This window comes from Myroides sp. N17-2, assembly GCF_002286775.1.
GTDB lineage: Bacteria > Bacteroidota > Bacteroidia > Flavobacteriales > Flavobacteriaceae > Flavobacterium.
Window position 1 is genome coordinate 1 of sequence record NZ_NSGJ01000019.1, and the last position, 88,131, is coordinate 88,131.

Below are 88,131 nucleotides of genomic sequence, written 5' to 3' on the forward strand. Positions count from 1 at the left end.
CTAAAAACTCAGGTAAAATCATTTTTATAAACTCAATATAGTTTTCCACGTTTATTATTTATCATTACAAAGATCTGTAGTTTTTAATTCACACACAACTTTTGAGATTGATCCCTAATAGTTCCCCTCTGTTTAAAAGTTATAAATCTTTAAAAAAATCAGATAAAGAAATATTGTGAATTCTTAAAACAGTAATTAACGTTTTCATTGTTATATTCTGACCTGATTCTATTCTCCAATATTGCACCCTATTTAGATTATTATCAAAAGCAAAAGTTTCATAACTTTTGTAACCTTTACTTTTTCTTAGCTCTTTTAATTTTGTAGCTATCTTTCCAATCTCTTTCTCTATTTCTTTATCATCATTGTTCATACAACGAATTTTGGAAAAATACCGCTTATAATTTACCGCATAAAATAAACCGCTTATAATAGACTTTTTATTTCTATATTAGCTCCAATTTTTATTTTAAATTACATGGATTACAAGAATATTACAATAGCAATAATGCTATTCATCGTACTAATGTTAATAATAGTACTTTTAACAATTCCAATAAAAATGGCTAATAAACGAGGGAGAGCTGCTTGGTTTTGGTTTTTATTTTCATTGATTTTTTCTCCTTTTCTAAGTATGCTGTTCCTCTTCTTCTTAGGAGAAACTGAGAATAAGAGAAGAGAAAGAATTATTGAAGAAGAAAAGATACTAAATACATATAGAAATTCAGAAAGATATAGTTCAACATACAATGAAAACGATAGAGAACAATGGTTAAAAGCTAATCCTGATAAAACATTCAGCGACTATTACAATAGATAATTATAATTACCAATGAAAATAAATTACTTATTACTAATACTTTCAGTTGTGTTTATTTCTTGTAAAAATGAACAAAACAATTCTCTAAGTACTTCTTCAGAAGTAACTATCATAAAAGAAGAAAATTTTAATAAAGAGAGCTTTAAAGACAGAGCGGAGGAGTTAATTTATATTAGAGACTATCTTGAATATAAATTACCTATACTTATTATGAAACACTCTCCTGATTTAGTTGAAAAGGTACAGCAGGAGTTAATATTCAGAGGAGAAAATTCTACTTTAGAAGAAGCAGCAAAAAGAACAAAAAACTATCAAATCGCTTTTGAGTCGATTATTAATCAAGTTCGTATTAACAAACATAGCTTTAGAGAAGTAAAAAATGTTTTAGTCAATGATTATTTCAAACAAGACAAAAAAAATATAAAAATTCAAGAAGTTACTATAGAACGTTCAAACAACGAAACTGTTGGTAACAAGATTTATGGAGATTTTAATGGAGATGGTAAATTCGAATATGCATATCGAAAGCTTACAAAAAAAGGATACGGAAATCCTGTAGAAAATGGAGTACCAGATGAATATGAAATACATTTTAGCGATAATTCTATAAATCCCATAAAAGTTGGATGTTGTTGGTTTAAACTAATAAACGAAGGAGACTTAAACAATGATAGAGCAGATGAAATAACAATTGTTCAAAGTCCTGAAAATGGATGTATAGGTAGAGTATCAACTTATACCATAAAGAATAATAAAAGTAATTATTTATTTGAACCTTTCTCAATTTTTGTCTGTGCAGAAATAAGTAACAATGAACTTGAAAAATTAATTGTGAAAGAAAATAATACAATATTTTACTTTGAAGCTGACCCTAATGATGAAAATCAATTAAATGATGATGGTACTAAAATTAGGTTTGAGCGATTAATAAAAAAACAAGCTGTTTTATTTTAAATAAATTCATTCTTACCCCATTTTTATCAAGCGACTTTACTGGTCGCTTTTTTCATACCTTTTTCCAATAAGTTAATATTATGTTAAAATACAATTTTTGGCTTACAAAAAAAAGCTTCACGGGTATAATATATATATGATGATAACTAAATAATTTTTAAAATAATTATCCACTATGAAAAATTCTTTTACTGTAAAAACTATCCTTAGAAAGGACTTGTTTAAAAAAGATGAACCGAATAAACATCCTTTACATTATCAAATTATATTTAGAGGAGGAAAAACTAAAACAACATCGGGAAAATACGTCCATATTAACGATTGGGATGATAAGAAAAAATGCGTTAAAGAAACCTTGCTCAAAATGATACTACAGAAAGAAGAATCACGTATTTATAATCTTCTTTTGGAAATGGAAAATAATGGAGAGACTTTTAATAAAGAGAACATCCTTAAAAAAATAAACGGAAAAGATAAAATACAACAAAATCAAGATTTTTATTTTCATTTTGATGAGTATCTTAAAAATAGATTTGCTGCTGAATATTTATCAGAGGGGACAAAATATCACTATACTTTACTAAGAAAAAGATTAAAACAGTTTAAACCGAATCTAACGCTAAGAGAGATAAATGCAAAATTAATTGTAAGCTTTGTCGGCTTTTTAAAAGAAGACAAACAAGTAGGAAAAAGTGGTATAAATTCCAGAGTAAAAAATTTAAGCTGTGTATTGAAAAATTTTGTTATTCAAAAAATAATCGAAGAGAACCCTTGTGTATATTATAAAAAATTTGAAGAACATTCATCAATTGTCTTCTTAAATAAAGAAGAGTTAGAAAGATTTAGGGATGTAAATTTAGATATTGACACTGTACCCAAAAGCTTAAAATATACACGAGACTTGTTTTTATTCAGTTGTTATACAGGTTTGAGAGACTGCGATATAAAAACATTACGAAAAAAAGATATAACCAAAGATAAAAGTATAATCAAGCGACAAATTAAAACTAAAGATGTTGTAGAGATTCCTTTTAACGAATTCTGGTATAGTATTTTAATGAAATATGATATTAATAGTAAAAAAGATGAAGATTTACTTCTAACATCAACTTCCAATGCTTTAATCAATAGACATCTTAAGGTTATTGCAAAACTAAGTAAAATCAAGAAAAAAGTAAGCTTTCATACTGCACGTCATACATTTGGTTCTTTACTTGCCTTAGAAGGTATCCCTATTAATTGTATTTCAAAACTAATGGGACATAGGAATATAAAAACTACTCATATTTATATGAATACAGATTCGAAAATCTTAAGTAACGTAATGAAAGACATAAAATTTTAATTAACAATGGTTGGTCAAAAAAAAATAAAAAAAATAATTCTTGAATTAGCTCACTCTAAAAGAGAGTTACAAAAAGAAAAGAGTAAAAATATGGCTTTACTAATAAACGCAATAAAGCCAAAACAAGAATCAGACATTCTTAATCTCGAAAAAATTAAAGAAGAATATCAATTGTCAAAAAGAACTATATATAGGTATAGAACAAAAGGATTAAAATACTCCAAAACTTCTTCTAAAGGATTTGTTACTATTACAAGAGGCGACTTAGAACAATTTTTAAAAAAGGATATCTATGATAGATAAGATTAAAATAATTATAAAAGATGTAAATGTAGATTACTTAAGAAACAATTACGATTGGCGGGAAAAGAAGGATATACATAGAGAAAATGTAATCCCAAGCTCTAAACAACTTTATAGATATAATTTAACTCACAAATCAAAAACTTTTAAATTAAGATTATTATTAACCGAAAATTCAAAGACAAAACAATCTACCTTATCAATTGATGGTAGTATCAGAAAATGGTATTTTGGCAAAAACACAAGAAAAGATTTAAACTACAACGAGTTTATAGAATGTATTGAAATAATTGAATCTAAAATAGGTTTTAAGAAAGGAGAAATATGGCTAAAATCTAATATTACTAAATTAGAAATAGGAGTTACATTATTACTAAAAGATTTTACAATTGATATATTAAATTGCTTTGTAAAATATAAAGAAGCCAAAAGAGATATTAGCCATATAACAACACTATATTTCAAGCAAACTAATTATGAATTAAAATTCTATGATAAATACTTAGAAATACATAAGAAGGATAAAAAAAAGCTAATGAAATACAACGAGGTTATTTCTAAAAAACTCCTTTTGTTAAGATTTGAAATTTCTATTGAAAAAGTTAGTGATCCAGCTTTCAAAACAAAATATAAAAACTTACTAACACTTAAATCCAATTGGAATCAAATACCTACAGATTTACATAATTATCTAAACAGTATTATTTTTTTGAATATCTATGCTAAAGAGAAGAAAATAGAGCTTAATAATATTACAGTTTTTAAAGACAGTGGCTACTATCAACTTATAATAAACAGTGGAATAATAAAAGCAATTGAAATTATTAATAATTTTAAAAACCCAAATAACAAATCTAAACACATAAATGAGTTACTGGATATCTTTAAATCGTTTACTTGTGATGAAGACAACTACAAAGAAAAAATTCTAATTGAGTTGAACAAGAAAACTAAAAGATTATCTATATAACAAGAGTAATACTAAATATAAAAATATTAGATATAATCTAACATAGAGAATAACAAATAGAATACCCTTTTAAACCAAAGAAGAGAAACTAATAAGCTAAAGAAAATAGAACTTAACAAAGAAAAAAGTTTATAGCATTACTTTGTTCTTCCTTATATAAATTTAGATGTTTTCAATTGATTTTAAAAGCGTTCTTGTTCGGAAGACATATATTTACCAAAGAAGAAAAACAATGCTTTAAAACGTACTTAAAATAATTGTTTCAGAATTGGCTTAAGATTTTATACTAACTCTTGGAATTCATGAATATTACCCTAAATATTACCCTTATACAGTTGTAAATATTAAAATGTATAGTAATTATAAGGGGTTAAAGCATTAGTTTACGACCCTGATTGGATCACAGAAGCCTCAACGAAAGTTGAGGCTTTTTTGTGTTTAAATGTTAGTGTATTCGCTTTAAATTGAAATAATATATTATGCTAGAAGAAACATACAAAATATTATTTGAGAAATACTTTAATTACTATTTCTACAATGTATATAAAAATAACGAAGAAGAGTCTAGAAATTCAGCTAATTCTATTATTAAGAATATATCATGTATGATATTACTTATTACATTTAACTTATTCGTGATTTCTTTAGTGAATTTAGTGTTGGGAATAAAGATTAGATTAAATACTATGACTGTAAGACTTTTTTTCATCGCCATTAATGTTATTCTATATGTGGTTTACACTAAGTGGTTTAGTTTTAAAACTATTGAATGGAGTAAAAGTATAAGTATTAGTTCTGAAATAAAGAGAAATCCTATAATCCTATTTTCTGTTCTTTTTATTCTAACTATATTCTTGTTGCTGATATTAATTGTTGTTTTTTTTCCTAATCTTATTGTTTAATCGAGATGTCTATTTTCTTAGTTTACAAATAGTATCTTGTTTAAAAATATCAATGTATTCTTTTGTCATAAATTCAATTTTCATAATAAGTTGTACTTAGGGGCGTTTTGATTTGCTCTAAGGTGTTTTAGTTTATGATAATTCGTAAGGCTTTGAGTAGATTTGTTGACTTTGTAAGGTTTAGTTATTCCGTTACTTGAATTCTCAATATTTTTTTAACTTGCCCACTCCCCATATCTTCTCTATTTTTGAGATTTAAAATACCACACTATGATTACAGCTATCCAAGATTGTGTATTAATCAATCAGAAGAATGTCTTTTATAAACACTTTACCCATACTGAGCAGAGTAGATATACATTGGTTTTATTACACGACTCGTTAGGATGTGTGACATTATGGAGAGATTGGCCTGCGCTATTAGCAGAGCATTTACACTGTGATGTTGTGGTTTATGATAGAGTAGGGTACGGGCTGTCTGATAAGATGACAACGACTGTACGTGGACGTGATTACTTAAAGGATGAAGCTGTATTCTTAAAGGTGTTCTTAGAAGAACTAGAGCTAGATAAGGTAGTCTTATTTGGGCATAGTGATGGAGCCTCTATAGCGTTATTATTTGCAGCGATGTATCCAGATAGTACATTAGCGTTAGTAGCAGAAGCAGGTCATATATTCGTAGAGCAAGTTACTTTAGATGGAGTACGTGCTGCTAAGACAGCTTATGAGACTACAGACTTAGGAGAGCGCCTAGTGAAGTATCACGGCACTAAGGTAGATGATGTAGTCAAGGCTTGGGTAGATACGTGGTTATCTCCAGCATTTGCTGATTGGACAGTAGAGCAGGAGATGGCAGGTATTACAGCTCCCTTATTATTTATTCAGGGAGATTTAGATGAATACGGTAGCTTAGCTCAAGTCGATAAAACGATCCAACGTGCTAAAGGTATTGCGGAGAAAGTAATCTTCCCTAATGTAGGTCATACTCCACATAAAGAGGTTAAAGAATTGACTCTAGAAACTATTGTGGCATTCTTAAATAAGAATCTGTAACCTATAGCGCTTTTAATTGTTCTATTTTATCATAGAATAGCTTCTCTATTCTAGGGTCAGTATTGTTTAAATAGGCAGCTTGAAGACTTCTTAGATATACATCTAAGTCCGGTACTATACATCCCTCATCTAGATTAAAAGGTACAGATAAATTCTTTGCTTTGATTGCTTCGATTGAAGAAGTAACGTATTGTTGTTTGTCCATAATAGAATTGAATAGGTAGAATGAAATATTCTAATGCAAATGTACATAGAAAAGCATAGATGATAAAATGACATTGGCATAAATAAAGAGAGGTGTTTCCATTACAGAAACACCTCTCTTTATTTGGTTAACGTATATTTCATATTAAATTCCCTTAGTAGGAATCTCTATTTCATATATTCTATTATTCACCTTTAGGCTAGTGTTGATTAACCAAGGGTTATATAGTTTTAATAACTTATAATTAATCCCTTGTTCCTTAGCGAATAAAGCCAAATCAGCGATGTCGTAATCCACAGTCACCTTTTTAGTAGGAACGATAGGGTACTTCTCAGAATCAGGCATATCAAATCCGTATTGTACCGGGTTACCCATAATTTCTTTTAATGCGATAATTCTAAACACATATCTAGAAGTCTCTTGGTTAAGATATAAGTCATAGTAATCTGTTACATACTGACTATCCATAGCACGTGACATACCAGCCATACCTCTGTTATAAGAGGCAGCAGCCATTGTCCAGTTGCCGAAGCGGTTCTTTGCACTTTGGAAATATTTACAGGCAGCCTCCGTTACTTTGATAAGATCATATCGTTCATCTACATATTCATCTATATATAGGTTGAAGTCTTTAGAAGTTCCTTTCATAAATTGCCAGAATCCACTTGCACCAGCAGGAGATACCGCATTAGCTAATCCACTTTCGATCACACATAAGTACTTAAAGTCATCAGGGATGCCATTCTTTTTTAAGATTGGTTCGATGATAGGGAAGTATCTGTGTGCACGTTTTATAGTCGTGATAGTTGTTCCGTGAAGATTAGTGTTGATGATAAGTTCACGATCATATCGTTCTTTCACATCTATTTTGTCTAACGGCACTGTCTCACCAGCGAAGTTAGCAGATTTAGGTGTTGCGTGTGAGTGAAGAGCAGCATCATCTGCTGACGAGTTAGTTAACGAAGTAGCGAATACAAAAGTAGAGGCTACAGCTAATACAGCAGTTAACGCTAGTACGGTTCTAAGAGTCTTTTTCATTGTTATTTTTTAATATGATCGTTTCTAAATTTGTATTAAACCACTTGTGTTTAATGATAATCATAGCGTGTGTTCCACCTTCTATCTTTATCGCTGATTTTATATTAGACATCGGGAATATCTCATCCTTCGTTCCGTGTATATGTATGACATCATCTAGAGGGGTATCTTGCTTCCATTTTAATACTTCTCTGATGCACCAGTCTAAGTATTTCTTATCTCTTAGTGGTAGGTACTTGTCATAGAGTTCTAATCTTTTCATTGTATGTTGGGAAGCATTGCTTTTAATCCAACCCAAAACAGTATTTACCATCGAAGTCGGAAGACATCTATAGATTCCCGTTTTACTAGCAAAACGAAATAGTTTAGGAAACTCCTTATTAGAACGTACACTTGAAATAATAATTGTCTTTTTTACAGGAATTAATTTACTAATTTCTTGTGCGACTATTCCTCCAAAAGATACACCTATTAAAACAGGGTTGTCGTGTTTTATTAACGGAATATATCTTTTAATATATTGGTCTAAACTTTCGGATTTATCAATGTCTAACCATTCTAAAAATATCAATTCAAACCTTGTAATATCGAGATAAAGGTGTTCAAATATTAGGCTTGTAGAGGACATACCTGGGAAGAAATAAATAGGTATTTTGCTCATTTTAAATATTTTAAAGTTAATTTACGAGGTTATGACCGAAAAAATGCCGAACTTTGCTAAATATAGAGATTATAGTAAATCTAAACAAAAGAAATACTGCATATTTATTTCTGACCTTAAATCTGCAACTACCATTTACTGCGAATAAATTCTACTTTACATAGCTTCAATTAGCTCTAAAACCACACTACAGTGTGCTTTAATCACTAATTTTGCTCTGTTTTGTATAATTCATTCTCGTTTAAATGTTATCTGTAGATTTAAGGTCTGACTCGTTTTCATCGATTGACACACCTACTAAATTTATTTTTATAAAGAGTCATTGCATAGTAAGGTAAGCACTAAAGATAGTGTTTGATTAGCTATGATGAGGTAGTGTAGTTAGAAGTGAGTAGTATTATTTGACAGTATTTATTCGTTAAGAATAGACTGTGTTTTTACTATAATTTGTTTTGTAATCATAAAACTTGGAGATATAATGGAAATTAAAGACAATGAGTTGCTACGTCAGTTCGAGTACGAAACTGAAAAAGGCTTGCTTAGTGTAGAGTATTCACTACAAGAAAGAAAGATTTTTCTAACAAAACTTACGGGATTAGAGGCAGTGTTACCTACACAAGCATCTGATTTTATTAAGGGAATTCTAGAGATGGTACGAGAAAAGAAATTAAGAGTAGTACCTACACACCCAAAGATTGTTTCTTTCTTTAGAAAGAATCCTGTTTATAAAGAGATGTTACCTCCTGGTATTCGAATCTAAATAAACATAAGACAAACAACAAAACAAGGTATACTTAGTAGAACACTTATATTAAGTAAGTAGAACATAACATAAAAAGCCTGCTTTGATACTCTCAAAGCAGGCTTTTTTTAGAAGCGCCACACGGATTGCAAATCTGCGCGAGCTGTACTTACTATGTTTATTTGTCTTGCGAAGCGCTTAGCTGTCGCAGGACAGAATGTTAAGAAAACATCTGGTAGATGTTTTTAGTGATGGGCCAGGAGAGGTGCGGACAATCCGTGACGTGTATTTATGTCGCAAACTATACTTTTATTAGATGAACTCTAATCTTACGATACCATCCTCATCTATCTTGGTTAACTTCACTGCGTGTAGTGTATTCACTAACGCTGGATCCCAAGGTGTTTTTACCTTTACATAGTTCTCTGTAAATCCGTGGATATATCCCTCTTTATTCTCACTTTCGAATAAGACTGTTTTCTCTTTACCGATTTGTGATTCGTAGAAGGCACGACGTTTCTTTACAGAAAGACCTCTTAGCATCTTACTGCGTTTATTGCGCACATTCATAGGTACTACTTCATCCATATCCACAGCCTCTGTATTATCACGCTCAGAGTAAGTAAATACGTGTAAGTAAGAGATATCAAGTTCGCTAAGGAAGTTGTATGTCTCTAAGAATTTCTCGTCAGATTCCCCAGGGAAACCTACGATAACATCTACACCTACACAGCAGTCAGGCATCACCTCTCTGATCTTCTCTACACGCTCTACATACAGCTCACGTAGGTAACGACGCTTCATCTTCTTTAAGATATCGTTACACCCTGACTGTAAAGGGATGTGGAAGTGAGGCACGAATGTTCTACTCTTAGACACGAAGTCTATCGTCTCATTCTTTAATAAGTTAGGTTCTATAGAAGAGATACGAAGTCTCTCTATTCCCTCTACTGTATCTAATGCTTGTACTAATTCTAAGAACGTGTGCTCGTGTTTTTTATTACCGAACTCTCCTTTACCATAGTCACCGATATTCACACCTGTTAATACAATCTCTTTGATATCCTGAGCAGATATTTCTTTTGCGTTAAGCAGTACGTTCTCCATCGTGTCACTACGAGAGATACCACGTGCTAACGGGATAGTACAGTATGTACATTTATAATCACACCCATCCTGCACTTTAAGAAAAGCACGAGTACGGTCACCGATAGAGTAACTTCCTACATAGAAGTCCGCCTCCGATATTTCGCAAGAATGTACTTGTCCCATATCATTCTTAGACAAGTCATTGATGTAATCTGTTATTTTAAACTTCTCAGTCGCTCCTAATACTAAATCTACCCCATCGACAGAAGCTAGTTCCTCCGGTTTTAATTGAGCATAACAACCCACTGCTGCTACGAAAGCTTTATCGTTTTTCTTCTGAGCCTTTTTGACTATTTGCTTAAACTGTTTGTCTGCATTTTCTGTTACAGAACACGTATTGATAACATAGATATCAGCTACTTCTTCAAAATCCACTCTATCAAATCCTTCTTCTGTAAAATTTCTAGCGATAGTGGAAGTTTCAGAGAAGTTAAGCTTACAACCTAATGTATAAAAAGCTACTTTTTTTCTATTTTCCATAATGATTACTTACTAAGTAGTAACTTTGAATTATATTTACTTTTTCAATATTGAAAAGGTTTGCAAATTTACGTACAAAAATCGGTTTGATGAAATCAATAATTCATTACGTTTCAATATTTTGTGTCTGTGTACTGACGTTTTCTTGTCAGAAAAAATCAGCCAATCAAGATATCAATTTAGTTTTTAGATATAACGAGAATGCTAATATTCAAACATTAGACCCTGCTTTCGCGAGAAGTATGGCTATTATTTGGCCATGTAATCAACTTTTTAACGGGTTGGTACAGCTAGATGACAGCTTACACGTACAGCCTGATATTGCTAGATCGTGGACTATAAGTGAAGATGGTAAGCGATATGACTTTACCCTTAGATCAAATGTGTACTTCCACAAGCATACTAATTTTGGGGCAGACAGTACACGCACAGTGAATGCTCGTGATTTCGCCTATAGTTTTAATAGAATAGTAGATAAGGATGTCGTCTCTCCAGGTGCGTGGATCTTTCAGAAGGTAGAGAAGTTCACCGCTGTTAATGACAGTGTGTTTCGCATAGAACTTAAGGAAGCTTTTCCTGCATTTTTAGGATTGTTATCGATGAGGTATGCCTCTGTCGTACCTAAGGAAGTGGTGGAAGATAAGACACAAGACTTTCGTTCTCATCCCATCGGAACAGGGCCTTTCTACTTTAAGTTTTGGGAAGAGAATATAAAATTAGTGCTTCGCAAAAATAATCGCTACTTCGAGAAAGATGAGAACGGGGTATCCTTACCTTATCTAGAGGCGGTATCTATCACTTTCTTACCAGATAAACAAAGTAGTTTCTTACAATTCTTACAAGGAAATTTAGACTTTATCTCAGGACTTGATCCATCTTATAAAGACGAAATCATTACAGAAGACGGACAACTCAACCCCAAGTACAACGATAAAATCCAAATGGTGACAGGACCTTATCTAAATACAGAATATCTAGGATTTAACCTTGATTCGCCTAGTGCAGTACAAGATAAGAGAATAAGACAAGCGCTTAATAAAGGATTTGACCGAAATAAGATGTTGCTTCATTTGCGCAGTGGGATGGGTGAAGATAATGTAGGGGGGATTATCCCTAAAGGCCTTGAGGGGCAAATCTCACTTGATCCATTGTATAATCCACAAGTCGCTTTAGAGCTAGTGAATGCTTATAAAAAAGAGAAGAAGCTAGACAGAGTAGAGGTAACGCTATCTACGAATGCCTCTTATCTAGATATAGGGGAATATCTACAACGCGAGTGGAAGAAAATCGGTATAGATGTAGTGGTAGATGTTACTCCTCCGGCATCCTTACGTCAGGGTATGGCGTCAGGGAAAGTGTCATTCTTCAGAGGAAGTTGGATAGCTGATTATCCAGATGCAGAGAACTATCTGTCTCTATTTTATTCAAAGAACAAGGCACCTAATGGACCTAACTATACTCGATTTGACAATAAGGAATATGACAAATTATACAATCAAGCGTTAAGTGAAGTCTCTCCAGATAAGCGAACTACGCTGTATCAGCAGATGGATCACATTATCGCTGATGAAGTACCTGCTATCATCTTGTTTTACGATAGAGCAGCACGGTTCTCTCATCAAAATGTAAAGGGATTGGGCATTAACCCAATGAACAACTTATTCTTAAAACGAGTGTATAAAGAGTAGAGATTATTTTCAAGTTATAAATACTCATCACAATAAAAGGAAAGCTAGTAAATACAACAATGTATTCACTAGCTTTTTTTGTATGTATCTATCTTAAATGCGGATTATGTATTAGCCAAATATTATAAGGTAATTCTATTTTATTCGTTGTAAGTGTGTTGTGTGTGTTTATACTGCTGACACTTTGTTAGAATAACCCTCACTAATTCATCTCTATCTCGCTTCTGAGTTACATCACAGTTCTCTACTATAGTATTTAAATAAAAGTGAACTGCTTTTTTTGTTTTACACTCATTAACCATCTATTTGCTTTCAAAATAACCATTCTAATCTTCCTTTTTTTTCAGAATATCCCCATTTTAGCCCCAAATGGCACAATTTTCAAAAAATGAGACATATTTTTTTTAAAGTGTAAAAATACCTAAATAACTATTTTTGAGATTGTTAATGTGTTTTTGGTTAATCAAGTGTTTTTCTAGAACACCTTTCAATCCCAATGAGAGTCAGTACTAATAGCGAGTTGCTCGACAGTTAGTCGAGTATTCGCCGTAAATAGTCGCTCTGAGAAATATTAGTCGAGTAATGATTCTCGTATTGATAGGTAATCTACGACTAGCTGAGTATTGGGATTAAGTAGGAGGAGAATGGAGGGAGGGATAATACGTTACGCCCTGTTGATACACAATGTTGGCGTAGGGGCGTAACACTTTACGCCCACATAAAACATCTTTTAGATGTTTTAATCAATACACGTCACGGATCAAATCTACGACAACGCAAGTATTGTGGCTTACGTAGCCACAGTCTATGTCCTGCTGAAGAATGAAGCATCTCACACGCTGTTTTCTTAGTGCGCTGTGCTGTGTCAGATAAGCTAGTGTTTCTGTTTTTTTTAAGTATATAGGGTTTATTGTAGTTTTTTATGTTAAAGTGTTTTTATATACGTTTATTTTGTGGTTTTGTTTTGAATTATTATATTTAAGGAGTGTTTGTTTTTAGATAGATACACTTTATGAATTATCAAAAAAAAAAAAATAATGAAACCTTCAGAAGATAATAAGGCTTATGCTCGTTTTTTTGCAAATGCAATTGGGTTTGATGCTAAAATTTACAAGTATTTTGATCATAATGAAAGTCATTCAGTAGCATTAGTGTCTGTAGTAGATCCTATTGATAAAAATGTATTGATTTTTAGCACTATAGGGGTGTCAGATTATCCTAATAATATAGAAGGGTCAGATGGCGGGGTCTTAAATATGCCTGTAGAGTTATTAATGGTAGGTTATAAGCACTATGATAAGGTACCTAATATTTTATCTACGGTTAGCTTTTATATTACTAAAGATGGGTTAGAATGTATGCCAGGAACTATTTTTGTAAATACCATATCGGATTTTTATGATAGTGATATGAAACATATTATGTTTATAGAACCTTATTTATGGGCTGATAAGTTAAGTAAACGAGAGTTTGGTAAGAAGAAGGTACATTGTTTATTATTAGTGCCTATCTCAGATAATGAGTTAGATTATAGAGGTGAATATGGAGCGAATGCCTTAGAACGTCTACTCTTCGCTGATGAAGAGATAGATCTTTACGATATTAAGCGCAAATCTGTTGTTTAAAATTAGATGAGATAGATGAGAAAATATAATATAGTTGAGCCTGAAGTAATTGTAGGGTTAGGAGAAAAAACTGTATTTAGTGATATAGATAATTCTTATAGCGAGATTTTAAAGTTACATATTCATTTAGAAGATTGGTTGGGTGATGATTTGGTTGTTATTTCTAATTTTTATGTAGTAACAGATGTTTTAAAAGAAGGATTAGAACAAAGTGAATTGAGTGGATTTGAATTTGTGAATATTGAAGTTACTAAAGACGAGTGTTTTAATATCAACTTTAACAAGAGTAGGGCTTTTCCTTCTTTTTGGGGTATGAAAATAACTGGAGTAAAGGGAAAGGATGACGTCTATGTCAATTCATTAGAGTTAAATGTGTCAGAAGAGTTTATGACCTTTCTGAAAGGGGAGTATCAAGTACACTATTTGGTCGTTAATCCAGAGTATGATAAGGAGCTTGATGATTTTATTATGAGTTTGATAAACAGAGATAGAAATAGTTAATTTATTTAAGGAAGTGATAAGTAAGTACTATGTGTAAAAGCTAATATTACTATATATAATGAGGATGACTTAGTAGAGGAGAGGTTTGCGGATGATTTTTAAAAAGTAAATAGAGATGTACAGATTAGAGTTTACCCAATATAATGGTGTTATGAAGAAAATGATGGATGAACAAATGACATTAGAAGTTCATCTTTCAGAAGAGTTTGATGATAATATTCCAAAAGAATTTTTATCCTTTACTCCTAGACAGTGGGCAGAATATGCTTTTAAGAATGATAAGGGATATACCGTTAATTGTTATAAAGATGATAAACCATATTGTCAAATCACTTCGTGTATGATGTATATAGCTTTCCATTATTATGACAGTAATTCTTTTAAACCAGGTTTGAAAATTGTGTATTTTAAAGTAGAAGACGATATGTGTCAACGTTATAGTAAAGGTAAAGTCTTTTTAACTCAAGTTACTTGGTATGGGAAATTAGCTAAAACATTAATGTTTTATTCTTCTAAAAAAAAGGATAATGTATTCCTCGATGAATGGGTTATTGAAGATGGTAAAACTGTAAATATAGAACAGTATGGTACGGGAGATTTAAGTCAACATTGGTTTAAAGAGCCTGAGCATTGTTTAGATTTTGAACATCTCTTAGATTATCAGATGATATTCGAGAAGTTTCCTAGTATAAAAAGGTAAATATGTATTTAGAAGATAAAATAATGGCACTTGGGGGACTAGAAATAGTATCAACATTTGAAACACTTAAAAATAATAATTTTAATGTAGATAAATACATTAATAAGAATGATCTACGGCTTGCGAAAGAGTATATAGATTTTTCTATTGAATATGGTTATAGTCTATTTGTAAATGATATAGTTGTAAACGGCATAGAGAAAGTCCCAGTAGGATATGATGATGGTACTGTAAGCGTTTCATTCATTTACGGGTGGCGTAAAGGAGAGGAATCAATCCAGAGTACTCGTGAATCATTATTAGATCAGATAAGCCCTCAATATTTCGTCTTTGCAGAGGGAAATCCTGGGATTATTTAGTGATTAATATGCTCAAAGGTGATGTGTATTACTATTCACACGATAGCCTATCTAATGATGGTTTAACTCTAGTAGCTCATAGTTTTGAAGATTTTATAGACAGACTACAGATAAATACTAATATTACGATATATGGTGAGGACGATTTAGAAGAAGATGATTTAGAAGATGAGTGGTTTGCGGATGATTTTTAAGGTGTAGTAATAGAATTGATTTCTAGTGAGATAACCTATAGGTAAGAAAATATGTACTATGGATAAAGAAGAACTAAAAGAGCGGTTTAATCAGTTTAGGAGTAAAGTTAAAAGTATAGAGCTTACTAAGTTTTGGACTTACTGCTTAGTGTTGCTTGTTTATTTTGAGCTGTTTTTTTTTGAGTACATTGTGTTATTAAAGTATGAAAAGAACACTATGATTTTTCTATTAGAGATTAATATTTTAGAATATCTTGTAATGGGTGTTTTTTGTATGGTCGTATTTTTTATAATAATACTACCTATTATTTTCTTTATATTGTTGTTAATAGAGTGGTTAAAGATTAAGTGGTTAGCCTCCATTATAATTACGTTTAGTCTTTATAATGTTATTTTCGTGTATGTGATAAAAGGTTTACAGACTTATGAAAGACCTGATGTAGACTTGATGATGATGTTTATTCCACTATTAGTAAATATTCCTATTATTTGGTATCTGTTTCGTAAGGTGTTTAAGCGATTAGATAAGCAGGATAATCTTGGTTATATGCCTTTTAGGAGTACGTATTTTAAGGATTGGTAGGATGAGTGATAGAGTAATAGTATAAAATATTTATTATGAAGTTGGGTAAAAATAGCATTGTGGTTATGTCTTGGTTATGTCATCTGTATGTATTCCATCTCTTAGTATTGATTTTTTTACTGATTAGCCCTAAAGGGTTGTCATTAGAATTCTTTGTAGCTCTTTTAATTGTTCCCTTAGTTTTAGCTTTTTTTAATCTCTTCTATTATGTGTTTTCAGTGTGATTAATGTTTCTTCTACTCTATAAAACAAAAGTAAAGGCTGTATTAGTATATGGTTTAACGAGTATATTACCGATGATTTATTATAGAATAGAAGCGGCTGGCATTGAAAGTGAGCAATTGACTGTGTTCTTGTGTTATGTTGGTACTGTAGCTGTGGTTTCTTTGTTGTTTAGAAAAGCGTTTAAACGAATTGATATAGGGAAAAAAAGTAAACTAGGAAGTATTCTTTAGAAATAATTAAAATGAATAGAACAGAAGTGTTCAGCTACTGAACAGTTATTTTAGCAATGAGATAAGATGTTGTTGTTTTGTACTGATTAAAGAGTAGAATATTTGATTATTTAAAATTGGCAGAAGTGGTCAGTATAAGAATGTATTGTTTATTTTTGCGTTAACAGCCCCACAGAACTAACAAATACACCTTATTAGTATGTTAAATGAATTAGTAGTCTTAGTAGTAGACGATGAGCCGAAAGTGGCAGAGGTTTTAAAGACGATAATTGAGAAGAGAGTAGTCTATGACGAGCGTATAATCGTACATACGGCTAACTCTGTGCAGGAGGCTGTAAAGATAGCTGAGGTGCAGTTACCTGATTTAGTGTTCTTAGATATACAGATGCCTGAAGAAGATGGTTTTGAGTTGTTTAAGTATTTAGAAAAGGGTTCTTTTGAAGTAGTTTTTACTACTGCTTATCAGCAGTATGCGATAGATGCTATTAATAAATATGACTGTCTAAAATATCTGCTTAAGCCTATCGGTGTGCAAGATGTACAAGATGTGTTCGATAAGTATAAGGAATTAGAGGGATACCAATATTTCTATAAGGTGATTAAGAATAATCAGAAGAGGTATATGGTGCGTGTAGAAGATATTATCTACTGTAAGGCGGCTGATAACTACTGTGAGATTTACCTTAAGGATCAGAAGTATCTAATCTCTAAGACACTTAAGAATGTAGAGGATAAGATTAAACATAAAAACTTTAAACGGGTTAATCGCTCGTATTTAGTCAATGTGGACTATATCGATTACATCGATAAGGATACAAATGTGATTTATTTTAAAGAGACGATTAAAGTTAATAATGAAGAGACAGATAATGTGATAACCATCGCATCTAATACGATGAAGGAGCTCAATAGTCTTAATATATGAGATATATTCTAACTGTATTATTACTCTTTGTTTATCATATTACATTGGGCCAAGGGGTAGTGACTAAGCAGTATACTATCGATAATGGGTTGATGGCTAATGATGTGCGTGCCTTATGTGTAGACTCTAATGGGGTGTTATGGATAGGGTCTCGCTCTGGACTAACACAGAAGATACAGGGAGTAGTAAAGTCTAATGAGGATGCCGCTAGATATCGCTATACAAATGTGACTGATATTATCGAGGATGATGATCGAGGAATATGGGTAGGTAGTTATGGGCAGGGTATCTTATATAGGGCTAAAGGAGAGGTGCGGATTATCAGTACACAGCAGGGGTTAATTTCTAATCGTATCCGTCGTTTATTAGCTGTTGGTGATAAAATTTATGTGGCTACCTCTGATGGGGTATCTATTATCTCTAAGAAAGATTATTCGATCACTAATCCTGTGTTTACTTCTAATAAAAATAATCCTTTTGAGGTAAGTGATTTCTTTGAATATAATAATGAGATTTATGTCTCTACTATTAATGACGGGATCTATAAGATAGTCGGCGATAAATTAGTCTTCGTAGAGAAAGTAGGACGTGTATTCGCCGCTATTAGTTTAAATGGATTGATTTTTTATGGTTGTCAAGAGGGATTAATCGTTAAAGATTATACTACTAATAAACTAGTAAAGAAATATGATATTCCACCAATTAAAGATATTAAGAGAGCTAATAATCAATTGTATATCGTCAGTGGTGGAATAGATGAGAATAATGGTCGTGTCTATCGATGGGATGGTGTCTCACTAGAGAATATCACAGAATACCTAGGCGCTTTTGAGACAGATTATTACTCGATAAGTTATGATGATAAGAACGACTTCTTATATTTAGGGACGAAAACTCAAGGGGTGTTTCAGGTAGACTTATTCTCTCCATTAAGTTATGATCCTACGTATGGCAGTGTATCTGTGGTAAAGGCAATAAACGATAGAGTGTTTCTCTTTAGTAATAAGGGGATGTATATGCAAGAGAAGAATGCTGCAGTAGGTGAGGTTTCTCTTCAGGCGTTTAAAAATTATCAACAACAACATTATAAGAAGCATGCTGCCCATACAACAAAGGCCAATCACTTCTATGAAATAGATTACACGACACCCGCTGAGAAAATCGTATTCTATTCTGCGGTCACGCATAATAATTCTATTTGGGTTAGTAGTAATATAGGGGTGTTTCAGGTAGGTTATAACGGATATATTCTATCCTATCATTCTATTCATACTTATAAATTCGGGTTTTATAAGAATCAATTTATAGAAACTAATCCATTCGGTGGGATTCGTATATATAGTGATTTGTTTAAGATGGAGTATAAGTATTACTTCCGTATAGATAGTGAGGATATCCCTAGAGACATAGTGGATATCGCTTATGTAGATAATAAGATGTACTTCGCGGGTGCGTTAGATGGTTTATATAGTTTAGAAGATAAAGAGTTATTATCTCTCTCGAGACTTAATGTGTTCTCAGAACATCGACTTAAGAAAATAACCAATGGCCAAATAACACTTTATATGTTGCTACTGACTTTAATGATATCTATGTATTAGAAACCAAAAGCGGGAAATATGTAGTAAAGGATTTTATCTCAAATAAAGATATTATAGGTAGCAATATCACATTACTAAAGTGTATTAATGGACAGGTATTTATAGGTACAAGTAAAGGGTTAACTGTATTAGATAAGAATCACAAGTTTTATTTTAATAGAGAACAAGGACTGGGAAATGGAGAAATCCTATCTTATACCTTAGTGAATAATCTATTGTATATAGGAACTACAGAAGGACTATATGTCTTAGATGTGACTTATTTTAAACAAAGAGAAGTACAGTATCATATCAATATTTCTCAGATAGAGATAAATGGAAAAGAGCTTGATAAGAAAGGGGAGATATATTATGATATAAAAGAGTTGTCTCTCAAGAGTAAAGAAAATAATATACAAATAGGCTTTGAAGTATTAGGAACGAAATTTCCTAATAAACTTGACTTTCAGTATAGGTTAAAACCTGGTGAGAACTGGATGAATGTTAGGGAAAATAAACTAGAACTTCACTATCTAGAGTCAGGAATCTATCCGATAGATATTAAGATCGTAGATTATGACAGTGGTAACGAGCTAATCTATCCACTGCTTTATCTAGAGATTGCTCAGCCTTATTATGCTACGACTTGGTTTATATTAATGTGCGTAGGACTGTTATTAGGATTGTCATATCTGTTCTATAGGCTTCGTCTGATGCAGGTAAAAAGAATTCAAATCATAGAGAAGAAGAAGTTAGAGTATCAGAAGCGTCTAGCTGAGGTGAAATTACAGTCTGTTCGCAGTCAGATGAACTCTCATTTCGTCTTTAATGTACTGAGTTCTATACAGTATTATATTATCAAAGAGGAGATGGATGATGCACTGTATTATTTAGAGCGATTTGCTAAATTAATCCGTACTACATTAGATATGTCTACTATAGAGCGCATCACACTTAAAGAGGAGTGTGACTACCTTAAGGTATATGTGGAGATTGAGAATATGAGATTAGATGGACGTGTGCGTTTTGAGATTGATAAAGGAAATGTAGATTTAGGTAGTGTCTTAATACCTCCATTACTGTTACAGCCTTTCGTAGAGAATAGCCTAGTACACGCTTTCCCTGCTTCTATAGAACATCCTTTATTAGTTATCTCAATGGTTAAGAGTGGAGATAATGACTTAGTTATAGAGATAAGAGATAATGGTATCGGGAATATGTCAGTCAAAGAAAAACGACATGATTCTAAGGGGCTTTGTATTGTTAAAGAAAGACTGTCTCTTATACAGCAGTATGAAGAGGAGGATCTAGTGGTCACTCATCACAGTGAGGGGACGACTGTGAGAATAGTATTAAAAAGCGTAATAAAGTAGATGAAGAGATTTTTGTTTTTAGGGATATTTATCCTGTATATGTTGTCGAATACTTATGTGTTCTATAATTACAGTGCTTTAGTCAGAGATAGCGATTATAGCGTTAAGTTGTTTTTCGGCGTAGTGGCAGCGTTGATGTCGTTTAGTGTAATTATTTTTTATGCTATCGGTAAGCGTATACCGGTATATTTAGCTTCGTATTTATATAAGATAGGGACTGGGTGGCTGATGCTGAGTATTTACGCATTTATGCTGTGTTTAGTATTTGACATAGGTTGGGTGATTAACCAATTTACAAGTCAGTCAGATTTGTTTATCTATGATCATCATTCCCCTGCTAGAGGTTCATTATTGATATTATTAACTTTAGTCATCGCGCTGATAGGGCACTTTACTTATTTAAAGAAGAAAAGAAGAGAGATAGTTATTAAGGTAGATAAGAAGTTACCTAAGGAATTGCGTTTTGTTCTATTGACAGATTTGCATTTAGGATATGCAATAGAACAAAAAGAGTTAAGGAAATGGGTAGAACGCGTGAATGCTGAACAAGCGGATGCTGTCTTAATAGCAGGAGATGTGATAGACGTAAGTCTGATACCTCTTCAGTATTATAAGTTAGACGAGGTATTGAGAGAATTTAAGAGTGAATATGGTACATATGCGTGTCTAGGTAATCACGAGTATCTCGCAGGAGTAGAGGGAAGTATTAACTTTCTTAAATCGGCAGGTATACATATACTTCGAGATGAGGTAGTGCATATAGATTCGCTTGGCATTAACTTAATCGGTAGAGATGATAAGACGAATAGACATCGAAAGGAATTAGGTGAGATAATGAAGTCTGTAGATCACAGTCAAACAAATATTCTACTAGATCATCAGCCTTATTTATTAGAAGAGGCAGTTAAGAATAAAGTAGATTTGCAATGTTCGGGTCATACACATAGAGGTCAGATGTGGCCGATATCGTGGATTACGGATCGTATATTCGAAAATTCGCATGGGTATTTAAAGAAAGAGGATACACATATATATGTAAGCTCAGGTGTAGGGATTTGGGGCGGTAGATACCGCATCGGTACTGTGTCAGAGTATATTGTTATAAGGGTACAAGGGGTATAAATATGAACGTAAAAGGATAGCCTTTTTTCTTATCAAGAAATAAAGGCTATTTTTGTAAAAAAATAAAGATAGTGAACTATTTATCAGTAGAAAATATAATGAAGTCTTTTGGAGCAAGAACGTTGTTCGAAGACATTTCTTTTGGAATTAATAAAGATCAGAAAATAGCTTTTATCGCTAAGAATGGATCAGGTAAGACAACTATATTGCGCATCATCACGGGTGAGGATTTTCCTGACTCAGGGCAAGTAGTTATACGCAAGGGAATACGTATGGCATTCTTATCTCAAGAGCCTAACCTGCAAGATGAGTTAACGATAGAGGAGAGTATATTCGCTTCAGATAATGAAACTTTAAAGATTATAGAAGATTATGAGAAAGCTTTAGAGAATCCTGAAGATGCTGATGCATACCAAAAGGCATTCGAGAAGATGGATGCTCATAACGCTTGGGATTTTGAGACGCAGTATAAGCAAATCTTGTTTAAGCTGAAGTTAGAAGACTTAAAGTTAAAAGTAAAGTCTTTATCAGGAGGGCAAAAGAAAAGATTAGCCTTAGCTATTATCTTGATTAATAGACCGGATCTATTGATTCTAGATGAGCCAACTAACCACTTGGATCTAGAGATGATCGAATGGTTAGAGAATTACTTTGCTAAGGAGAATATTACTTTGTTTATGGTGACGCACGACCGTTTCTTCTTAGAGCGTGTGTGTAACGAGATTATCGAGTTAGATAATGGAAAGATCTATCAGTATAAAGGAAATTACTCTTATTACTTAGAAAAGAAAGAGGAGCGTCTAGCGATAGAGAATGCGAGTATAGATAAAGCTCAGAATTTATTCGTTAAAGAACTGTCTTGGATGAGAAGACAACCAAAAGCTCGTACGACTAAGTCTAAATCTCGTATAGATGATTTCTACGTGATTAAGGAAAAGGCGAATAGCCGAAGACATGAGCATCAAGTAGAGTTAGAGATTAATATGGAGCGTATCGGTAGTAAGATTATCGAGCTTCATAAGCTTCATAAGAAATTTAAAGATAAAGTTATTCTTGAGGATTATAGCTATAACTTTAATAAAGGAGAGCGTATCGGTATCATCGGTAAGAATGGTAGTGGTAAGTCTACTTTCCTTAATATGCTTACGCAAGGATTAGAACCAGATGCAGGTAAGGTAGTAGTAGGAGAGACAATAAAGATAGGGTACTATACACAGAGTGGTATCCAAGTGAAACCAGGACAGAAGGTTATAGAGGTTATTAAAGAGTACGGAGAGCAAATCCCGTTAGCGAAAGGTAGAATGATCTCTGCAGGGCAGCTTTTAGAGCGTTTCTTGTTTGATAGAAAGAAACAATATGATTATGTAGAGAAACTAAGTGGAGGAGAGCTTAAACGCCTTTATTTATGTACTGTACTTATACAGAACCCTAACTTCTTGATTCTAGATGAGCCTACCAATGACTTAGACATCGTTACGTTAAACGTATTAGAGAGTTTCTTACTTGACTATCCAGGATGTTTAGTAGTAGTATCTCACGATAGATACTTTATGGATAAGATCGTAGATCACTTGTTTGTCTTTAGAGGAGAGGGAGTAATAGAAGATTTCCCAGGTAACTATTCTGACTTCAGAACGTATGAAGATAGTGCTGAACCAGTAAAAGATGATACACCAAAAGAAAAGGTAAATTGGAAAGATAATCAAGCGAAGAAAGGGTTGACTTTTCAAGAGCAAAAAGAGTTTCAAAAATTAGAGAGAGAAATCGCTAATCTAGAACAAAAGAGAGTAGAGATAGAGAAGCTTTTTTCTGATGGGAAAGTAGGAGATGAACAGGTAGAAACGAAGGCAAATGAGCTTCAGAAAGTGTTAAAAGATCTTGAAGATAAAGAAGAGAAATGGTTTGAGCTTTCTTCTAAAATGGAAGCGTAAAAATCACCATTTAATAGCAAAAACAAGAAGGTGCAATATCGAGAGGTATTGCACCTTTTTTTTGTTCAATCTCTTGTTTTTACTAGTATGAACTCCTTTAATTTAAGATTTAATTATGTTTTGGGCAAGTTTATTTTTGTTAATCTGTTTATTTTTAAATAAATGAATATCAGTGTATTGTATTTGTTTTAGCTGTTAAAGTTTGAAAAGTGATATTAAAAAAATAGGAGGTTTTGAAAAATGAAGTATCTTTGCCATCAGAAATTTCAAGTGGTGACAGGGCTTGAGAAATTAGTTTTAATGAGAAAAAAATGTTCTTTTTTTATTGGTATTGTCCTATTAACAGGAGGAGTAGTTTCAGGTTTTAAACAGTATGAAACTATGCTTTTAGAGGAGTATAAAATCGTCCCAGAAGGCCCATTATCGTATGAGTTTCCAGAGAGCCAAGAAGGCATGGAAGAGTCAGCAGAGTTTTTAGCAATACCATTTATCGGAAAGACTTATGTCGGTTTTAAACAGGCATTGGCAGTACGTGAATCGTACGGATTATACAGAATAGTTAATTCATACGGTTATATGGGCAAATACCAGTTTGGTAAAGTGGCATTACGTTCAATAGGCGTAACGGATACGACTAACTTTTTACACGATCCATTAATGCAAGAAAAAGCTTTCGACGCATTAGTTTCAAAAAACAAGTGGATCTTGAGAAAAGAGATTGAAAGATTTGATGGTAAACGCATCGGAGGGATCGCTATCACAGAATCAGGAATCTTAGCTGCGGCTCACTTAGGTGGTGCTGGTTCAGTAAAGAAATTTTTGAACAGTAATGGTTCAGAAGGATTCAAAGATGGTTACGGAACTTCGATTCGTACATACTTAAAAAGTTTTAGCGGATACGATGTATCTGAGATTACAGCAGAGAAAGACGCTGTAGTGATGCTATAACTCTTTAAAAAAGAAAAACTTAAAGGATACTGTTTTTTAATAGTATCCTTTTTTTTATTGTTTATTGAAAATAAGTTTCTACATTTGCAATTCAATAAGTAGAGAAACGAAATGAATTTAATTCTTACAAATACTTGGTGGTGGAGTGCACTTACGTCGAATGTCGTGAGCAGTCCTTGCTATGTATATATGAATTAAGAGAAATAATATATAATACCTAGAAGAGGCTTGTCATACGACAAGCCTCTTTTTTTTTGTACCTAATCCAAAATATAAACAAGTAAGAAATATGAAATATCAAGTAAACAAAGACGGTTATTACGGGAATTATGGAGGAGCTTTTATTCCTGATGCGTTAGCACCTATCATAGGTCAATTACAAAGAGAGTATATCCACATTATAGAGCAAGAGGATTTTCAACAAGAAATGGCTCAACTATTAGAAGACTATGTAGGTCGGCCAACACCTTTGTATTTTGCAAAAGGACTGTCTCAAAAGTATAATACGAAGATCTATTTAAAAAGAGAGGATTTATGCCATACAGGTGCGCATAAAATTAATAATACAATCGGTCAGATATTATTAGCTAAGCGATTAGGAAAGCGTAAAATAGTAGCAGAGACTGGTGCTGGACAACATGGAGTGGCTACAGCAACTGTATGTGCATTAATGGGAATGGAATGTATCGTGTATATGGGGGCACTAGATATCGAGAGACAAGCTCCTAATGTAGCACGTATGAAAATGTTAGGTGCTGAGGTAAGACCTGCTGAATCAGGTGCTAAAACATTAAAAGAAGCTGTAGACGAGGCATTACTATACTGGATAGAGAACCCAGATGACACTTTTTATCTTATAGGATCTGCTGTAGGACCACATCCTTATCCTGATATGGTGAGCAAGTTTCAATCTATTATCTCTAAAGAAATCAGAAAACAGTTATTAGTAAAAGAGGGACGTGAAGAACCTGATTGTATCGTAGCATGTGTAGGTGGAGGAAGTAATGCAGTAGGTGCTTTTTATCATTTCTTAGAGGATGAACAAGTAAAGCTTATTGTAGCTGAAGGTGGAGGAGAAGGTGCTGATAGCCCTAAGACTGCTGCTACTTCTTTTGTAGGTAAGAAGGGCGTGTTACACGGTAGTAAAACATTATTTATGCAAGATGAAGATGGAGAGCCGATGGAAGCTTACTCTGTATCAGCAGGTTTAGATTATCCTGGTTTTGGGCCACTGTATGCTCATATGAAAGAATTAGGCAGAGCGGAGTTCTATGCTATTAAAGATGATGAAGCGATGAATGCTGGTCTAGCCCTTTGTAAAGTTGAAGGAATCATTCCGGCGATAGAGAGTTCTCATGCTTTAGCTGTTTTAGAACAACGCAAGTTTAAACCAGAGGATATTGTGGTAATAAATTTATCAGGAAGAGGGGATAAAGACTTGGATAACTACCGTAGTTACTTTAACTTTTAATCTAGTGAGTATGTATATTAATATAGTAAAATGAAGAGTTAATCTCTTAAACTAAAAAGCCAATACAACATGATGATGTATTGGCTTTTTTATATTAACTAGACTAATAGATATTCTATTAGTCGATATTACCAATCATCAACTTAGGATCAACCCATAAGTCAAAGTCTTCAGGAGTAACATACCCTAATCTTACGGCTTCCTCTTTAAGAGTGGTACCATTAGCATGTGCTGTTTGTGCTATTTCGGCCGCTTTATAGTATCCTATTTTTGTGTTTAAAGCAGTTACAAGCATTAAAGAGTTGTTTAATAATTCTTGGATGCGCTTATCATTAGCTTCAATCCCTTGAGCACAATGCTCATCAAACGAAATACACGCTTCGCCAATTAGCCTTGCTGATTGTAGGAAATTAGCTGCCATCACAGGTTTAAATACATTTAACTCAAAGTGGCCTTGTGTTCCAGCAAAGGAAATAGTAGTGTCATTACCTAGTACTTGTGCAGCTACCATAGTAAGTGCCTCACATTGTGTAGGGTTTACTTTACCTGGCATAATAGAAGAGCCTGGTTCATTAGCAGGAATAATCAACTCTCCAATACCAGAGCGAGGCCCTGAAGCTAGTAGACGGATATCATTTGCTATTTTATATAAAGAGACAGCAAGTTGCTTTAAAGCACCATGTGTTTCTACGATAGCATCGTGAGCAGCTAAAGCTTCGAATTTATTGGGTGCAGTTACGAAAGGCAACCCAGTAAACTTAGCAATGTATTCAGCTACTTTAACATCATAACCTTTAGGTGTGTTAAGCCCTGTACCAACAGCTGTTCCCCCTAAAGCTAGTTCAGCAAGATGAGGTAGCGTATTATTTAAAGCTTTAAGCCCATAGTCAAGTTGTGCAACGTATCCTGATATTTCTTGTCCTAATGTTAATGGCGTTGCATCCATAAGGTGTGTACGCCCTATTTTTACTACATCTTTTAGGTCTTTTGCTTTTTTATCTAAGGTGTTTCTTAAAGCTGTTACACCTGGAATAGTATATTTAATTACTGCTTTATAAGCTGCAATGTGCATAGCCGTAGGATAGGTGTCATTAGACGATTGTGATTTATTAACATCATCATTCGCTTTTAGAACAGATTCGCCTTCACCTATTTGGTAGCCTGCTAATACCTGAGCGCGATTAGCGATTACTTCATTGACATTCATATTAGACTGTGTACCAGAACCTGTCTGCCAAATAACTAAAGGGAAGTGAGCATCTAGTTTACCTTCTAGTATCTCGTCACAAACTTTAGCGATATGATCTCTTTTTTCTGGAGCTAAAACATTCAAATCTGTATTTGTAAAAGCAGCAGCTTTTTTTAGATAAGCAAATGCTTCTATGATTTCATGTGGCATAGATGCCTCAGGACCTATTTTAAAGTTGTTTTTAGAGCGTTCTGTTTGAGCACCCCAGTATTTGTCTTGAGCAACTTTTACTTCTCCTATGGTGTCTTTTTCTATTCTATAGTTCATATGATGTTTATTTATAATGATTATAAGCTAAAGGTAGTGTAAATTATTTAGTTTGATTCTAAAGAAAGATTAAAAATTATATGCAACTAGGTAGAAAAGATAAAAGTGAGTATATTTACAGCGTATATACAAAAATTAATCCGGAGAAAACATGTTTGAATTTCAACAGTATTTAGGTTTCATCGTTGCCATGACAGTAATTACAATGGCATTTTGGCTTTTAATATTCTTGGTTGGTTTCGCATCTTACTGGGCAGTAGGAGGAGCAAGAGAGTTATTAAAAGAGAAGAAAGCTAATAGACAGCAATTAGAAGAGAACTAGATCAAGTATTTGGTTTAAGAGATAAAGAGTCATAATTGAGTATTATGACTCTTTTTTTTGGCTTATAATGAACTAAAGGCTCCCAATATTTTGAGGACTCAACGTTAAAAGTTAGAGGCTAAGCAATTTATTTGAGACAAGAGCTCTTCAAGAGTGGGTCAAGAATTCTTCAGTAAAAAGAATTTATAGTAGAACAATGTTGTGGTAATGTTGAAGAAGTATTGAAGAGGCTGTAATAAAAGATAAGGATTCAAAATGTTTACTTTAATCCAAAATTAGCGATTGAGTGGCATAAATGACTCAATCAGTCTTAATGATTCCTTTTAACATTGATTAGGAATCTTTTTTATGGTCTTAAGACTAAATAATTTTGCATGATTACTAGTAACAACAACATTTGAAAATACTTAGATTAGGGTGAGTTTGTAAGAGATAAAGATGATTATAATAAAAAAAGGGACTATCGTTAGATAATCCCTTGAACTAATAAGTAAATTTATAATAGTTTAGTTAGGTTGCTTTTTTGATTACATCATTTCCATTTCTCCACCTTGTTCTCCTTCACCACCAGATTTCTGTTTTTTATTTCTATCTATTTTGGTTTGGTTAAATCTATATGTAAATGATAAGTTGATTTGTCTTCCTCTCCATTGCATTTCACTATGTGAGATAGATTCAGGTAAGTATGTATCACTTTCTCTTTTACGAGAATCAAAAATATCACTTACGTTAAATGTAATAGTCGCTTTGTCTTTTAAAACGTCTTTACTTAAAGAAGTATTTGCAGACAAGTTCGCTTTTGATCTTCCTTGAGCTGTATCATAAGGAGCTCTGTACATTCCGTTTACTTGCCAGTCAATTTTATATGGTAAAGAGATCTTAGAAGTAATTCTAGTGAACCATGCATAGGTATTCTTATCAAAGTTCTCTGTCGTCTTAGTACCATCAAAATCAGTGAATGTATAATCTCCTTTCGTTTCTGATCTATAGAAGTTAAAGTTACCATTAAGTTTCCACCACTTGAATGGGCTATAGTTTAATGTAAAGTCAAAACCATATCTGTATTCTGTAGCTAAGTTAATAGGAGAACTAACAGTGATAGGTGTTCCATTAATACTTGTACCTGCTATTCTTTTTACGAATTGGAAGGTATCATCTGTTTTGTTTAAATATGCAGAAGCACTTAATGTAAATCCACTCCATCTCTTAAGGTATCCTAAGTCAAATGCATTAGTCTTAGCAGGATCTAGATTAGGATTACCCTGAAAGAAGTTAATATCACTTGTGTAATTAGAGAATGGGTTAAGGAAGTGCCCTCTAGGTCTCATAATACGTTTACTGTAACTAATACTAACGCTACTAGATTCGTCTAACTCATAGTTAAGGAATAAACTAGGGAAGAAATCATCATATTTCTTATTGTTGTAATCGTTACTAGCTAGCTGATTAACATCAATATTACTCTTCTCCCAACGCAAACCTACCATATAGTTAAGTTTACTGGTTATCTTATCACCGTACTGTGCATAGAATGCATTTACTTGTTCTTTGTATTCTAATACATTAGATACTCTAGTATTAGTAATCCATTGATGGTTATCTAAGTTAGATAAGCTAAAGTCGTTTCTAGTTGTTTTAAACGTTCCTAAATATCCAGCTTCTAAGTGTCCATTCTTACCTAGTGGTAAAGTATAATCTACTTTTACTAATCCGTTTTTGTACTTGTCATTATTAGTCGTTCTCTCATATCTCATCGCATTTGTACGGTCATTGATATCAGAGATATTTGCTAAATCATTACTCTTATCTTCAGAGATAGTCGCCTCTACAGTTAATTTGTGATCATCTTTCTTGAATTTCTTTTCGAATGAAGTACTGTATTCAACACTGTTGTAATCAGCTTTTCCTTTTTCTTGTCTATCTCTAGTATAGTCTAATACATTAGCAGCAGTGTAATATTGATAATCTACCGTATTATTAGATGATCCATTAGATCTTCTTACAGTTACATTATTAGACCAAGTTAAAGAAGGTGTAAGGTAATAGTCTAGACCGAATGTACCATCATATCCTTGTCTATATCTATTGTTGTCTTTATACTCGTTAATGTATTGGGTAGTTTCTCCGTCTTTTAGGTATTGGTTGTTATTCAATCCATATCCTTTAACTTTAGTATCTCTATATGATAATGTAGTATAGAAGTTAAATTTCTCTCCTCTAATGTTTACATTTCCATTTAAGTTATAATTACGTGGATCACCCATAGTAGCGGTCACGTTACCATTGATTCCTTGAGATTTTCCTTTCTTCAGGATAATATTAATAATACCTGCTCCACCTTCAGCTTCATAACGAGCAGAAGGGTTAGTGATTACTTCTACTTTATCGATAGATTCAGCAGATAAGATGCGCATAGCTTCTTGGATGTTATTTGCAAGACCTGTAGGTTTTCCATCGATAAGAACCTTTACATTCTCATTACCACGTAAACTAACAGCACCTTCACTATCTACGGTAACAGAAGGTACATTATCTAATACATCTCCAGCTGTACCACCTTTAACGATCATATCTTGTCCTACGTTATATACTTTTTTATCTAGTTTGATATCTACAGTAGATCGTTCAGCGATAACCATTACTTCATCTAGTACTTGATTATCATCCACAACTTTCTTAACACCTAAGTTAGTGTTACCAGTTACCTGAACTTTATGTATTTCAATTGTTTTAAAACCGAGAAATTCGATCTTAACATAGTATGATCCATTAGGTACTTCAAAAGAATAGTTTCCCTTCGCATCGGTCATACCTCCAGAAACAATATTAGCATTGTTCTCATTTTGTGCGAATACACTAGCGTATTCTAAAGGAAGGTTGGTAGTCGCTTCCACTACAGTACCTGATAAAGTACTTTTAGAAGAGTTCTGCGCTAATGCTGTTAACCCGATAAAAAGGGTAAACAGCATTAGGAGAACTTTTGTAGTTTTTAATCTTTTCATTATAGTCTCGTTAGTTTATACTTCTTAGACTATAATTTGTGGTGAAGGTTTAAAAAACCAATAGTTAATAAATTGTTAATTAAATCTACAAGATTTCGTGTATTTTTTCTGTAGGTCTTGCGATAACAGCTTTTCCGCCATTAACAACAATAGGTCTTTCGATTAGCTTTGGATTTAATACCATAGCTTCGATAATCTCTTCATCACTCAATGTATTACTTCCAAAAGTATCTTTCCAAAATGCATCTTTTGTACGAACTAAATCGATTGGATTGTAATTGAGTTTGTTTAGTATTGTTTTTACATCTGTTTCAGTAAGGTCGGCATCCAAATATTTTATAATTTTGTAAGCTACACCTTGCTCTTCCATGAAAGCAATACTTTCGCGTGATTTGCTGCAACGCGGATTGTGATAAATTGTGATCATAAATAAGGAATTTTATACCAAATATAGTACAAATTTTGAAATATGGGAATTATTGAACAGTTATTGAGAATAAATAAAAAACAGAAACTATGGTATTATTTACCTTTTTCATTGTTTTTTTTAGGAATTATGTTCCTGAATTGGATTTCTTTGAAGTATTCATCGGTATCTACTAATGAAATCATAAAAATTAACATTCAAAAATATGGTAAAAATATTAATTTTTTGATAACTATTGGACCATTAGTTTTTATGTTGATATTTTTGATTGTTTGGGTGTTATTTGTCCATAAGCAAAGTTTGTTAAGCCTTACTACATCTAGGACGAAGGTGGATTGGAGGCGTTTTATATTTTCTTTCACATTGTGGAGTTTTATCATTATTGGCTTCTTTATCTATGGATATATCGTTAGTCCTGAGGATTATGTCTTTTCATTTAAACTAGGTCCTTTTGTTGTTTTTCTACTATTTGCGATCATATTAATCCCTTTACAAACTAGTTTTGAAGAGTACTTTATGCGTGGATATCTGATGCAAGGAATTGGACTTGCTACTCGAAGTAGAGCTGTAGCTTTATTCTCTACCTCTATTATTTTTGGATTAATGCACTTAGCAAATCCAGAAGTTGAGAAAATAGGAGCAAGTATAATGATCTATTATATAGGTACAGGTTTGTTCTTAGGTATTATAACTTTAATGGATGATGGTTTAGAATTAGCCCTAGGATTTCATGCCGCAAATAACTTGATTGGTGTATTATTAGTTACTTCTGATTGGACAGCGTTTCAGACGAACTCACTATTTACTAACATTAATTCAGAAAGTGTTATTTCTCCTTGGGAATACATTATCCAAGTGGGAATAGTATTGCCTATCGTGATCATTATCTTCTCTAAGAAGTATGGGTGGAAGAATTGGAAGCATCAGTTATTTGGTAAAGTAGTCTAATAAATAGTATTATGGAATTAAATTATATACACCCTAATTTTGAACTTAATGGAGAGCGATATTCTATTGAGGAGTTGATAGAACTGTCTAATGTTTGGGTAAATGGAACAGAAGAATACTTAATAGATTTAGGTAACCTTATTATACAATGGTTTAATACTGATGATTATGTTAGCTTGACAACCTCTGGTACTACAGGATCTCCTAAGGTTATTCAGCTAAAGAAAGAGGCGATGGTGTACTCTGCTAAAGCGACTGGTACATTCTTTGATATTAAGTCTTCTAGTAATGCTCTGCTGTGTATGTCTACTAAATATGTAGGCGGTAAGCTTATGTTTATCAGAGCACTTATACTAGGGTGGAAGCTTGATGTAAAAGAACCAACTGCTAGACCATTATTAGGAAGTACGAAAGTATATGACTTTGTAGCGATGGTGCCTATGCAGGTGGAGAATTCATTAGTTGAATTAGCTTATGTGAAGAAGCTTATCATTGGCGGTGCTAAGGTAAATAAGCGTTTAGTTGAGAAGTTACAGCTATTAGATACTAAGGTTTATGAAACCTATGGAATGACGGAAACGATTACGCATATCGCAGCGAAGTTAGTGGGTACGGACATTTTCTCGGTGTTGCCACATGCTAATGTAAGTATGGATGCTAGAGAATGTCTAGTTATATCTGCTCCTACAGTTAATCCGGACTTAGTAGTGACTAACGATCTAGTCGAAATTATTAGTAATAAAGAGTTTAAGTGGAGAGGAAGAGTCGATAATGTTATTAATAGTGGAGGAGTAAAACTTTTTCCAGAGCAAATAGAAGAAAAGTTGGCAAAGAGAATTCCTTATCGTTTCTTTGTAGCGAGTAAGGAAGATGACTATCTTGGTAATAAGTTGGTTTTAGTTATTGAAAGTGAGGAGTATACATTAGATGGAGATGTTTTTGAAGACTTGAGTAAATATGAAAAACCAAGAGAAATACAGTTCAAAAGTAAGTTTGTAGAGACTGAAACTGGCAAAATAATTAGAAGGAAAAATATTCAATAAATTAGATTAATAACATGAAGAAGAATAGTGTAAGTAACATTATCCTAAGTTGGGTTGTAGCATGTTTAGTTTCTTTTGGAGGAACGGCTTATGCTAAGAAGATAATTAGAAGTGGAGATAACACTAATCTAATTACGAGTGAAATGTTAGAACGTATTTTAGAGAAAAATAGAATACATGTGAGTGAGGGTAAGGTGGCAGATTACATACCTGAACTTAGTAAGGTTAATGCAGAAGCTATTGCTTTTTCTGTTGTTAAGCAGAATGGAGAAGTTGTTAATGTAGGGGATGTATCTCAGAAATTCACTATTCAGAGTATTTCTAAGATTATAGCATTAATGGTAGCTGTAGAAGAATTAGGGGAGAAAGAAGTATTCTCTAAAGCTGGATATTATGGAACAGATAAGCCTTTTAACCATTATGCTAACCTTGAGACTAGAGGTAAACCTTTAAATCCTTTAATGAACGCAGGGGCTATCTTAACTACTGCATTATTAGGAGGAGAGGAAGATGAAGCGTTCCAAAAGATATTGTCTATGGTGCGTTATATTACAAAGAACGAAACTATCGGATATAGTCATTCAGTCTATATGTCTGAAAGAGAAACAGGACATAGAAACAGAGGGATATTCCATTTATTAAAGAACAATGGTTTAATAGAAGGAGAAGAGAATAGATTAGATAACTATTTTAAACAATGTTCTATTGAAATTACAGCAACAGATTTAGCGAAGATAGGTTACTTCTTTGCTAATCAATGTACTCGTTTTGATGGAGATACAAAGTATAAAAATTCAGAAATGTCTAAATTAGTACAATCTCAGATGCTTATCGCAGGGATGTATGAGTTTAGTGGTGAGTATGCACGTACTGTAGGATTACCTAGTAAATCTGGAGTAGGAGGAGGTATTGTTGTCTCTGTGCCTAATAAGATAGGAATAGGAACGTACAGCCCAGGATTAGATGCTCAAGGTAACTCAGTAGTGGGATATCATATGATATTAGATCTAGTAAACGAACTACATTTAAGTTTATTCTAATCAAATCAATAAAGCTTATAAAAAAAGCCAACTGAATTAATTCAGTTGGCTTTTTTATTAGGTTAAAATCTACATTAAATGTAGATCATATCTATGCGCTAATTCTTAGAATTGCTCTCTTCCTGAGAAGTGGAAAGCAGACTCGATAGCAGCGTTCTCGTCGCTGTCAGATCCGTGTACTGCGTTTTCACCGATAGATTTAGCATATCTTTTACGGATAGTACCTTCAGCAGCATCAGCTGGGTTAGTAGCTCCGATTAATGTTCTGAAATCTTCTACAGCGTTATCTTTTTCTAAGATAGCTGCTACGATTGGTCCTCTAGACATGAATTCAACTAATTCTCCGTAGAAAGGTCTTTCACTGTGTACTTCGTAGAATTTTTGTGCATCTCTTACAGTTAATTGAGTTAACTTCATTGATACGATTTTAAATCCAGCTTCAGTGATCATGTTGATGATTCCACCGATGTTACCTGCCTCAACAGCATCAGGCTTGATCATTGTAAAAGTTCTGTTCGTTGCCATTATTCTTAAATTTAATTTGTTGCAAAAATAGTCTTTTAACCGTTATAAAAATGATATAATAAACAAAATTTATAAGGTTTCTATACTTTCTTTTAAATATGTTTACTTAATGATAGGTATATCTAGTAATCTTTGTGCTAGTTCTATCATTTCAGGTGTACCTGTATGTTTCTTAGGTTCATCTGATAACTTCACCACATCTGTCCAATATCCTCCTTCAGGAAGAGCCTGAGACATCTTAATCACGATATTCATAGCTTCTAACCCGACATCATTAGTAAAGTCTGTACCAATACCAAATGACATCCCTATACGCCCTTTACAGTGCTTAGCAATGCGCTCCACCTTATCAGGATTTAATCCATCTGAGAAGATTATTGTCTTCTGAGTAGGGTCAATGTTTAATGACTTATAATGAGCGATAACTTGATCTGCGAAGTCTAGAGGATCTCCACTATCGTGTCTTACTCCATCAAATAACTTAGCGAACTTCTTGTCAAATTGTTCAAAGAATACTTTGCTAGTATAGGTGTCAGTTAATGCGATACCAAGATCACCTCTGTAAGTATCTACCCAATGTTCTAATCCCATTGAGTTCGCCATTTTGAAACCATACTTAGCTGCGTGAAACATAAACCATTCGTGTGCATGTGTACCGATAGGTTTAGTATTATACTTCATCGCTAAGTGTACATTACTTGTTCCAATAAAGCTACCGTCACCATGCTTTTTTAAAGTGTCTACTACTAACTGATGTACAGCATATGAGTGTCTTCTTCTAGTCCCAAACTCAGCTATCGTAATACCTAATTCTTTATATTTTTCTATCTTCTTTTGCGTATTAGCGATGACTGCTTCAGATGAGTCTCTTTCTGATTTAGTCATCTTGTAATATAGCTCACAGATAATAGACATTAATGGTACTTCCCATAATATAGTTCTATACCAATATCCCTTAATATGCACCTCTAAGTCAGGACCATCTTGTGATATCTCTATTTCTGAAGGATCATAGTGATATCCTTGTAGAAAATCTAAATATGTTGGATCTAAGTATGGACACGTATTCTCTAAGAATAGTTTCTCTGCCTTAGTTAATTTTAGTTTAGCCATCTCATCTACAGCAGCGCGTAGTGCTTCTGCAAATCCTGGGGGATATTGATGCTTTCCTCTATTGATGAAAATATAAGAAGCCTTTGCGTAAGGGAATTGTTTAATAGCAGCGTACTGCATCGTAAACTTATAGAAATCATTATCTAAGATAGATACGATTACTTGGTTAGTGTTCATTGTTTCCATAGTTCTTTTTTAGATTAAAATATCACTCTCTAAGTCTGATTTTTCTACGTGAAACTTAAAGTTTAGCTTTTGCATTAACTCCAGTACCAAGTTTTTATACCAGTCTTCTGACTTAGGATGGATATATATTTTTTCTATTAACTGTTCGATATCTACATTGATCTTTATTCCCTCATGGACATCTATATCTAGAGGGGTAGCATCAGAGATAATGCGAACTTCTTTTTCGTATTGAAAACTCTTTCTTTTAAATAAAAACGGGAAGAACTCATCGTCAAAAGGAATTAGTTCCTTTTTATAATCGATATAATTCACCTCGCCGATATATTGATCTATTCTAGTTTCTGCATCCATCGCTTTTTGTAAGCGCTCAACAGTAGATTGAATAGCAATACCTTCTTTGTTTTTAGTGAAAATCTGCCACATAGCGAAAGACTCATATTCGTTGATATGCCAACTACTAACCACTATATTCTTTCTCTTCTGTTTATAGTGATGTAAGAAGTCTGGATTATCCTTACTAATCTTTTTAATCTCTTCGAATGTAGGCTCACTAAATGTTCCTTCATACTGATCTTCAAATTTATCAGAACGGGACATAAATAGCTTGTTAGACAGCAGTAGCGCTAAGAATTTAGACAAATCTAAGTATTTCCACACGATAGTTTCTGGGGCTAATGGAGGTAAGAGATTTTTGCTGTCTTTATACATCTATTCTAATGTTTGTAGAGATACTAGTTTTGAGTAAGTACCGTTTTGTTGAATAAGCTCTTCATGTGTTCCTTGTTCTACTATTTTTCCTTTTTGCATTACTACGATTAAGTCTGCTTTTTGGATAGTAGATAGGCGGTGAGCGATAACGATAGAAGTTCTATTCTTCATCATATTTTCTAACGCTACCTGTACTAGTTTCTCGCTTTCTGTATCTAGGGCTGATGTAGCCTCATCTAAGATCATAATAGGAGGATTCTTAAGTACTGCACGTGCGATAGATAGACGTTGCTTCTGACCACCAGATAGTTTATTACCAGCGTCTCCGATGTTAGTCTCTATGCCATTTGGTAAATCCTTAACGAACTCATACGCATTAGCTATCTTAAGAGCATCTATGATTTGCTCATCTGTAGCATCTTCTTTACCTAACTTCAGATTGTTTTTGATTGTATCGTTAAATAAGATGCTGTCTTGCGTTACTAGACCTATAAGGTTTCTTAAATCACTTAATTCAACATCTCTAATATCTTGATTGTCTATTTTAATCGTTCCTTCGTTGATATCCCAGAATCTAGTTAATAGATTAGCGATCGTACTCTTACCACTACCTGACTGACCTACTAATGCAATTTGTTTTCCTTTAGGAACAGTTAATGTAAAGTCTTTAAGAACATAGTCATCTTCATATTTAAACGAAATGTTTTCTACTGTAATAGCATTCTCAAAACTTGTCTTAGCGATAGCGTTCTCTTTACTCGTAATAGGATTGTTTTCTTCTAATACCTGTAGCACACGTTCTGCAGCAGCATTACCACGTTTAAGTGCGTAAGATGCTTTAGACATCGCTTTAGCAGGTGTAAGGATATTATAAGCCATACCGATATAAGCGATAAATGAGGCTCCTGTTAGGGTACCTTCACCTAATACTAGGTGTCCACCATATACTAATAATACAGCGATAGTCACGATACCTAAGAACTCACTTAACGGAGAAGATAAGTTCTGACGGTTAAGAATAGTATTGTTTAGTTCATAAAACTTCTGTGTAGAATCTTGGAACTTGTCATTAAATGTTTTCTCAGAATTGAAACTCTTGATTACTTTAAGTCCAGAAAGAGATTCTTCTATGATAGACATAAAGTAACCTTGCTCTTCAGATGCCTTTTGAGAACTTTTCTTTAGAGTTTTACCAACTTTAGAAATGATCACTCCAGAAACAGGGACGAATATAAATACAAATATCGTCAACTCTGTACTAATCGCAAACATTGCTAGTATGGTAAAAACAATAGTTAGTGGTTCTCTAACGACTACTTCTAAGATAGATAAGAACGAGTGCTGTATCTCTAATACATCAGATGTAATACGAGAAATAACATCTCCTTTTCTCTTTTCTGAGAAGAAAGATAAGGGTAACTCTAACGACTTTTTATACATCGCATTGCGAATGTCTTTCAAAACACCATTACGCAAAAATGTAATAAAATACATCGCCCAATAGTTAAACAAGTTTTTAAATAAGAATAAAGCGATAATAACAGCTGCCATTATCATTAAAGTGTCTTGTGCTCCGTGCTCCGCTGTATACTGCGTGATGAAGTAAGACATAGAATCTTCTAAGTAGTTTTTTAAGTGACCTATACCTGTATATACTGGTTGTTCTGTTATTTTTTTTGAATCACCGAAAAGTACTGTAAGCATTGGTATCAATGCCACAAATGATAATGCGCTAAAAAGGGCATATAGGATATTAAAGAAAACGTTTAGATACGCATAAGTCTTATATGGCTTAGCGAAGTGAATTATCTTTTTAAAATATTCGTTCATATTTAGTAAATGTAAAAAGCAAAAATAAACAAAAAAAGACTGGTATTGCTACCAGTCCTGTTTATATGTTTAGTTCAATTTCATCTCGTTGATGATGTCTTGAATTCGTTGATCTAATAACTTTTCCGTTTGTTTTACCTCAGATAAGCTGTTTAGTGTCTCGTTCACACTAAAGTAGAATTTAATCTTAGGCTCTGTACCACTCGGACGAGCAGCGATCTTTGTTCCGTCTTCTAGATAGTATATTAATACGTTAGATTTAGGTACGTTGATAGGTTCTATTTCGTTAGTAAATAGATTTTTCGCCTCACTTGATTGATAGTCTTCTACACATACTACTCTCTGACCGATAATCTCAGTAAGAGGGTTTTGTCTAAGTTCTATCATCATTTGCTTAATTTCTTCAGCTCCAGAGATACCTTTTTTCACTAAAGAGATTAAGTGTTCTTTATAGAATCTATTATCGATGTATAAGTTCATTAATTCTTGGAAGAATGAACTACCAGCTGCTTTAGCTACAGCAGCAATCTCACATACTAATAATGCAGAAGCTACAGCATCTTTATCGCGTACAGCATCACCTACCATATATCCAAAACTCTCTTCACCACCACCGATAAACTTCTGAGTAGGACATTCATTAATAAACTTAGCAATCCATTTAAATCCTGTCAATCCCACTTTGCACTCTACACCATAGCTCTCTGCTAGGTCTAGCATCATAGGAGTAGACACGATAGTCGAACCGATAAATTCATTTCCTTTAAATCCTCTGTTGCGTTTATATTGTTCTAATAAGAATCCTGTCATCATCACCATAGATTGGTTACCATTCAGAAGTCTCATATTACCATCTAAGTCACGTACAGCGATACCGATACGGTCAGAGTCAGGGTCAGTACCGATCACGATATCAGCACCAGTCTCATCTGCTAACTTAAGCGCCATAGTTAATGCCTCTGGTTCTTCTGGGTTAGGAGATTTAACAGTAGGGAAGTCCCCATCTGGTTCAGCCTGTTCTTTAACGATAAATACATTTTTATATCCAGCAGCTTCGAATGCTCTAGGGATAAGTTTAATAGATGTACCGTGTAGAGAAGTATACGCTATTTTTAGTTGGTCTTTTACAGACTGAGGAGTATCAAAACTTGCGTTTTCGATAGTTGACTTAATAAAAGCAGCATCTAGCTCTTCACCTACATAAGTGATAAGGCTGTCATTTCCTTTAAAGTTAACCTCGTTATATGTTAATCTGTTGATTTCATCGATTACTGCACCATCATTAGGAGGAACTATCTGTCCACCATCTTGCCAGTACACTTTATATCCATTATATTCAGGAGGGTTATGCGATGCCGTTAATACGATACCTGCATTACATCCGTAGTGTCTTACAGCGAATGATAATTCTGGAGTAGGACGCATCTCAGCGAATAAGTAAACTTTCACACCATTAGCAGTAAATACATCAGCTACTACTTTCGCTAACTCTTGACTATTATGACGACAGTCAAAGTTTATAGCCACTTTCCATTCTTGGTTAGGGAATGATTCTTTGATATAATTAGCTAGTCCTTGTGTATTCTTACCTAAAGTATATTTGTTGATACGGTTCGTACCGATTCCCATAATACCACGCATACCACCTGTACCAAACTCTAAGTTTTTATAAAAACTATCTTTTAGAGTTGCAGGATCAGTATCCATCATTTTTTGAACAGAAGCCTGTGTATCAGCGTCGAAAGGTTCTTTTAACCACAACTCTGCTTTTGCTAAGATTTCTTTTTCTACTTGCATAATATTGAATATTTAGTGTGGATTAAAAACCGCGTTGTTCCGCGATCTTATATCTACTAATGTTTGTCTTTGTTTTTAGTATTAACTCGCCTAAGAAGCCAGCTAAGAATAATTGTGTTCCGATAATCATCGTCGCTAACGAGATGTAAAACCATGCATCTTGTGTCACTCGTATAGCAGGAAGATCGTGGTATAACTTGTATAATTTGCTCGCTCCAATAAAGAATGCAGCACAAAATCCGATACCAAAAGTTATAACCCCTAAGGTACCAAATAAATGCATAGGTCGCTTACCAAATTTGGATAAAAACCATATCGTGATTAAATCTAAAAAACCATAGATGAATCTACTCATACCGAACTTAGTTGTTCCGTATTTACGAGCTTGGTGTTGCACTATTTTCTCGCCGATGTTATCATAGCCTTCATTCTTAGCTAGGACAGGGATATAGCGATGCATCTCACCAGATACTTCTATATTTTTGATTACCTCGTTTTTATATGCTTTTAGTCCACAGTTAAAATCGTTTAATTGTACACCCGAAGTTTTACGTGCTGCCCAATTAAACAGTTTAGAAGGAAGGTTCTTAGAAATGACAGAATCATATCTCTTCTTTTTCCATCCTGAGACCATATCATATCCTAGAGCCATAATCATCAGATATAAGTCAGGGATCTCATCAGGGCTATCTTGTAAGTCAGCATCCATGGTGATTACTACATCACCCATCGCCTCAGCAAATCCTGCATGTAACGCTTGTGATTTACCGAAGTTACGCTGAAAGCGTATCCCTTTTACATTTGGGTTCTCTCTGCTTAACGCAGATATTATCTTCCATGAATTATCTTTACTACCATCATCTATAAATAGAATCTCATAGGTAAAGTCATTCTCTTGCATAACCTTCGTTATCCAAGAGTGAAGTTCAGGTAGCGACTCTGCTTCGTTTAACAGAGGAATTACTATAGATAGATTCATTTAATTACTTGTGATCTTTATTAAAGTCAGTATCTACATCGTGATTAATCTCTGTGTGAGATGGCGTAAACTCTGATTTGTTTTTAAATATAGCAGCTAATAAGATACCAATCACTGAGTTTCTAAGGATACTACCTGCCCATAAGAATAGTTGTGCCTTAGGAGCATATTGTTTTAAGTCTTTGGCTTTTGCTAACTGTTCAGTGATTTGTTCTTGTGTAAGTGGTGAACCTTTTAAAGTCTCTACTAACATCCCATATAACTTTTGGTCAATTAGATCTTTTGCTGATGGGTCTACTAAGTTAAATAGGATGTTATTAACGATAAAGTTAGCTGTCACCCCTATAAGAGCAGCCACAAAGAATGGAGTGAATGCCTCTCTAAAAGTAACATATCCCCCTGCTTTCTTACGTGCAAAATAGATAGTAGCTATACCAATAAGTACCGTCACTGCGATATTAAAGAAACCAGCATAAGTGTTGACAAATAATGTTTTATCGGTAAAGAATATGACACAGTTAAACAATAAATAATATACTGCTAATATTATTCCGAAAGTAACACCTACTTTATTTAATTGGTTTTTCATTGGTAATCTATAAATATGATTTACAAATATAAGAAAATAACCCTTTAAGAACAGTATCCGCAATGAGATTGTTAACATATTATATTTGAATATTGATAGTCTAAATTGGGAGAAGCTATAAACAGGAAACAAGTGAATAGGAAGCAAGGTAGCTTGAATCACCATTTACAAAAAATATACTCGTCTTTTTTTATTTTAGTGCGATTATGCCTCTTTAGTGCATTAAAATAACCATTCTAATCTTCCTTTTTTTTTCAGAATACCGTCATTTCAGCCTTAAATAGTAAAATATCAAAAAAACATACTACATTTTTTTTAAGACAGACAAATTCTTAAAACGTTAATATTAAGTATATTAATGTATTTTTAGATAATCAGGCCTATTTCTCATACACCTCTCAATCCCAATGAGAGTCAGTACTAATAAGGAGTTGCTCGACAGTTGCTCGAGTATTCGCCGTAAATAGTCGCTCTGAGAAAAATTAGTCGAACAATGGTTCTCGTATTAATAGGTAATCTACGACTAGCTGAGTATTGGGATTAAAAAGGAGGAGAATGGAGGGGAGAGGAAATTAGATTTGATACTCTAGCTCTTGGATTGGTTGAAAAATAGGTATGAGTTGTTTGTGTGTTTAAAAAGTTTTTCTGATGTGTTTATATATTGTATTTTAGTATTTGTTTTTATATAAAGTGTTTATGCAGAAGAATGAAATTGGGATGTGTAGAATGAAAAATATAGTATTACTCATAGGTTTATTGATTACTTATAATTCATTGGCACAGAAGTCGTATCTTAATTACGTGCCTAAAAACTGGAAGATAGTAAGTACAGCTAAAGGCGATTTGAATAAAGATGGAATAGAAGATTTAGTTTTGATTATTAAAAAAACAGATATTTCTAACATCATTAAAAATGAGTCTTTAGGGCCAAAGGAGTTAGATACTAATCCTAGAGAAGTCTTGATTTTCTTTAAAGATAAATCACATAACTATAACTTGGTAGAAAGAAATTCTAAAGGATTTGTTCCTAGTGAAAATTTAGTAGAGAATCCTTGTCTGTCAGATCCTTTTGATGAGGTCAGTATTGTCAATAATATTCTTATTTGGAAATTTAATTATTGGTCAAGCTGCGGTACTTATTTTAGTAGTAATATGACTTATAAATTTAGATATCAGAATAGTAATTTTGAATTAATAGGTGCGGATTATTCTCAGTTTAGCAGAAGTACAGGAGAAGCGGAGCGGATGAGTATAAATTTCTCAATTAAGAAAAAGGAAGTAACAACTGGACTAAATGAATTTGGGGAATCGAACCCAATAGTTGAGAAATCGTCTATTAAAATTGCGGAGTTATATAAATTTAAGAATTGTGATGAGGGTACATACTCAGAAATATTAGAGTTTTAACATACTAAAAGCGCCTCTTTCTATCGATTAGAAAGAGGCGCTTTTAGTATGTTTAGTTAGAATTACTTGGCAGGCTTTAGTCCTGTCATTTTTTCTAAGGCTGAGAAGAAGTCGTTTCTCATAGTAGGTGTCATATTTTTAACTCGGGCTTGTCCGTGGTCTTTATTAGGAAGGACAAATGATTTAGAGTTTACTTTATCACTTGGAATTACCATAGATGCACTCCATGTGTCTGTACCTCCATATACATATAGAATGTTATTCGCATCATTCTCTAACCATGTTTTTACTTTTTGGATTAGGACGTCATTAAAGCTGTCATAAGAAGTTCCAGGAGGCATAAATGTAGCTAAAGGATTAGTTGTAAAGCTTACGTAAGGTTTGAATAATGATATGTCATATCCGTAATAGCCTAGCTGTGTACCTGCTTGGTAATAATGAGACTCAAAACGCTTGATAGTTTGATCGCTAAAGAAGTCGATATTACTTACGCTTAAGAAATGATCTGTCAAGGCATCAATATCTCTGGTATTCGGGAAAGTCACACACGAGTGTCCACTCTGCCAAAATCCGAAACTATACTCTAAGACTGCATATTCAAAGGCTTTCTCTAATGAACCTACGTAATTAAACGTAAGCTTAGCTCCCTTAGCATACCACTTTAGTTTTTCTAAAATAGGTGCTTTGTTTTCGAATAGCTTAATCTGAATATCTAAGATCTTATTTCTACATGTTTTATCTCCTACATTATCTAAGAATGAATAAATACGTGGTTCTTCTAATGATTGATTAAATGGTGCTACGTATGGGATGGCTACATCTACATCATTAGGATAGAAGTATTTATAGTAGATAGATGTTTGTCCACCTTTACTAATACCTGTACTGATCCACTTCTGTGTGTATATTTCTTTAAACAATAGATTGATTTCGTGTAAGTCAGCAGTCACTTGTTCCATTGTTAGATATTGCCAAGGTTTGCCTTCAGGAATAGATTCTCCGAAGTAGCGGTGCTCGATGTTTAGGTAGTTACTCTGTAGATAGTTCACCATTTCGCTTGCTCTTACATAAAGATCATAACCGTTTGTCTCCATAATCATTGGGTGGTCAAAATCCCTGTGGTAGAAGTGCACTTTTTGATAGAAGTATCCTTTTGTAGGATCTGTGTGATCAACGAGTTGTCTTACTTTTAATTCGTAAAGGAGATAAGCGTCGTCTTTAGATTCTAGTTGTTTGAACGTTACATTCTTTAGGTTATACAGTGCCTGCTCAACCTTTTTTTGATCAGGATGAGCAATTGCTAAGAGTGTAATCAAGAAGAATACGAGTGTAGTAATTTTTTTAAGCATAGTGTTTTGATTGGTTTATCTTCCAAAGATATAATTGTTAATGAAAGGTGAAGATAAAAATGTGATAAATTGACCAAATAACAGTAATTTTATCTTTTTATATACTTAGTTATGAGTGAAGATAGTTTTGCAATACGCATGATAGATTTGGATGGTTTTAAAGCAGTAGGAATGATTAATAGGAAGTATGCTGATTTTACAGAGAAGCATCAGTTTCCTTTTGTCTTGACTATAGAATTGTCCTTAGTCAATACAGATGGTGGTTATCCTACAAGTGAAGAAAGTGAGCGATTAGAGGAAATAGAGCTTAATCTTCGAAATATAGTTAAACAGACACAGTCTGAGGTTCATTATATCGGAAGAGTCAATAGAGAAGATGCTCAGGATATCTTTTATTATATTGCCACTGATGAGTTAGATGGGGAGGCAATAGGTATGTATTGTGATACTATAGAAGCTGATAGAGGGATAGATATACAGATATTCGAGGATGCTAATTGGGATTCAGTTAGCGGGTTGTTAGATTGATTATAAGCTATATATGTGCTAGGGTATGCTATGGGCATGCTGTTAAATGAATAAAGAGGTAAATAAAGTAAAAATAGGTATTTGATTTTTCAAATTAAATTGTACATTTGCAATCTGAAATAAAATACATAAGTATAACTAAAAGTTGTCGGAAGTTTATACCTTTCTTGAAAGAGGAAGCTTCAAAGCGAAAGATAGCTCACAATTTTAAATAGAATTTATCATGAGAAAAGGTATTCACCCAGAAAATTACAGATTAGTAGCGTTTAAAGATATGTCTAATGAAGACGTATTCATCACAAAATCAACAGTAGATACAAAAGAAACTATCGAAGTTGACGGAGTAGAATACCCAGTGTTTAAAATGGAGATCTCTCGTACATCTCACCCATTCTACACAGGTAAATCTAAACTTATCGATACTGCAGGACGTATTGACAAATTCAAAACTAAATACGCTAAATTCTCTAAATAATTTTAGCATATTATCATATCAAAAACCGCTCAAGCAATTGAGCGGTTTTTTTTTATGGTGTTGATAGATGTTTTAGTGAAGTAGAGTGTATTAGAATCCTATATATGTTTTCAAAGGGTTTCCGTGTTTATCACATAATAGCGTGATACAATGTTCAGCATTAATAGTCTCAGGTGTGAATAAAACATGAATATCATAGGGAGTATCGTAATAACCAAAAGCAATATCAACTGCGCCTAATTCATTATTAACTTGCGCAGGAGTTAGGTTCTCATCCTCCCATTCTTGTTTTATTTCTTCTAAAAGGTTAGTTATGATGAACTGTTTCCATAAGTCATTAAAGTGATCTTTGTTGTCAAATATAGATTTAACTAGTGCAGGTGTTTCTTCTGTTATTGCTCTTACAGCTAAGCTTAAGCTAACGGTATATTCTAAAAAATAATCTTCAGTCTCTTCTATAATCCAATCTTCCGTTTTATCGTAAGAATCAAAGAAGCCTGTGCCATCACCACTTAAGGTGAAGTCTTTTAAGAAAGTATCTAGGTTGTTATTCATAGATTATTGTTTTACTTACTTAGTTTATAAATGTCACATTTTTTATTCACAGAATGTTTTTAACGGTATCTTGTTTTTATCACATAAGATAACAACACCATGTTCGGCATCGACATTTTTTGTAATTAGATACACATAAAACTCAACGGGTTGATTATAGAAATTAAATGCAATATCAACTATTCTTAGTTCGTTAAGGACTTGAGTAGGTGTTAGGTTCTCATCTTCCCATTCATTTTTTAGAGTATCTAGAAGATTAGTTGCAACAAACTCTTTCCATAGTTTATCATAATCAATTTTATTCTCTAATATTGATTTAAGAGTTAAGGTGGTTTCTTCAGTGAGAACTCTCTTTACTAAACTAATATTAACGGTTTGGTCTACAATCCACTTTTCTGTTTTTTCGTAAGCATCATAGTCTCCTGTACCGTCTCCACGTAAGGTGAAGTCTTTTAAGAATGTATCTAAGTTGTTATTCATAGTTAATGAGATATAGATTTCATGTAATTTATTTACCTAGTTTATAGATATCGTCTTTATTAGTATAACCTGTACGAGATATAGTAAAGATAATTTGATCTTGTGGAGACATAATATAACCTACTTGATCATTCTTAGCTATCGGGAAGTGGATTGATAAATTCCTTCCATCTTTTAGTTTTATGCCATAGGTGACTACTGAGTTAGAAGATTTGTAGGTATTCTGTGAGTAAGGATATTCTTCAGTTTCTTTGTTTTGATTAGTGACTTTAAAGTTGTTCTCGTCAAATAAAATTGTAAACTGTTCTCCATCAGCATTGGTAGCATACCATTGACCGCGATATACATCAGAGCCACTACAGCTAGTTAGTAGGATGGATAATAGAATTGTGAAAAGAGTAATTAGTTTTTTCATAGTTTTTATTTTAAAGGTAATGTGTTTGTTTTTAATAACCTAGGTTGTGTGTGGTCAAGATAAATTATTATTTTATTGATAGTTATCACTATTTTTCACTGTAGATTTGTTAACTTTAAACCTTTAAAATCTTGAATTATATACTATGAATTATATCTTATTTGATGGAGATGTAAGAGGAGCATTATTGCCATTTACTTTTACTCGACCAGTTGCTGATATTCGCGTTGGGATATTAACTATCCGTGAGAAATGGGAGAGCTATTTGCGCTTTACTACAACTACGCTTACAGAGGAATATCTATCTGCTAAATACCCAATGATAGAGGTAGAGAATAATATAATGATTAATGCTGCTTATCTACCTAATCAAGAGGTAGTAGACCTAATCAAAGGATTACAACCTATGCAGGCAGTAGTATATAATGAGGATATAGTAGCGTTCTATACTCAAGATACACAAGATGAGGTTGATTTTGATGACTATGAGTTGCTTAATTGTGAAAGTGAGTTGATCAAGATAGAACACAAGTGGGATATCTTTCAAAAGAATGATGCTGCTATACGTGCTGACTTTGCTCATATCACAGAAGATAGAATATCTGAAGACATTCCTAAGAGTGTTAATGTAATCAGTCCTGAGAATGTATTTATAGAAGAAGGTGCTAAGTTAGAGTTCGTTACTTTAAACGCTTCTACAGGTCCTATTTACATAGGTAAGAATGCGGAGATAATGGAAGGGTCAGTTATACGTGGACCTTTTGCGTTATGTGAGGAGGCTCAAGTAAAATTAGCAACTAAAATATATGGAGCGACTACCGTAGGACCACACAGTAGAGTAGGTGGTGAAGTGAGTAATTCGGTACTATTTGGTTATTCTAATAAAGGACATGATGGTTTCTTAGGGAATTCAGTGTTAGGAGAATGGTGTAATTTAGGTGCTGATACGAATAATTCAAACTTAAAAAATAATTACGGTTCTGTAAAAATATGGAGTTATGAGGCTAATGCTTATGAAAATACGGGATTACAGTTCTGTGGATTAATGATGGGAGATCATAGTAAGAGTGGAATTAATACGATGTTTAACACAGGTACAGTAGTGGGTGTAGGATGTAGTATATTCGGAGGAGGGTTTCCTAAAACGTTCTTACCAAGCTTTACATGGGGTGGAGGAGACTCTTCAGAAACTTATAAAGTAGAGAAAGCAATAGAGACAATGAAGAAAGTAATGTCTAGACGTCATGTAGAGTTAACGCCTATAGATGAAGAAATTATGCAGAATGTATCTGCTGAAACAGAGATATACAGATTTCAACAATACTTAAAGAAGTATTAGTTTAGAATACATAAAAAAAAACGAGGCTACTTTTTAAAAGATAGCCTCGTTTTTTATATAAGATATTTAGTAGTATGATACTGTACGAGGCCTGTCATAATTAAAGTCAGGTAAGTCCATGTTGTATTGTCTTGAATTAGCACGTATTACACTAGAACTAGAATCAGGCATAGTAGGGTAGAATACAAGTGATATAGCGACTTTACTAAATACTAGATAGTCATTATTAGCCACTACTCCGATACTAAATCTAGAGTACATCTTAGAGTCAAATAGACCAGAGTCTTTATTTGATATAAAGGCTCCTTCAAAGTTAAAATAAGGGTTAAAACGGAAACCTTTCCACTCATAAGGAGCGTAGGATTGCCACTGATAAGCTAGCGATAAACGCTTAGATCCTGTGATTTTCTGTGCTCGAATACCTTGTATTACATCGTCTAGTTTTAGTTCATCTCCGATGTAATCATATCTTTTATATCCATAGATAAGCTGAGGAGTAAAGAAGTGTCTAAATCGCCAATTTCCCAACATAAATAACTTAGTGAAATAAGTACCTTCTACTCTTAGGGCTCCTTGTTCTGCTTCATGTTTATAAAAGTAACTACCCCATTCTATATTACCGGAGAAGTATCCCCATCGGGTATAACCTCCTATTGCAAATTTGGCACCGAAGTAGGGACGCCTTTTGCTGTATTGATCTTTCATTCCTCCAGTAATAGCAAGGACTTTACCGACCTGGACGTCTTCAATAATATTATAATTAAAGATATATTGATCTTGGATATAGTTGATTGAACTAAGGCTTATAGAAGCTAAGTAAGTACGTTGATCTCTATAGAAATTATAGGGGTCATACTCAGGTCGAGGTGTCTCTTCAAAGTGCTGTTGTACATATCTTATCGAAGTACGTAAGTTAGTGATAACAGGTTTGTTTTTATAACTTTTAAACAATGGAATAGAGTACCCTGCCCATGTATCTAAAGTGTTAGATCTCTGAGCTTCAAAGCTATATTTTTGGTTAATATCGGGAAGGGAGTCACGTCTAAAGCGCTGAGCTAAACTTACACCACCAGCCCATTTAGTATAGGGCGAATAGAATGGACGATCTACAGCCACACCTTTTACATAGTTACCCCAAGTTTCTTTATTATACAATACATTGGCTCTAATGAAAGTATTTTGAATATTGTTTACAGTGTAATCAAAGTAGACACCATCTTTACCACTTTCTTTGTAGCGATTAGTATATTGAAGGATAACATCATGTCCTAGTCCTGCGAAGTTTCTATCTCTAAGTTTAATTCTATATGAAGATGTAGATATAGAACCAGTAGGATAAATACTCCACGAGTCAAGTTCCCTAATCAATACATCTACTGAATCAGGATGTGAAGTAGGTATAGGATACATAGTAACTCTTCTGATAAAGCGCTGTGTACGTAATAAACGTTCACTCTCTTTTATTTTCAATGAGTCAAAGCGATCACCTTCTTTAAAAATCAAGAAGTTTTTAATAGTAAACTTCTTGGTTTTTAAATGGAAGTTATTACCTATTTTCTCAAGTTTAGTGTCTGGTTTTTTTAAAGAATCTTTATCAGAATAGCCAAAAGGATCTAAGGTCTGGATACGGATATTACGAATAACTTTTCCTTCTCCAAGTTCGAAGTGTTGGTTGTTTTTTATCTCAGGAGCTTTAGCAACTAGTTTCTTATTGTTTTTATAGACTAGCTTATTAAAGAAACGACCTACTTTAGATTTTTTATTATTATTCTCAAAATTGGTAAAGATACGAGTGGTATCTCTAATTATAATTTTAGGAGTTTCGTGCTCTGTGTAATGCACTTTAATTTGGCTTACAGAGTCTTTTTTTAACACTAGATTTTCCTGTGCGTTAACAGTAGTAACACAAAAGATAAATAGTAATATGAGAACTTTAGTAAGGCGCATTTAGATATAAAACTTAGACTTATAACGATAAAATTACGTGTTTATTTCTAAATCTCTAATATAATCTTCATGTTCATAGAAAAACAGTTCGAATAGTCCCATTTTTTCATTGAAAAAATCATAGATTTCATTCCAAGTCTTTCTGTTATTAATACATACATTAGGTTGTTCTATCCAGATACGGCTTATAAGTTTACCGTTTTCTAAGTAGAAACTTCTTTCAAATATTGCATCTGGTAAGTATTCTTCCAATAAGATTGTTCTTAAAGACTCTATTTTTTCGAAGTATATTTTTCTCTTTTCTTCGTCTTTGTGTTCAATATCTAAAAGGACTTGCGCTTTTTTATTATCTGCATAGAATTTAAAAGCAAAGTCTTTAATCTTAGTGTTGTGTAATAACCATTTACGAGGATATTCATCTGCAAAAGTAATCCAGAACTCTTTTTTTATTTGTTGTGCTTCTTCTTTGCTATACATAGATAATAAAGTTGTATTTTTATTAGTTGAAAATTATACTTGTGCAAAAATATGACTTTTGATTCTCTTTTACATAAAATACCTGAAATTAAAAGTGTTAATCTATTAGGAATGGAGGCTCAGCAGTTAATGGTACCTGCAGAAAGACGGCCTTATCTACTAGTAGAAGACTTTGTGGATAGAAATCCAAGATATTCCGCTGTAATGATGTTGTTATATCCTAAAGGTAATGATACTTCATTATTATTGATTGAACGAAGTAATGGAGGGGGAGTACACGCGGGACAAGTGGGATTTCCAGGAGGAAAATATGAACAAGAGGATCAAACCTTAGAAGTAACTGCTCTTAGAGAAACAGGTGAAGAAGTAGGAATAGATGCAGAGGAGATAGAGGTATTAAAAGCTTTTACTCAAGTGTATATCCCTCCTAGTAATTTTATTGTTCAACCTTATCTAGGGATTATGGATAGTACTCCTAATTTGTATTTGAGCGAGCATGAAGTGGCTAGTGTTATTGAGATGCCACTTAGTACGTTATTAGATGATAATATCGTAAAAGAGGTGGGTTTACAGACTAGTTATGCTAATTATATCAATGTACCTGCTTATGTGTTTAATGATTTTACTATTTGGGGGGCAACAGCGATGATGTTAAGTGAATTAAAAGAGACATTGAAAGAAGTTTTTAAATAGAATAGAAAAGAATTTTTTCTTACATATGTCATAAATACAGTGAATTAGTGTGTTGTTTAGCACTTTTTAGGATTTATAAATATGACTTATGTAAATTAATTAACAAACAAGTATGTCAAATGTTGTAATTTTGCAGTTCGCATTAATGATAATGAACTATGGGATTGTTTAAAAGAAATCCATTTGGCCATATTCTTTTTTTAAAGACTTGGATAATAAGGGTGTTTGGTTTTGCAACACACCAACGCTTTCGTGGATTTAATAATCTACAAATAGAAGGTTCTGAAGTTTTAAGAAACCTTCCAGATAAACATGTTTTATTTATTTCGAATCACCAAACCTACTTTGCTGATGTGGTAGCAATGTATCACGTGTTTAACGCAAGTCTAAAAGGGCGTGATGATTCTATTCGAAATATTTTCTATATATGGAAACCAAAACTAAATATATATTATGTAGCTGCTGCTGAGACGATGAAGTCTGGTTGGTTACCTCGTATTTTATCCTATGTAGGAGCGGTGACTGTAGATAGAACGTGGAGAAGTCAAGGGAAAGAATTAGATGAAAAGAGAGAGGTAAATCAAGATCAAGTTGAGAATATTAAGATTGCTTTAGATGATGGATGGGTAATTACTTTTCCTCAAGGAACAACGAAATCGTTTAAACCAATTCGAAAAGGGACAGCTCATATTATTAAAAACTATAAGCCTATCGTAGTTCCTATTGTTATCGACGGTTTTAGACGTTCTTTTGATAAAAAGGGATTACACCTTAAGAAGAAGGGAATTCTTCAGTCTATGGTTATTAAAGAACCTTTAGATATAGACTATGAGAATGATACAATAGAACAGATTGTAGAGAAAGTAGAGATGGCTATAGAACAGCATCCATCTTTCTTAAAAGTAGTTCCTCAGGAGTTTATAGAAGAACAGACTGAACTGAATGCAAAAAGAACATATTCATATTATAAAAAAGACGAACGATAGTTCGTCTTTTTTTATTTTCACTTATCAGATAATGTAAGTCTAGTTTTTATTTGTGTGATATATGATGTCTTAGGAGTATTAGGTTATGCTATAATTTGATTTGACTTTTTTGTCAGATGTGTATTTGTAGTATCTTTATCGTTTATTTATTCAAAAAAAGGAATAGAGCTTTATGGCGCAAGTACAAGATAAACGAATTGACGAAATAAAAGAGTTATATGATCAACTAGTTACAGGAGATAAGTTGTCAAATGTAAATGAGGAAGAGAAAGTAGATATATATAATAAGAATCAAGATCTGTCAGAACAAATATTATCAATTATAGAAGAAATGTTAAGAGAAGAACCTCTTAATAAAGATGCTCTATTCTGGAAAATACGAATCTATAATGGTCCTCATTATGAAGACGTATCAGTGATGATGTCTACAGCTGAAGAAATAATAGAGAAGTTAGCAGATGATAAAAAGTCAGTGTTTAGTGCCTTTGATTGGTTAGCATGGATTTATGAGACTAAGCTTGAACTAAAAGAAAAAGCAATAGAGATATTACACGATAAGTTAATCGAAATATCTCTACTTAAAGAAGAGTTTAGTTTAAAAGATCGAGAGTTCGGAGAGACTTACTATATGATAGCTTACTTATATCGTGAGTTAGAAAATTACAGTACAGCTATTTCATTTTATAAACTTGCTTTCGAACATTACCCGGATCATTACTATGCTACTTTTCAAGGTGGGAATTTGCTATTAGAGCGTGGAGAATATGAGGATGCTTATCTGCTGTTAAACTCGTTCTATATTTTCCACGGTAATGAGTACAGCGTTAATTATGCTAAGGATATAGAGAAGTTATATAAGGAAGGAAAGCTTGAAGGGAAATGGGATTTAATCTCTTTAATGTATCACGTAGGGATAGATTATCCAGAAGAGTTTGGAGCTAAGAGTACACGTGAATACGGAATGAAGTTTATCAATGTTATAGATAGTGAATTGCAGTCGAATCCTGATAACTTAGCCGTATTGCGTATGAAAATACGTTATTATCTAGTAGTAGAGAAGAATTCTAAGAAGGCATTTGAGACTTTACAGAAGTATTATTCTATCGTAAAGACTATTAATAGTTCAATGTTCTTTACCTACTATGAATTAGCAGATAAATATAAAGTAGAATTAGAAGATTACCCAATCGAATGTGATGGATTCTATGGTTATAATTTGCTTACTCGCTTTTTAGAACGTGCAGGTGAATTAAAAGGAGATGACAATGAGAAGGCATTGGAGCATTATGAGTATGCAAGACGCATAGGAGATATAGTACTTGCTCAGCAAGAAGCTTATTTTGAAAGAGGAGAAGGAAGTAAGGTAAGTAATAATGCCTATGGCTATGCTATGTTGTGTAACAATCTAGGAATAGTTATTCGCAATATTATCACGTTAACAGAAGGAGATTATAAAAGCGATGAGGGAAGATTAGCGATGTCATTACATAAAAGAGGATATGAACTATCACCATTTGTCGAAAACTTAGAGAATGGATTACATATAGCAGAGCTGGTAGAGGACTTTGATGAGAAACTGTATTTCGCCAAGGAATTATTGACTTATCATGAGGAATTTGGAAAAGAATGGATGTCTACACACGGGAGTATATTAAAGAGCTGGATAGCAGTTGATAATTACCATGAGAGTGAGACCTATTATTATGATCTTAAAAAACGCTTTGAGAGTAGAGAGATAGAGGATGAGGATATTGTATCAGAGATGATTTACCTAGCAGCTGACTTTTTTACCTACATTAGATACAAACGCAATGAGTTTGAAAAGACAATAGAGAAGACAGAGGAATTCTTTAGCAATCCTATGTATTTTGATCTAGTAGAAGAGGTGGCTAAAGTTAATTACTGGTTTAGTTTAGCTTGGTCACATCATGGATTAAATAATCGAGATGAGGCTAATAAATACTTTGACTTAATAGTGAATACTTATGATGGGAATGCTCGTTATCAAAGTACCGTAGACGAGATACCACAAGAATATAGATTACCACAAGAGGAAAGAGAAGCATATCAACGTATGCTTACTCTAGTGAATAAGGAAAACACAACTATTAAAGAATATTCGTTAATTGGTGATTCTTCTAATATCCTTTATTTAGATAAGATAGTTGATTTTGTAATAGGAGGAGCTGACTTTAGTGTAGAAGGATGGATATCGGATAACTGTCACTTAAAAGTAAGCCCTAGGGGTCTTAGAGAGGAAGCTAAAGAGGTAATATATGATACTTCGTTAGACTTCTATTTTAAAGAGGAGAATTATACGATTCGATTTAATATTGATGAGAGGGAAGAAAAGATTAGTAGGTTTATGGGATTGATGTCTAAGAAAGTTTGGGCAAAAGAGATGTACACCTATTATTACTTTTATGGAGAAGGAGATGAGACTTCTAATAATTATGAAGTATTTGGAGGTAATAGACCCGATCTAGATAAAGTAGCCCAAAAGCTTTGGAACGAATGGGTATCTAAGTTAAATTGATGTATCAAACGGTATTTTATTAAAAATGAAACAAGTATAATATAACCGAAGACAACAGTAATGTAGTCTTCGGTTTTTTTGTTTCAGATATTTAATTGCGATGGTATAAAGTATAATGCATTGATAATTAAAGCTGTATATGTTATAGCTGTGTAATTGTGTTATTTATTTTTTTTATCAATATATGTTTGGTATAGTTTATGATATTAAGGTAAAAAGCTTTTATAGTTTAATTTTTTAGTATTTATAAAGAGTTTGAATACGTTGCGTTTTGTGGATTATTTATTTATATAACGTGATTGTATGTGACTTTTTACATGTCTTGTTGTCTTATTTACATGTTTTCTATAAATAGAATACAGTAAGTAGATACAACAGCGAAACTACTTAATTTAGAATAAAAATGATATATATCATTTATAGGGCATAGAGATTAGAATTGACTATTATTCGTGATTTGCGACAATAATATTGATAATCAATACAAAATAAGGGTAATTTTGTTTGTTATTTTCTCTGTACTATATCTATTGATGAATAAAGTTTAATGATAAGGAGGTTAATGTTTGGTTTTTGTTAATCATTTTAAGTTTATCAGTATGATTTTCATAAATCTGATGTTACCTTGTTAAATAATGTATTTAAATAAGAAATAAGTAATAAATTTGCACTGCTTTAGAGAAAAATAGGAATATGCGAATATTCTTATTTATGTCCCCACTGATCTAGGCATTAGCTACATATTAGTATATGTGGTCTATAGTCTTATGTATAGTGGACTGCTTTCTTAAGTAATGTCATAACACCACCTATGCATGAAAATATTGAGTAATCCTTATAACGCAAGTAACGATAGAGCTATCTTTGAGAGGGTAGTTATTCTTGCTATTATTCTTATTGCGTTACAGTTTATATCTGAATTTTTTACAACAGTTATTACAACAGGTTATTTCATTCTTCCTATAATTTACGTTCTTGTTAAATATGACCGCACGAAGGTTAATGTTTTAAAGAAAAGTATACTTCATTTGGTAGTCACATTAGGTATTTCACTTTTTGCTTTTAGTAAGCATGAGATTTTATACGAAAGTTTAAACCTTGTTTATCTTGTGAGTTATGTATTGGCTATTTATAGAAATTTAAAAAATCCTATAGCTAATACTGTAGGGTTTGAGATTTATAATTTCATTGGTTTATACTGTTTTTATATTATTGCCGGGAGTGGAGCTTGTTTTTTCTATTTAGTACTCGATTTACTTGGTGATAATTATGAAGTATCTAGTAAGTTCTTATTAGGAGGGTTTGATTTTTTTGCAATCGTATTTTCTTCATTGACTTTAATTATAAGTCGTAAAAACGGAAGACAAGCTAAAGCGATAGAACAAAATAAAAGAGAGAGTAAAGGTGTAAGTGGAGTAGTAGAGTCTTTGTCTATTTCTACTGAACAATGTGAGACTATTATTAAATACTTTGAAAAGTCAGAAGCTTATTTAGAAACTAGTTTTTCTTTAGAACAACTGGCAAATGATTTAAATCTAAGTAAGCAACAAGTTTCTGAGGTTATTAATCAAGATATGAATAGCAGTTTCTATCAGTTGCTTGCTATGTATAGAATCGATCATGCAAAAGTATTAATAGAGGAAAATAAGAACCTAACCATTGAGGCAATAGTCGATGAATGTGGATTTAGTAGTAAATCTACGTTTAATAAATATTTTAAATATTACGTTGGGCAAACGCCATCTGTATATAGAAGTGAATTAGTGTAAAAGAACAGTATGGAGAATTATTTATATATACTTATTCTATCTGCAGCTATTACATTAACTAGTATTTCATATTTCATCAATAGCCGATTAGTTAGCAAACGTAAATCACAAAAGATATTAGACATCTTTTTGCTATTTTTTATAGTGCATTGTATTTGTGCTGTAATAGTAAGGTTTTGTTTTGAAGATGATGTGTTTATTTATTTAGGAATGCCTTTTGGGTTATTATACGCTCCTTTTTTTTACTGTAGTTTCAGAGCATTACAGATAGAGTTAAAAGAAGGATACGATAAAGAAACAGACACTACTAATGTTTTTAAAATGTGTTATTTACATTTTATACCAGGAGTTGTTTTTTTTATAGGATATTTTATCTCTTTATTTTACTATGAAATATTAGATGTGGAATTCTTGATTACCTATTATCTAGTTACGTATGTAGCTTTAGGAGTGCAGTTAATTCTTTATTCTGTTTTCGGATATTTAGCTATCAGTAATCTTAATGTAGCTAAACATATTAGATTATTGGTATTGCGTGTGATATGGATAATGATTTTTGTAGGAATTGTTTCAATAGGTTTAATTATCTATAATGCTATTCCTAATAATGATGGTAATGTTCTTTATTTAGGTGTATTATGTCTAGCGATGACATTATTCTTTTATTATTTAGATAGATTGAAGTATGATGAGGTTTTAATAAGTCAGGCTGGAGTGATTAAGCAAGAAGTAGTAGTCGCTACAGAAATTGAGACTGTGAAGTATGAGAAATCAAAGATAGCGACTGAGTTTACAAGCGAGTATAAAGCTAAAGTGGAGAAGGTTATATTACAAGATCAATTGTATTTAAAGCCAACTTGCTCATTAGAGAATGTAGAGAAATTGACTAAAATCCAAAAGCATCACCTTTCTCAATTCTTTTCATCAGAATATGGTAAGCATTTTAATGCTTATATCAATGAATTGAGAGTTGAGTTTGCAAAGAAGATATTAATTGAGCGAAATTATAATGTTTCAATTAGTGAATTGGGAGAAGAGTGTGGTTTTAATTCGAGGACTTCTTTTTTTAGAGCATTTAAAAAATATGTAGGAGTTTCTCCTTCAGAATATATAGAGAATCAACAAGGTCAGAACGACAAACAACAATAATTACCCTGATTTTACATAGCCAATGTAGAATCCAACTTATCAAAAGTCACAACATCTCGCCCATGTATGTGACTTTTTGTTTTTTATAGAATCTCTTAAAAATAATCAGAACGACAAACAACAATAATTACCCTGATTTTACATAGCCAGTGTAGAATCCAACTAATCAAAAGTCACAACATCTCGCCCATGTATGTGACTTTTTTTGTTTCTATATCCCATTTATTTTTAAGGTATGACATAAAAGGATAATTATAATATCTAACAATAATTACATTTCTAAAGGATATAATGTATTGCTTATTTATCTTCTTTTTTGTGGTGAATAGTTTTATTTCTTGTGTTTTTGAAGAAGAAAGGATATGTGGATTTACCGTTTTTGTTTGTATTGTAGACTAAGTTTGGTGCAGTTTATAATGTAGGTTTTTTTATGTTTCAAATTAGAAGTTAAAGGTATTTATGGAATAAAAAAGGATTATTTGTTACTATTTATATTTTTTAAATCTAGGTGTAATAATATGAAACGTATTTACTGTTTATTTGAATCAACCGTTCGTTTCTTTTGTTGTATGTGTTTGTTATATAGTTGTTTGTGTTTTATTGGCTAATTGTTTCATTTTATTGGAAAGTATGACTTACTAATAATTTGAAACATTTTATCCCTTATTTTGATGGAGTTTTGCTTCAAATATATACGCTACACGTGTACCATAATATCGGGAGGTGTGCGTTGAGGAAAATGAAGTTTATAAATCAGGTGTTGAATGAGAGAGGACTTAATCGAAGGTAGCAATGTTACTTTGTTTATTAAGCGCCTTCAGAGTTTAACACTACATAAAAAAGCTTGTTTGGTTTAGGTTGGATATTGATATAAAATTATTTCAGCAACACTTTCTAAACAGCAATTATCAATTTAAGATATAATTATTATCGTTATGAAAAAAAGACTACTATCAGTTGCTTTCTTAATGGGAGCTATGGCAGCTAATGCACAAGTAGGTATTGGTACCGCTACTCCAAACAAATCGGCAGAGCTATTAATTGAAGCAAAAAATAGAGGTTTATTAATACCTAACGTAGCTTTAACTAATACTACAGATAAAGTTACGATTACTAATGGTAACGTAGAAAGTTTATTAGTTTATGCAACTACACCACAGGGAGATATTACTCCGGGTTATTACTACTGGGATGGGGCAAAATGGGCACGTTTAACTGCTGATAAAGATATTCCTCAGTTAGTAAGCAATAATATTTTAAACTCATTAAAGTTAGATGGAAATAAATTAACAAGTACTGTTAATGGTAAAGTTTCTGCTGTAGAGTTAACTGAGAATAGTGTAGTTTCTTCTAAAGGTATTACTGGTACAGGAATCGTTGTTGAGGGTGGTGCTAACGCTACTTTAAAGGATGTGAAATTATCTATTGCTGATGGAGCGATTACTCCAGAGAAAATGGCAGCAGGTAAACCAGGTACTGTATTAGTAACTGATAAAGATGGTAGTGTTAAATGGGTAAAAGAGGATGCTGCTATTATCAAGGATATGGTAAAAGCAAATGAGACAATTACTACATTAAAAGATAATGGTAATGGTACGTTTACTTACTATAATGAAAGTGATTATGGAAAAGATGGTCAGTTAAAACCTGGGGCTACAGGAACTCCATTTGATGCAAATACATTAAATGTTACTTCTGCTGATGGTGTTTACACTTTTACTGATAAGTCAGGAAAAGAATTAGCGAAGATAGATACGAATGCTAAAGCTTCAGGATATGATAATGGTACTTTTGGATTAACATCTAAAGATGTACAAGGAGCCATCGATGAATTAGTTGGTAAGATCAATAAAGTAGCAGGTACTAAAGGAACATTGAGTTCTACTGATATCGTTGTTACTGATGGTAAAGATGCTATCTTAAAAGATGTGACTTTAGCTATTGCAGCTGGTGCAGTTACTGAAGATAAGATTGGTCAAGGTGCAGTTACAGAAGATAAAATCAAAGCAGGTAAAGATGGTCAAGTCTTAGTAACTGTTAAGGATCTTACTACAGGTGAGACTTCAACTAAATGGATTGATAAGAAAGATGCTACATCTAATAAATTAGAAGCTAAAGGAGATAAATTAGTTTCTACAGTGAATGGTCAACCAGCTGAATTAAAATTAGAAGGTGATGTAATACTTAAAGATGGTAAAACAGAAGTTTCTAAGTTACAAGGAAATGATTTAGCAACTGCTAATGTAGCTGAAGGAGAAGTATTATCATTCGAAGGAGGTAAATGGATTAATAAAGTGCCTACTGTTAATACTGATAATGTAACGAATGGTAAAGCATTAACTTCTACAGATAAAACGATTGAGATAAAAGGAAGTAATGCTACAGCTTTATTAAAAGATGTTCAAATAGATGTAGCTAACGGAGCTATCACAGCTGATAAATTAGCTAAAGATGCTGTTACATCTGATAAAATTAAAGATGGTGCAGTATCAACTGGTAAAATAGAGGCAGGTAAAGACGGTCAAGTATTAGTAACTGTTACTGAGAATGGTAAAGAAGTTACTAAATGGATGCCTGCTAATGATTTAGGAAATACAGTTACTGCAGGTAACGGATTAACTAAAACAGGAAATGAAATAAAATTAGGTGGTAAATTAACAGAGAAAACTACTTTAACAACAACTCCAGGAAAAGAGCTTGCAATTAAAGGTTTAGAAGATGTTAAGACTAACCCATCTACTAATAATATCGTATTAACTGATCCTATAACTGGAGAGTTAAAACAAACTTCTGCTAAAAACTTATTAGAAGACACGATCGCTAAAGGTGGTTCTACTGACGAGTTAAAAGCAAAAACATTAAAAGGTGAAGGAATTACTGTAACCGCAGGTACTACAGTAGGTACTTCATTAGAAGTAGTAAATGCTTTATTAAAAGATGTAATCTTAGGTATAGCTGATGGTGCTATTACAACAGATAAGATTGCAGATGGAGCAGTTACTCCAGGGAAATTGTTACCAGGTAGAGAAGGTCAAGTATTAGTAACTGAAGGAGGTACTACTAAATGGGTAGATAAGGATGCAATTGTTACAACAAATGTATTTACTTCTATTGGTAATGATATGACATCTAATGTTAATGGTGAGAGTACAACAGTTGATATTATTAACTCTGTATCAAATGCTTTAGATAAAGATAATAAATTAGTTACAACAGTTAACGGTAAAGCAGGAGAAGGAATTGATTTAACTCCAGCTATTCAAGCAGGACAAAAAACAACTACTGTAACTAAAGGATCTGATAAAGTAACTGTTGTAGAAACAATTACTGATAAAAATACTGAATATAAAGTTGATGTAGTAGAAGCTAATATCAAATTAGAAAACTTAGGTGGTCAATTACCAGCTGATAAATTAAAACCAGGTACTGAAGGTCAAGTATTAGTAACAGTTACTGAGAAAGATGCTAACGGAAATGACGTTATCGGTGCTGATGGAAAACCAGTATCTGAAACTAAATGGGTTGATAAGATAGACGCTACTACTAATGACTTAAAGTTAGAGAATGGTAAATTAGTTTCTACAGTTAATGGTCAACCTGCTACTTTAGACTTGACTAATCAAGTAACTAAAGAGATGTTAAAACCAGGTTCTGTAACTAAAGAAAAAATTGCAGCTGATGTTGCTGGTAATGGTTTAGGGAAAAATGCTGATGGTTCTTTAGAAGTAAATGCTGGTAATGGTATTACAATAGTAGATGATAAAGTTACTGTTAATGCAGGTACAGGTTTATCATTTGGAACAGATGGAAAATTGAATGTTGATTTCCCAACTGCAACTGCTAATAAGGCAGGTGTTGTTAAACCAGGTAAAGGTTTAGAGGTTGCTACTGATGGTACATTAACAGTTAACTATGAGACTGCTAAAACTGAATTAGCGCAAGGGAAAGTTAGTTCTACTACAATCCTTGTAAATAATGGTGTAGAAAGTCTAAACTCTACATTTAATAATGTTGCTTTAGAAATTAAAGGAGGAGATAAAGACGGTCAAGTATTAACATCTGACAAAGATGGTAAGGTAACTTGGACTACACCTGAGAAAGTAGTTCTAGATGGTGATGTAACTGGTGAACCAAGAAAAACTACAGTTAGTGCTATTCAAGGTACTCCAGTTAAAGCAGATGGTACTAAAACTGATGGTCAAGCTTTAGTGTTTGATGGAAGTAAATGGGTTCCAGGTACTCCTAATGTAACAGTAGATAAAATTACTGATGCTAAAGACCTTACTACAGACGGAATCATCGTAGTTGAAGGAGCAACTCCTACAGAAGCTAAAGGTTCTTTATTAGCTGCTGCTAAACTTTCTATTAAAGAAGGTGGAATTACAGCTAAAGAATTAGCTAACAATGCTGTTACTCCTGAAAAAGTACAAGGTGGTAAAGATGGAGAAGTTCTTACAACAACAGGTACTGGTGATACTGCTAAAGTAGAATGGAAAAAACCAGTGGTTGATGCAAGTGCAGTAACAAATGGTCAAGCATTAACGACAGACGGAATTATCTTAGTAAATACAGTAGCTAAATTAGAGAAATCAGTTTTATTAGATGCTAAGTTATCTATTGCTAATAATGCAATTACAGCGGATAAATTAAAAGCTGGAGATACAAACCAAATATTGACAACTGTAGATAATGCAGGTACAAAAACAGTTGAGTGGAAAACTCCTGTAGTTGATATTACGAAGAAAGGAGACCTAACATCTAAAACTAATTTATTAACTGTAGATAAAGGAGCTGGAGTAGTACTTCAAAATGTTTCTTTAACAGTGAATCAAGGAAACTTTGAGTTAAACCAAATAGGAGGTTCTTTAAATGTAAATCAAATTACAGCAGGTAACAACAACCAAGTATTGACAACAGTTGATAATGGTGGTATTAAAACAGTGGTTTGGAAAGATAAAGAAAAACCTACAACTGTAACAGGAAGTAACACGGAAACAGGTGATGTAGAGGTAATTCCAGGTACAGGTGATAAAGCAAATGAGTTTACAGTTAATGTAAAATCTGCAATGCCTAAAGTATTCTATATGCCTCCAGTAGTATTTGATACTTCTAATAAAAATGAAGGAAAAGTACAAACGAGAAATTTACATGATGAATATATGGCTCAGTTTGCTAATGTAAAGGATGAGTTAAGAAGTGTTGGTGCTCCAGTAAGCATTCCGAATACTGCAACAGCTACAGATTTACATTACTATGTGACATACCACGATAATACGGTTGTAGAAATCGTGTCTATTAGCAATGATGGAAAATTGAAATATAAAGTAATCGGAGATTCTACTCCAGCTACTTTCATGACAATCGTATTCGTTGTAAAATAATATAATTTATACTTCGCATAGTTTTTATAGGCTATGCGAAGTATTAACTAAATCTAAAAGATATGAAAAATATTATATCACGTTGTTTAGTGCTTTGTCTTGTACTAGTAAGTCAAATTAGTTTTGCACAGGATAGAGAAGTTAAGGCAGTGCATAAAGAATCTGCTCAAAAAGATATTACAGAGATTAAAAAATATATCACACTTACTCCTGCTGAAGAAGAAGGAATATATAAAGTGTTAGTAGATAAAAATGAGTATCTAAACGAGTACCCAACAATAAGTACAGATAGAAGGAATTGGGTTGTAGGTGGTTACACTTATGGGATTGAGCAAGTATTTAAAAAATCTGATAAACAAGGAAAAGATAAGTTTGACTCTTTAATGAAGAATGAAAATCTTTTACAAAAAGTGAATTTACATATCATACCAGAAACAAGTAAATAATATGAAGAATAGTTTTATTAAAATGCATAATAGTTTGTCTAAACTATTATTTGTAGTACTTGCTGTTGTTGGTTTTGGTTTAAATGTTTTTGCACAGGTAGCAAATCCTGTACAAGTGAAGTTAGATAAGGTTCGCCCAACTATTGATGAAGTTCTTACAGCATTAAATGGTGGAGGCCTGACTCTTTCTAATGCTAAAATAGTTTTCGGAGATAATGAACAGATGGCTATTTTTTCAGGAGGTTTGAATGCTGGGCTAGGAATGGACAAAGGAGTGTTGTTTGCTACAGGAAAGGCCGAAAAACATTTGATAAACAGAAATACTAAAGATCGTTTTGATTCATATAGTAAATACGATAGTTATAATGATGAAGATTTAAAAGGTATTTATGAGTTAGCTAATAGGGATGTTATTGTTTATACATTTGATGTGACTTTAGCATCACATACTTCTGCTTTACGTGTAGCATTTCAGTTTGGTTCAGATGAATATCCAACATTTGTAGGTACAGAGTATAATGATGCATTTGGTTTTTTTGTTAAGGGACCTGGTATTAATGGGACTGTTAATATGGCAAAATTACCAACCAATGGTAATGTAATCTCTATTAATAGTGTAAATGGAGGGGCTTATGGATCAGAAACTTATGGGAAAAGAAAAGCTAAAACTGATTTAGGACAAACGTCACAATATATTAATAATGGGCATGATACTAAGTTAAATGAAAATGGTTTACAAGGAAATTGGGAGAATAAGGGACCAAAACCAGTATTTATAGAGTACAATGGTCTAACGAAGTTGATTACTTATGATTTAATAGGATTACAGGGAGGACAAACTTATAGTTTTAAAATTGCAATCGCTGATTCAAAGGATGCGGCTTACGACTCAGGTGTAATTATCCAAAAGATTCAAGGGACTACAGGAGCGGATGTTAAGATAGAGAAGACTATTGATAAAGCGTCTGTAAAGGCAGGTGAGAATGTTGAGTTTACTTTAACAGCTACTAACTTAGGTCCTTATGATGGTACAGGAGTAAAAGTAACTGACTTGTTACCTAATGGTTATTCGTTTGTTAGCGCTACACCAAGTACTGGTAAATTCGATGAGAAGACTGGCGTTTGGACTATTGGTAATTTACAAGCAATTCATGAAACGGCTACTTTAAAGGTAAAAGCGTTGGTAAATCCTTTAGGTGATTATACTAATAAAGCTACAATTACTTCAAATGACCCAGATCCAGATCCAAATAACAATACTTCAGAGGTTACACCTAAAGTAGATAATGGATTAAAAGGTTTTAATTGTTTCTCTGATGTTGTTGGTAATGGTTTTACATGGGTGTATAACGATGAAGGAGGTATAAAACCACCAAGTAATCCCGTGGTTAAACAAATCGATCAACCTGCAACAGATGGAGGGTTTGTACTAGATATTTACAAGTTAGATAACTCTTTTAATATGATTACCAATGGGAAACAGTTATATAAGGAGGAGATAGACTTTCAAAAAGGAAAGAATAATATTCGTTTTAAAAGTGATAAAGGTGTTTTTGGTGATAATGATATTTCTGCAGTGTGGAATATTAACAAGGGAGCGAAGATTAATTTAACTGATCGTACAAATAATCCAAAACCTGCTATCCGAGTAGTTATTGATAAAGATGGTGTAGCTTCAATATATGGTATAAGAAATACAGGTGGCGAATTAGAAGAATTAGAGACATTTGATAAAAAAACAAAGGAAGCAATTCCTTTAAATAAAGTTGATTGGAAGAAAACAGGTACAGGTAAAGATGTTAATAAGATTGAGGTTAAACAAGATGTTGATGGTCAGACTTTAATGACAAGTTTCGGTTACGGGCAACAAATTAAAGCTTGTGAAACATGTACTGTAGAGAAAGAAGGAGAATTATCTAAAGAAGCTAATCCTAATAATGTAAAACCAGGCGAAGTAATCACTTATACTTTTAATGTAAAGAACTTAGGGGATATGGAGATCCATGATGTGACAATTGATGATCCGCTATTTGGCTTTGATATTAAAGTAGATGCTAAAGACAAAAAAGTGATTCCTTCTAACGTTACTATGACTGGTGATGCTAATGGTAACTTTATCTTAGATAAAACAGAAACGTGGACGTTCACAGTTAATTATAAGGTAACTGCTAATGATATCTATAAAACGAAAGGTGTGTATAACCATGCAACTGTAAATGGTACAGGAGTATCGAATGCGTCAAAAATGCCGATTGGAGTAGGATCTAAAGATCCAACGCCTTATAAAGCTGGTGATATTGGATGGGATCCTTCAAGACCTTATCATACGTATGTGCCATTAAAAGGACAGAGTTTGTTTATCTCTAATCCTCACATTTACCAAAAAGTAAAATAGCTATGAAAACTATATATATTAATCGCTCTTTATACTTTGCTCTATTGGGAACTGCAGGTTCTGCGATGGCGCAAGAGAAGAAAGAGGTATTTGTAAATCACGGCAGTATGATCAGTGTCGCTTCTGAGGGAGTGGTGTCTACTGCTTATGATTTTAATAATACTACTACAGGAAGTGTACTAAGTGATGGGACGACTTATTACTATCGCAATTTTAATAACGATGGTGACTACGCAACCAAAACGAAAAAAGAAACTGCTAAAGCTGTATTTCAACGTTTCGATGGAGAGAAAGGTAGTCAGTTGATCTCTGGTGATGGTCTATCTTCTTTTCATAATGTAGTATTAAATAATGCTACACCTAATATGGCTTTTGATCTTAAAAACAACATAGACGTTTACGGAAGTGTTGACTTTAAAGATGGAATTATAAAAGTAGATTCTACGGTAAATACGAAGACTAAACTATCTAGTGGAAACTTGAGTTTTCAAGATAATGCCAAAGCAATCAATCCTACTGACAGAAGTCACGCAGAAGGGTATGTAGAGAAGATAGGTAACGATGAGTTTCAGTATCCTAAGGGGGACAAAGGGCTTTATCGCTATGCTAGAATCACTGCGCCTGAGAACGTAAAAGACGCGTATCAAGGGAAGTATAACTTAGATGATAAGAACTTCTTTAGAGCGAGACCAACCAAATCAGGTATTATTAATTTATTAGATACTCGTGAGTACTGGACTGTAGAGAAGGGAAAAGATGATAGTAAAGGAAATATCATGCTAACGCTAAGTTGGGATGAGCGCACTACGCCAGCGGAGTTATTGACAGATCCAGAGAAGGAACTACACATCGTACGTTGGGATGCTAAGCAACAACTATGGGTAGATGAAGGAGGAGTTGTTAATCTAGGAGCAAAAGAGATCACAACTGCTACAAGTGTAAAGGGGTATGGATTCTTTACGTTAGCAACAGTTAAAACAGACTTGTTATTAGAAGGAGATATCGTTATTTATAACCTTGTAACTCCTGAAGGAGATGGAATGAATGACTACTTTATCATTGACAATATCAACAAATTCCCAAATAACACAGTAGAGATTTACAACCGTTGGGGAGTTAAAGTTTATGATACTCATAACTATGACAGCGCAGGTAATGTGTTTAGAGGGTATTCAGATGGTCGTGTAACTCTAGACAAATCGGAGAAACTTCCTAGTGGAACGTACTTCTACATCGTGAACTATGAATACAAAGATGCCAAAGGTTCGCGCATGATTAAAAAATCAGGGTATCTACATTTAGAAAGCAATAAGTAAGAGAATATATGAATATTCAACAAAACATAAAGAAAATCGGAATCAGCCTATTCGCCTTAGGCTGTTTTTCTCAAATGCAAGCTCAACAAGACCCGCAGTATACACAGTATATGTATAATGCGAATATGATTAACCCAGCCTATGCAGGAAGCAGAGGAACGTTAAACGTATTTGGTATGTACCGTACACAATGGGTAGGACTAGAAGGAGCACCTAAGACAGCTAATGTATCTGTGTCAACTCCACTTGGAGATAGCGGATTGGGATTAGGAGTTAACTTCACTAATGACCGTATCGGTGCGATGGATGAGAATAATATCTCTGTGGATTTATCTTACGCTATTGATTTAAATGAGGATTATAAATTGGCTTTTGGTCTTAAGGGAACAGCTAATCTATTAAATGTAGATTATACAAAACTTAATATCCACAATCCTTCTGAATCAGAAGCTCAAGAGAATATCAAGAATAAGTTTAGCCCAAATATAGGAGCGGGACTTTATATGTATTCTGATAAAGCGTATTTCGGAATCTCTGTACCTAACTTTTTATCTACAGACAGATATGATGATAATGAAAGAGATACTGAGTTAACGATTATGCGTCAGAAAGCACACTTCTATTTAATGGGAGGATATGTATTTGATATCAGTGAGGATTTCAAATTGAAACCAGCAGCTTTAGTAAAGGCAGTAAGTGGAGCACCGTTACAAGTAGATTTAACAGCGAACGCTTTGTTATATGATAAGGTAACTTTAGGTGTTGCATACCGTTGGGATGCAGCAGTAAGTGCATTAGCAGGATTCCAAGTGAATGACAATATGTTTATTGGATATTCTTATGATTTTGATACTACTAAATTGCATAACTACAACTCAGGATCACACGAGATCTTTATGAGATTTGAGTTATTTAACCGTCGCAGTACGATTAATGCACCTCGATTCTTCTAGAAGAATAAGAGGACAAAGACACAACTATGAGAAAAGAGCTATTGAAAATAAGCTTATTCGGTATGCTATTACTGGCAGGAGTGCATACTCAGGCTCAGAAAGTAGCAGAGAAGAAAGCGGATAAAGAATATCAAACCCAAGCTTATGTAGATGCCATCAAGATTTATGAGCGCATCGCAGGTAAGGGGTACACTAACGCAGATATGCTGAAGAAACTAGCAGATGCGTATTACTTTAACGGAAAGTTACCAGAGGCTAATCAGTGGTACGAGCAGTTATTCGACGGCGAGTATGACGATAAAGGCAAGGAGGCTATCCCATCAGAGTATTACTATCGCTACGCTCAGACGCTAAAATCTGTAGAGAACTACGACAAGTCAGGTCAGATGATGCAGGAGTTCGCTAAGTTAGAAGGAAACGACTCTAGAGCACAGCTTTTTGAAGCAAGCAAGGATCGCTACCTAAAAGAGATAGAGAACAACTCAGAGCGCTATGAGCTAAAGAATATCGGAGTGAATACTGCGTATTCAGATTATGGGGCTACTATTTATGGAGATCAGTTAATCTATACGTCAGCTCGTCAAACAGATCATCAATCAGGTAAGCGATTACACGAGTGGACGAATGAGAGTTTTACAAGTCTATTTAGCACGAAGATTAACGCAGATGGAACATTTGATGAGCCAGTGAAGTTCGCACCAGAGCTAGATACTAAAGTAAACGAGGCTACAGCCGTGTTTACAGCAGATGGCAAGACGATGTACTTCACGCGTAACAATACAAGTGTAAAAGGAAAGAGACGTCTAAATAAAGACAACTCAACGCTCTTAAAAATATACAAAGCAACATTATCAGAAGAAGGCAAATGGGTAAATGTAGAGGAGTTACCATTTAACTCGGACAACTTTAATACAGCTCACCCAGCGCTTACACCAGATGACAAATGGCTTTACTTCTCATCAGACAGAGATGGGACTATCGGTCAGTCAGATATCTTCAGAGTAGCACTATATCCAACAGGCGAATACGGAAGCGTAGAGAATGTAGGGAAGAAAGTAAACACATCAGGAAGAGAAACCTTCCCGTTTATCTCTAAAGATCACTTCTTGTTCTTCAGTTCGGATGGACATCCAGGATTAGGAGGATTAGATGTGTTCGTAGCCAAGATAAATGTAGATGGAAGCATTGGACAGGTTACTAATATGGGAACACCTATAAACAGTAGCACAGACGACTTCGGATTCTATGTGGATAAGAAAACCCACAAGGGATTTGTTAGTTCAAATAGAGCTAACTCAGTAGGAGGGGATGATATTTACTTCTTTATGGAGAAAGTATGTCACCAGATCTTAGAGGGTATTGTGTTTGACAAGGATACACAAGCGGTATTAGCCAATGCTAAAGTGACTATCTATAACAACGCATATACTGCTATCGGAGAGCTTATCACAGATGATAAAGGATACTATAGAGTAGAAGATTTAGACTGTAATAAGAAGTACCGTCTGAAGGCTGAGGCACCGAAGTACAATACGGAAGAAGTATTAGTAGTGATGGATGCTAAGGCAGGTGGAGTGAAGAAACAAGATATTCCATTAGAGAAAACAGAAAAGCCAATCTCTAAGAATGATGACTTGTTTAAGAAACTTAAGCTAAACCCTATCTACTTTGACTTTGACAAATCGAACATCCGCAGAGACGCATCGATCGAATTAATGAAGGTAGTAGAGGTATTGAAAGAATACCCAACGATGAAGATAGATGTACGCTCACATACAGATAGTAGAGGAAATGATGATTACAACTTGAAGTTATCAGATCGCAGAGCTAAATCAACTGTAGCGTGGATAATCAGTCAAGGAATCGATGCAAGTCGAGTAACAGGACAGGGATACGGAGAGACACAACTACAGAACAAGTGTAGTAATGGCGTACCGTGTACAGTAGAAGAACATCAGTTAAATAGACGTAGTGAATTTATCGTTACAGATTTATAAGATACAATAGAACTATAATATCGTTCAAAAACGCAAAACAACAAAATCAATTTTTTTTCGACCGATCCTGCTGTAGGATGCTAAACTAACAGTACTAAGCCAGAAACGCCTTCCTTAACGGAGGGCGTTTTTTTTATGCCTTTATTCATTATGGAAGGGATAAATATATTAACTCATAAAAGGTAATGAAGCATAGGATGTCTTTTCGTCCTTAAAGGGTTGCGCGTTAAAAATGGCATCGTGTAGATTTTTCTAGCGAAGAAGCTAGATGTTGCACAGGCATAAGTGCCAGTATGCACAAATTCTAAAGAATTAAACTCTGTAGAGCACTATATACACTTATTTCTCTCGCTTCCTCAATTTGACTTATTAGTATAGACTCGCCTTAAATGGCATACAGATTTAACGCTCAACAGGGTTTAATGTAATGTTGCCCTTACGGGAGAGTTCAAGGAGAGTTGAAGATGAGTCATAAGACCATACATGGGCAAAAATTTCTCAGCCCTTGTACTGTCCTATGATTCTCCTATAAATGTCCTAGGATTTCACAGCAAGCCTTGCATTTACTGAAGGCAAAGGGTATTGTAGGGAAATAGGTGACTAAAGTGGTTTTGGTTAAATGACTGTATTTTAGGTGTTTATATAAAACAGGGATTGAAAAAAATGTACATAAAATTAAATAAGTAATGACTCAGATCACATTTAGGGGGTGTTGGTTAAAAAAAAGGCGGTTTAGAATGACTAAAAAGTGTTTTTTTGCTCTTTTAAGAAGGAAAATTAAAAAAAAGGTAAAAAAAATTGTGTGAAGTATTTTAGAAATGAAGTTGTGTAAGTGTCTTATGATGTGTCTGCTAAGGGAGTCAATATCTTTATGATTCTATGTATTAAAGCTTGTGTATACTTCAGAATAGAATTGTTATTCTTTAACCCAAAATACACATTAGCCAGATACTATAAAGCAATTCTACTTCATGGCCCTTTCATTAGTTCTAAAACCATACTATTATAGTATGCTTTCGTCACTAATTCAGGCCTATTTTGTATAACTACTTTTCGTTGATCTATCTATCACTTACTATGGAGTAAATAGTAGTGTTTTAAGAGATTTGATGTGTTTAGTTTTTATAATTTGAGTGGTGGAGTTGTTTTATTTATAAAAACGGTCTATGTGTTAAATTAAAATCGAGTAGGGAGAATATCGTGTATTGTTTTAAAAGCTGTACTTCTATTGTGTTTATTAAGTGAGTATTGATTGCTAGTAGGTGGTCATAATGCGATTAATACCTGTTTTTAGGAGGGTTTGAGGGGGTATTTGTGATGTTTAGAAAAAATTATGAATTAATTATAAGATTTATCTAATATGTATACTTGTTGTTAAAGTGTATTATAATAAAAGTTAGTTGTTGTTTATATTGTATATTAAAAATACTATAATGGTTAATTTTAGTGTATGATTAATAGTGTTTTCTTCTCAATGTGTTAGAAATATGATATAAATTTGTGACCACAAGTGAATAAAGTGTCTTATGTATAGAACACTTTTATTTATTAGAATTAAGTATATGTTATTAAAAAAGAAAGTCCCCACTTTTAGTAATAGCTTTGAATTATTGACTTTGCTAACTACTATTATTTTTATTTTAGATTTCATAGTATTCTATTTTGATCTGAATATTGATGTATTATTATTGTTTTTGCCTTTAATGGTGACAATTATTAATTTTAATGATTCAGGTAAAGAATCTGTTAAACTATTTGACACAGTAGGTTTCATCGTGTTGATGATTGCTATTTTTTGCGATTATATTACGCCTGTAAAGATGAATGTCATCTTTGCAATAGGAATGTTTGCTTTGACTATATCTTTTTATCTAGCTTATATAAAGAGACAAGGACAGGTGAATAATATTATCATTCGCAATTATTTTCATATTTTCTTTGTTGTATTATCGTCTATTAGCTTTTTGAAGTTTTTATACGCAATCAAAGTGCATACATTCTTAAATCAACCTAGTATTATCGAATTCTTTTTGTTTTCGGTACTGGTATTCTATGTGGCATTAACTGGAATACATTTATTGATGTTACAGGCTGGAAAGAAAAATGACAACAGAGAAAGAGTGTTTACAACAAGTAATTTGACAATCGAGAATGTTAGCAAGAAAGTTGAACAGGTAGATAGAATTATACATGTAGAAGAGGAGATTGTTCAAATTGATAATGCAGTAGTATCTACAACAACTAAGGTTGGTAGAGAAATTATTAGCTTTTTAGAAAATGAAGATGCTTATTTAGATGCGGATTTTTCTTTACAAGATCTTGCTACAGCTTTAGATATAAATAGAATCGAATTATCAGAGGTGATTAATAGAGAGTTGAATAGTAACTTCTATTCTTTAGTTGCCCAATATCGCATACAGAATGCAAAGCAATTATTACGTGATAAACAGAATTTATTGATAGAAGGTGTAATGCAAGAAGTAGGTTTTAATTCTAAAATTACATTTAATAAGTATTTCAAAAACTTTGTGGGGATGACTCCTTCTGAATTTAGAAGACAAAATATCGTTAATGAAGTTGTTTTGGGATAAGTAAAATATTGAGCGCTTCAATGTGTTGATTATTAGTTGTTTTTGTGATTTTTGCTAAAGCTTTCAAATAATCAATAACGTTAAAGTATTGACTTCTATAGTAGCATTTAATTGGTATTTAGTAAATTCCAACTTTTTGAGACTAAAATACAAGGCAAATTATAGAAATTTGCTTGTAGAAAAGTAGAAGTTATGGCGAAGTATATAGTTACTGGTATTCTGTTATTTATTATGATTATTAGTGTTTGTCTAATTTGGCAAACCTATAAGCCATATCCTAATAAAAAAGCACCTAGCGTTTTTAGACAGTTTATATTTGTGATAGGTTGTCATGCATTAACTGTACTTTTAGGAATCACAGTATTCAAAGATAATTTGCTGTTGAGTAGTAGTTCTCCGTTTTTTTTATTTTACGGACTGTATTTTTTCTTGTTTATAGAGAGTATTACTACTTCATCATTAGTAAAAAGTAAAGCTGTTCTTTATAATAAACAGTTTTTGATACCTAGCTTTTTTGCTTCAGGTTATATTTTTTTAGCGTTAGTGTCAGATAAGCTTAGTGATCAGTTCATCTATGCCTTTTTTTATACACTATTTGCATTCGAGGGTGTTTTGACTGTTTATTATTCGGTCAAAACTTTTTCGTTATTAGTAAGCAGAACCTCTCTTAAGGATTCTTTGCGACTTCACTTTATGGCTATTAATACACTTCTACTGTTTATAGGAGTGGTTTTGGTTTCATTTTTCTTCTTAGAATTTTCTTATTTTAGTTTGTATCGTATGCTTTTGGCTATAGCTGTCACTGGCTTAATGGTCTATTTGATGATGATATACAGATCTTTAGATCAGGTGTTTAGTGAGTCGAAATGCTTAGAAGGCAAAGAGAAAAATGATTTTAACTTTGTAGGTAACTCATTATCTGTTAATTATGTATCTATAGTTACTGAAGAAAAAACCGATATAGAGCCGGATACTATAGAAATAGAAGATAATGAGAAGGTGAAATATTCTAAGTCAAAAATTGCTAGTGAATTATTAACTGATTATAAGAACAGAATTAATAAAACGCTTATCGTACAGAAGCTTTATCTACATCCTGACTTTTCATTAGAGGATCTATCTGATATTACCAAGATATCAAAACATCATTTGGGACAGTACTTTTCGAGTATTCACCATTCTAATTTCAATAAATTCATCAATCAACTTCGTATTGAGTATATAATTTCGTATATTCACAATCACAAGGAAGCCAAGTTAAGTGTAAATGATCTTTTAGCACTTAGTCCATTCAAATCGAGGGCTTCTTTTTTTCGCAATTTTAAAGATTTTACAGGGTCAGCCCCATCCGATTACCTAAAGGCATATTACGAAAGTATTAGTCAAGACTAGTTTTTGTAAGTATGTATGTTTCAGTAATCTAGTTTCATTTTATTATCGTTTCAATTAATTAGAGTTTAGTAAACCCCAATTATATAGGACATCTTTTGCGCGTTTTAAGCTAATCTTTGTTGTGTTATTTACATCCCCAATTTTGGGATTTGAAAATGCTAAAACAACTGTATAGAATAGATTAAAAAATAGCGAGTTATGAAAAAAAGATTACTTCCTGTTGCACTTTTATTAGGAACTATGGCTGCCAATGCACAAGTAGGTATTGGTACTGCTACACCTAATAAATCTGCAGAATTATTGATCGAATCAAAAAACCGAGGTTTATTAATACCAAACGTACCCTTAAATAGTACTACTGATGCTGTTACTATTACTAATGGAAATGTTCAGAGTTTAATGGTTTATGCTACTAAAACTCAAGGTGACATTACACCTGGATATTACTATTGGGATATTAATGTATGGAAACGTTTAACTGCTGATGCTGATATCCCACAGATAGTAGTAAACAAGTTTCAAGAAATAGTGAATAAGGATGGTGATAAAGTTCAAAATATCATCAAGAATATAGTTAAGAATACAGAAGGTAATGTTATCTACGAAGGTGATAAGTTATATACTTATACTAAAGAAGGTGATAAGGTAATAAAACAAGAGATTAAAGATAAGCTTACTACTATCGTTTATGACGAGGCTAGTGGAGACTATATATATTATAACGAGAATGCTGTAGATCGCAATGGTAAGATCATCGGTGAAGGTATTCGTATTAAAGTAAAAGAAACAGTTATCAATAAATTTGGTGATATCATCAATAATAAAACTGTTCAAGAACACATCACTAACTATTTAGATGGAACGCACGTAGGAGGTAACGTTTATTATGAAGGTGATAAGCTTACTTATGTAACTAAAGAAGGTGATAGAAAAGAAGTTTCTATTAACTCTGTGGTAACTGCTAATGAAAGTAAGACTGCTATTATCACTGTAAACAAGAAACAATATTATGTAGCGGAAGAGTATTTAGTAGCTAATAAAGGTGTAGTACCAACTACAGTAGATGCTGCTAATTTGCCTAAAGGTATCTATGCTGTTGATGTTGTAGGTGGTGTGGTGAATAACTTAGAAGAGATTGTAAATAACGGTCCTGTTAATGTAGATGGTCGTACATTCAAAACAGTGAATGATTATATTACTTATCTAACAGAATCTAAAGGTGGATTTACAAAAATCGTATATGATCAATCTACTGGTGATGTAGTATTCCAAGAATGGAATGAAACAACTCAAAAATATGAGAATGTAGATAACTCTAAGTTTAGCACTATCGTTAAAGGTAACGAGACTGTTACGACATTATTAGATAATAAAAACGGTACATATACTTATACTAGTGAGAATGGAACTAAAACTATCGTTGATATTCCATCAAGCGTAGTTAAGCAATTCGAAACTATCGTTAAACAACCTGTAACTGTTGATGGACGTACATTCACTAATGTAGATGAATACATTAAATACGTAACTGAAACAAAGGGTGGATTCACTAAGATTGTTTACAATAAAGAAGGTGATGTAGTGTTCCAAGAATGGAATGAAACAACTCAAAAATATGAGAACGTAGATAACTCTAAGTTTAGCACTATCGTTAAAGGTAATGAGACTGTAACTGCGTTAGTTAAAAATGCCGATGGTACTTATACTTATTATAATGAAAAACAAATAGGTGCAGATGGTCAACCATTAACTGGAGAGACAGGAGTAACTATTGATCCTAAAGAAGTATCTGTGGCATTAAATACTACGAAGAATGTTTATGAGTTCAAAAACTCAGCAGGAGTTGTAGTTGGCGAGATAGATGCTAATGCAAAAGGTATTGCTTTCAACAAAGATAACACTTCATTTACTAGCACTAATGTACAAGACGCTTTAGTAGAGTTATTAAATAAGATTACTACAGTAGAAGGAACTAGTGGAGATTTAGTAGTATCAGGAGGTCTTGAGTTTCTTGCTAAAACAACAGGAGTTAAAGCATTATTAGCAGATGCTAATATCCAGGTAGCTAATAAAGGAATTTCTACAGATAAATTAGGAGATAAAGCGGTTACATCAGAGAAGTTAAATGCAGGTGAAACAACAGAAGAAGGTGCGCGTGTAGGAATTGCAGATAAGGATGGAAATGTAGTTTACCAAACATTAGATACAGTTGTAAAAGGAAATGAGACTGTAACTGTGTTAGTTAAAAATGCAGATGGTACATATACTTATTATAATGAGAAACAAATAGATGCAAATGGAGATCCTATAAAAGGAGCGACAGGAGTAACTATTGATCCTAAGCTTGTTAATGTAGAAGATTTATCTAAAACAGAAGGTAAATATATCTTTAAGGATTCAAAAGGTAATCCAATAGCAACGATAAATATCAATTCAGATAATATTCTTTATGATAGCACTAATTCAGGCTTAACATCAACAAATGTAAAAGATGCATTAGATGAGTTAGCAAATACAATTGCAACAAGTAAAGGAGATTTATCAGTATCAGGAGGGCTTGAATTTACAGGAACTACAGATGGGGCAGCTAAGCTATTAGCAGACGCAGGAATTCAGATCGCAAATAAAGGAATTTCTACAGATAAATTAGGAGATAAAGCAGTTACATCAGAGAAGTTAAATGCAGGTGAAACAACAGAAGAAGGTGCGCGTGTAGGAATTGCAGATAAGGATGGAAATGTAGTTTACCAAACATTAGATACAGTTGTAAAAGGAAATGAGACTATTACTACTTTAGTTCAAGGAACTAACATTAAAGTTTCTGAATTGAAAGAAGGTAATTCTATTAAATATACTTTAGACGTTCCAACAGCTACTAAAGATGTAGCAGGTGTAGTAAAAGCAGGAGAAGGATTAAATGTAGATGGTGCTGGTAACTTAACAGTTAACTACGAAACTGCTAAAGAAAAATTAGCTACAGGTAATGTTACTTCTACAACTATTGTTGTAAATAAAGGAGAAGCAAGTGAGGGATCTACTTTTAAAAATATTGACTTAGAGGTTGCTCCTGGTACTAATGGACAAGTAATGGTTACTAAAGAAGGTAAAGCTACTTGGGTAGCACAATCAGAAATAGTGCCTACAACTACTAATGCTATTAAAACAGATGGTACAGAGTTAATAACTACAGTTAATGATAAAGAGGCTAAGTTAACGTTAGCAGGAGATGTAACACTTAAAGGAGGAAAAACAGTAGTTAATGCTATTCAAGGTACTCCAGTAAGTAATGTACCGCCTAATACAAATGGTCAAGCTTTAGTTTATAATACAACTAATAAGCAATGGGAACCAGGCACACCAAATGTAGGTGTAGCAAATGTTACTGATGCTAAAACATTAAGTACAGATGGTGTTATTGTTATTGGAGCTGATAGTAATGCTACAGCTACTACAGCTGTGCAGTCTTTATTAGCTGATGTAAAATTAAATATTGCTAAAGACAAAATTACTACTGAGCATATTGCAAATGGTACTATTAAACCAGAAGATATTGCTAAGGCAGGTAATAATCAAGTGTTAGTTACAGATACAGATGGTAATCCTTCTTGGAAAAATCAAAGTAAAGTAGCTCCACAATTCTTTTATATGCCAGCGGTTATTTTTGATACGAATGCAAAAGGAAATGGCTTAGTAAGAGATCTATATAAAGAATATGTAGATCAGTTTACTGGAGGAAAAGTAGGAGCAGGAAATGCAAATTATGATATTGCTCATGGTGCTAATGGATACAAAATGCCTTATGCAGGAGGAATTGTTGGTAGTGAAGGTGCTCCAGCAGATATAGCTGTGTTTGAAAGTGGAGAGTTACATTATTATGTAACTTATTATGACACAAAAGTATTTGCTAATCTAAAAATAGGTAGAGATGGTAAGCTTACTTATGATATCATTGGTAATGCAACACCAGCATCTTATATGAATATCGTTTTTGTAATCAAATAACGAATTAAAACAGTTAAGCGTTATGAGCTAGAAATGACTCATAACGCTTATAAAATTAAATTATAATTATAAATATAATATGATATATAAAATTATAAATAAGATAACAATAAAGGTTGTACTTACTTTAAGCATAGTCTTAGGAGTAAGTACCACCATGTTGGCAGATGGTTCTAGAAATTTATATCCTCTAGGTGCTGACGGACATCGTGCTATGTTATTGGGGAATAAACATAGCTCCCCAGAAGCAATACCTTTTCCAAATGCTGGAGCACATTACGTATATGCAAAAGCAGGAGAAACAATCACAATGGCATCTTCAGCACAAGGAACTAATTCTACAGATAGATGGGGGAAGTATAATGATGAAAAAGGAGGAATTTATTTGTATGGACCTAATGGGGAGATTCTTATAAATCAAAATAAGACAGAAGGGCAAATTGCTAATCGTACAGCTGAGTTAGCTGGACCTAAATTGTCAACAATTAGTCAAGGTGGATATACTCCTATTTATTATAAAGTTCCAAAAGGAGGAGAGGGGATTTATCGTGTAGAGTTTACTGGACAAAGAACAGTTGGTAATAATCGTGTTGGAGAAACAGGATATGTTCAATTAGCAGATAGTCAATGGAAAGAAGTTGACGCTTTTAGTATTATAGCTTGGGATGTATCAGTTATTAATGAAAGTAACAAAGAGTTTGTTGATGGTAGGGTTTATGCTACGAATTTAAACTTTTCTAATGGAAATTTTAATAGTGGAACAAATTATCAAGATGTAAAATTTAAAGGACAATTTTTTGTTCGTACCAATGATGGTTTTACGTACAGAGTTACACACAAAGGTTCGTCAGGAATTGTATGGGCTTTCTTTGTGAATAACAATGGTTTCTATGATGTTAAAACAAAGAATTCTTTGTATAAGAGTATGAATAATGAAGCTAGTCAAGTTATCGATAATATTCATAATCCTAATACACCTGATAATGATAGTAATATTACCCATAAGATATACTATACATTACCAGCTAGAGATATGCCTTTAAAAGCAAAAGTAGCTATTAATAGTGGATCTTATGGTTTAACGACTTGGTTAAATCCTAAAGTAATAGAACCAGAAGTCTCTAATGTAAAGATAGTAGGTGCTGAAGGTACAGTAGGAATTTTTGGACATAAAGGTGGATACATAGAGTTTGATGTCCCCGTGAGTGGACAACAATTTACTATAGATATTTTAAGTAATGGATCTGTATTTAAAAAATTAGAAGGAAATACTAAAGAGGGACACAATAAAATTTATTGGGATGGAGTAGGAGCAGATGGAGAAACAAAACTAAAAGGTGTAGTTCCTGTTGATCTAAATGTACAATTGCAAGGTGCTGAAGTTCACTTTCCTTTCTTTGATATGGAATACAATAAAGGAGGAATAGCAATTGAATTATTAGATTACAATGATTACAATAATGTGCTATCGGATTTAGTGTTTTGGAATGATAGTGATATACCCGATGTTAATAGTAGATATGGAGAAAATGTTTCGCCTAAAAATAATAGTCATTTAAAACCTGGGAATAAGGGAATTAGTAGTAATACTAATGGACATAAATGGGGTGAAGGAGGTTCTGGATCAAGTAATACATTTGGTGATAAAAAGTCAATGGATACTTGGACTTTTAGAGTTGGAAATAAGAAAGAAATTAAGACTACTGTAGTTATAAAAGAGGCTGACCTTTATACTAATATTACTTATAAAGTAGGTGGTACTAGTAAAGGATATAAAGGAGATACGGTAGATTATGTTGTGACAGCTGGTAATAAAGGACCTTCTGATATTATAGCAGATACTAGTAAAGGAATCCATGGGGCACCTTTTACATTTACAGTTCCTCCTGGAGTAGATGTTGTTAATCCAAAAGGAGTAAAAGCAACTTTTAAATGTGCAAATGGAAATGCTAAAGAATCAGTAGCACTTACTTATGATCCTCTAACGCGTACATTCCGTTCAGAATTACAAATACCTAATGGATGTACAGTTGAGTATAAAATCACAGGAGTGTTAAACGGTATGACAGGATCAATGATTGCAGAATCAACGATTATGAGACCTGCTGATGTTTCTGATCCAGATGCAACGAATGGAGACCCAAATGTGAAGCCAACGAATCCACATTATGAGTGTTATAATAATGATTTGGTTAAGTTAGGTACAGGAAGTAATGGATCGATAGGATGTAACAATATCAAAGAAGTTGTCTTTATGGCACTTGGAGAATGTGTAGATAAGATATTGTATTTTGAAGATTTTGATCGTGGATATTGGAATGTGAATTCAGGAAGAACGGATTGGACACAGAGAGCTTCAATTAGTATTGGAACGAATGGAGAGATATTAACAAATCAGGATGGTTCGATACGTAGACAAGGACCTAGAGGAGGAGCGACAGCATCATATCTTTTTGCACCAGGTGTTAACGATACACGTTATGCAGGAGCAAATAGAAATCCTCATAGTGAAGCTATCTCTGTAGCGCGTATCAAAAATGGATATTACTCTGTAAATCCTCCTGGGTATGTACAGATGGGAATTCCAACAACAGATTCTTGGCATGAAGGAATCTGGGTAGAGAATGCACCAAGTAATGATCCAACTATAGCAAATAGTAATTTTGACTGGACTCCAGCTTGGGATAATGCTAAAGCAATAAGAGATATGTCTGGAGCAGTAAATGGTTCAGCATTCTTAGTAAGAGGAGCTGCTTCAGCTGCGCAAAGTATTAAACCATTTTATGAGTTTGAATTAGCAGAAAAAATAGAGAAAGACAGAGTTTATACTTTAGATATCTATTCTTATGTGACTTACCATGATAAAGATTATATGATCATGGATGTGTTAGATAAAGATACAGGTCATATCTATGCATCAGTTCCACTAAAGTATGGAGGTGTTGGATTACCAGAAGGAGCTAAACCAGAAGGATTTAGTTTAGGATGGGTACCGTTGACAGCTAGTTTTACATTTGCAGAAGCTGCATGTGATGATGTGGTAAGTAAAAATGTGAAGATTGCTATTCGAGGTAGTCAAGATAGAGCTTTAGAAACAGGAAAAGGTTTTGGGCATACACTTATAGATAATATTACATTCTCTAAACGTATTCAAAATCCAAGCTGTGGAATTCATGTCTCTAATATTACTTGTGCAGATGAGTGTTATCAAGATATAGTAGGTAAAGGTTTTGGATGGGGATATTATGCAGGTGAATTAGGTGGGAAAAAAGTTATTGAAGAAAGTTTTACGCAGCCAGGAACAGATGGAGGTTTTATACTAGATATTTATGAGTTAGATAACTCTTTTAATATGATAATTAATGGTGTTCCATTACATACAGAAGAATTAGAGTTTCAGAAAGATGGTGGATTAGAACAAAATGTACGTTTTAAAGCTGGTGGTATTTGGGAAGATGGAACAATTAATGATATTTGGCTGTTTCATCAAGGAGCAACTTTTGATTTAAAAGATCGCTTTAATAATCCTGTACCTACTGTTCAGGTTATTATAGATAAATGGGGTAATGTTAAGTTGTATGGAAAACGAACAGAGGAGAGTGATCTAGAAGAGTTAGAGGTATTTGATAAACGTACTAAAAAAACTGTTCAATTATCTTCAATTGCATGGAATAATGATAGTAGTAATTCTTCTGCAAATGAAATAAAAGTAACTCAAAATGTAGTTAACGTAACTAGAATGTATGGTTTTGGTTATGGTCAGCAGCAAAAAGAGTGTGAGACTTGTACAATTGAGAAAGAAGGGGTATTTGTAGATGAAAGTAAAGATGAATATGCACAAGTAGGTGAAACAATCTTATATACTTTTGATGTTAGGAACTTAGGAGATATGGATATTCATGATGTAGAGATAGTAGATCAACTATTTGGTTTTACTATTAAACTGGATGAAAACACACATTTACCTTTGCAGGAAGGAGTAACTTTCACTGGAGATAAAAACAATAATGGTATTTTAAATAGAAATGAAACGTGGACTTTTACAGTATCTTATAAAGTAACTGAAGCTGATGTATTCGAAACGAAAGGAGTTTACAACCAAGCGACTGTAACAGGAGTTGGTAAATTGCCTAAATCAACACGTACTGTTGATGTAAAATCAACAGATCCAACACCATATAAGGAAGGGGATGAAGGATGGGATTCTAGTAACCCTTTTCATACATATGTTCCTTTAAAAGGGAATGGATTATTGATAACTAATCCGATGATTTACCAAAAAGTGAGATATTAAACCTAAATAACTGTGTTAGTATTCGTACTAACACAGTGTTTAAAACTGAAAACTATGCAATCAAAAAAACTATATAAATCAGTTGCCTTATTAGGTCTAGCGTTGCCAGCTACAGTAGTAGCACAGCAGGCTAAGAAAGATCAAGTAATGGTAAACCAAGGAAAGATTTCAGTAGCAGAAGGTGGAGTAATGTCAACAATCTATGATTTTGACAATACAAAAGAAGGTTATGTGAAGAATGATGGAACGGTTTATTACTACAGCAATTTCAACAATGATAATTTATACGAGCACAGTAACAATGCAAAAGGTTCAAAGGCGGTATTTACTCCATTTGAACAAGCAACTGGTGCGCAACATATCACAGGAAGTCAACCGTCAAACTTCTTTGATGTTGTTTTAGATAACTCAACTAAGGATATGGCTTTTGATCTAAAGAATGAAGCGAATGTACGTGGAAGTGTAGACTTTAAGGACGGAATTATCAAAGTAGACTCTTTAGCGGGTATGCTTACTTTTCACCAAGGAGCTAAAGCATTAAAACCAACAGATAAGAGTCACGCAGAAGGGTATGTAGAGAAGATCGGTAACGAGGAGTTTCAGTATCCTAAGGGGGACAAAGGGCTTTATCGATATGCTAGAATCACTGCGCCTGAGAACGTAAAAGACGCTTACCAAGGGAAGTATAACTTAGATGATAAGAACTTCTTTAGAGCACGTCCAGCCGTTTCAGGAGTGATTAATCTTTTAGACCAGCGCGAGTACTGGACTGTAGATAAAGGAACAGACAACAGCAAGGGCGATATTATGCTAACATTAAGTTGGGATGAGCGCACTACGCCAGCGGAGTTACTAACAGATCCAGAAAAAGAATTACACATCGTACGTTGGGATGCAAAACAACAACTATGGGTAGATGAAGGTGGAGTAGTTAACCTTGGTGCAAAAGAAATCACAACTGCTACAAGTGTAAAAGGATATGGATTTTTCACATTAGCAACAGTTAAGACAGACTTGTTATTAGAAGGTGATATCGTTATTTACAACCTTGTAACTCCAGATGGAGATGGTAAGAATGACTACTTTATCATAGATAATATCAACAAATTCCCAAATAACACGGTAGAGGTTTATAACCGCTGGGGAGTAAAAGTATACGATACGAAGAATTACGACAGCGCAGGTAATGTGTTTAAAGGATATTCAGATGGTCGTGTAACAATAAGTAAAAATGAGAAGTTACCTACAGGGACATACTTCTACATCGTGAACTATGAATACAAAGATGCCAAAGGTTCACGCATGATTAAAAAATCAGGTTATCTACATTTAGAAAGCAATAAGTAAGAGAATATATGAATATTCAACAAAACATAAAGAAAATCGGAATCAGCCTATTCGCCTTAGGCTGTTTTTCACAAATGCAAGCTCAACAAGATCCACAGTATACACAGTATATGTATAATGCGAATATGATTAACCCAGCCTATGCAGGAAGCAGAGGAACGTTAAACGTATTCGGTATGTACCGCACACAATGGGTAGGACTAGAAGGAGCACCTAAGACAGCTAATATATCTGTGTCAACTCCACTTGGAGATAGCGGATTGGGATTAGGAGTTAACTTCACTAATGACCGTATCGGTGCGATGGATGAGAATAATATCTCTGTAGATTTATCTTACGCTATTGATTTAAATGAGGATTATAAATTGGCTTTTGGTCTTAAGGGAACAGCTAATCTATTAAACGTAGATTATACAAAACTTAATATCCACAACCCAACAGATCCTAATTCACAGGAGAATATCAGTAACAAGTTTAATCCAAATATAGGAGCGGGACTTTATATGTATTCTGATAAAGCATATTTAGGAGTATCTGTACCTAACTTTCTAACAACAGATAGATATAAGGATAATGACAGAGAAACATCTGTGGCAACAATGCGTCAAAAGATGCACTTCTATTTAATGGGAGGATATGTATTTGATATCAGTGAAGATGTGTTGTTTAAACCAGCAGCTTTAGTAAAGGCAGTAAGTGGATCACCACTACAAGTTGATCTAACAGCGAATGTATTATTATATGAGAAATTCACATTAGGAGCAGCGTATCGTTGGGATGCAGCAGTAAGTGCATTAGCGGGATTCCAAGTGAATGACAATATGTTTATTGGATATTCTTATGATTTTGACACTACTAATTTAAAACATTACAACTCAGGATCACATGAGATCTTTATGAGATTTGAGTTATTTAACCGTCGCAGTACGATTAATGCGCCTCGATTCTTCTAATCACTAAATGACTCATTAAATGTATTTGTGAAAGCGAAGTCTATAATGATGAGTAATATTAGAGATAGTGTAAGAGGACAAAGACACAACTATGAGAAAAGAGCTATTGAAAATAAGCTTATTCGGTATGCTATTATTGGCAGGAGTGCATACTCAGGCTCAGAAAGTAGCAGAGAAGAAAGCGGATAAAGAATATCAAACCCAAGCTTATGTAGATGCCATCAAGATTTATGAGCGCATCGCAGGTAAGGGGTACACTAACGCAGATATGCTAAAGAAACTAGCAGATGCGTATTACTTTAACGGAAAGTTACTAGAGGCTAATCAGTGGTATGCGCAGTTATTCGACGGCGAGTATGACGATAAAGGCAAGGAGGCTATCCCATCAGAGTATTACTATCGCTATGCTCAGACGCTAAAATCTGTAGAGAACTACGACAAGTCAGGTCAGATGATGCAGGAGTTCGCTAAGTTAGAAGGTAACGACTCAAGAGCACAGCTTTTTGAAGCAAGCAAGGACCGCTACCTAAAAGAGATAGAGAACAACTCAGATCGTTATGAATTAAAGAATATCGGAGTGAATACTGCGTATTCAGATTACGGAGCTACTATCTATGGAGACCAGCTAATCTATACGTCAGCGCGTCAGACAGACCATCAGTCAGGTAAGCGATTACACGATTGGACAAATGAGAGTTTTACAAGTCTATTTAGCACGAAGATTAACACAGATGGAACATTTGATGAGCCTGTGAAGTTCGCACCAGAGCTAGATACTAAAGTAAACGAAGCTACGGCTGTGTTTACAGCAGATGGCAAGACGATGTACTTCACGCGTAACAATACAAGTGTAAAAGGAAAGAGAAGATTAAATAAAGACAACTCAACGCTCTTAAAAATATACAAAGCAACATTATCAGAAGAAGGCAAATGGGTAAATGTAGAAGAGTTGCCGTTTAACTCAGACAACTTTAATACGGCTCACCCAGCGCTTACCCCTGATGATAAGTGGCTTTACTTTTCATCAGACAGAGATGGGACTATCGGTCAGTCAGATATCTTTAGAGTGGCACTATATCCAACAGGCGAATACGGAAGCGTAGAGAATGTAGGGAAGAAAGTAAACACATCAGGAAGAGAGACTTTTCCGTTTATCTCTAAAGATCACTTCTTGTTCTTCAGTTCGGATGGACATCCAGGATTAGGAGGATTAGATGTGTTTGTAGCCAAGATAAACGTAGATGGAAGCATCGGACAGGTTACTAATATGGGAACGCCTATAAACAGTAGCACAGATGACTTCGGATTCTATGTGGATAAGAAAACTCACAAGGGATTTGTAAGTTCAAATAGAGCTAACTCAGTAGGAGGGGATGATATTTACTTCTTTATGGAGAAAGTGTGTCACCAGATCTTAGAGGGTATTGTGTTTGACAAGGATACACAAGCGGTATTAGCCAATGCTAAAGTGACTATCTATAATAACGCATATACTGCTATCGGAGAGCTTATCACAGATGAAAAGGGATACTACAGAGTAGAAGATTTAGACTGTAATAAGAAGTACCGTCTGAAGGCAGAGGCACCGAAGTACAATACGGAAGAAGTATTAGTAGTGATGGATGCTAAGGCAGGTGGAGTGAAGAAACAAGATATTCCGTTAGAGAAAACAGAAAAGCCAATCTCTAAGAATGATGACTTGTTTAAGACACTTAAGCTAAACCCTATTTACTTTGACTTTGACAAATCGAACATCCGTAGAGACGCATCGATTGAATTAATAAAAGTGGTAGAGGTATTGAAAGAATACCCAACGATGAAGATAGATGTACGCTCACATACAGATAGCAGAGGAAATGATGATTACAACTTGAAGTTATCAGATCGCAGAGCTAAATCAACTGTAGAGTGGATTATCAGTCAAGGAATCGATGCAAGTCGAGTAACAGGACAGGGATACGGAGAGACACAATTACAGAACAAGTGTAGTAATGGTGTACCGTGTACAGTAGAAGAACATCAATTAAATAGACGTAGTGAATTTATCGTTACAGAATTGTAATATAAAAACGTATAAAACGTATATTACGTAATACAAAAGCAACAAAACAATTTTTTTTTCGACCGATCCTGCTGTAGGATGTTAAACTAACAGTATTAGCCACTAAAAGCTCCCGTAAGGGAGCTTTTTTTTTGATTTATATTTTTGGTATCAGCATACCTATTAGCACATTTGAGAAATTTAAGTGTATAAATTAGGTCTTTTTATAGTTTTGTTTTTTAGTGTGTTAAGTGATATTGAATAGAATTAGTTTGTAATATTTTACTTTCAATTATTCTATCTTGGAAATGTTGGATGGATATGTATGTTGTTAGATCTTGTTTACCATTCCATTTGATATTTTTATAATAGATTTTAATTAGAATAGTTGTGTCTAATTGTTTTTAAAACATGATAGTTGGAAATTTATTGTTAATAATGGTTTAATTACAATGTGTTAAAATTTTTTTTATAAACGGCTATTTAATGTTAAAATTATTTTTAATTTTGTTATTTACTACAATGTTTTATTTTGTTATGTGATTATTCTATTTAATTAAGATAAATGAGTGTTAAAAATATAGGTATGAAAAAGGTAGGTGTATTAAAGTTAGTGCTGTTTTCTAGTGTGTTAGTAGGGTATGCAGAAAGTAATGCACAGGAGACTAGTATTAATTTATACAATAATGACAAAATTTTTGTTAGTCAGAATGAGGTGCTGAGCGTGCAAGGTCGCTTTGAGAATGGAAAGTTAGGTGAATTTAGAAATGCTGGAGACGTTCATTTCTTCAATGATTTTAACAATGGAGGAAT

At 33.4% G+C, this 88,131-nt stretch carries 70 protein-coding genes and 1 pseudogene; 49 read left to right on the plus strand and 22 right to left on the minus strand.

Annotation, left to right across the window (positions count from 1 at the left end; all coding sequences use genetic code 11):
• Positions 1-139: 139 nt before the first annotated feature.
• A complete protein-coding gene (locus tag CF599_RS09435; protein ID WP_121965787.1) occupies positions 140-373 on the minus strand; it encodes a helix-turn-helix domain-containing protein in 234 nt (77 codons plus the stop codon).
• A gap of 189 nt (positions 374-562) precedes the next feature.
• Here CF599_RS09435 and CF599_RS09440 point away from each other — a divergent pair, with 189 nt between their 5' ends.
• The 5 genes from CF599_RS09440 to CF599_RS09460 all read left to right on the plus strand — a co-directional run bounded on the left by CF599_RS09440 (position 563) and on the right by CF599_RS09460 (position 4,392).
• Positions 563-820, plus strand: coding sequence for a hypothetical protein (locus CF599_RS09440; RefSeq protein WP_143824812.1), 258 nt, complete (start codon positions 563-565; stop codon positions 818-820).
• 12 nt (positions 821-832) lie between these two features.
• Entirely contained in the window at positions 833-1,774 is a 942-nt protein-coding gene (locus tag CF599_RS09445) for a hypothetical protein (protein ID WP_121965789.1), read from the plus strand.
• Positions 1,775-1,949: 175 nt separating this feature from the next.
• The gene (locus tag CF599_RS09450; RefSeq protein WP_121965790.1) at positions 1,950-3,119 is read left to right on the plus strand and encodes a site-specific integrase; all 1,170 of its coding nucleotides are present in this window, start codon (positions 1,950-1,952) and stop codon (positions 3,117-3,119) included.
• Between the two features lie 6 nt (positions 3,120-3,125).
• Positions 3,126-3,422, plus strand: coding sequence for a hypothetical protein (locus CF599_RS09455; RefSeq protein ID WP_121965791.1), 297 nt, complete (start codon positions 3,126-3,128; stop codon positions 3,420-3,422).
• Complete coding sequence (locus tag CF599_RS09460) at positions 3,412-4,392, plus strand: hypothetical protein (protein ID WP_121965792.1); 981 nt, start codon at positions 3,412-3,414, stop codon at positions 4,390-4,392. The genes CF599_RS09455 and CF599_RS09460 overlap by 11 nt, the downstream gene beginning before the upstream one ends.
• 532 nt (positions 4,393-4,924) lie before the next feature.
• Here CF599_RS09460 and CF599_RS19515 read toward each other — a convergent pair.
• Positions 4,925-5,101, minus strand: coding sequence for a hypothetical protein (locus tag CF599_RS19515; RefSeq protein WP_158221778.1), 177 nt, complete (start codon positions 5,099-5,101; stop codon positions 4,925-4,927).
• Between the two features lie 463 nt (positions 5,102-5,564).
• Between CF599_RS19515 and CF599_RS09470 the strand changes: the two genes are divergently transcribed.
• The gene (locus CF599_RS09470) at positions 5,565-6,347 is read left to right on the plus strand and encodes an alpha/beta fold hydrolase (protein WP_121965794.1); all 783 of its coding nucleotides are present in this window, start codon (positions 5,565-5,567) and stop codon (positions 6,345-6,347) included.
• Between the two features lies 1 nt (position 6,348).
• Here CF599_RS09470 and CF599_RS09475 read toward each other — a convergent pair whose 3' ends face one another.
• The 3 genes from CF599_RS09475 to CF599_RS09485 all read right to left on the minus strand — a co-directional run bounded on the left by CF599_RS09475 (position 6,349) and on the right by CF599_RS09485 (position 8,251).
• Positions 6,349-6,552: a hypothetical protein gene (locus CF599_RS09475; protein WP_121965795.1), complete on the minus strand. Its 204-nt coding sequence runs from the start codon at positions 6,550-6,552 to the stop codon at positions 6,349-6,351.
• Positions 6,553-6,696: 144 nt separating this feature from the next.
• Entirely contained in the window at positions 6,697-7,590 is an 894-nt protein-coding gene (locus CF599_RS09480) for a lytic transglycosylase domain-containing protein (RefSeq protein WP_121965796.1), read from the minus strand.
• Positions 7,574-8,251 (minus strand): alpha/beta hydrolase, encoded by a 678-nt coding sequence (locus CF599_RS09485; protein ID WP_121965797.1) that lies wholly within the window; start codon positions 8,249-8,251, stop codon positions 7,574-7,576. The genes CF599_RS09480 and CF599_RS09485 overlap by 17 nt, the downstream gene beginning before the upstream one ends.
• A 478-nt stretch (positions 8,252-8,729) precedes the next feature.
• Between CF599_RS09485 and CF599_RS09490 the strand changes: the two genes are divergently transcribed.
• A complete protein-coding gene (locus tag CF599_RS09490) occupies positions 8,730-9,011 on the plus strand; it encodes a GNAT family N-acetyltransferase (RefSeq protein ID WP_121965798.1) in 282 nt (93 codons plus the stop codon).
• Positions 9,012-9,305: 294 nt separating this feature from the next.
• Here CF599_RS09490 and mtaB read toward each other — a convergent pair whose 3' ends face one another.
• Positions 9,306-10,622 (minus strand): tRNA (N(6)-L-threonylcarbamoyladenosine(37)-C(2))-methylthiotransferase MtaB, encoded by a 1,317-nt coding sequence (gene mtaB, locus CF599_RS09495; RefSeq protein ID WP_121965799.1) that lies wholly within the window; start codon positions 10,620-10,622, stop codon positions 9,306-9,308.
• An 89-nt stretch (positions 10,623-10,711) separates the two neighbouring features.
• Between mtaB and CF599_RS09500 the strand changes: the two genes are divergently transcribed.
• The 15 genes from CF599_RS09500 (at position 10,712) to trpB (ending at position 26,077) form a co-directional block, all read left to right on the plus strand.
• Entirely contained in the window at positions 10,712-12,310 is a 1,599-nt protein-coding gene (locus CF599_RS09500; RefSeq protein ID WP_121965800.1) for an ABC transporter substrate-binding protein, read from the plus strand.
• 1,037 nt (positions 12,311-13,347) lie between these two features.
• Positions 13,348-13,935 carry a suppressor of fused domain protein gene (locus CF599_RS09505; protein ID WP_121965801.1) on the plus strand — a complete coding sequence of 196 codons (588 nt, stop codon included), beginning with the start codon at positions 13,348-13,350 and terminating at the stop codon, positions 13,933-13,935.
• Positions 13,936-13,950: 15 nt separating this feature from the next.
• Positions 13,951-14,436: a hypothetical protein gene (locus CF599_RS09510; RefSeq protein ID WP_121965802.1), complete on the plus strand. Its 486-nt coding sequence runs from the start codon at positions 13,951-13,953 to the stop codon at positions 14,434-14,436.
• A gap of 115 nt (positions 14,437-14,551) precedes the next feature.
• Positions 14,552-15,136 (plus strand): hypothetical protein, encoded by a 585-nt coding sequence (locus tag CF599_RS09515; RefSeq protein ID WP_121965803.1) that lies wholly within the window; start codon positions 14,552-14,554, stop codon positions 15,134-15,136.
• Positions 15,137-15,159: 23 nt separating this feature from the next.
• The gene (locus tag CF599_RS09520; RefSeq protein WP_143824813.1) at positions 15,160-15,495 is read left to right on the plus strand and encodes a hypothetical protein; all 336 of its coding nucleotides are present in this window, start codon (positions 15,160-15,162) and stop codon (positions 15,493-15,495) included.
• Between the two features lie 8 nt (positions 15,496-15,503).
• Positions 15,504-15,689 carry a hypothetical protein gene (locus CF599_RS09525; protein WP_121965805.1) on the plus strand — a complete coding sequence of 62 codons (186 nt, stop codon included), beginning with the start codon at positions 15,504-15,506 and terminating at the stop codon, positions 15,687-15,689.
• Between the two features lie 58 nt (positions 15,690-15,747).
• Positions 15,748-16,272: a hypothetical protein gene (locus tag CF599_RS09530; protein ID WP_121965806.1), complete on the plus strand. Its 525-nt coding sequence runs from the start codon at positions 15,748-15,750 to the stop codon at positions 16,270-16,272.
• Between the two features lie 227 nt (positions 16,273-16,499).
• Entirely contained in the window at positions 16,500-16,727 is a 228-nt protein-coding gene (locus tag CF599_RS09535) for a hypothetical protein (protein WP_121965807.1), read from the plus strand.
• Between the two features lie 199 nt (positions 16,728-16,926).
• Positions 16,927-17,652: a LytTR family DNA-binding domain-containing protein gene (locus CF599_RS09540; RefSeq protein WP_121965808.1), complete on the plus strand. Its 726-nt coding sequence runs from the start codon at positions 16,927-16,929 to the stop codon at positions 17,650-17,652.
• Positions 17,649-19,253, plus strand: a complete 1,605-nt coding sequence (locus tag CF599_RS19830) for a two-component regulator propeller domain-containing protein (RefSeq protein ID WP_254050269.1) — start codon at positions 17,649-17,651, stop codon at positions 19,251-19,253. The genes CF599_RS09540 and CF599_RS19830 overlap by 4 nt, the downstream gene beginning before the upstream one ends.
• 203 nt (positions 19,254-19,456) lie before the next feature.
• Positions 19,457-20,605 carry a sensor histidine kinase gene (locus CF599_RS19835; RefSeq protein WP_254050270.1) on the plus strand — a complete coding sequence of 383 codons (1,149 nt, stop codon included), beginning with the start codon at positions 19,457-19,459 and terminating at the stop codon, positions 20,603-20,605.
• Positions 20,606-21,727, plus strand: coding sequence for a metallophosphoesterase (locus tag CF599_RS09550; RefSeq protein ID WP_121965809.1), 1,122 nt, complete (start codon positions 20,606-20,608; stop codon positions 21,725-21,727).
• 71 nt (positions 21,728-21,798) lie between these two features.
• Entirely contained in the window at positions 21,799-23,658 is a 1,860-nt protein-coding gene (locus CF599_RS09555) for an ABC-F family ATP-binding cassette domain-containing protein (protein WP_121965810.1), read from the plus strand.
• 300 nt (positions 23,659-23,958) lie between these two features.
• Positions 23,959-24,606: a peptidoglycan-binding protein LysM gene (locus CF599_RS09560; RefSeq protein WP_254050271.1), complete on the plus strand. Its 648-nt coding sequence runs from the start codon at positions 23,959-23,961 to the stop codon at positions 24,604-24,606.
• Positions 24,607-24,895: 289 nt separating this feature from the next.
• A complete protein-coding gene (trpB, locus tag CF599_RS09565; protein ID WP_121965811.1) occupies positions 24,896-26,077 on the plus strand; it encodes a tryptophan synthase subunit beta in 1,182 nt (393 codons plus the stop codon).
• A 118-nt stretch (positions 26,078-26,195) separates the two neighbouring features.
• Here trpB and fumC read toward each other — a convergent pair whose 3' ends face one another.
• The gene (gene fumC, locus CF599_RS09570; protein WP_121965812.1) at positions 26,196-27,593 is read right to left on the minus strand and encodes a class II fumarate hydratase; all 1,398 of its coding nucleotides are present in this window, start codon (positions 27,591-27,593) and stop codon (positions 26,196-26,198) included.
• A gap of 151 nt (positions 27,594-27,744) precedes the next feature.
• Between fumC and CF599_RS19650 the strand changes: the two genes are divergently transcribed.
• Positions 27,745-27,915: a hypothetical protein gene (locus CF599_RS19650; RefSeq protein ID WP_173835533.1), complete on the plus strand. Its 171-nt coding sequence runs from the start codon at positions 27,745-27,747 to the stop codon at positions 27,913-27,915.
• A 527-nt stretch (positions 27,916-28,442) separates the two neighbouring features.
• Here CF599_RS19650 and CF599_RS09575 read toward each other — a convergent pair.
• Together CF599_RS09575 and arsC are read right to left on the minus strand one after the other, a co-directional pair.
• The gene (locus CF599_RS09575; protein WP_121965813.1) at positions 28,443-30,917 is read right to left on the minus strand and encodes a TonB-dependent receptor domain-containing protein; all 2,475 of its coding nucleotides are present in this window, start codon (positions 30,915-30,917) and stop codon (positions 28,443-28,445) included.
• Between the two features lie 85 nt (positions 30,918-31,002).
• Complete coding sequence (arsC, locus tag CF599_RS09580; RefSeq protein WP_121965814.1) at positions 31,003-31,344, minus strand: arsenate reductase (glutaredoxin); 342 nt, start codon at positions 31,342-31,344, stop codon at positions 31,003-31,005.
• A gap of 42 nt (positions 31,345-31,386) precedes the next feature.
• On the opposite strand from arsC, the gene CF599_RS20070 reads away from it, so the two are divergent.
• Genes CF599_RS20070 through glsA form a run of 3 tightly spaced genes read left to right on the plus strand, consistent with a single transcriptional unit; the run spans position 31,387 to position 34,375 of the window.
• Positions 31,387-32,292 carry a type II CAAX endopeptidase family protein gene (locus CF599_RS20070; RefSeq protein WP_121965815.1) on the plus strand — a complete coding sequence of 302 codons (906 nt, stop codon included), beginning with the start codon at positions 31,387-31,389 and terminating at the stop codon, positions 32,290-32,292.
• Between the two features lie 11 nt (positions 32,293-32,303).
• Positions 32,304-33,335 (plus strand): AMP-binding protein, encoded by a 1,032-nt coding sequence (locus CF599_RS09590; protein ID WP_121965816.1) that lies wholly within the window; start codon positions 32,304-32,306, stop codon positions 33,333-33,335.
• Positions 33,336-33,349: 14 nt separating this feature from the next.
• Entirely contained in the window at positions 33,350-34,375 is a 1,026-nt protein-coding gene (glsA, locus tag CF599_RS09595) for a glutaminase A (RefSeq protein WP_121965817.1), read from the plus strand.
• A gap of 105 nt (positions 34,376-34,480) precedes the next feature.
• Here the strand turns inward: glsA and CF599_RS09600 are convergent, their stop codons facing one another.
• The 7 genes from CF599_RS09600 to CF599_RS09630 form a co-directional block, all read right to left on the minus strand.
• Positions 34,481-34,900, minus strand: coding sequence for a nucleoside-diphosphate kinase (locus CF599_RS09600; RefSeq protein ID WP_121965818.1), 420 nt, complete (start codon positions 34,898-34,900; stop codon positions 34,481-34,483).
• A 102-nt stretch (positions 34,901-35,002) separates the two neighbouring features.
• Entirely contained in the window at positions 35,003-36,190 is a 1,188-nt protein-coding gene (pncB, locus tag CF599_RS09605; RefSeq protein ID WP_121965850.1) for a nicotinate phosphoribosyltransferase, read from the minus strand.
• Between the two features lie 18 nt (positions 36,191-36,208).
• Entirely contained in the window at positions 36,209-36,910 is a 702-nt protein-coding gene (locus tag CF599_RS09610; RefSeq protein ID WP_121965819.1) for a DUF2971 domain-containing protein, read from the minus strand.
• Positions 36,911-38,740: an ABC transporter ATP-binding protein gene (locus tag CF599_RS09615; protein WP_121965820.1), complete on the minus strand. Its 1,830-nt coding sequence runs from the start codon at positions 38,738-38,740 to the stop codon at positions 36,911-36,913. It lies immediately after the preceding gene.
• Positions 38,741-38,809: 69 nt separating this feature from the next.
• Entirely contained in the window at positions 38,810-40,537 is a 1,728-nt protein-coding gene (locus CF599_RS09620; RefSeq protein WP_121965821.1) for a phospho-sugar mutase, read from the minus strand.
• Between the two features lie 22 nt (positions 40,538-40,559).
• Positions 40,560-41,516 (minus strand): glycosyltransferase family 2 protein, encoded by a 957-nt coding sequence (locus CF599_RS09625; RefSeq protein WP_121965822.1) that lies wholly within the window; start codon positions 41,514-41,516, stop codon positions 40,560-40,562.
• Between the two features lie 4 nt (positions 41,517-41,520).
• On the minus strand, positions 41,521-42,105 hold the full coding sequence (locus CF599_RS09630; RefSeq protein ID WP_121965823.1) for a DUF4199 domain-containing protein: 585 nt from the start codon (positions 42,103-42,105) through the stop codon (positions 41,521-41,523).
• Between the two features lie 696 nt (positions 42,106-42,801).
• Between CF599_RS09630 and CF599_RS09635 the strand changes: the two genes are divergently transcribed.
• Positions 42,802-43,512, plus strand: coding sequence for a hypothetical protein (locus CF599_RS09635; RefSeq protein ID WP_121965824.1), 711 nt, complete (start codon positions 42,802-42,804; stop codon positions 43,510-43,512).
• Positions 43,513-43,574: 62 nt separating this feature from the next.
• On the opposite strand, the gene CF599_RS09640 is transcribed toward CF599_RS09635, so the two are convergent.
• Positions 43,575-44,861 carry a S28 family serine protease gene (locus CF599_RS09640; RefSeq protein WP_121965825.1) on the minus strand — a complete coding sequence of 429 codons (1,287 nt, stop codon included), beginning with the start codon at positions 44,859-44,861 and terminating at the stop codon, positions 43,575-43,577.
• Positions 44,862-44,972: 111 nt separating this feature from the next.
• On the opposite strand from CF599_RS09640, the gene CF599_RS09645 reads away from it, so the two are divergent.
• Complete coding sequence (locus CF599_RS09645) at positions 44,973-45,389, plus strand: DUF695 domain-containing protein (RefSeq protein ID WP_121965826.1); 417 nt, start codon at positions 44,973-44,975, stop codon at positions 45,387-45,389.
• Positions 45,390-45,612: 223 nt separating this feature from the next.
• Entirely contained in the window at positions 45,613-45,864 is a 252-nt protein-coding gene (locus tag CF599_RS09650) for a type B 50S ribosomal protein L31 (RefSeq protein ID WP_121965827.1), read from the plus strand.
• Positions 45,865-45,954: 90 nt separating this feature from the next.
• On the opposite strand, the gene CF599_RS09655 is transcribed toward CF599_RS09650, so the two are convergent.
• Genes CF599_RS09655 through CF599_RS09665 form a run of 3 tightly spaced genes read right to left on the minus strand, consistent with a single transcriptional unit; the run spans position 45,955 to position 47,314 of the window.
• Complete coding sequence (locus CF599_RS09655) at positions 45,955-46,419, minus strand: hypothetical protein (RefSeq protein WP_121965828.1); 465 nt, start codon at positions 46,417-46,419, stop codon at positions 45,955-45,957.
• 42 nt (positions 46,420-46,461) lie between these two features.
• A complete protein-coding gene (locus tag CF599_RS09660; RefSeq protein WP_121965829.1) occupies positions 46,462-46,899 on the minus strand; it encodes a DUF2262 domain-containing protein in 438 nt (145 codons plus the stop codon).
• 28 nt (positions 46,900-46,927) lie between these two features.
• Positions 46,928-47,314, minus strand: a complete 387-nt coding sequence (locus CF599_RS09665) for a hypothetical protein (RefSeq protein ID WP_121965830.1) — start codon at positions 47,312-47,314, stop codon at positions 46,928-46,930.
• A 145-nt stretch (positions 47,315-47,459) separates the two neighbouring features.
• On the opposite strand from CF599_RS09665, the gene CF599_RS09670 reads away from it, so the two are divergent.
• Positions 47,460-48,653, plus strand: coding sequence for a GlmU family protein (locus CF599_RS09670; protein WP_121965831.1), 1,194 nt, complete (start codon positions 47,460-47,462; stop codon positions 48,651-48,653).
• Between the two features lie 66 nt (positions 48,654-48,719).
• On the opposite strand, the gene CF599_RS09675 is transcribed toward CF599_RS09670, so the two are convergent.
• Positions 48,720-50,528, minus strand: coding sequence for a hypothetical protein (locus tag CF599_RS09675; protein ID WP_254050273.1), 1,809 nt, complete (start codon positions 50,526-50,528; stop codon positions 48,720-48,722).
• A gap of 105 nt (positions 50,529-50,633) precedes the next feature.
• Positions 50,634-51,077 (minus strand): DUF4268 domain-containing protein, encoded by a 444-nt coding sequence (locus CF599_RS09680; protein ID WP_121965833.1) that lies wholly within the window; start codon positions 51,075-51,077, stop codon positions 50,634-50,636.
• Positions 51,078-51,128: 51 nt separating this feature from the next.
• Here CF599_RS09680 and CF599_RS09685 point away from each other — a divergent pair, with 51 nt between their 5' ends.
• From CF599_RS09685 to CF599_RS09780, 19 genes and pseudogenes are all read left to right on the plus strand, one after another.
• Positions 51,129-51,770 carry a CoA pyrophosphatase gene (locus CF599_RS09685; RefSeq protein ID WP_121965834.1) on the plus strand — a complete coding sequence of 214 codons (642 nt, stop codon included), beginning with the start codon at positions 51,129-51,131 and terminating at the stop codon, positions 51,768-51,770.
• A 158-nt stretch (positions 51,771-51,928) separates the two neighbouring features.
• Positions 51,929-52,756: a 1-acyl-sn-glycerol-3-phosphate acyltransferase gene (locus CF599_RS09690; protein ID WP_121965835.1), complete on the plus strand. Its 828-nt coding sequence runs from the start codon at positions 51,929-51,931 to the stop codon at positions 52,754-52,756.
• Positions 52,757-52,928: 172 nt separating this feature from the next.
• Positions 52,929-55,292 carry a hypothetical protein gene (locus tag CF599_RS09695; protein WP_121965836.1) on the plus strand — a complete coding sequence of 788 codons (2,364 nt, stop codon included), beginning with the start codon at positions 52,929-52,931 and terminating at the stop codon, positions 55,290-55,292.
• A gap of 815 nt (positions 55,293-56,107) precedes the next feature.
• Positions 56,108-57,061 carry a helix-turn-helix domain-containing protein gene (locus CF599_RS09700; RefSeq protein ID WP_121965837.1) on the plus strand — a complete coding sequence of 318 codons (954 nt, stop codon included), beginning with the start codon at positions 56,108-56,110 and terminating at the stop codon, positions 57,059-57,061.
• A 9-nt stretch (positions 57,062-57,070) separates the two neighbouring features.
• On the plus strand, positions 57,071-58,210 hold the full coding sequence (locus tag CF599_RS09705) for a helix-turn-helix transcriptional regulator (RefSeq protein ID WP_254050274.1): 1,140 nt from the start codon (positions 57,071-57,073) through the stop codon (positions 58,208-58,210).
• Positions 58,211-59,145: 935 nt separating this feature from the next.
• The gene (locus tag CF599_RS09710) at positions 59,146-63,591 is read left to right on the plus strand and encodes a hypothetical protein (protein ID WP_121965838.1); all 4,446 of its coding nucleotides are present in this window, start codon (positions 59,146-59,148) and stop codon (positions 63,589-63,591) included.
• A gap of 62 nt (positions 63,592-63,653) precedes the next feature.
• Positions 63,654-64,037 carry a hypothetical protein gene (locus tag CF599_RS09715; RefSeq protein WP_121965839.1) on the plus strand — a complete coding sequence of 128 codons (384 nt, stop codon included), beginning with the start codon at positions 63,654-63,656 and terminating at the stop codon, positions 64,035-64,037.
• A gap of 1 nt (position 64,038) precedes the next feature.
• Positions 64,039-66,432, plus strand: coding sequence for a DUF11 domain-containing protein (locus tag CF599_RS09720; RefSeq protein ID WP_121965840.1), 2,394 nt, complete (start codon positions 64,039-64,041; stop codon positions 66,430-66,432).
• A gap of 2 nt (positions 66,433-66,434) precedes the next feature.
• Entirely contained in the window at positions 66,435-67,748 is a 1,314-nt protein-coding gene (locus CF599_RS09725; protein WP_121965841.1) for a gliding motility-associated C-terminal domain-containing protein, read from the plus strand.
• Positions 67,749-67,756: 8 nt separating this feature from the next.
• Complete coding sequence (locus CF599_RS09730; RefSeq protein WP_121965842.1) at positions 67,757-68,701, plus strand: type IX secretion system membrane protein PorP/SprF; 945 nt, start codon at positions 67,757-67,759, stop codon at positions 68,699-68,701.
• Between the two features lie 26 nt (positions 68,702-68,727).
• Entirely contained in the window at positions 68,728-70,698 is a 1,971-nt protein-coding gene (locus CF599_RS09735) for an OmpA family protein (protein WP_173835535.1), read from the plus strand.
• 1,562 nt (positions 70,699-72,260) lie between these two features.
• On the plus strand, positions 72,261-73,289 hold the full coding sequence (locus CF599_RS09745) for a helix-turn-helix domain-containing protein (protein WP_158221779.1): 1,029 nt from the start codon (positions 72,261-72,263) through the stop codon (positions 73,287-73,289).
• Between the two features lie 192 nt (positions 73,290-73,481).
• Entirely contained in the window at positions 73,482-74,681 is a 1,200-nt protein-coding gene (locus tag CF599_RS09750; RefSeq protein WP_121965844.1) for an AraC family transcriptional regulator, read from the plus strand.
• A gap of 198 nt (positions 74,682-74,879) precedes the next feature.
• On the plus strand, positions 74,880-78,683 hold the full coding sequence (locus CF599_RS09755) for a hypothetical protein (RefSeq protein WP_121965845.1): 3,804 nt from the start codon (positions 74,880-74,882) through the stop codon (positions 78,681-78,683).
• A gap of 79 nt (positions 78,684-78,762) precedes the next feature.
• A complete protein-coding gene (locus CF599_RS09760; protein WP_121965846.1) occupies positions 78,763-82,977 on the plus strand; it encodes a hypothetical protein in 4,215 nt (1,404 codons plus the stop codon).
• Positions 82,978-83,031: 54 nt separating this feature from the next.
• A complete protein-coding gene (locus CF599_RS09765; protein WP_121965847.1) occupies positions 83,032-84,324 on the plus strand; it encodes a gliding motility-associated C-terminal domain-containing protein in 1,293 nt (430 codons plus the stop codon).
• An 8-nt stretch (positions 84,325-84,332) separates the two neighbouring features.
• The gene (locus CF599_RS09770; RefSeq protein ID WP_121965848.1) at positions 84,333-85,277 is read left to right on the plus strand and encodes a type IX secretion system membrane protein PorP/SprF; all 945 of its coding nucleotides are present in this window, start codon (positions 84,333-84,335) and stop codon (positions 85,275-85,277) included.
• Between the two features lie 91 nt (positions 85,278-85,368).
• The gene (locus CF599_RS09775) at positions 85,369-87,339 is read left to right on the plus strand and encodes an OmpA family protein (protein ID WP_173835537.1); all 1,971 of its coding nucleotides are present in this window, start codon (positions 85,369-85,371) and stop codon (positions 87,337-87,339) included.
• 565 nt (positions 87,340-87,904) lie between these two features.
• Positions 87,905-88,131 (plus strand): annotated as a pseudogene (locus CF599_RS09780) (gliding motility-associated C-terminal domain-containing protein); the annotation flags it as partial.

Bases quoted from the DNA above. Each gene is read 5' to 3' on its own strand.
- CF599_RS09700 (WP_121965837.1), top strand. From the start codon at position 56,108: ATGAAAATATTGAGTAATCCTTATAACGCAAGTAACGATAGAGCTATC.
- CF599_RS09470 (WP_121965794.1), top strand. From the start codon at position 5,565: ATGATTACAGCTATCCAAGATTGTGTATTAATCAATCAGAAGAATGTC.
- CF599_RS09705 (WP_254050274.1), top strand. From the start codon at position 57,071: ATGGAGAATTATTTATATATACTTATTCTATCTGCAGCTATTACATTA.
- CF599_RS09635 (WP_121965824.1), top strand. From the start codon at position 42,802: ATGCAGAAGAATGAAATTGGGATGTGTAGAATGAAAAATATAGTATTA.
- CF599_RS09650 (WP_121965827.1), top strand. From the start codon at position 45,613: ATGAGAAAAGGTATTCACCCAGAAAATTACAGATTAGTAGCGTTTAAA.
- CF599_RS09680 (WP_121965833.1), bottom strand. From the start codon at position 51,077: ATGTATAGCAAAGAAGAAGCACAACAAATAAAAAAAGAGTTCTGGATT.
- CF599_RS19515 (WP_158221778.1), bottom strand. From the start codon at position 5,101: ATGAAAAAAAGTCTTACAGTCATAGTATTTAATCTAATCTTTATTCCC.
- CF599_RS09765 (WP_121965847.1), top strand. From the start codon at position 83,032: ATGCAATCAAAAAAACTATATAAATCAGTTGCCTTATTAGGTCTAGCG.
- CF599_RS09500 (WP_121965800.1), top strand. From the start codon at position 10,712: ATGAAATCAATAATTCATTACGTTTCAATATTTTGTGTCTGTGTACTG.
- CF599_RS09560 (WP_254050271.1), top strand. From the start codon at position 23,959: ATGAGAAAAAAATGTTCTTTTTTTATTGGTATTGTCCTATTAACAGGA.
- CF599_RS09750 (WP_121965844.1), top strand. From the start codon at position 73,482: ATGGCGAAGTATATAGTTACTGGTATTCTGTTATTTATTATGATTATT.
- CF599_RS09455 (WP_121965791.1), top strand. From the start codon at position 3,126: ATGGTTGGTCAAAAAAAAATAAAAAAAATAATTCTTGAATTAGCTCAC.
- CF599_RS09530 (WP_121965806.1), top strand. From the start codon at position 15,748: ATGGATAAAGAAGAACTAAAAGAGCGGTTTAATCAGTTTAGGAGTAAA.
- CF599_RS09755 (WP_121965845.1), top strand. From the start codon at position 74,880: ATGAAAAAAAGATTACTTCCTGTTGCACTTTTATTAGGAACTATGGCT.
- CF599_RS20070 (WP_121965815.1), top strand. From the start codon at position 31,387: ATGGGAATTATTGAACAGTTATTGAGAATAAATAAAAAACAGAAACTA.
- CF599_RS09550 (WP_121965809.1), top strand. From the start codon at position 20,606: ATGAAGAGATTTTTGTTTTTAGGGATATTTATCCTGTATATGTTGTCG.
- CF599_RS09730 (WP_121965842.1), top strand. From the start codon at position 67,757: ATGAATATTCAACAAAACATAAAGAAAATCGGAATCAGCCTATTCGCC.
- CF599_RS09615 (WP_121965820.1), bottom strand. From the start codon at position 38,740: ATGAACGAATATTTTAAAAAGATAATTCACTTCGCTAAGCCATATAAG.
- CF599_RS09590 (WP_121965816.1), top strand. From the start codon at position 32,304: ATGGAATTAAATTATATACACCCTAATTTTGAACTTAATGGAGAGCGA.
- CF599_RS09695 (WP_121965836.1), top strand. From the start codon at position 52,929: ATGGCGCAAGTACAAGATAAACGAATTGACGAAATAAAAGAGTTATAT.
- arsC (WP_121965814.1), bottom strand. From the start codon at position 31,344: ATGATCACAATTTATCACAATCCGCGTTGCAGCAAATCACGCGAAAGT.
- CF599_RS09745 (WP_158221779.1), top strand. From the start codon at position 72,261: ATGTTATTAAAAAAGAAAGTCCCCACTTTTAGTAATAGCTTTGAATTA.
- CF599_RS09665 (WP_121965830.1), bottom strand. From the start codon at position 47,314: ATGAAAAAACTAATTACTCTTTTCACAATTCTATTATCCATCCTACTA.
- CF599_RS09485 (WP_121965797.1), bottom strand. From the start codon at position 8,251: ATGAGCAAAATACCTATTTATTTCTTCCCAGGTATGTCCTCTACAAGC.
- CF599_RS09510 (WP_121965802.1), top strand. From the start codon at position 13,951: ATGAGAAAATATAATATAGTTGAGCCTGAAGTAATTGTAGGGTTAGGA.
- CF599_RS09670 (WP_121965831.1), top strand. From the start codon at position 47,460: ATGAATTATATCTTATTTGATGGAGATGTAAGAGGAGCATTATTGCCA.
- CF599_RS09720 (WP_121965840.1), top strand. From the start codon at position 64,039: ATGAAGAATAGTTTTATTAAAATGCATAATAGTTTGTCTAAACTATTA.
- CF599_RS09505 (WP_121965801.1), top strand. From the start codon at position 13,348: ATGAAACCTTCAGAAGATAATAAGGCTTATGCTCGTTTTTTTGCAAAT.
- CF599_RS09645 (WP_121965826.1), top strand. From the start codon at position 44,973: ATGAGTGAAGATAGTTTTGCAATACGCATGATAGATTTGGATGGTTTT.
- CF599_RS19830 (WP_254050269.1), top strand. From the start codon at position 17,649: ATGAGATATATTCTAACTGTATTATTACTCTTTGTTTATCATATTACA.
- CF599_RS09725 (WP_121965841.1), top strand. From the start codon at position 66,435: ATGAAAACTATATATATTAATCGCTCTTTATACTTTGCTCTATTGGGA.
- CF599_RS09540 (WP_121965808.1), top strand. From the start codon at position 16,927: ATGTTAAATGAATTAGTAGTCTTAGTAGTAGACGATGAGCCGAAAGTG.
- CF599_RS09660 (WP_121965829.1), bottom strand. From the start codon at position 46,899: ATGAATAACAACTTAGATACATTCTTAAAAGACTTCACCTTACGTGGA.
- CF599_RS09525 (WP_121965805.1), top strand. From the start codon at position 15,504: ATGCTCAAAGGTGATGTGTATTACTATTCACACGATAGCCTATCTAAT.
- pncB (WP_121965850.1), bottom strand. From the start codon at position 36,190: ATGAACACTAACCAAGTAATCGTATCTATCTTAGATAATGATTTCTAT.
- fumC (WP_121965812.1), bottom strand. From the start codon at position 27,593: ATGAACTATAGAATAGAAAAAGACACCATAGGAGAAGTAAAAGTTGCT.
- CF599_RS09515 (WP_121965803.1), top strand. From the start codon at position 14,552: ATGTACAGATTAGAGTTTACCCAATATAATGGTGTTATGAAGAAAATG.
- CF599_RS09760 (WP_121965846.1), top strand. From the start codon at position 78,763: ATGATATATAAAATTATAAATAAGATAACAATAAAGGTTGTACTTACT.
- CF599_RS09520 (WP_143824813.1), top strand. From the start codon at position 15,160: ATGGCACTTGGGGGACTAGAAATAGTATCAACATTTGAAACACTTAAA.
- CF599_RS09630 (WP_121965823.1), bottom strand. From the start codon at position 42,105: ATGAAAAACCAATTAAATAAAGTAGGTGTTACTTTCGGAATAATATTA.
- CF599_RS09445 (WP_121965789.1), top strand. From the start codon at position 833: ATGAAAATAAATTACTTATTACTAATACTTTCAGTTGTGTTTATTTCT.
- CF599_RS09625 (WP_121965822.1), bottom strand. From the start codon at position 41,516: ATGAATCTATCTATAGTAATTCCTCTGTTAAACGAAGCAGAGTCGCTA.
- CF599_RS09600 (WP_121965818.1), bottom strand. From the start codon at position 34,900: ATGGCAACGAACAGAACTTTTACAATGATCAAGCCTGATGCTGTTGAG.
- CF599_RS09610 (WP_121965819.1), bottom strand. From the start codon at position 36,910: ATGTATAAAGACAGCAAAAATCTCTTACCTCCATTAGCCCCAGAAACT.
- CF599_RS09480 (WP_121965796.1), bottom strand. From the start codon at position 7,590: ATGAAAAAGACTCTTAGAACCGTACTAGCGTTAACTGCTGTATTAGCT.
- CF599_RS09460 (WP_121965792.1), top strand. From the start codon at position 3,412: ATGATAGATAAGATTAAAATAATTATAAAAGATGTAAATGTAGATTAC.
- mtaB (WP_121965799.1), bottom strand. From the start codon at position 10,622: ATGGAAAATAGAAAAAAAGTAGCTTTTTATACATTAGGTTGTAAGCTT.
- CF599_RS09655 (WP_121965828.1), bottom strand. From the start codon at position 46,419: ATGAATAACAACCTAGATACTTTCTTAAAAGACTTCACCTTAAGTGGT.
- CF599_RS09535 (WP_121965807.1), top strand. From the start codon at position 16,500: ATGTTTCTTCTACTCTATAAAACAAAAGTAAAGGCTGTATTAGTATAT.
- CF599_RS09710 (WP_121965838.1), top strand. From the start codon at position 59,146: ATGAAAAAAAGACTACTATCAGTTGCTTTCTTAATGGGAGCTATGGCA.
- CF599_RS09620 (WP_121965821.1), bottom strand. From the start codon at position 40,537: ATGCAAGTAGAAAAAGAAATCTTAGCAAAAGCAGAGTTGTGGTTAAAA.
- glsA (WP_121965817.1), top strand. From the start codon at position 33,350: ATGAAGAAGAATAGTGTAAGTAACATTATCCTAAGTTGGGTTGTAGCA.
- CF599_RS09770 (WP_121965848.1), top strand. From the start codon at position 84,333: ATGAATATTCAACAAAACATAAAGAAAATCGGAATCAGCCTATTCGCC.
- CF599_RS09640 (WP_121965825.1), bottom strand. From the start codon at position 44,861: ATGCTTAAAAAAATTACTACACTCGTATTCTTCTTGATTACACTCTTA.
- CF599_RS09685 (WP_121965834.1), top strand. From the start codon at position 51,129: ATGACTTTTGATTCTCTTTTACATAAAATACCTGAAATTAAAAGTGTT.
- CF599_RS09450 (WP_121965790.1), top strand. From the start codon at position 1,950: ATGAAAAATTCTTTTACTGTAAAAACTATCCTTAGAAAGGACTTGTTT.
- CF599_RS09575 (WP_121965813.1), bottom strand. From the start codon at position 30,917: ATGAAAAGATTAAAAACTACAAAAGTTCTCCTAATGCTGTTTACCCTT.
- CF599_RS09715 (WP_121965839.1), top strand. From the start codon at position 63,654: ATGAAAAATATTATATCACGTTGTTTAGTGCTTTGTCTTGTACTAGTA.
- CF599_RS09490 (WP_121965798.1), top strand. From the start codon at position 8,730: ATGGAAATTAAAGACAATGAGTTGCTACGTCAGTTCGAGTACGAAACT.
- CF599_RS09440 (WP_143824812.1), top strand. From the start codon at position 563: ATGGCTAATAAACGAGGGAGAGCTGCTTGGTTTTGGTTTTTATTTTCA.
- CF599_RS09435 (WP_121965787.1), bottom strand. From the start codon at position 373: ATGAACAATGATGATAAAGAAATAGAGAAAGAGATTGGAAAGATAGCT.
- CF599_RS09690 (WP_121965835.1), top strand. From the start codon at position 51,929: ATGGGATTGTTTAAAAGAAATCCATTTGGCCATATTCTTTTTTTAAAG.
- CF599_RS09775 (WP_173835537.1), top strand. From the start codon at position 85,369: ATGAGAAAAGAGCTATTGAAAATAAGCTTATTCGGTATGCTATTATTG.
- CF599_RS19650 (WP_173835533.1), top strand. From the start codon at position 27,745: ATGTTTGAATTTCAACAGTATTTAGGTTTCATCGTTGCCATGACAGTA.
- trpB (WP_121965811.1), top strand. From the start codon at position 24,896: ATGAAATATCAAGTAAACAAAGACGGTTATTACGGGAATTATGGAGGA.
- CF599_RS09735 (WP_173835535.1), top strand. From the start codon at position 68,728: ATGAGAAAAGAGCTATTGAAAATAAGCTTATTCGGTATGCTATTACTG.
- CF599_RS09475 (WP_121965795.1), bottom strand. From the start codon at position 6,552: ATGGACAAACAACAATACGTTACTTCTTCAATCGAAGCAATCAAAGCA.